Source organism: Streptomyces sp. NPDC006430, from assembly GCF_040612395.1.
In the GTDB taxonomy this organism is placed as follows: Bacteria; Actinomycetota; Actinomycetes; order Streptomycetales; family Streptomycetaceae; genus Streptomyces.
The window spans coordinates 1-115,343 of record NZ_JBEXQA010000018.1; the positions used below are offsets into that span (position 1 = coordinate 1).

Genomic DNA, 115,343 nt, shown 5'->3' on the forward strand with positions numbered 1-115,343 from the left:
GGTTTATGACTCCCACGAGCCAGATCCTCATTAGCCTGAATCAGCTTCTCGCCGATCAAAACGAACAGCATGTCATTCACGGGCTTAGAGGCCTGAATCGCCATGTCGGATCAGTACTTCCTCCTCGTACCGCCACTGCCGGTGCCGCCATGGACCGCCCTGCGGGAAAGGTTGGCACGAGCTTATGGCTCAAATTCCTCGGTAGCGCTCAGTCGAGGAACATCTGAGCAAAAGGTCCCTGGAAATGTGCCCGTTCGTACATCACCCCGCGCCGAACCCCCCGCTCCTCACCCGGCCGCGGGAGACGGGGACTTGCTTCCTTCCACCGGAGCCTTCCCGGTGGGCGACGAAGGGCCGTTCGCCCCTCCTGAGGTCTTCCCGCAGGCTGGGGGCGCGATCGTCGGGGTACCGCCGCCCGCGGCTGCGCCCAGGTCCAGGTCCGGTCCCGACCGCAGCATGGACAGCAGCGGCGAGGGCAGCCTCACCGCGTCCGAGTCCGCGTACCCCAGTGCCTTCAGCGCGCCGCCGGAGGGCACCCGGTACTTCACGCCGTCCTCGGCCACGAAGTACGTCGTGTCACCCACGGCCGTGCCGCCCGCGCCCAGCGCCCGCACCAGGGCGCCGCGGCCCGGCCGGACCACGACGGCGTCCACCGGCAGGCACGCCTCCGCCGAGTCCCCCGGCGTCGCCTGGGTCACCGGGGTCAGCGAACCGCCGGGCACCAGCACGGTGCTGATGCGGACCACTGCGTCCACGGAGCGCACGTGGGCGCAGAGCGCCATGCCCTCCGGCACGCCGACCGCCCGGGGCGGGGACTCCGGGAGAGCCTCGGGGGCTGCGGACTTGGCCCGATCCCCGGGTGCCAGATGTTTTCCGAGGACGTCGGCGCCCAGCGGCTCGGCCTCGGGCGAGTGGCCGGCGTAGGCGCTCTCGCGGGTGACCGGGTCGCCGAGGACGAGGGCCGCACCGGTGGCCGTGAGGGGCTCCAGTCCCTCCTTCTGGAGCAGGTAGTACTTCGGGGCGACCCCGGGCACCCGCACCACGTACACCCGGCCCACCGTGCTCTGCGCGCCGCCCAGCGACGGCCCGACAGTGCCCCGGCCCGCCACGGCGGGCGGTGCGAGGTCCGTACCGGGGGCCAGGGCGTCCAGGAACGCGGCGGACACCGGGCGCGGGGTCACGGAGCCGTAGCCGAGGGAGACGGCCGCGCCGGAGGCCGTGTCGAGCCGGAGCCGGCTGCCCTGCCAGACCAGGTACGTGGTCTTGTCCGGGCCGATCACGAGGATCGCCTGGTCGGCGGCCATCGCCCGACCCTCCCCGGGGGCTCCGGCGACGAGAGTGGTGGCAGCGGTCCCCGCTGAGCCGAGGGCGGAGCAGACCTGCCAGGCGCCGCCGTCGAGGTCCTTCGCCGCCGGTACGGAGTCCGGGGCGCCGGGTATGCCGACCGGGGTCCCGACGGGCGTGCCGCGCAGTGAGGCGGCGCGCACATCGGTGGTCTTCAGCTTCCGCCCCCCGATCAGCAGGGCGGAAGCGTAGTTGCGTACCGGCCTGAGGCGACCGTCGAGGTACAGGTACCGGCCGCCGGTGTCCCTGTTGACGATCAGGGTGTCCGAGGTCCGCCACGAGGTGTTGCCGCCGGGCGATACCAGCCCGTACACCGCCGCGCCCGCAGCGATGATCACGGCGACGACGACGCCGATGACCGTACCCCGGGTGGTGCGGGCCAGCGGGCTCTCCGGGGCGTCGGGGTCGGCGAGCAGCATGCCGGAGGTGAGCCTGCCCATGGCGAAGGTATGGGCCTGGACCTGGTCGCGTTTGGACTGCATGGGATCGTGTTTCCTTCCGGTTCTCTGGGCCGGTCAGCCGTTGATCGCCCGCAGGGCACCGAAGACGCCGAGCACCCACAGCGTCAGCGACAGCAGGCCGATCGCCAGCAGTGAGTGCAGTAGTTCGGCCGCGCGGCCCCAGTACGGCACCATTCGCCGGCCGGGCACCGTCCAGGAGGCGACGGCCAGCGCAGCGGCGAGCGCCAGCAGCGTCATGGCGAGCGCCGGACGGTCGGCGGGGGACAGCCGGGCCGCGGTAGCGACAGCCAGCAGCACCGCCCCCCACAGGCCCGGAAGCACCAGGGCCAGACGCTGCCACACGTTGACCATGCCGCGCCCGTGCAGCAACAACAGCAGCGACAGCGTGCCCGCGGTCAGCACCTGGGGAAGACCGGGCGCTTGGACGAGGGCAGCCAGGCAGCCGGCGCAGACGGCGCCGGTCGCCCCGTACAGGGCCGTCATCCAGTTGCTGGCGAGTTCGGTCCGGGTGGCGACGTCGCTGCCGCTGTAGGGGTCGATGCCCTCCTGCAGCTGCTGGGGGCTCGTGGGCAAGGGGGGCATCCGCATTCCGGCGAGCTTGAAGGACAGGGCCGGTACGAAGCCGCCGAGGGCGACGGCTGCCGCGGCCGCCGCGGCGCCTGCGCCGTCCTCCCGCACATCGAAGACACTCATCAGGGCCCCGGCGGCGGCCGAGGCGATAGCGACCGTCGCGGTGGCGACGAAGAGCGGGGTGTACACAGCCGCCGCGGCCACCGCCAGCGCGGCCCCTCCGGCGGCTGCCGCCGCCGCGGCCAGCAGCCGGGCGCCGAGCACATGGTGGGCGTCGGGGCCGGAGATCGCGCCGCCGGGCAGCAGCCAGCCGGCCAGCGCCAGGCAGGGCACCGCCAGGAAGCCGAGCGTCGCGCCGGCTGCCGCGTCCCCCACCGCCCGGCTGGCCGTGGCCGCCCCGGCCAGCAGCAGCAGTCCGGCCACGGCCGCCATCACGGCGCGGGGAAGAACGGGGCCTTCCGGCCAGGCCAGAACCACCAGGGAGGTCAGCACGCAGACCGCCACGGCGCCCCGGAGCAGGCGGCGGCCGGCCTGCGGACTCCAGCCGTGCAGCCGCTCGCGCGTGACCTCGGCGATCCCGTCTACCAGGTCGTCGAGCCGCACCTCGGGCATCGCATCGGCGGGAGCACGCAGGTAGAGGACCTCGCCGTCCTTGAGGTCGAGGGACTCCAGGGTGCCTTCGTCGTCCAGCGGGCCCTCGCCCAGTCGTTGCAGCACCCATCCGCCGTGGTCCAGGCCGTTCTCCTCCAGATCGTCGCCGGAATAGCGCAACAGGGTCGGCAGGAGGTCGGCCACGGGCACGTCGGCGGGAACCGCCAGATCCACGGTCTTGGCGGGGGTACGGACGGTGAGATTGCACAGGGCCGCCCCCGAGCTGTCAGTCATTGCAGAGACCACGCCTTCCCGGGAATTTCATCCGCGAGCTTGGTATTGGGAGTTGAACGCATGCAGACTACTGACACCCCGAAGTATTCGTGAACGCCGGGGGATTATTGCTCTTGGCCCGACTCATGGTCGCGTGCCACGGTTAGGGAGCCCAATTCTTGAGTGCCATCCTCTTCCGCCGCCCTGCCCGCAGGCGCGGGCCAGAAATGCCCGAGGGCGAATTGGCCCTCCAAGAGCCACCGACCCTGCCGGAAGCAGTTCCGGACAGTTCGGCGGTATGGACCTATCTGCCGATGGGGATGATGTCCGGCTCCATGATGCTGGCGTACCTCCGGCCCGGAGGGGGCGGAGGGGCACTGACCTACGTGGCGACGGGCGTGATGGTCCTGGGGTCGGCGGTCATGATGGTCGGCCAGGTGATACGCAAGAGCGGCGAGCGAAAACAGCGCTTGCGCGGCGAGCGTCGGGACTATCTACGCTACCTGTCACAGACCCGGCGCAAGGTCCACCGGGCGGTCATCGAGCAGCAGTTGGCGCTAGCATGGCGCCATCCCGCGCCTCGCACGCTGCGTTCGATGGTGCGGACGACACGGCTGTGGGAGCGGCGCACCAGGGACGACGACTTCGCCGAGGTGCGGGTGGCCGTCGGGGATCAGCAACTGGCGATGCAGCTGTCCCCGGTGTCGGCCAAGCCCGTGGAGGACCTCGACCCCATGTGCGCACACGCGCTGCGCCGGTTCATGCGGGCCTACAGCACGGTGCCTGATCAGCCGATCGCGCTGTACCTGCGGTCCTGGGCCCGGGTGCTGCTGCGCGGCGACGAGGCGGCGGTCCGCGCCCTGGTGCGGGCGGCGCTGTGCCAACTGGCCGTGTTCCACGCCCCGGAGGACCTGTGGATCGCGCTGTGCGTGAGCGACGAGCGCCGGGCGGAGTGGGACTGGGTCAAGTGGCTGCCGCACAACCTGCACCCGCACGAGCAGGACGGCGCGGGACCGGTCCGTAGGGTGTCGTCGGAGCTCAACGGTCTGCAGGGCCTGCTCGGCGCGGAGTTCACCGAGCGGCCGGGGTTCGACCCCGAGGCCGTGCCCGGCCGGGACGAGCCGTTCACCGTGATCGTGGTGGACGGAGGCCAGGTGCCCGTCGGCCACCGGATCGACGGCGCGGGCTTCCGCAACGTGGTCGTACTCGACCTGTCGGAGGCCCTGCGCTGGCGTCCGGGGCGTACCACGCTGCGGCTGGACGTGCGGCCGGACGGGGTCCGGCTGGTGCGCACCGACCGCAGCCGCAAGGAACAGTCGACCCTGCTGGGCCGCCCCGACTCGGTCGGCCTGGCCGGAGCCGGGGCGCTGGCCAGGATGCTCGCGCCGTACCGGATGAGTCTGACCGCCGACGCCGTCGAGCCGCTTAGCACGGACATGGAGCTGACGACCCTGCTGGGGATCTCCGACCTGCACCGTCACGAACCGGGCGCGTTGTGGCGGCGCAACACGGGCGCGGCCCGGCTGCGGGTTCCGGTCGCGGTGGGCGCCGACGGAGCCCCGGTCGAGGTGGACATCAAGGAGGCGGCGCAGGGCGGCATGGGCCCGCACGGCATGCTGATCGGCGCGACCGGCTCGGGCAAGAGCGAGTTCCTGCGCACCCTCGTGGTGGCTCTGGCGCTGACCAACTCCTCGGAGACACTGAACTTCGTCCTGGTGGACTTCAAGGGCGGCGCCACCTTCCTGGGCCTGGACGGCCTGCCGCACACCTCGGCGGTGATCACCAACCTGGCGGACGAGGCAGCCCTGGTGGAGCGCATGCGGGACGCCCTCCACGGCGAGCTGATGCGCCGCCAGGAGTTGCTGCGAGCGGCCGGCAACTACTCCTCCACCCTCGAGTACGAGAAGGCGCGTGCCGCGGGAACGCCGCTGGCGCCGCTGCCGAGCCTGTTCGTCGTGGTCGACGAGTTCAGCGAACTGCTCGCCGCGCACCGGGACTTCATGGAACTCTTCGTGATGATCGGGCGGCTGGGACGGTCCCTCGGTGTGCATCTGCTGCTCGCCTCGCAGCGCCTGGACGAGGGGCGCATGCACCAGCTGGAGAGCCACCTGTCGTACCGCATCGGTCTGCGCACCTTCTCGGCCATGGAGAGCCGCGGGGTGCTGGGGGTCCCGGACGCCTACCATCTGCCGTCGCAGCCGGGCGCCGGTTTCCTGAAGAGCGGCGTGGAGGAACTCACCCGGTTCCGGGCGGCGTACGTGTCGGGCGTGTACCGGTCGCGCCGGGGCGCGGTGGTCCAGGCGCGGGTCGCCAGCCAGGTGGTGCCGTGGACGGCGGACTTCGTGGTGCCCCGGGCACCGGCCCCGCAGCCCGACCCGGAGACGGAGACGGAGATGGAAGCGGAGGAGGAGAACGCGGCCACCCTGCTGTCGCTGGCCGTGGAGCGCCTGCTCGGCGCCGGACCGCCGGCCCTCCAGGTGTGGCTGCCGCCGCTCGACCTGCCGTCCAGCCTCGACGGGTTGCTGCCCGGCCTGTCCGAGGACCCGCAGCGCGGACTCGTCTGCGCCGGCTGGCCAGGGACCGGCCGGCTGAAGGTGCCGGTCGGTGTGGTGGACAAGCCGTTCGAACAGCGCCGCGAGCCGCTCGTCGTGGACCTCGCGGGCAGCGGTGGGCACGTCGCGGTCGCGGGTGGCTCGCAGAGCGGGAAGTCGACGGTGCTGCGCACCCTGATCACCGCCCTCGCACTCACCCATACCCCTCGCGAGGTGCAGTTCTACTGCCTGGACCTGGGAGGCGGAACGCTGGCCTCGCTGGCTGGGCTGCCTCACGTCGGTGGCGTGGCGAACCGGCTCGACGCCGAGCGGATCAACCGTACGGTGACCGAGGTGAACACCCTCCTCAACCAGCGTGAGCAGTTCTTCCTGAGCCACAACATCGACTCGATGGCGACCTACCGCAGGCGTCGCGCGGCCGGCGAGTTCCAGGACGAGCCCCACGGTGACATCTTCCTGGTCGTGGACGGGTGGGCCACCCTGCGCCAGGACTTCGACACGCTGGTCCCCACCGTCAACCAGCTCGCCGCCCGGGGTCTGAACTTCGGCATCCACCTGGTGGTCGCCACGGCACGCTGGATGGAGCTGTCCAGCCAGGTGCGTGACCAGGTGGCCACCCGGCTGGAGTTGCGGCTGGGCGACGCCATGGACTCGGTGGTCGACATTCGCAAGGCGAAGACGGTGCCGCACAGTCCGGGCCGTGGCCTGACGGTGGACGGAAAACTGCACTTCCTGGCGGCGCTGCCCCGCATTGACGGCCGGGAGAGCGCCGACGACCTCACCGAGGGCGTGGCCGCTCTGGTGGAAAGGGTCGCCGGGTGCTGGCCCGGCCCCTCCGCGCCGCCCGTACGGACGCTGCCGCACCGGCTGCCCGTCTCGGAGCTGCCGGAACCGGAACTGACGGACGGGCTGCGGGTTCCGCTGGGTCTCGACGAGGACACCCTCTCGCCGGTGTGGCACGACTTCGGCCGTACGCCTCACCTGATCGGCGTCGGCGACACGGAGAGCGGCAAGACCAACCTGCTTCGGCTGGTCGCCTCGGCGATCACCGCCCGTTACAGCCCCAGCGAGGCCCGCATCCTGGTGGTGGACTACCGTCGCACGCTGGTCGAGGCGATACCGGAGGCGTACCGGATCGGGCACGCGGTGTCGCTCGACGCCCTGCGGAACTTGGTGAGCGGTTCCGCCCGGGCCATCAGTACCCGGGTACCGGGGCCGGACATCACTCCGTCCCGGATGCGCCTCGCGGACTGGTGGGAGGGACCGAGGCTGTTCGTCCTCGTCGACGACTACGACATGGTCGGCGGCGGCCTCGCCGCATCCCACCCCTTCGACGCGTTCTTCGAGCATCTCACCCTGGGGCACGAGGTGGGGCTGCACATGGTGGTCATGCGGTCCGCGACCGGTGCCGCCCGGGGCATGAACGACCAGCTGCTCAGGCGCCTCGACGAGGTCAACACCCCAGGCGTGCTGATGTCCTGCCCGTCCTCGGAGGGCTACGTCTTCGGCAACGTCAAGCCGCGCAACCTGCCGCCCGGCCGGGCGCAGTACATTGCCCGACGCAAGGCCGTTCTCATGCAGACTGCCCTGCTGGACGAGCCGGACGAGGACGAGCCGAGCGTGGTGGAAGCGGGCGGGGAGGAACCGGGCGGGGAATGACCTCCGGCCCGGCGGGGAACGGCCGGGCCGTGGGGATGCCCTCTGGTCCGGCCGCGGTGGGGCCGCGGCGTCCTCGTCCGTCCCGGACGGGTGGCGCCTCGGCCCCACCGGCGCGTCCCTCGCCGTACAGCCACCGTCGTCCGGCACAGACCCTACGGACGGGGGTCGAGCGGGCGCCGTGCGGGCGCCGTGCGTGAAGGGGGCGGCCCGTCCGGCGGCGGTCGCATGTGCCCTCAGTCGGGCGGCGACGCCTCGTTCCCGGCCGGACGCCACCTGCGGGCGCGGCCCTTCGGGACGGCCACGGCGGCCCAGGTGACCACCAGGAGCAGTCCGGCGCCCGCACCCGCCGACAGCAGGGCGCGTCGCGTCGCGCGGGCGCCCGCCTCGTCCGTTTCTAGGCGCACCGGCCGGGAACCGCCGGCCTGCGCCGCGGGTTCGGGGGACGCGCCCGGCACCGTGGTCAGCGCACCGTACGGGTCGAGGCGGGGCACGCCCGCCGGGTACGCAGTGGTGATCAGTCTGCGTGCCGTCTCAGCGGCTGACAGGCCGGGGTGGGCGGACCGTACCATGGCGGCTGCCGCAGCGGCGTAACCCGCAGCCAGAGACGCTCCGGAGCCGATGAAGTGGCCCTGGCCACTGGGACCGACACTCATCACGCCGTCGCCCGGCGCCGCAAGGTCGGCGTGCCGGGGCGTGTACGCGCCCTGCGGGCGCTGCCCCCGCACGTCGACGTCGACGACGGACAGGACGCCGGATTCGGCCGCCGGCCAGTAGTCCCCCGGCGGCGGGGCGGAGGGCGTACCGTCCCTGGCGGCGTCGGGTACCGCGGCGGCCACGATCAGCGCGTCTAGGCGGGCCGCGTAGGAGACGGCGTCGTGAAGGCGGGAGGAAGTCTGCGTCAGGGCCGGGGAGACCGCGATGACCTTGGCCCCTGCGTCCACCGCCGCGCTGATGCCGGCCGCGACCGTGGCGTCGGTCGCTGCACCCCGTTCGTCCGTGCCCCGCACGGCCACGACGTGTGCCTGCCTGGCCGCTCCGGAGAAGCCGACGCCGTCCACGGGGGCGGCGGCGATCAGCCCTGCCACGAAAGTGCCGTGGCCCACGCAGTCGTCGCCCGCGCCGCCCAGGGCGGTGACCCGGCCCGCCAGAGCGGGTGCCTTGAGCGACACCCCGGTGTCCACGACGGCCACGGTCACCCCGGCACCGGTACCGAACCGCCGGCTCCGGGCCAGCTGCAGGTTCTGCTGCTCCCAGGGCACGGCCTCGGCCACCGTGTCGGAGCCACCGGTGCAGGAGGCGCCGGACGCCAGCCGGGACGGAATCACGGGCAGTTGCACGGAGTCCCCTGACGCGGCGCCGGCCTGGGATGCCGCCCCGAGCACCACCATGGGCGCGCAGAGCACGGTGACAAGGGCCGGCAACGCGTGGTGGAGCCTGGGGCGGCGCATGGTGTTCATCCTCGGAACGGAACGGGCGCGGAACGGCCCCTACGGGCCCCGCTCCGGGGCCGGGGTGGGAACGGAGGCCGTTGTGGGACTCGGGTCACCGGAACATCGCCTTCCCGGGCAGCGCGTCCTGGGGAAGCAGCAGACGCAGGTCCTCCAGTCCGGGGGCGGCCATCGCGCTGAGCCGGCCCGCCTGACGCGTCATCATGCCTTCCAGCACCTGGCGGGCGAGTCGCGCGTTGCCGAAGGCCCGGTCACGCGGAATCGACTCGAAGTACGTGCGCAGCACCTGTCCGGTGCCCGGCACGCACTCGTATCCGGCGGTGACCGCGTGCTGGCGCACGATGGTGACCAGTTCGTCCGAGGAGTAGTCGGCGAACTCCACCCGCCGGGAGAAGCGGGAGGAAAGACCCGGGTTGGAGGTCAGGAAGCGCTCCATCTCCTCCGTGTAGCCCGCGACGATGACCACCACCTCGTCGCGGTGGTCCTCCATGAGCTTCAGCAGTGTGTCCACCGCCTCCTGCCCGAAGTCCGATCCGGAACCCGGACCGGTGGGAGTGAGTGTGTATGCCTCGTCGATGAACAGCACTCCGCCCAAAGCCCGTTCGAAGACCTCCTGGGTGAGCTGCGCCGTGTGACCGACGTACCGCCCGACGAGGTCGGCACGGGCCACCTCCACGAGCTGGCCCCGTGGCAACACGCCCAGTGAGACCAGCAGCTCGCCGTAGAGCCGCGCGACCGTGGTCTTTCCGGTGCCCGGCGGACCGGTGAAGACCAGGTGGTTGCTGATGCGCGGTGCGGGCAGCCCGGCGGCCTCCCGGTGGCGGGTGACGGACAACAGGTTGACGAGGTCCGTGACGTCGCGCTTGACGGCCGCGAGGCCCACCAGGTCGCCCAGCCGCGCCAGCGGATCACCGTCCGGGCTGCCGACGGCCTCACCGGTGGCCTCACGAGCGGCTTCCTCCCCGATGTCCTCGGGAAGCAGCAGCTGGAGGTCCTGGTCGGTCATGTCCGTGAGCGTGGCCAGCCGGGACGCCTGGCGGTCGACCATCTGCTCGAACACCTGGCGGGCTGCGCGGCCGTTGCCGAAGGTCGCGTCCTTGGGTATCCGCTCGAAGTGCGCGGCGAGGGCCTTACGGGCGGTGTCGCCGAGTTCGTACTGGTGACCGGCGCACATGCTCTCGACGATCGCCACCAGTTCGGGCACCGCGTAGTTCTCGAACTCCACGGTCCGGGAGAACCGCGATGCCAGACCGGGGTTGGACGCCAGGAACGCCTCCATTTCGGCGGAGTAGCCCGCCGCGACGACAACCACGTCGTCGCGGTGGTCCTCCATGAGCTTGAGGAGGGTGTCGACGGCTTCCCTGCCGAAGTCGGCGCCGGAGCCACGTCCGTCGGAAAGCAGCGTGTACGCCTCGTCGATGAACAGCACGCCCCCGAGGGCCCGGTTGAATGCCTCCGTGGCCTTGATGGCCGTACCACCGATGACCTGCGCCACCAGATCGGCCCGCGAGACCTCGACGAGGTGTCCCGAACGGAGGGCACCGAGTTCGGCCAGGATCGCCCCGTACAGCCGGGACACGGTGGTCTTACCGGTGCCGGGTGGGCCCGCGAACACCAGGTGCCGGCCCATCGGCGGGGCGGGCATGCCGAGTTTGGCGCGGCGCTGGGCCATACGGGTGAGGTTGACCAGCGTACGCACTTGCTGCTTGACGTTGTCCAGGCCGATGAGTGCGTCGAGGGCGGCGAGGGGTCCGTCCGCTCTGACGAGCCGGGCATCCTCGCCCTCGGCGCCACCCTGCCCGGCCGCGCCCGCGCCGTCGGGCCCGGCGGAGCCCCAGGCGTCCCGCTTGCCGTTGCCGGTACTGGTCAGTCCGTCGACGGCCAGCCGCTCACCGGGCTGGGACTGAACGAGGCCGCCGCCGCCGTTGTCCCGGACGGTGCAGTTGACCACGGAGACCGGGTCGGTGGAGTCGACGCGCAGGCCATCGTCCGCGCTGCCGCCGATCTCGCAGGAGTTGAACGAGCCGCGTCCGCCGTCCGAGACCAGGATGCCGTGGCGCCCGCTGCGGGCCACCCGGAGCCGGGTGGCGGTCATCTCCCCGCCTCCCTCGACGATCACGCCCGACTCCTCGGCCTCGGCGATCTCCAGGTCCCGCACCGTCATGATGCCGTCGCCGCCGATCGACAGGCCGCTCGCGCGGGGCGCGAGGACGGCTCCGCCCCCGACGTACACGTTGCCGTCGTCCTCTGCCCTGATGCCGCAACCGCCGGGCCGCTCTATGGTGCAGTCCTCCAGCCGGCCCCGGCCGTCCTTCAGCACCTCCACGCCGTGGCCGCGCGGCGCGTTGATGCGGGCGCGTCTGACGAGCGGGTTGGCTCCGGTGCGGATGGAGACGCCGGTTCCCAGGGCGTCGGTGACATCGAGCCGGTCCAGTTCGGCGGCCGACTCCTCCTCCAGCAGTACCGCGGTCGTCGCGCAGTCGCGGACGGTCAGGCCGACCAGGACGGGAGAGGCGTGTCCGTTCACCCGGAGGGCGGGGGCCTCAGCCGCGTCCAGCCAGCAGTCCTCGTAGGTCCCCCGGGAGCGGTCGGTGACCAGGAGGCCATGGCTCTTGGTACGTGCCGTACGGCAACGCAGGACCACCGGGTCACTGCCGCCGCTGACCACGATGCCGACGCCGGTAGTGCCGGTGACACGCACATCCTCCAGTTCCGTAGCGGCCTGGCTCGCGAGCTGGACTCCCGTGCTGGTGTCGTGCACCACGGTGCGCAGCACCCGGATTGAACTGTTGTCCTCCAGAGCTACGGCGGGCTTGTCGGTCGAGGAGATGTCACACTCCTCGACCGACCCCCGGGCCTCTCCGTTGGCAAGTACACCGTTGCCACGGGCGTCGCGGACGACGCAGCCGCGCAGGGTGATCCGGCCTCGTTCGCCGATGACCACGCCGGAGGTGCCGAGGTGTTCGATGGTGCAGGACTCCAGGGAACTCTCCACCGTGGACGTCACCACCACTCCGGCGCCACCCGGATTACTGACCCGGCAGTCCCGCAGGGCCAGCGAGCCGCCGGCCCGGGCGAGCAAAGCCGTCCAGGCGGAGCCGGTGATCTCGCAGCCCTGCATGGCCACCTGTCCGCGCGGCGCGTCGATGACCGGCAGTTCCTCGTCGCGTCCGCGCAACACCAGATCGGTGAGCATGGCCGCTTCGGCCTTGAGTACCAGCGCACTTCCACGGCGCGGGGCTATCTGCACGCTGCCGCGGGCCTGTTCCGCCACGATGGTGACCGGGGTGGTGATGGTCAGGCTCTCCGCGTACGTCCCCGGAGCCACACTGACCACCGCGCCACTGCGCGCATTGGCCAACGCCTCACCGATCGTCCGAAAGCCGTCGGGCCCCTCCGGGCTGACCGTAAGTATCTGGCGTGACAAGCGCGTTCCTCCTTCGTGTGGCCCTGCAGGGCCACGAGCCCCCGAATGCCTGGCGGCGCCGTCACGCAACGCTCAGCCCGTCGCATGGGACCGGGGCGCCACCGTCCACCAGCACCGCACGGCCCTCGGCGTCCAGGTCTGACACCGTGGCACCGAGGCTCGTTTCGACACCGAGTTCACACAACCGCGCCCCACAGTTCTGGAAGCCGCTGACATTGGAGGACGGCCGGTGAGACGGCCGATGCACCACGGCGGTACGCAGGACTGCCTGCTGGCCACGCGGCACGAGTTGGCATGCGGCGCGCGCTCCGAGGGTTCGAGGGTGGGACCCGGGGATGCCGGCCGACAACGGCCGCCCTGAGACCGGGGGACTAGCCTGGGGCGGCCGAACGAACAACACCGTACGGCGCCCACCAGCGCCTCGTGAGCAGTCGGCCGCGAAAGGGGTCAGAGGGGCAGACTGATCGTCCCTTCCGGACATGAGCGCACCGGAAGGGGACGGTCGCGTTCGTCACGGCCGATGTAACGCGTGACACCGGAGCGGCTGGGGCTCACGAGGGCCACAAAGTCAGTGTCGGCGCCAGCGGGCGAAGAACCGCTTCCGCGTACGAAGCGGATTCCGGGGGCTCGGCGGGCGGGAGCACGGTCACGTGATCGGGCGGCCCCGGACTCGGTCGTGGCGGCGGCATCGTCGGCGCGGGCAGCACGGCGGGCTCTGTCGCGCGTCGGTGAACCTTTCCGGCCACAACACTGGCTGCGCAAGCGCAACATCAAGGCGGTCATTCCTGAGAAGAAGGACCAGGCTGCCAACCGGAAGAAGAAGGGGTCCAGAGGCGGCCCGGTCCGTCAGTTCACGACGCCGGTCTCTCCAAGGAACGGAACACCGTCGAACGCCTGATCGACAGACTGGAAGGCCTGGCGAGGGATCGTCACCCGCTATGGCAAGTCGCCCGAAAGCTACCTCGCCGGCCTCCACCTCCGCGCCGCAACAGTCTGGATCGACGACCTCGTGAAGGACGACCGACCACAACCTCACACGGGCCTAGAAGGGGCCCGTCCTCCCGACAACATGCGGATCCACACGGGCGAATGGGCCAGAGAGTCCGCCCTGTTATGGTGCACCGATGTCATCGATCAAGCAGTTTCAAGTCACCTTTGACTGTGCAGGACCTGAGCGCCTCGCTCGTTTCTGGTGCGAGGTGTTGGGGTACGTCGTATCGCCGGTGCCGAAGGGGTTTGACACGTGGGACGACTACCATCGCTCGCTGCCGCCTGAGCATCAGGTGCAATGGTTCTCCTGCATTGACCCCTCAGGTGCGGGCCCGCGGCTACTCTTCCAGCGCGTTCCCGAAGGCAAGGTCGTCAAGAATCGGGTGCATCTCTGCGTGCGGGCCGGCACCGGGCTCGTGGGTGAGGAACGCCTCGCCACACTCCAGGCCGAGTGCGCACGACTGGTCGCGCTCGGCGCGGTACACGTGCGGACGCTGCTTGCCGATGACACCAACGAGTCGTGCATCGTGATGCAGGACATCGAGGGCAACGAGTTCTGTCTCGACTGAGCATCCTCCGAGCCGGCGAGGTGGGGAACCGTTTCCCCTGGGCCTCTCTTGAAGGGGCGGGAGCCGTCCCGTGAGGGCGAGGTTGTGCAGTCGGGCGATGCCGAGCATCGCGGTGTGAATGCCGTCGCCCTTCAGACGGCATTCGCTAAGGATCTTCCAGGTCATTCATCCGCGCGAAGACGTGCTCGACGCGGGCGCGGTCCATGCAGGCAGTTCGGTCTGGCCGCGTTCGCGGCGGCCCGGTGACCGGTTACTGAGATCCGTCGATCGGGGGCGTCCGCACGGATGCGGGGGCGAGGCCGGCCCGGCGCTGTTGCGTCGCCCCGAAGGCCATCCGCCGCGTTCTCGACGCCGCTGGCGCCCGCCGATCCGCGACGACCCCGAAGCCCCCTTCCCGGCGACGCCCCGGAAGGGGGCTTCGGCCGTGACGGATATCCGCGCGCCCCATGACGGGCCTGCCGATAGGGGCGCTGTCATGCCCATTCCCGCCCGCGCCGACGGCGCCGTCGCACTCCGGGAAGCCGACCTGCTGACCGGCGGGTTCGCGCTGTTCGGACACGGTACGGGCCGCCGGGCGGTGCGCGGTGCGCCGCGGAGGGGCGCCCCTGACCGACCTCCGGTCGGCGTGTGCGTCGACGTGGCACGGCAAGTGTGGGACGTGAGCCCACCTCGTGGACGGCCCGACGGGCCGCCGAGTCGGCATCGTGGTGGGCAGCCCGGTGGACGCCTTCGGACGGGGCTGCCCGGACGTACTCCTGCACGTCACCGCCCGCCCAGCTCGTCCGGGTTTTCTCGCCGGTGCGCTGGACCGTTCCCGTGCTGTAGGCGGTACCCCGCGGAGCGCTCGTACGGCTCCTCGCCGCCTGCCCAACCGTGACGGGACCCTGGACGATGGACTCGGCCACGCAGGTATCGCCGAGGACTGAGGCACCCGCGGGGAGGTCCGCGCCGTGCGGGCCTTCCACGTTCACGCCGGGTGCGCTTCCGCACCTCCGCCGGGCCATGCGGCTCGCTCGGGCCCGACGCAGGGTCTTCGGCCAACCCTCAGCACGACTCGGGCAGTTCCTTCGTGGCGTCGCGGAGCTGCTGCTGCGTACGCGGACCCCACCCAGGAGACTTCTGAAGATGCCGCAGGTCAGTCCTGCTCCGCGCTGGACAGAGCGTTGGTGATCAGGCGGGTGGCGTAGTCGCGGTCGCCCGTGAGCCGATTGATGTGCTCCGCGAGCAGGAAGGCCGTGGCTTCCAGGGGGTTCATCTCTTCCTTGGTCCAGTCCCCGTACTGCTTGCGCCACAGGTTGGGGCTCAGGCCAGTGCCTGCCGCGATGACCATCCCGGCCATGGTGGGGATGGTCTCGGGACGGATGCTCCGGGGCATCGTGCGCATCGTGGCCACGAGGTTGGGCACCACGTACTCGATGACGTCTTTGTCGTGGTCCTCGTACGCCTTCCGCAGCCACGTCATGAACATGTAGATGAGTGTGCACGCGCCGTCGAGCAGGTCACGGGCTCCCCCGGGTCCCGAGGACGCGATGAACTGGTCCATCAGCAGCCGCTGCTCCGGACCGGTCTCGGTCGTGCCGTCGTAGATCGCTTTGAGTCGGGAGTCAATGACCATGAGCGCTGCACCCACATCTCCGGCGGGAGCGTACCGAGGGTCGTACGACGATGACACTGGATCCTCCTTGGCGACTGCGCATGCAGCGCCGAGACAGCGGTCGGCATGAAACGAACTTCTAGCGGGATCCTGGTTGCCGATCCGACCGCCACCATTACCACTTCTCGGCGAGTTCATCGAGGGGGTCCTCGACGTGGCTCCGGTTGACGCGGTCCGCGGCCGCGATGGCGTCGGCGATCCAGGCGCGAGCACGCAGGGTGCTTCCGAGATGGGTGGCGAGGGCGGCGGTGATGTCCTTGAGCCGGGTGTCGCGGTTGAAGACGTCGAGGACGAACTCTGCGAGCGCCTCAAAGTCCCCGTCCTGGGCACTTTCGACGGCGGAGGACATGGTAGAGCGTATCCGGTGGATGCCCGCGGCTTCCTTGAGTCCGCGCCAGAACGGGGCGTCGTCGTGGCCGGGGAGGTCATTGAGGAGGGCGGCGAGCTGTTGCTCGTCGTCGGTCACGGTCGACTCCTTCGCATGGACGTCCCGCCAGTATCGGAGCTGGTGATCACGGAGTGGGGCCGTTTCCGAGAGTTGGCACTGCCGCCCTCCCTCTTGCCCTAGGGTCTGTCGTCAAAGTGATCTTGGGTTGTGGATCGGCGGACAAGACCTACGAGCGGATGCTCCGGGCCGCGCAGACAAACGCCGGTGCGGCGGGCGAAATCGAGCGGCTGGTATCCGTCGACTCCCCAACCGTCGATGCTCACCAGCACGTGGCAGGAGCCTGGAAAAGGGACTCCGAAGCCAGACCCTCGGACGGCCCCGAGGCGGGCTGACCAGCTCTATCAGCGGCTGCTTGAGGTGGGCTGCCGCGGCGCCCACGCCGACTGCCTCCGCCTCGGCCTCGGGATGGACGCTGCCTACAACTACGGCGAGTACCGCCAAAGCTGGGCGCTGCACGGGCAAGCCCCCGCCCGATCCTTGGAAGACAGCTTTCACCGGGCATCCGACGCCTTCGGCCCGGCACACGCATGCCCCATCAGGTTCATCGACAACCACGTCGCCTACCGGTTCCTCCGGTACGGGGAACCGTCCGGCCCGCTCCACGCAGCCATGGGATTCCTGCTGTTCTCGCTCGGCATGCTGCTCCTCTCTACTACGGCACCGAGCAGGGATTTCGCCAATCGACACGTTGCCTGGAACCCGAGGGGGCGGCCGACCCGGCCTCACCCCGCAATCGCGAGGACATGGTCCCCGAAGGGCTCTTCACGTCCCCGAGCTCAGCGGGCGGCGGATTCAAGACGACCTCCGCCGGGTTCCGGTGGACGCGCAGGCTGATCGAAGTCCGGCGCCGGCTCGCCTCGTTGCACAGAAGTAGCCAGCACGTGCGATGGTCCGACGCCACGGGGCCGGGGCTATACGCATTCAGCCGGGTGTACGGCGGACAGGAAGTCCTCGTCGTGCTGAACACCGGCGTCCGGGCCCGTTGCGCCCAGATCCCATCGGCGCGGTCCTGGCGGATCGGAAGACCCAGCTCCGCGATGTCGTCCAGCCCGGATACGCGACGCTCGCGCCACAACCTGCCGGCGAGGGCCGGACCGTACCGGTCTGTGTGCCTCCGCACGGCGTAAGGGCGCTGGTGGGGTGATCGGCCGCTGCCGGACAGGAAGTGGTTCCGGCGCTCACCGCGCAGGTACTGCCACCGCCAGGCATTGCCCTTCGCGCAGGCCGACGGCAGCAGCCCCGGCCGGGCGTGTTGACGATGCCCCGAGTTGGCGGTGCGGTCTCCTCCGCCGAGGCTGGTTATCTCGTTCCGATCTTGCTGCTGGTCCCGAAGCCGGATGAGAATCCAGGCCCAAAACCGCTGACGAGAGGGAGAAGGCAGTGAGGCATGCCCTGAACCTCGCGTGTGAAGAGCTCGGAGAGGTGCCCGAGTGCCCAGAGTCAGTCTGGCAGCGGACCGAGCTCCGCGTACTGATCCTCGCGGACAACGGAGACTCACGACTCTCCTGCCAGGGATCGAACGGCTGTACCTGCTGAACACCTTGGGCCTTGGACACAACGCGCTCACGTCGGTGCCCGACGAGCCGGGCAAGCTGGCTGAGCAGAACTCCGTGGCCGATCCGCCGGAGCCGCTGGCCTGCCTCCCGCGGCTCCCGCAGATCGGCCTGCGGAGCAACGCCTCAGCCAGTTGCCGTACCGGCTCGCCGTGAATGCCACCGCTGGAAAAGCTGGACCTGCGGTGGAACGAGATCGATCCTTCCCTGCCGCTACTGACCGAACTGGAGCGACAGGGGGTGCTTCGTCTTGACGTGAACGACACGCCACACGGCCTCTCACACCGCAGGGCCGTCGCCTCTCGTCAACACCCACGAGCGAGTTGATCACTGAACGCTGTTGAACTCGTCAACGAACGCTGATGCAGGAGATGAGGTGCTGTCAGTCCTCTACTCCTGAGCGCCCCGGCCGGCGGGACGGAGGTCGAGGACCACGGCGCCGGTGCTGAAGGTGGTGGTGCTGGCAAGGGTCCACGAGGTGGAAGGGATGCCCTCGGGGAACAGCCGCTTGCCCTTTCCGACGACGACGGGGTGGATCCAGAGCTTGAGTTCGTCGACCAGCCCGAGTTCGATCAGCGAGTTCTGCAGGTCGCCGCTGGCGTAGATCAGAACGTCGCCCGTGTACTGGTCCTTGATCTTGGGGATCTCGGTGGCCAGGTCGCCGCGGACCACGGTGGCGTTCCACTCGGCTTCCCGCAGGGTCGTGGAGACCACGTGCTTGGGGAGCGTGTTCATACGGACGGCGCCCTCGCCCTCCGATTCCTCCATGTGCGGCCAGGCAGCGGCCATCCCCTCGTAGGTGACGCGTCCCAGCAGCAAGGCATCGGCGGAGAACATGCGGTCATGGGCGTACGCGGCGTGTTCGGCGTTGAAGTACGGGCCGGTCCAGGCCGGGTTCTCCATGACGCCGTCGAGCGACAGATAGGTAAGGGCGACGATCTTGCCCACAGGAGTTCTCCTAAGGTCGACTTGCGAAACAGGGTGATGAGGCGTCTCGGCTGAGCGGTCAACACTGCCGCGCCTTATGGACCAGGTTCTCCCTTGAAGATCAGCCAAACAACGTCTGATACTGGAACCCACGTTTAACCAGATTCAACACTCGGATCCACGACCAGGAGGCCCGGTGCTCGAACGCCTGGAACTCGAAGCGTTCCTCACCCTGGCCGAGGAACTACACTTCGGGCGCACCGCCCAACGCCTGAACGTCACCACGGGCCGGATCAGCCAGACCATCAGGAAGTTGGAACGGCACATCGGGGCGCCGCTGTTCGAACGCACCAACCGCAGTGTCCGCCTGACCCCACTCGGCCACCGGCTGCACGACGACCTGAGGCCGGGCTACGAACAGATCCAGGCCGGCCTCGATCGCGCGATCGCCAGCGTCCGCCACACGCTCACCACGCTGCGAGTCGGCTTCGTCGGCGCCGCTGCAGGACAGGTCGTCCACCAAACGCGAGACCTCTTTCCGGAGCGCGTCCCGGACTGCCGCGTCCACGCCCGGGAAGCGCAGGTCATCGACGCCGTCGCGCGACTGCGCGCGGGCGACGTGGACGTCCTCGTCCTGAGCCTGCCGATCTCCGAGCCCGACATGGTCGTCGGCCCCGTACTGATCTCCGAACCCCGCATGCTGGCCGTCCCTGTCGGACACCCCTTCGCTCACCGCAAGAACCTGACCATGGAAGATCTGGCGACCATCCCGCTCCTGCGACTGGCCGGCGCTCTGCCCGGCGACTGGCCCGCCGACCGCTGGCCGGAGCGCACCCCGCAAGGCAGGGCCGTTCCCCCCGGCCCCCACTTCGAGACCTTCCAGGAAGCCCTGCAACTCATCGCAGCGGGCTGCGGAGGTTACATCGTCGGAGCCCAGGCAACCCGCTTTTACGCCCGCCCCGATGTCGCTTACGTCCCGTTCTCCGACGCTCCGCCCATCGACTGGGCCCCCGTCTGGCTGAAAGCAAACAACACCCCACGCATCCGAGCCTTCGCCCACACCGCCCAGGAAGTCGCCAACCGCGTCTACCTGGATGCATCCCACTGACCCCACTGAGGTGCTTGGAGGCCGGACACCAAACTGGGTGCACCGGGCGGCTGCGGGTCCGACGGTTCGCGCCCCCGTGCTCCGCCCGCGTACGGCATGGCTGGAATGACGCTCCCCGCCGGCTTGGTGACGGCCTGCTGCATGAGCTGGAAGAGGCGGGTGACTGACACACGGTCTTCGTCTTGGGCGAGGTCTTCCAGCCGCCCTCGCGCTTGGGCGGCACCTTGCAGAACAGCCGGCGCCGGTTCACCAACACCGCCCGCCAGTCCCCGAGGGCCGTACGACCGGGAGCAGCGCGACGCCCTCTGTCGAGAACACGGGAGCCGGGCAGCCGCCTTGGCGCTTGCCTCGCGTCCCGAGAAACGGACGGGGCCGCGCCCGGCTACCGTCGACGGCGGCTGGGTGGCTCCGGCCTCCTCAGTGGCCGAATGCGCGCACCCGTCCACGTGCACTCACCCCAGGGCGAAGAGGAAATTGACGGAGTTGTAGTAGTTGGGAAGGTGCACCATGGTCGAGCCCGGATGTGGAGGGTTGGCCTTCGGCCAGTCCCGCGGGCCCAGCAGATGGTCGGAGTAGTCACTCCCCCTGACCGGTGGTACGAACCAGATCCGGAACGCGCCCGGTCGTGCATCCGGTTCGAACCTCCACAGCTGCGTCGTGAGTTCCGTGCCGGACCGGCAGGTGCGGAGGGAGACCGCAACGACATTCCCACCAGCGGTGGTTCCGTCGAGGCAGGTCCCGGTACCCGTGTTGCGGAGTTGATAGGTGCCCTGACGGGCCGGCAGGCGCTGCCATCCCTGGGAAGGCTTTCCGGTGCACTGCTCAAGCTCCAACGGCCCGTCAGAACCACCGTCGGCCAGGCCGACGCACAGACCCGAGCCGACGTTGACCAGGGGTATGCCTGCGGAACCGTTCGAGGGCGACGGCGAGGCGGGCGTGGCGACGGCTGACGTTGCGGTGGCAAGAGTCGGTGTGGCTGTGGCCGACGCCGAGGTGGCAACAGCCACGAGCGGGGTCACCGACGGTATCGGGGCCGCACTTGCGGTTGGTCTCGTGGGTGCGGCCGGGTCGGGCCGGTTCGGAGCGTCGGTCGGCAGCAGGAAGACCGCGGTCGCCGTCGTTCCCGCGACGGCCGCCGTAGCAGCCCATTTCGCGGCGCCGATCCGCGCGCCCGCAAGCTTGACCCCGCCCAGCGCGCCTACTGAGAGGTGGGCACCGTGTCCGCCTATGGACGCCAGGAACGAGCTGGGGACCCACAGCAGGATTCCACCCGCCAGGAGCGCGCCCAGACGGCCGTTGGCGTCTCGCAGGTCGCGTTCGGCCCGGGTGCAGTCGTCGCAACTCTGAAGGTGGCGGCGAAGATCCTGGGTGACGCGCTTGCCCGGCCTGCGAAGCGAGGCGGCGATCTGCGCTCCGTAGTGGCGGCACTCCTCGCTCGCGGTCTGGTCCAAGTGGGCGCGCAGGTACGCCTCCCGCAGGCCTTCCCGTGCACGCGCGACGAGCGAGCCGACGCCTCCTGCCGATATTCCGAGGCGGGCGGCGGTCGCGGCGGCAGGCTCGTCCTCGACGACCGCGTGCCACAGCACGGCCTGCCAGCGCTCCGGCAGCGACTGGTAGGCCCGCAAGACCAGCGATCCCTCTTCCGCCGAAAGGACGGCCCCCTCGATGTCCTGCCCGTCGGAGAGGTCCTCAGCCCACTTCTCGAAGTCGTCGGACAGCTGGGTCCGGGCACCGTCACGTGCCCACGTGCTGGCCAACCGGCGCACGCAGGTGAGCAGGTACGGGCGCCAGGCGTGCTCGGGTCCGGCACCCCAGGCGACTGCCCGGTAGGTTCGGGTGAAGGCCTCGGCCGCAAGGTCCTGGGCGGTGGACAGGTCTCGGCAACACGTGCGGGCGTAGGCGAGTACGGCGGAATGGTGACGGGCGAACACCTCGCCCATCACGTCGCTGATCTCGGGATCGGACGTCGAGGTGTGCGCGCGCAGCAGTGCGCACAGCTGCGCGTCGCTGACGCTTTGGAGGTCCTGCTGACGGCCTGTGCCCGATGTACTCAACACCTGCTCCTGCTGGCTTGCCGATGGCCGGCACGGTCGGTACCGGGCCGGTCTGTTTGAGGGGTGCGACGCTGCGCCCGGCCGGAATTCGCGCAAGTGTGCACGCTCCCAGGACGTTCAGGCAAACGGACGCTCGTCGCCAGTCCGGGCGCACGGTGCAGTTCAGCATGGGCGGACGGTCAGAACGAACCGCGGGTGAGCCCGGTTTCAGGGGCGGCGGAGTACGTCGTCGGAAGGCACACAGCGGGGCGAGGTCCATCGCGGCGACCTGTGGACGCGCGACGTGGGTCACGCCACCACGCCACGACGCCGCCACTGGTGTCACGGGGACCGGCTTGTACTTAGGGCGTCCGGGTCAGTGCCGCTGGCCACCGGTGTGCCCACCTCACCCGGCGTGCTGCCGGGAGACGGCAGCCCTGCGCTCACCCTGATTGCCTTCGACATGAACGGAGTTGTACGGTCCGGACGTGGGCCGGTGGCGGGTCGCCCTGGGCGAGGTCGGCGCCGTCGTGCCGGAGGTCGTACGGGCGACGGTCGTTCATGTGCGGGGGCTGCCCACGGCCGCTGCGGCTGCCCGGCCTTGCCTCCACTGCCCGCCCGGCGGCGGGGGTGCTCTGACCAGGGCTGCGGCCGGGGTGGCCCACCGAGTACGGCTGGGGCATTGCCGAGGATGCGCGATGAGATCAGCGGGTTCGGCGGGAACGGGAGCGGGCCAGCCAGCCGAGGGTGACGGCGATCAGGCCCAGGAGCATGGCGAAGTAGGCGCCGCCGAGCCCGTTGCCGGTGCTGAGACCGCCGTCGGCGGTGGCCGCGACCGTCCCGCCGACGGCCACGGCGACCACACCCGCCGCGAGAGCCGTGACAGCTCCGCTCCGCCGGGCCCAGGTGGCGATGTGTCCCTGCCTGGTGGGGCGGGCCAGGGCCAGACCGCCGCCCACCGCGCCGAGGAGGCCGACCAGCGCCGACAGGGAGGCCCCGATTGGCCGATGCTCACGGTGTAGATGCTTGCGGCGACCGGTTGGACCGAGGGGTCCGCCGCGGCCGGTCCGGCGAACGCGAATCCGCCGATCAGGACGGCAGCGGTCACGGCAAGCACGGATCGAAGGGGCCGCAGGGATCGAAGGGGCATGAGGTGCCCTGCCTTTCTGATATGGGCCTGAACTGGTCATTCATGAGATCGCGGGTCCCAGGGGCCCGGGCATGGCTGTGAATTGCGACTCGATCGCTGTTGAACGGCGACGCCGGCGATGACCGTCCGGAGTCGCACCAGGCATCTGGGACCGGCCGGCCGTTGCCGCCCACGGCCCTCGTGACCGTTGGGTTCACCGTCGAGGTCGCCCCGGCCGATCCACAGCGGTTGCGCTCGGCGGCTACGACCTGGCAGCGGGGCGCAGCAGCCAGTGCGGGGACAGTGTCTGGACCAGGGCCAGGGTGCTGAGGGCGAACATCACCACGCCCAGGGGGACATGGAACGAGGGCGCGTGGGCGATGCCCAGCACGACCTGCGCCGAGGCGAGGACGAGGAAGCCGGTGGCGTACAAGACAGGGCGGGGGGATCCGCCGCCCGGGCGCCAGGCCAGGATCGCGGCGAGCAGGTACAGCATGGCGGCCGCGTACATCACCTTCGATCCGACGTCGTGCATCAGATAGCCGTGGGACGAGGTCAGCAGCATGCCCGCGGTGACCGCCTGGAAGAAAAGGGTCAGGGTCTGCAGGGCTGTCGCGGTTTTGAGAAAGGTGAGGCCGTCCTGTGCAGCCGCCGTTCGTCTGGTCATGGTGTGGTCTCCCTTGTGGTGTGCGGCAACAGACGCTGCTGTCCGAGCCGTTGGCGTCAGCGCAGGGTGAGCGGGGTCTCGGAGGTGACGTGGGTCAGCTTCTCGGGGTTGCGGACGAAGTAGAGGCCGGCGATGCGGGCGTCCTCAACACGGACGGCCATGACGCCGTCGAGCTCGCCGCCCACGTGTACGGCGAGTGCGGGGCTGCCGTTGACCACGGTGGGCTCCCGGGTGATGGTGGCTTCGGCCTTGGCGGAGCCGCCGAGGTAGAAGCCGACGATCTTCTCGGCGCCGATGACCGGATGCAGTGCGGCCCTCTTGACGCCGCCGCCGTCGCTGAGCAGAACGACGTCGGGGGCGAGTACGTCGAGGAGGTCCTGCGGGTTCCCGGTCTCAAGGGCGCGCCGTCCCACGTCGACCCTGACCCATCACAGCCAGGTCTCCTGGAGGACGTCCTCGGCGTCAACCGCCGATCCGAGCATCTCGTAGGCGACGGTGAACAGCAGGTTGCGGTGGGCGACGAACGCTTCGGTCGCCAGGTCGGTGGTGTGGTCGGTCATCTCTCGGTCTCTCCGCATCGAATGCGAGGTCAGGCTGCCCGCACCACGCTGGCCGACGCCTCGCCGGGGCTTGGACTGCAACAGTTGCCGGCGGTGGTCGCCCCGGGGCCCGCTTTGCACGACGAGACAGGTGTTCTCAGCCATGGGTGACCCCTTCGCTTTCCAGGGGTCGGACCGTCTTCTCGACGGACAGACCCGGCGCGGCGGCCAAGTGGCGCTTGCGCTTGGGCAGACCGAAGGTCGGGTGCGAGGTGGCCCACAACGACATCTTGAGGATGCCCGCCTTGATCCGCGCAGCCTTCCGGCCGCCCACGTACTTGGGCTTCGCCTGCGCTTCGTCGTCGACCAACTGCAGGATCCCGTCCCGCCGCCCGAGGCTGATGTGGTTGCCCAGGTACTCCAGCCTGGTGTTCGCGATCTTGCGGCCGGTCAAGCGTCCCACGATCGCGGCCGCGGCCTGCATGCCGGTGTAACCGGCCGAAGCGCAGGACATCGGCAGCGGCCGGCCGTTGTCACCGATGGCGTAGACGCTGTCACCGGCGGCGTAGACGTTCGGGTGCGAGAGAGAGCGCATGGTGCGATCGACGACGATCCGACCGTTCTCGGTGACCTCCAGCCCGCCTGCGGCGGCGATGGGGCTGACCGCGAACCCGGCCGTCCACACGGTCGCGTCGGACGCCAGGGCAGTGCCGTCGGCGCACAGCACCCGCGCCGCTTCGACGGCTTCGACCTCGGTGTGCTCCAGGACGGTGATGCCCAGCCGGTCGCAGGCCTGGCGCAGGTGGCTGCGGGCTCCGGCGGAGAGCGGGGCGCCCAGCTCCCCTCGGGCGAGCAGCGTCACCGACAGGCCGGGCCGGGATTCGGCGATCTCGGTGGCGGTCTCGATGCCGGTCAACCCGTCGCCGACGACCAGCACCCGCCGGCCTCCGTCCCGCCTGCCCAGGCTGTCCAGGCGCTCGCGCAGACGCAGCGCGGAGGGCCGGCCGGTGACGTCGAAGGCGTGCTCGGCCACGCCGGGGACGCCGTGGTCGGCGCCGTGGCTGCCGAGCGCGTAGAGAAGCGTGTCGTAGCCGAGCTCGCCGCTTCCGCCGTCGGCGTCGGCCACGGCGACGACCTGGCGTTCGGGGTCGACGGCGGTGACACGGGCCAGGCGCAGCCGTATCCCCGTGCCCACGAAGACGTCGGCGAGCTGCGGAGCCTCGATCTCCTGGCCGGCCGCGAGCTGGTGCAGCCACAGCCGCTGGACGAAGGCCGGCTCGGCGTTGACCACGGTGATCTCGGTGTCCGCCGGGGACAGCCGGCGGGCCAGGGTCCCGGCCACGTAGGCCCCGGCATAGCCGGCGCCGAGGACGATGATGCGGTGCTTCATGAGTTGCCCCTGTCGGCTCGCTTGCTCCTGGTGAATTGGGCGGAACAGCGCCCTGATTGCTGACGGGAACTGACGCCTGTGTATCCGCTGCCGATCACGACCGCCTCGATCTTCTCGGTCATGCTGTCTCCTCTGTCTCAAGGGGTCAGCCTCAAGACACCGTGCGGCTGACCGCTGTGACAGCCTGTGATGCAGATCACTCCGCAGGTGTGGGCTCGGCACGCGAAGTCCCCGCTCACCCCACCGCCTCCAGCGCCGAGGCGGGGACTGGAGCGTGGACCGAAGCCGCACCGGCAGCAGGGGCGGGGGCTGGCTGCGGCCCGGCAGCCGGGACCGGACAGGTCCGGTGCGGGTGCCCGTTCTGCAGCGGGCGGCGGCGTCCACGGGTGCGCCTCATTGTTGGTGCGCGCGGCGGAGCGAAGGGATCTGGCCAGGCCGTGCCCCGTAGGACCGGCTGTGGCCGCAGGCCGGTCGGAGGGGTGTCCCCGCAGCCATGACGGCCGGTCATCATCACCCTTCTGCAGCGGCGTTGTCAGTGGTGGCGGTTACGTTCGGGGGGTGTTGCAGGGGCCGTTTCCCGACAGGAGTGGACGATGACCGAGAGCAGTGTTCAGCCCGCGCTGAGGGTGGTGCTGACAGACGTGAACGAGCGCGTGGTGGAGGCGTGGCGGGCGGCGTTCGCGGACACCCCCGGCATCGAGATCCGCAGGGGTTCGATCCTCGACGAGGACGTCGACGCCTGGGTCACCCCGACGAACTCCCGGGGTCGGATGGACGGCGGGGTCGATGCCGTCATCAAGCGGCACCTCGGATCCGGCATCCAGCTACGCGTACAGCGGGCGATCCGCGATCGGTTCGCCGGAGCCCTCCCGGTGGGCAGTGCGGTCTGCGTCCCGTCGGGGGCGACCGTCCCCCGGTACCTGATATCGACGCCGACCATGGTGCAGTTCTCGCAGAACGTGAGTGCCACACTGAACGTGGCCATGGCATGCGCTGCCGCGTTCCAGGCCGTCCACCGGCAGAACCGGCAGACGCCGGGCAGTATCCGCTCCGTGGCGCTGGTCGGGATGGGCGCGCAAACCGGTCGGGTCCCGGCCAGGCTGTGCGCCAACCTGATGTGGACCGGGTACACGCTCTTCCACGACCACTGGTTCGAGGATGACGACGAGCTGCGCGCCACGATCATCACGCAGCTGAGCGGCATCGAGAGCGCCCCCGTCGACCAGCGGGTGCGCATCGTGCCGCCGAAGACCGCTGAGTCCGTCCCTGCCGACCACCCTGCCGGCCACGTCCATCCCTCGAACACGACGATCGAAGGCCCATCCCCCATGACTGACGCGATCAACGGCCCGGCGCCGACCCAGCCCGACGCGGACGACCCCCTGGCGCTCACCGAACTCTTCAACGGCGGCGGTGAGCCCTGGCTTCCGCTCCTGAAGCCCGTGATCGAGGCGCTGCCGGACGCCCCCCGGTTCATCGGGAAGGGCCGAAGCCCCGAGGTCGTCCCGGTCCGTGAGCTGACCTTCCAGGCTCTCAAGCCCAACCCGCCACACAAGTGGAAGGTCGTCGCCTTCGGCCAGAATCCGTACCCGCGGCCGGAGAGCGCGACCGGCATAGCCATGTTCGACAACGCCTTCAACGACTGGAAGGACAGCCAGTTCGGCAGGGTCGTCAGCATCCGCTGCATCATCAAGGCGGCGGCGATGTGGAAGTACGGCATCGCCAAGAAGACGCCCATCGCCGATGTTCGCGCGCTGTTGAAGGAGCGGGACACGGTCCAGCCGCCGGAGTGGTTCCAGGCGATGCTCACGCAGGGCGTGCTGTTGTTGAACGCATCGCTCACCGCCAGCGGCGACGGATCGATGGGTGCCGACCAGCACACGGCGTTTTGGCGGCCCGTCGCCGAACGGATCGTCGAGGAGATCCTCAAGGCCAAGCAGGACGCCGACGAGGAGGACCGCGGGATCGTGTTCGCCTGGTGGGGGGCGCACGCCCGCAACCTGAAGAGGGTCGTCCTACGGCTCCAGGAGAAGTACCCGGACGTCGAGGTCCGGCACATCGACCACGCGAACCCGGCGGCGCAGGGTGACGTCTTCTGCGAGGGCGACCACTTCGCCATGGTGAACGAGGCCCTCGCGTCGCTGGGTGCCGACGCGATCGACTGGCTGCCGAGCAAGGGGTGGAACGAGGGGGCGGCCGGTACGGACGGGGATGTCGCGGCACGCATGGGCGCTTTCATCGAGTCGACCATGAACCTGCACCAGCTGTACCTGGAGCGGCTCACCAGCGTCAAGGACGAGGGCCTGGTCCTCCCCGCGATCACCGGCGTGTTCGATACCCCGCTGATGGACTTCCAGGACGCCGTCGCATCGGTCGCCGAAACGCTGTCCGGGCTCGCCGGACACATCGACCGGTCACACGACTTCGGCAAACGGCGGGCGGACGAGACGTCCGGCAGCCTGTCCGCCGACGCGATCGCCGCGCTGCACCTCTACACCTGCGAGTCCGCCTTCTACCGCGAGATCAACGCCGTCCTCCGCTCCCCGGACCGCACCAGGGTCTTGCCCTATCTGCCCTACCTGCGGCTGCTGTTCTCGGCGCTCTCGGGCCTGCCCGCCCACACGCAACCGCTGTGGCGCGGTGTGTCGCTGGACCTGCGGGCGCAGTACCCGGTAGGTCGGACGGTGACCTGGTGGGGCGTCTCCTCGTGCACCTCCGAGCTGAACGTGGCACGGTCTTTCCTGGGCAGCCGCGGCAAGCGGACGCTGTTCGAGGTGACACCCGCCCAGGCGGTCGGGATCAGGAGCTTCTCCGCCTTCACCGGGGAGGAGGAGTACATCCTCGCGCCGGGCACTCAGCTCAAAGTGACGGACGTGAAGAGCGAGCGCGGCGGACTCTGCACGGTCAAGTTGACCGAAGTGGACGCCGCTCCCCTGGTGTCCTGACCCACCGTCTCGTCATCCCCTCACCCAGCGGATGACACGGGCCAGTTCGTGACCACCGTCGCCACACCTCCACCCGAGCAGGCGTCCGCCTCGTCGTGATCGACGAGATCCTGGTCTCCCTGGCACTTGCCCCTACACCCCTCGGGGGCATCCCAGGACCATGCGTCCGGCGAGTGTCCCATCCCATCCATCCGGCCGGCACCACCCGCGACCCCGGACCCGAGCCGGCCGCCGGTCCCCGCACCGAGATGCGGTGCGGCCGTGGGCAGCGCACGATGAGCAAGGACGTCTGAACACGAGCGCGGAACGACGTCGGCAGCGGCGACGGGCCGGAGCCGCGCGGGGTGGGTCGGCCGCGCATCAGTACGTCCTCCTTCAGATCCTGCACGGCTGCGGCTCCTGCACGGCTGCGGCGCGGGGAATCCCGGCGCGCCCTGATAGCCGGTCTCACGCGCCTTGGTGTCGCATGCGCCCAAGCGAGAGGAAATGGGGAGAGACATGAGGAAATCCCTGGTGGCCGCGCTTGCCACTGCCACTTCCGCGACGGCCGTCCTGCTGACAGGTCCGGTGACGCCCGCGACCGCCGCTTCGTCGTACTGCAACCAGACGACGCCGAGCACATCGATCCTGTTCTACAAGTCCGGCAGCGGCGAAGCGGGCGCCGGCACCCTGTCCAATGGCCGCTGACATTACAAGTCGGCGTTCGACCTCCCCGCCGGGTACATGCACGCAGCAGCGAGCCGCGACTCGCTGCTGCTGTACAACAAGAACACGGGGGACGGGGAGGTCGGCACGTTCAGGGGCGGGCAGTACACCCGCACCCGGACCTTCGACGACTTCTCCACAGGCTGGACCTTCGTCGAGGCGTCCGGCGACTCCGTGATCTTCTACAACGGCAGCACCGGCTACGGCGTCACGGGTACCCTCAAGAACGGCGTGTACCGACAGGTGCGCACGTACGCCGACTTCAGCACGGGCTGGGGGACCATGGCCGCCTCGTGCGACACGTTGGTCTCCGCCGCCAGGCACGGTTCGACCGAATTCCCCTGGAGCAACGTGGGGTACGGGACCCTCGAGGGCGGCGTGTACACGGACACGGGCAGCATTCCGAGGGACGATTTCCTGGGGCAGCTGACCGCGACCGAGGATTCCGTGCTGTCCTGGGCGAGGGTCGGTGGGGGACTCGAATTCCGGGTGTCCGAGGCGACCGACGGCTCGGGCATCGACTTCCGCAAGATAGGTGCCTCCGGTCTCTGGGACAAAGTGGGCCGGACCTCGGACAGCCTGTTCTTCTACAAGAACGACGGGACCGCCTGGACGTCGACGCTCGTCAACGGCGACTACACCAACGTCGGTCCGCTCGCCCAGGTCTCCTCGGGCTGGTCACTGATCGAGGGCGGCGTCTGAGCTGAGTAGGCACCCGTGGGGTCCAACTCGGTGACCCGGTCATGTGTTCGTCTCGCGCATCAGTATGGGAACGCGGCCCCGTGCCCGCGTGGATGAACGGGAAGGGCGGCTGCTCCGGACGGCCGCCCCCTCCCCGGTGTCCGTGTGTTCCCACCGCCAGCCATGCGGACGTGCGTCCTGTGCGGCGCCGGTCGATGATGTTTTTGAGGCCCCGTATCCCACCCCATCAGAGAAAGGGCGGTGGCAGATCGTGGACCCAGACACCGGGTTCCTCGACCCGGCGGACGAGAACGCCGCCGCTGCCGAGGAGGCGGCCCGCGCCGCATTGGTCGGCACCGGCGCGTACCTCCTGCCTCCAGCCGACGTGCTGGCGTGCCTGAGTGCGGATGCATCCTCCTGGGCACATTTCGCGGCCCACTGGGAGGATCTGACGGAGGACGAGTACGCGGCCCGGCGCGGAGCCCGCAGACTCCGGCGCTACGGGCACTTCTCGCTCTCGCCCGGGACCGGGGAACTGCGGCTCCTGCCCCACACCGGGTTCGTCCAGCCCGGCAGCACCAATCCGCTCTACGAGTCGGTGGACCGCCACTTCGATCCGCTCACCGGCAACTTCGTGTCCGATCCGACGCTGCGCCAAATCATCGGCCTGTTGGCCCGGGTGGCGGCGGTGCTGGACGTCCCCGAGTGGTGGAGCGTCAAGGTTCATCCCTTCCGGGTCGTTGCCACGGCGGAGGGGGGAGGGGAACCGACACCGGAGGGCAGGCACCAGGACGGCGTCACCCTGGTGTCCTCGCTCTTCATCGGCCGCGACAACGCCACCGGGGGCGAAAGCACCGTCTACACCCCCGAGGGCGACGAGATCCTGTCGGTCACGCTCTGCGAGCCGGCGAGCCTGCTCGTCTCCGACGACCGTGGCCTCCTGCACGGTGTGTCGCCCGTCCGGCCGGTCGACGCCACGCGCACGGCCCACCGCGACGTCCTGGTGACGACCCTCACACCGGCCGACCGCGCAGACCTGTCCTGATCACGGGTTTGATGCCCTGCTTCCATCGCCGGCAGCGGTACGTGCGCCCCGTCCTCGGCGCAGTCGTCCAGGCCCACGTCCCGGAAGGTGCCTGGAGGTGAGGAGGCGGGGCGGGACGCGGATCAGTTCAACTGTGGTGGGACCCAGGTGTGGTGCCGAAGGATCATACGCGTTGCGGCCCGGGAGGGTGTCAGTCGCATCGCTGTGTTCCGCAGGGCGACGGCCAGTGGGTGGGAGAGCTGCTGGCCCATCCTCCCGGCCTGCCGGGCGGCCCGCGCGACGGCCTGGCTGCGCGGACGGCGCTCGGCGTCGTAGCGGGCGAGCGCGGCCTCAACGGTGGGCTCGGTGGCGAGCGCGGCGGCCAGGGTGACCGCGTCCTCCAGCGCCTGGCAAGCGCCCTGTCCGAGATTGGGGGTCATCGCGTGTGCCGCATCACCGAGCAGCGCGGTCCGGCCGACCGTGTACGAGGGGAGTGGTGCGCGGAGTTCGTTGACGTCGTGGTGCAGCACGGCGGCAGGCCGGGTCGCATCGAGCAGGGCAGGGATCGGGCTGTGCCAGGTGTGGAATCGTTTGCGCAGTTCGGCCAGTGGGTCGACGAACCGCGTTCCGGCGGGGAGGTTGAGGACGGCATGCCACTCGGCACGTCCGTCCGGGAAGGCGATGTGCCCGAACTCGGCCCCGCACCCCCAGGTCAGCTCGAAGTCGGTGCGGAGGTCGACCGCCTTCTCGGTGATGGCGCGCAGCACGGTCGAGCCGCTGTAGACCGGGCCGGGGTGGGCTGGGTAGAGATGGCTGCGCACTTTGCTGCCGATGCCGTCCGCCGCCACCGCGAGATCGGCGTCCAGGACCGTATCGCCGCAGCTGACTCGAACCGTCCCGGGGCCGGTCTGCTCGACCGAGCCCACCTCGGAACCGATCAGCAGTGCCTCGGCGGGCAGGGAGTTGCGAAGCAGTCGGTGCAAGGTGGAGCGGGGGATGCCCATGATCGGCGTGCCCACTGCCTTCTCCAGCGCCAAGCCGTCCATGCGGGCCAGCCAACCGCCTTGTGGCGTGCGAGTGCCGCCGCTGTACTGGCCTCGCGAGGCGTCCCGCACCGCCTCGCCGACGCCGAGTTCGTCCAGTGCCCGTAGGCCGTTGGCGGCCAGTGAGATACCGGCCCCCGCGTCCTCAAGCATGGGCGCGCGCTCGACGACCGTTACTTGCCATCCGATGCGGCGCAGGCCGATCGCGGCGGCCAGTCCGCCGATACCCCCTCCGACCACCACTGCCGTATTGCCCATGTCGAAGCCCCCCTCTTTCTACATCCGTAGAAGGTGATCCTATTCGAGTCTCTACAGGTGTAGAAAGGAGCCATGACTTCGGATCGACGCACCCTCCTCGCGGACGCGGCTCTCGATGTACTCGCCGACGAAGGGATCCGCGGTCTGACCCACCGCGCAGTCGATCGCAAAGCGGTCATGCCGCCCGGCACCACGTCGGCCTACTTCCGCACCCGAGCCGCGCTGCTCACCGGACTCGTCACACGCCTGGTCCAACTCGACCAGGCGGAACTGCAAACGACGGCCGAAGAGCTTCCACCCCTGCGCACGGTCGAGGAACTGGTGGACGGCATGGCGCTACTCACCCGACAGCGACTCACCGGCGAGGGCCGCCGCCGCTCGCTAGCCCGCTACGCCTGCGCCGTTGAGAGCGTGCGTAACCCCGAGCTGCGCGAGATCCTCGTACCCCGCGAGAACGCCGGACGCGAGGCCGTCCGACTGTTCCTCACCTCGCACGGCGTGACGGACGTCGAGAATCGCACTCACATCCTGCTGACCTGTATCGACGGACTAATCTTCGACCGGCTGGTGAGCGGCGGCGAAGTACCGCGCGAGGCCCTCGAAGGCCTGGTCGCCTCTGCCCTACGTTAGGCCCGGCGCCCCCACACCTTCCTGCTCGAACTGGCCCGCAGCCTCACCTGCCTCCGCCGTCTCGTGAGAGAAGCGGACGGACGGGATGCCGAGCCGACGGCTTGGGTTCTCGACGCGCAGAGCATCAAAACTTCCGCCAATGTTCCGGCGGCCGGCCCGGGCATCGACGCGGGCAAGAAATGCGGTGCCGGTCCGCCGGTTTCGCGACGTCAGGGCCGAGACGTCATAGGGCGATACAGCTAGGCTCTCGAGCTGCCGCACGACCCGATTGCCAACCGGCAGGTTGGTTGCTTCGTATGCTGGGCGCATGGCATGGGACACAGCGAAGACCAAGAGGCTGCTGCTCGACGCGGCCACGGACGAGTTCGCCGCGTACGGGCCCGAGGGCGCGAGGATCGACCGCATCGCGGCCTCGGCCGGGGTCAACAAAGAGCGGATCTACCCCTACTTCGGCGGCAAGCAGCAGCTGTTCACCGCGGTGGTCCAGCGCGAGCTGGAACAGCTTGCCGCCGCTGTGCCGCTGGAGGAGGCGGACGGGCAGACGGTGGACGTTCCCGAGTACGCGGGTCGGGTGTTCGACTACCACCTCACCCATCCGCACTTGCTGCGCCTGCTGCAGTGGGAGGCGCTGCACGGAGACGCCGCCGCCCCGGTCGCGGGCGAGCAGCGCCGGGCCGCCTACTACACCGAGAAGGTCGCCGCGGTCTCCCGCGCCCACCGGGAGGCTGGGGGCTCCGCGCAGGCCGAGGCGCAGCTCCCGCCCAGGGAGCTGCTGTATGCCATCGTCGCGCTCGCCGGCTGGCAGTTCGTCGCACCGCAGCTCGCCCGGATGATCCTCGGCGCGACGGGCGATGAGGATCCGGCCGCCCGGCGCGCCGTCATCGTGGACATGGTGCGCAGGCTCACGCTCTGACCGACCCTCCAGCCATGTTTCCAACTGGCGAGTTGGAAACATGGCCCGCTCGCGCTAGTGTCCAACTCGTCAGTTGGAAATGCCTGGCCAAGGAGCCCGACCATGACGGTCATATCCGCACACCCGAACGCTGCCCTCGTCCTGATCGAGTTCCAGCGCGAGTGGCTCGACCCCCGGCACGGCCGCCTCAACCACCTCGTCGAGGACCGCGGCCTGCTCGACACTGCCGTGAGCGGCGCAGCTGCCGCACTGGCCGCCGCCCGCGCGCACCGCGTTCCCGTCGTGCACGTGCCGCTCGTCCTCACCCCTGGAGCGCCGGAGCTTGAGGGCTGGACGCCGGCGCGGCTCGGCCTGCGCGCGGCGATCCCCAAGGCCGGCACCTGGATCCAGGGCAGTGCCGGGGTCGAGTTCGCCGATGCCTTCCGGCCCGCGCTCGGGGAACCGGTCGTACGCGGCCGCGCCGGCGCCAGCGCCTTCGCCGGGTCATCCGACTTCGACCTGATCCTGCGTCGACTCGGCGTCACCGACCTGTACCTGGCGGGCTTCGCCACCCACGTCTGTGTCGAATCCACCCTGCGCGAGGCCCACGACCGCGGCTACACCACCCACGTCATCCACGACGCCTGCGCGGCATTCAGCCGTGCCCAGCAGGAACACGTCCGCGAGCACGTGATCCACCACTTCGGCGAGGAGACCGACGCTGCCGCCTTCGCTGCCGCACTCGACCACGCCGCCTCGGTCGGGTCCGTGAGTCATTCCAGTTGAGGCGTCGTACCGTCGAGTGCGGCGGCGACGCGTCAGGTCCGTGAGACGCCGAAGCGGTAGCCGGTGGCCGGTGACCACTAGCCCCCGGGCTCCAACAACCCCTTAGTCCTATGGCGTCGACAGCGTTCGGCACACTGCCGGGCGATCAAGCGGGTGTGCCCATCAGCGGCGGCGGGACTCCTTCACCGCACATCCCGACCACACCCCTGCCGCCCGGCGGCAGGGGGTTCGCCGTGCCCGTGCCCCGGCCTGCGACGATGGGCTGTCGGCACATCGAAGAGGGGGACCGCGTGGAGCTACGGCAGCTGCGTTGCTTCGTCACTGTCGCCGAGGAGCTGCACTTCGGCCGGGCCGCCGAGAAGTTGCTGCTCGGCCAGCCCGCCGTAAGTCAACAGGTCAAGCACCTGGAAAGGGAGTTGAAGGTCGAGCTGTTCGACCGCTCACCCCGGTACGTCCGGCTGACCCCGGCCGGCGAACGCTTCCTGCCCGCCGCCAGGGACGTCCTGGCGGCCGAGGACGCCGCCCGCGCCCTCGCTGCCGATCTGGCCGCACCCGCCGTGCTCCGACTCGGCACCATCACCGGGCTCGGCGAGCGGCTCGACCTGATTCTGGACACCTATCAGCGACGGGCCCCCGGGGTGCGCGTCGAACTCCATGCCGCTCCGGTGCGGGACCGGCTCGCCCGGCTCGCGGACGGCCGCCTCGACGCCGCCTTCGTGCGCGGTGCCATCGCCGGGAGCAGTCCGGATGTCCGCTTCCTGCCGGTCTGGCAGGACGAGTTGGTGCTCGCGCTACCGGCCCGGCACGCCCTCGCCGACCAGCCGGAGGTCGATCTCGCGGAACTCGCCGCCCTTCCGCTCCGGCTGACCGACCGCCGCAACCATCCGGCTCTGGTGGACCTGGTGATGGACGCCTGCCAGCAAGCCGGCTTCCAGCCGCTCCTCGGCCCGGCTCACAGCACGATGCAGGACACCCTGGCCTCGATCGGCACCGGAACCCCGATGTGGACGGTGGTGTACGCCGCCAACGCCCGGATGATCAACGCCCGCCGGATCGCCTTCCGCTCCTGCCGGTCCCCGCTGGCCCTACCGACCTCGCTCGCCGTACGACGCTCCGCCCCGCTCCCCCGACTGCTCCTCGAAGCCTGCCGCCAGACGCCCTCGACCTGGGACGATCAGGATTCGTGATCGCTGCCAGAGCAATTCGGGTCTGGGTCCGGGCAGCCTGATCGGGTGGACTGTTCCCAGCCGGAAAACCGGCACAGGAACCCAGTTGAGGAGCCTCAGATGCCCATCGTCACCATCCAGCAGGGCCCGCGCGAGGTCGAACAGAAGCGTGAGCTGGTCAAGAAGATCACCGAGGCCTTCGTGGAGGCATTGGAGGTCCCCGCCGAGAGCGTATACGTGTGGATCCAGGAGTACCCGGCGGAGAGTTGGGGCGCGGCCGGCAAGCTCACCGCTGACCGCTGACCGCCAGCGGCTCATCTCGGTTGGTGGGCCAGGTGAATCATCCTGCGTCCGTTGCACGGCAGGCTGCCTCCAGGTCGTGATCGTGGCTCAGCTGGACGGCGAAGGATCCGGTGAGGCTGCGGCGGGCGATCGCGGTCTGCGCCGGCTGCGTGCAGAGCCAAACGGAGCGGGGGACGCCCCAGAGCGATCAGTAGCGAGGTGCGCGAGCACGTCTGTCTGATCGCTCGGACGTCCCCCGCCGACTGGAATATCGCGTGATTCTCGACCTGGCCGATTAACCGGCGCCTCGCACGAGCCGGAGCGGGTGGATTTCCACCTCTCGCTTCGGCAGCCAGTCCGTCGCGATCTCACCGTCAGAGCCTGACGGAACCACTCGCGGAACCCGAGGGAGGTGCCGTGCCAGTCGACCCACGCGCGACGGCAGGCAGCCATCCCGACGGGCGTACTCCTTCAGACTGCGAGCACCGCAGAAGAAGATGTACTTCGAGATCGACGGGGGCGCCGTATGCGCCGGCTATTTCGACGGAGTCCAAGGGAACTCGACCACCGAGCGGCCAACGGGCAGCGGCCCCGCAGGCCGCGCTCGCTCCCCTCCGTTTCTCGTTCTGCGCCTCTCGTGAAAAAACCGGACGCATCCGAACGCAGCCCCAGGAGCGAAGAGGTTAGTGCATTACATCCCTATATGCGGCTTCTGTAACCGCAGGGGGATGCAGTTCTCCCACCGTCAGAGGAGTACTCATGATCGTCAAGAAGCTGCACGAGGCCGGCGTGAAGAGCGAGCACGCCTACCTGGCCGCCACTGCATCGATCGGTCTGTCCCTCGCGTCCTGGCTCACCTCCAGCAGGAACGAGAGTCTGGAGCGCGCCGACCGCTGGGGCATCTTCGTCGGCGAGTGGGCTCCCACGTTCTTCGGCCTGGGTCTCGCCCTGGCGAACTATGAGGAACAGGAGCGGGCTCTCGGCGACGGGTCCGCCACCGGCGCGGGCCGCGAGGTGTGACCATGAACGAGCCGCTGCCTCCACCCGGTGAGACCCCCGCCGTCGAGGGGTCGACAGCCGAGGCGCACCGCGAACGACCGGACGGCGGAATCTGGGAGCACCCCCGCGTCTGGCTGCTCCTGATCGCGATCGGCTCTGTGCTCGTGGCCGCCTTCTTCCTGGCGCGCGTGTTCACCTTGTGAGCCGGCCACGTCACCCGCGACGGCCTGTCCGAACCACCGGGCGGGCCGTCGGCATCGTCGGGCGCCGCACGTCATAGGCCACGGCGGGACCCTGCCGGACGCCGCCGTCACGCGCCGTCGGAGTTCCTCGCCCCGAAGGTCGCCTGATACCCCGCGGCCAGAGCTTCGGCCATGTCCGCCACCGCGTAGCGGGTCGCACCGTGTCCCCGCGGCGTGTGCGAGGCGGAGGCGCCGGTCCTCCGGCAGGGACGCCAGCCTGCGTCCAGCAGGATGTCGTTGACACCGTCGCGCAGACAGCGGGGCACTCCCCATGGCGCGGCCTCGCGGCCGGCAACCCCGCCTCCCTCTCCTGCGTACAGTCGTGTCCGGAGTATGGGGGCACCGACGGCACCGACGGCACGGGCGGACTGCCGCCCGGGGCCCTCGCCGATCTGACCGGTGACCGCGTCTTCGTCGCGCCGTCCGCAACGCTGCAGGCTTTGCCCTCCCACCTGGACGCCATCGTCCTCACGGGGGCAACGACTTGCGCTGATCCGACTCCTCGGCACGACGGGCCGAGGAGCCCTGGCGCCCTGAGCGCCCCACGGCCGGTCAGCGCGTGCGGCTCGGCGGCAGGCGCGCGGGCGTGCCGAACCGGACCGGGACACCGGGCGCGTACAGGACGCTGTCCGGTTCCGCGCGCAGCGGAGTGACACCTGCCGCAGCCAACGGGGAGGCGTCCCAGCCGAGCAGATCGCAGCGCTGGAACGTCCACATCGGGTGGGCGTTGGGCATGTAGTACGAGCGTGCAGGCCCGCGTCCGTGCAGCCCCCAGCGGTACGTCAGGAACTCGTCCAGCGGCCGGGGCTTCACGACGCCGTCCGACACCTGGACCCAGACCCGGCCGCTCGGGCGCTCGTGCACGCGTCCCCTCGTCCGGTACAGCAGACGCCGCCCGTACCACTGCCGCGACACGCGTGCCCAGCGGTAGGGCAGTCCGAAGCCCGCACGCGCGGCGAGGACCGGCAGCAGCCGGTCGCAGTCGAGCGACCGGAAGACGACACCGCGCCGGCCGAGCGCGTCACGGCTGTACAGGCGCACGTTGACCTCGTTGAACGAGCTCAGGTACGGCAGCGGTGTGGTGTGCCCGAAAGCGAAGTCCTCCATGCGGAAGAAGACCAGGCCCGCGTAGGCATGGCCGCGGTACAGGTCCGGGACCGTTCCCTGCGGCATGAGGCGGGCTACGTCGCAGGAGTCGACCTCCCAGTGCAGGAACACCAGGTCGCGCCAGATCTGGCGGAACAGCACACGGCGCAAGTAGCGAGGGGCCAGTGGCGTGAGCGACTCGACGCCACCGATGTGCCGTTCGCTGCGACTGTTCATCACGCATACCTCCCGACAGGCGACGGGCGCCTCGGCTGCGGGGACGCCACGCGGCGTGCTGCCCGTCCTGTAGGTGATTCGGCCGGAGGCCGCGGAACGGTTGCACCGTGGCAGCCGCCGACTGTCCGAATCAGCAGAACCGCCTGCGCGACGCCGTGCTCGCCGCACGGTGCCCCACCACCGCCCCGGCCGAGCAAGCCGTCCGCACCGGCGCCGGAATCAGCGGCCGGCCCCGGCCCCCCGCCGGGGCCGATCGTCCGGGTCTGGTCACGCCGACCGGCTACCGTTCCCCACGAGACACGCGTGCGGGCCGGTACGTCCGGTACGGGACCCGAACGTCACCGACCGGGGCCCGCCCCCGCAACGGCGGACGGGGCGCCACCCGCGGTCAGGGCCTCCAGGATCAGGTCCACGGCCTGGTCGGCCCCCGAGTCCGTGCAGCCGCTCGGCCAGGGCGGCGCCGATGGCGCCGGTGGCGCCGGGCACGAGGACACGTGCACCGTTCACCTCCACGACGCACCTCCTGTTCCGTTACGCGGGTTCGGCACAGTGCACCGAGCCGGGCGTGGCCTCAGTCCTGGGCGGGCATGATCGCGGGCGCGGACGCTGAGCCCTGTGCGGGGGCGAGCACCGCCTGGCGGTCCCGGCGTCGCGTGACCAGGGACTCGTGGGCGGCCTCGCGGGGGTGGCGGCGCCGCCAGTACGGGTTGTCGTGCGGCAGTTTGCTCGACACCCGGCCGTACATGCCGAAGCAGGCGATGAGCAGCCCCATGAGGAAGCTGAACATGACATTGGTCATGCCGAAGTCCAAGACGTTGGCGGAGCGCCCCAGGACGAAGACGTGGAAGAAGCCGCTGAGCAGGAACAGAGCGCCGACGGTCATGTTGAGCGTTGACGCGAAGTTGCCGCCGACCACGGCACCGCAGATCAGGACGAGGCCCACGACGACCGAGATCAGGCTGAGCACGCCGTTGGTCGACATCCCGGCGATCCGGGTTCCGTCCGTGTCGAAGGGACTGAGCTGGTCCGCGAAGCCCAGACAGCCGAAGACCAGCAGGATGACACCACACAGGCCGGCCCCGTACCGGTACACCTGGGCCAGCCGGTGATCGACGGGAAGTTCCTCGCGAAGCCTCATGACGTGTCCTCTCTCCCGTGCCCGTAAGCGCCCCGCCCGTGACAGGCCGATACCCCGTCCGCTTTCGTCACTTATTCTCCGAAAAGGGGGCAAACGGTTGCAGGGCCTTCACGGACGCATCCGGGGCGCTCCCCGAGCACGAAACGCGTGCGGCTTCCCGGGCAGGCCGTACCCCGGACCGCGGTAGCGAGGAGGCACTGTCATGACGATCACTCACTGGCTGTTCGGTGACCAGCTCGGGCCACATTTCCTGACCGCCGGAGCCGACACGCCCGTGGTGATGATCGAGGCCCGCTCGGTCTTCCGACGCCGCCGCTTCCACCGGGCCAAGGCACATCTGGTGCTGTCCGCGATGCGCCACCGAGCCGCCGAGCTCGGTGACCGGGTCCGGTACGTACACGCCGAGACCTATCGGGAGGGCCTGCGCGAGGCGGTCGGGGACGGCCCTGTGACGGTGCACCACCCAACGTCGTACGCGGCACTGCGACTGGTGAGGTCACTCGACTCCGTGACCATGCTGCCCGCGCGCGGTTTCCTCGTCGCGCACGACGACTTCCGCGCCTGGGCCGACGGGGCCGACGGGCACGGCGGGCAGCGGCTGCGGCAGGAGGACTTCTACCGGTGGGTGCGGCGCTCGCACGACCTGCTGATGGACGGTGACGGTCCGGCGGGCGACCGGTGGAACCACGACCACGACAACCGCGAGCCCCCGCCGAAGGGGGCGCGCACCCTGGGCGCCCCGCCGCCCTATCGGCCGCGGGAGGACGAGATCGACGAGGAGGTGCGCCACGATCTCGACCGCTGGGAGCGCGAGGGCTCCGTCGCCTTCGTCGGCCGGGACGGCCCCCGCCGGTTCCCGGCCTCTCGGCGTGAGGCACTGGCCGCGCTGCGCCGCTTCGTCGAGCACCGGCTCGCCGGGTTCGGGCCGTACGAGGACGCGATGCTGGCGCAGGACCCGGTGATGAGCCACAGCCTGCTGTCGTCCTCGCTCAACCTCGGCCTGCTGGACCCGGCGGAGTGTGTGGAGCGCGCCGAGGACTCTTGGCGGGCGGGGCGGGCTCCGGTCAACAGTGTGGAGGGGTTCGTCCGTCAGGTCGCCGGCTGGCGCGAGTACGTCTGGCAGCTGTACTGGTACTTCGGCGAGGACTACCGCCACCACAACACCCTGCGGCACCACGAGCCGCTCCCGCACTGGTTCCTTGAGCTGGACGCGGACGCGGTGCGGGCGCGGTGCCTGGCCTCGGCGCTGGCCCAAGTGCGGGACACAGGATGGACGCACCACACTCCCCGGCTGATGTTGTTGGGCAGTCACGCGTTGCAACGGGGCTGGGACCCCGGGGCGGTGACGGACTGGTTCCACCGCTGCTTCGTCGACGGCTACGACTGGGTGATGGTCCCCAATGTCGTCGGCATGTCGCAGTACGCCGACGGCGGGCGCATGACGACCAAGCCGTACACGTCCGGCGGCTCCTACGTGAACCGGATGAGCGATCTGTGCGGCGGGTGCGCCTACCGGCCCGGTGAGCGGGTCGGCGAACGAGCCTGTCCGTACACCGTCGGGTACTGGGCTTTCCTGCACCGGCACCGGGCCCGCCTGGAGCGCAATCCACGGATGGTGCAGCCGGTCCGCGGCCTGGACCGCCTGGCGGACCTGGAGGAGGTGCTGCAACAGGAACGGCAGCGCGGCGACGGCCCGCCCTGACCGGCGGCCGGCTGGCGCCGCAGATCGTGCAGCACCTCGCGGGCGGGCAGCGCACCGGAGGCCAGCGCGCCGGAGGCCAGCCCACCGGTGGCCGGCCCGCCCGAGGACGGCGCGCGCCCTGGACGGAGCCGGTGGCGCGGTGGTCGCCGCACGCGTACCGGCCCGGCGCCACCCGCGTGGTGCGGGTCAGCGGCTGGGCGCCAGCGGCGGTTTCGCCAGCACCCCGGGGCCTCCGTCGGTGACCGCCCCTCTTCCGGGGTCAGCCGGCCGTGTGGACGCGGCCCGGGGCAGCTCGGCCGCTCGTCCGTCCGAGGGACGTGGCGGGGCTGTCCACGGCGTTCTCGGAGCCTGGTGCGGCACGGTGGCGGCATGCGCCGCTGGTCCCTGCCCCTGCTCCTCGCCGCCCTGCTCGCGGCCTCCGGATGCGTCACCGTCCGCCCCGCCCCCACCCGGCCCGCCGGAGTCCCTACCGCCCCGGCACCGGCGGACCACAGGCACCCCGCCGTACCCCTGCCCGCGCGGCTCGACCCCGGGCCCGCACTGCCCCTCTCCCGCTTGCCTGAGCCCCCATCCGCAGCCCCGACCACCAGCGCTCCGGAGGCGGACCTCGCACGCCACTCTGATCGCCCCGCGCCCACGCCCCATCGGACGGGTGGGCCAGGCCCGTCCCGGGCGCGCAGGGCCACCCCGCCGCTACCAGACACGCGCCCCGAGGTGAAACCCAAGGCGAAGGTGAACGCGCGGCTGAGTACCCGCGCGTCCGCATCGCACCGCCCGGTCCGGGCTGCGCCCGGGGTGGAAACCGCAGGGATGGCGGAGCTGTGCCGCGCCGCGCACGGCATCACCAGCCCCGCCGTAGTCGTCCTGTGCCACCAGGCCTACGGCTGGTGACCCGTGAGCTGGCGGCGTTGATTCATTGCTCTGCTGGCCCCGCGAGGAGCATCATCACCATTGCGGCGAAACCGAGCGTCGACTGAGAGCAGCAGGCCATGGCGAACGCGCATCCGGTAGACCGGCAGGCTGTCTACGACGACTACGAACGTGTACGGCAGACCTTCCACCGTCTGCTCGACACCGCCTCCGAGGCCGACTTGGCCCGGCGCACCAGCGGCACGCGGTGGAACAACGAGCAGCTGCTGTGGCACATGCTCTTCGGCTACATGGTCACGTGGCGGCTGCTGTTCCTGGTACGCGCGTTCGGGCGGCTCCCCTCCGGTTTCGGGAAGGCGTTCGCCCGGCTGCTGGACGCGGCAACGGGGCCGTTCAACCTGATCAACTACCTCGGGCCGTGCGGGGCCGTGAAGGTCTACGGGCCGCGCCGGACGAGTGCCGCCTTCGACCGCCTCATCGACTCACTGCGGGGCAGGCTCGCGGCGGAGCCCGAGGCCGCCCTGTCTCGCGGGATGCACTACCCCGTGCGCTGGGATCCCTTCTTCAAGGACTTCATGACGCTCGCGGACATCTACCGCTTCCCGACCCAACACTTCGACTTCCACCACGCCCAACTCACCCTGGACCCCCACCACTGACGGCAGGGCGATCGGCGCAGGCCGACGCTCCGCGGCCCGTCCTACCTGGTGTCGCACGAGTCCCCTGAGCAGCAGCCCGTGGAGCTGAGCGAAGACCCTAGCGCCAGTGAACCCCGGTGCGGTGCACGTACGAGAAGACCCGTAAGACGGTGTGCCATGACCGAATAGGACACCGACAAGGATCTGCGGCCACTTCTAGTGAAGATCACCATCTTCGGTCGGACCACGCTCATCGAGGATGGGAGCAGGGCCCATCCGGAGCGAGACCTGCGGGCATGTACAGCCTCGCCTGGTCACCGCTCTGGAGGGCACGTTCGGCATCGTCGTCCCCGGCGGGGCCACCGGCCAGCTGGAAACCGTCGACGACGCCCGCCGCTGCATGGAACCACTACTGCCGCGGCGACTACGATCCCCGCATCCGAAGGACCCCACGAGTGAGCCTCCGCGAGATCAAGCCCGGCAACCGCGGCTACCTCTACGTCAACAGCCATCCGACCGGCTGCAAAGCGGTGGTCGACCTCATGTGGCAGCGGACACCAGACCCTGCCGATGACGAGGGCGACCGGCCCGGCCCGGTCGCCCTCGTCATCGGCTCCAGCGCCGGCTACGGACTGGCTGCGACCCTGGTCGGCCTACGCGCCCGCCGGATGCGCGGACTCGGCATCGCCTTCGAGTCCACCGCGACCGAGCGCCGCACCGCCAGCGCGGGCTGGTACCGCACTGCGCGGACCGCCGAACTCGCCGCTGAGGCCGGCGCTGACTTCACCTTCCTCAACGGCGACGCCTTCTCCGACGGCGTCAAGGACGAGGCCGCCGACCAGCTCGCCTCCCGCTTCGGCAAGATCGACCTGCTCATCTACAGCATCGCGGCCCCGCGTCGCACGGACCCGCTGACCGGCGAGGTCCACCACTCCGTCATCAAGCCGCTCGGCACCGACTACCGGGCCAAGACCCTCGTGTTCGAGGACGGCGTCCCCCAGCTCGGCGAGATGCACCTGCAGGCCGCGGACGAGGCCGAGCGCGACGCGACCGTGCAGGTCATGGGCGGCGCCGACTGGCAGCTGTGGATCGACGCCCTGCAGTCCAAAGGCCTGCTCGCCGACGGCTTCCAGACCGTCGCCCTCTCGTACGTCGGTTCCGACATCACCGCCCCCGTCTACCGGGCCGGAACCATCGGCGCCGCCAAGCAGCACCTGGAGGACACCGCCCGCGCCATCAACACCCAGCTCAAGGGCGCAGGCCACGCGTACACCGTCGTCGCGGGCGCGGCCGTCACCCAAGCCTCCACCGCCATCCCGAGCATCGCGCTCTACACCAGCATCCTTCACCGCGTTACCGGTGACGGCTGGCAGGCCACCGTCGACCAGGCAGCGGCCCTGTGGAACCAGCTCGCCGGTGACGCCGCACTCGACCTGGACGGCCAAGGCCGCATCCGGTTGGACGACTGGGAGATGAATCCCGCGGTTCAGGCTGCCGTCCACGCCACGTGGGACCAGGTCGACGCCGACACCGTTGCCACCAGCGCGGATACTGATTGGTTCCGCAACCAGGTCGGCCAGCTCTACGGCTGGGACGTGCCCGGTGTCGACTACGAGGTCGCAGCCGAGACCACCGTCCCGTGGCCCGCTTCCCCGTCATCTGACGTCTGACGTCTGACGTCTGACGTCTGACGTCTGACGTCTGACGTCTGACGTGTGACGTGTGCCTCGCCGTACGGCCCTCCGCATCGTCGTCCAGCTTGTGCAACATGATCCCGCCGAACCTGGTCGGCTTGCCGAGCTGGTCGGCGATCGCGGTTCCGCTGTTGTCGAGCTTGCGGTGGACGACGTCGACGTAGCAGCCCGCGTCGTCGAGCTCCCACAGCTTCTTCGCGACGATCTCGGCGTTCTCGCCAGGTGAAGACGTGAGCGGGGAGAGCATCAGCGCGGACACGGTGTGCGGGGCCTTCGGCGGCAGGAGATATCCAAGATCAGGCTTCGGGAGGCACTTCCGCCTGGGTGCGTCGGGCGTAGGCGCGAGCGGCTCGGGCGCGGTCGCCGCACCGGATCGAACACCAGTGGCGGCGGCCGTGGCGCAGGAGGTAGCGGTTGCACGGGGTGGAGCCGCAAGCGGTGAGGCGTTCGGCGTCAGGGCCGGTGAGCAGGTCGGCGGCGTCGTCGGCGAGGACCGCGAGGGCGTGTTCGACGATCTGGGCGGTGGGATGGGAGGCGGCTCGGTACGGGCCGCGAGTGAGGTCCCAGTGCAGCATGGAGGCTGCGGGAGCACGGGTGAGCGCGTCATTGACGGCGGCGACGGCCCCGGGGAGGGCGGGGTGGCCCCCGATCCTGGCGGCGAGCAGTGCTCTGACCTGTTCGCGCAGCGACCGCAGCTGTGCGGCGCACGTCTCCTGCAATTCCACATCGTCCGGGGCGAGGTCGTGTTCGATCAGCCACTGGTTGGCGGTGGCGGGGGCGCCGAGGAGGTCGACGAACTGACCGCCGGGCAAGGCTACGGCACTGTTCGCGAAGTCGAGTGCTGGATGCTGCTCCGCACCCGGTGCGGGTGGCAGGACAGGTTCGACGGGCACGATCTCCTTCATGACTCTCATGTTACGGGTTGCATCCATCCATGAGAAGCGGCTAGCGTATTTCACGGATAGACCGCTCCCCATCCGTGAGGTGTTTCTCGTGGCTAACTCCAGCCTGTCCAGTGAGCAGATCCCCGTCCGCGTCTTCGGTGGTCCTACCGCCCTCTTCGAATACGGTGGCCTGCGATTCCTGACCGACCCTACCTTCGACGCTCCCGGCAACTACCAGGCAGCGGGCCGCCCGCTCCTGGCCAAGACCGCGCCATCCTCCGGCCGCCCCGCCGACCTCGGCCCCATCGACGTGGTCCTGCTCTCGCATGACGAGCACGCCGACAACCTCGACACCTCCGGCCGGGCACTCCTCGCCGACGTGCCCCTCACCCTCACCACCCCCGGCGGCGGGCAGCGCCTGGGCGGCAAGGCCAAGGGACTGGCCGACTGGGAGGCGATCGAGCTCGACCGTCCCGGCGGCGGCACGATCACCGTGACGGCCGTGCCCGCCATACACGGACCCGGCAAGCGCGAGGAGGTCGAACCGGTCACCGGCCAAGTCGTCGGCTTCGTCCTGACCGGGGACGGCCTGCCCACGGTCTACGTCAGCGGCGACAACGCCTCGCTCGACGTGGTCGAGCAGGTCGCCGGGCGGTTCGGCCCGGTGGACACCGCCGTCCTCTTCGCCGGAGCCCCTCGCTTCCCCGTCGTCTTCGACGGCGCGCTCCTCGTCCTCGACAGCGCCCAGGCCGCCGAAGCCGCCAAGGTCCTCGGCGCCCGCCGGGTGGTTCCCGTCCACTACGACAGCTGGGCCCACTTCACCGAAGGCCGTGACGACCTGGTGGCCGCCTTCACCGATGCCGGACTGGCCGACCGCCTGGACCTGGGCGACCAGTACTGACCGGTCTGGCCCGGGCGCCGGTCGGCGCCCGGGTCGGGCCGAACCCGTCGGCCACCACTCGATGAGCCCGGAGCGCAGGTTGGTCGAGCGCGGCCGGGCCGTGCCGTAAGGTGGGGTTCACCGACGCGGGGTGGAGCAGCTCGGTAGCTCGCTGGGCTCATAACCCAGAGGTCGCAGGTTCAAATCCTGTCCCCGCTACTGCCCAGAAGGGCCCGGATCCTCCGTGGATCCGGGCCCTTCTGACGTATGTGGATCGGGCTCAGGCGAAGCGCGCGCTGCGCACGGGACCCGAGGAACGGACCCGGTCACGTGGGCCGCTCGCCCACAGCACGGCCGCGCGGGCGACGAAGGCCGCCAGTGCCTCGTCCGGGTCGGTTGGGGTCTGCCCGTCACCCTCCTGCGGGGCCGGATCGGCAGCCAGGATCGCCTCGGCCAGTTCCTCGGCCGAGCGCCCGTCGGGCTCTGACTGCTCCACCTCGCCGTCCTCGGAGAACCGTAGGCCCGACTCCCAGGGAGCGCTCACGCTCTGCGCCAGCAGGGTGGAGACGTCGGCCGTCGCGGCGGGCGTCTCGGTCCAGCAGGTGGCGTGCTCGAAGAGCAGTTCGCCGACCGCCCGCTCCCTCAGCGCAGCCACCAGGGCGGGATCGCACTCGTTCAGGTCGTACGCGACCACCAGTGCGTTCGGAGTGCCCGGCTGGTAGGGGGAAGCCGGGACGTCGAGTAGGTGTGCCGCCGCCAGGCCGAGCGCCCGGCTGCCCCGGTCCGGCAGCAGGCCGATGGACGCGGGCTTGCGGCCGCTCGCCTGCAAGACCGTCCGCAGCCGCTCCAGGCCGTGTCGGCAGGAGTCGAAGTCGTCCTGTACATAGGCCCAGCGGCCGGTCATGCCCTGTTCGAATCCGTGCGGTGAGAGGGTGCTGAGCAGTCCACCGGTCAGCACATGGTGCCAGCCGCGCAGGTCCTGGATGCCCGTCGGCGGCAGGGCCGCGGCACGTTCGAGCATCCGCGCGACCCGTTGGCCGGGCTCGATCCAGAGTCCCTCGGGCGTCGAGAGGGCGTCGAACACCTGCTGGGCCATGTGGATCTGACCAGACATCAGGGCGTTGTAGACCGTTAGGTAGCGGTCCGGCCAGTCGCTCAGCAGGGCATCGTGTTCGCGGAGCAGGGCCAACGCCTCGACATGCCGCTCATCGCGCTCCAAGGACGTCACCAGCTCCAGCAGGACCCGGCGGGTGGTGAGCTTCGGATCGGACTGCTGCTTGGGCTTGCGACGGAACAGACCGGTGCGCTCCGGTGCCGGCGGCGCCAGAGTCAGCCGCAGCGCCTCCTTCAGGGCGGGGACGGCCAGCGCAGGGATGCCGCGCTCGACGCACGCATAGCCGAACTGGTAGAGCTGGTCGGCCTTCCCGGGCCGGGCCACTAGCGCTGTCGAGGCCTCGGAGAGATCCGTGAAACCGGCGCCTTCGGCCAACCTGGCCACCAGCGGCGCGATCTCGACGGACACGAGCTCGTCGGCGGCGAGCCGCAGGGTCCGCATCGATCCTTGCGGGTCGCCGGACTCGAAGAGCTCCCAGGCCTTGGACAGTTCGGTGGTCATGTGGCTCCGGTGATCGGGGGACGTTGAGTCCTCAGGATGATCTCTGGCGGCCAGGCGTTCGGGCAAACCATTTCACTTGGTCGCCCGGAAAGGTCATCAAGGAGGGTGCGATGGATGGGAGGGAGCGGCACCGCGCCGTGCCGCCCGCTGCCATCAGGCCGAGCGGCCCCTCCCACAGCGCTCGGGGCCACCGCGGGCAGCCCACGAACCACATTCGTTCATTTGTTCGACATCTGGCAGGATGCAGGAATGACGATGGATCGTGACGTCCCTCCGGAAATCGGCGCCCGTGACCCGGGGACCTGGTCACCCGAGCCGGGGATCCCTGGTGATCTACTGACGGCGAAAGCGCTGGCCTATGACCCAAGTGGGTTCACGTGCTCACAACCGGTGCCCGAAGCGGAGAGCGCGGAGTACGGAGCCTGCGAGTTCACGCTGGACGGCCTCTCGGTCAGGTTCCGCGTGGCTAAAACGACCCCAACGAAGGTCGGCCAGTTCGTCACGGTCTGGAAGAGGTCCGCGAGCGGGCCAATCCGGCCCTTCGACGCTCACGACCCCGTTGATCTTTTCGTCATCAGCACCCGCGAGGGCGAGCGGTTCGGGCAGTTCGTGTTCCCGCGGGACGTGCTCCGTGCGCGGGACATCGTGTCAACGGACGGTTCCGGCGGGAAACGGGCATTCCGCGTCTATCCGCCGTGGGTGACGACCACCAACCGCCAGGCCCGCAGCACACAGACCTGGCAGGTGGAACACTTCCTCCGGCTGCCCGAAGACGAGCCCATCGACCTTCCCCGCGCCCACGCGCTCTATCACCCCGCTGGGCACGGGCAACAGTGCCTGACCGGCGGAACCGCGCGCTTCTAGACCGTGCCTGTGAGCACACGAGCGACACCCTCCAAGCCGTCACCAGCCGTCTATCCCACCCACCAGCAGGCCACCGACCTGACCTCGGCTCAGCAGTATGAACGGCGAGCCACGCCGAAGCCTTCGCCGCCTCACCGCCGACCGTGCACGAACTCCTCCGGACACGACACGAGCACACTGCCCGCCCAACCGACGGGAACGACCAGCCGACCCGAACACGCCCAGGGACATAGCCCGGTACGGGCACGCAGGAGAAACGGAAACCGGCCGGGGTGCCGCAGGACCGGCGCGCACGCAGCTACTCACTGCCCATCCGTCGCGCGGTGCGGGTTCTCGGTGTACGCCTCCGTCGCGGAGCTGGGGCGTAGCGCCGGCCGCCGCGCGGACGGGATCGCACCCTGTCATCCTGGGGCTGGGTGCATTGTTGATCGGCGTGCCCGTGTGAGCCAGCGCTGGGGGATTTTGAGCGGACCGGACGGTGGCCATGACGACTCCAGACGACATCCGTCGACGCCGCGGAGAAGCGTCACGAAGGCCGCAGGCCAGGGTCGTGCTGGACGCCCATGGTCTGATCGCGGAGTGGAGCCAGGAGGCGGAGGCACTGCTGGGCTACCCGGCCCATGAGGTCGTGGGCCGTCCGGCGGCCGGATTGCTGACCGGGACCAGCGGGACGACGACAACCGGTGGTGCCGCTCCCGAAGCGGTGCCGGTGACCGGTGGCTGCCGGGTCACTCTTCGCGACCGAGCGGGTCTGCCGCTGGAGGCCGAGCTGTGGGTGTGCCCGCGGGTGACCGAGGATGCCGCGCTCACCTGGACGGTTTCCCTCGCCGAGGCACGCGGGGTGGACCCGCGCGAGTATGACCGGGCGGTGCTGGGCGCGCTGCTGTCCCAGTCACCCGTCGGGCTGCACATCGTCGACACCGACCTGCGCCTGGTCCGGTTCAATTCCGCCTCGCAGGGAATGCGCGGCGTACGGGCCGAGGACGTCATCGGGCAGCGTGCGCGCGACGTCGCTCCGGGCCTGGTGACCGACGTGATCGAGCAGATCCTCCAGCACGTGCTGGAGACCGGCGAGCCGGTGATCGACTTCATCCAGCCCGGTTATCCGCCCGCCGACCCCCTGCACGAACGGGTTTTCTCCATGTCGGCCTTCCGGCTACAGAACCCGGCCGGCGATGTTCTGGGCGTGGCTACCGTGGTCGTCGACGTCACCGACCGGTTCCGGGCCCGGGCGCGCCTGGACCTGCTCGACGACGCGAGCACGCAGATCGGCACCACCCTGGATGTCGCCCGCACCGCCGAGGAGCTGGCGCAGGTCGCGGTGCCGCGGGTGGCCGACGCAGTGGCGGTGGACGTGCTCGATTCGGTGTTCTTCGGGCAGGCACCCGAGCCCGGGCCGGTCACGGACGACGTCACCTTGAGGCGCACTGCCTTCCGCACGGCCGACGGCTACGGCGACGGCGACGGCGCGCAGTCCGCATACGCCATCGGTGAGAAGATTTCGTTCGACTCCCCCACCCCGTTCACCCAGGTCCTGGCCGATCTGCGGCCCCGCCTGATACGGCACGTCGACGGTGACAGCGAGTGGCTCGCCCGCGACCCCACCAGGGCGGTTCGCATTCGCGAGGGCCGCGTTCACTCGCTGATGGTGGTGCCCCTCACGGCGCGCGGGGTCGTGCTCGGCCTGGCCGGCTTCTACCGGGCCAAAGGGCCCGATCCGTTCGACGAAGACGACCTGACCGTCGCCACCGAACTCGCCGCGCGGGCCGCCGTCTGTGTGGACAACGCCCGCCGCTACACCCGCGAACACACCGCAGCGCTGGTTCTGCAGAACAGCCTCCTCCCCCAGCGGCTACCCGCCCAGAACGCGGTCGACGCAGCGTTCAGCTACCTGCCCGCCGGTGCGGGAGGCAGGCCTTGGTACGACGTCGTCCCGCTGTCCGGGGCGCGGGCGGCGATCGTCGTCGGAAGCATCGCCGGGCACGGCATGCACGCCGTAGCCACCATGGGCCGCCTACGGGCCGCCACCCACAGTCTCGCCGCCTTGGACCTCGCCCCGGACGAGGTACTGGCGCACCTGAACGACCTGATGGTCCACCTGGGCGAGGAAGGCCAGCAGGCTGCCGCAGGCCAACCGCATGACGACCGCCCCACCACCGCCACCTGCGCCTACGCCGTCTACGACCCCATCTCCCGACATCTCGTCCTGGCACGCGCCGGCCATCCGGCGCCGCTCATCGCCTACCCCGACGGCCGAGTGGAGGCCGTCGACGCACCCGAGGGACAGCCCCTGGGCGCAAACGGCATGCCGTTCGAAACCGCCGAACTCCAGCTGCCCGAAGGCAGCCTGATCGCCCTGTTCAACCACGGGCTCGTCCGCGGCGAGCCGGATGAGGGGCTGCCCCGGTTGCAGCGGTTGCTGGCCCACCCCCGCTCCACCGTGCAGGAGACCTGCGACGCCGTCATCTACTCCGAACTGTCCGGTCGCCCTGCCGAAGACGTTGTCCTGCTCGTCGCACGCACCCGCGTACTGGGCGAGGACCAGGTCGCGTCCTGGACCTTCCCCAGCGACCCCGCCATCGTCACCACCGCCCGCACCCTGGCCGACCGGCAACTAGCCAGCTGGAAAATGTCGGACCTCGCCTTCACCACCGAACTGGTGGTCAGTGAACTGGTCACCAACGCTCTCCGCTACGCAGGCGGAACCATCCAACTGCGCCTGATCCGCGACCGCGCCCTGATCTGCGAGGTGACCGACGGTAGTAGCGCCGCACCGCACCTGCGCCACCCGCGCACCACCGACGAAGGCGGCCGCGGGCTGCTGCTCGTGACCCAACTCACCCACCGCTGGGGCACCCGCCACAACCCCCGCGGCAAGACCATCTGGACCGAACAGCCCCTACCCGAACGGCCGACCGCCACCCAGCCGCCCGCCGCGGACACCTGACCCGGGCCCGCCACCCGACGGCGAGTCCTCGTCCGCTGGTGCTACGCAGAGAGCGAGGAACGTGTCGCTGACGTCATCCTGGCTGGGCTCCCCACCGCCGATTGGGAGGTAGGCCCCGAGTCGAACGCCGCTGGCGAACTCGTCATGTTCGACGCCGCCTACTTCGGCACCGAGGTCGGGACTCTGACGGACAGCGCCGTTCTCGAACTCGACGCTGGACACTACCGGGTGGACTCGGCAAGCATCGAACCCGACCACCTGACGTCCTTTCGCGTCCACCGATTTTGCGTGCCACCGGTCTCGGCGCCCTTGCGGATCTCGGCTTCCGCCGCCGGCGACGACGTACGCGACCCGTGCGTCATTGGCTGCACGGCCACCCGCACCCGCACCCGCACCCGCAAGCTCACACCTGGACAGACGAAGACCGGGATGTGGGAGAGGCGACCGCCATGCCGTCATTGTTGCCGGGTTCCGAGGGGAAGTCGGAGCCGCCGCCTACGGGCTTGCGGGGCCGGCGTTCCCGGCTCGTGCGGCGGCCGCCGCCTCCAGCAGGAGCCAGCCGTCGACCTCCACCGCCCGCCGCTCCCCCGGCTGCCACCCGCGGGCCAGCGCCACGTCGAGCAGGGCCCGGACAGCGCCCGGCTCGTGCAGGTTCAGGTCCGCGCCCCGGGTGAATCCCACGTCCCCGGAGCCGAAGGGGGCTCCGCCCGGGACGTACCGGCCCGGGCCCTCGGCGAAGACGATGCGCAGCGGGCCGCCGGTGCCGGGCGGCTGCGGGTACAGCGTGAGCGTCTCGCGGCAGTCCGCGGACCGGCCGCTGTCCAGCACGTGGTGGCTGTGGCGGAGCGTCCACAGGTACGCTCGCCCGTCGGCGACCAGCCGGCGGGGCTTCTTCGGGTGGCGGGGCACGGAGCCGAGAGTACGCGGCCTGATCCACAAGGGCACCTGTGCCGTGTCCATGGAGCCGGCGGGCGCCGGGCCCTTGACCTGTGGAGTGACGGTTGTGCTGCTCCTTGCGACAGGCGCGGCAATGCGTCCGGTACGGGGTGCGGCCACGATCCGCTGATGTTGGCGGGCCGGCCCCTCACCCAGTCCCGCTGTGTGCATACGGCTGCCGCAGATACGCCCCCGGAACGACCAGGGCCGACCGAGCCCGGTCTTACCGACGCGGTCCGGTTGCTGCGCAGCACGTTCCACGGATTCGTCGCCCTGGAGACTTCGGGCGGGTTCGCACACGAGCGTTCACCGCAGCAGTCCTGGGTTCGCGCCCTCGACGCCCTGCACACGCTCATGGAGCACTGGCCCCCGTCCCGAGAAGGAGACTCCGCATGACCTACCCGACCATCGGCAGCCTGCGCGTGAACGGCGCGACCCTGTACTACGAAGTACGCGGCCAGGGCCCGCTCCTGCTGCTGATCCCCGGAGGAACGGGCGGCGCGTCCTCCTTCGACGGCATCGCCGACGACCTGGCCGTTGAATACACCGTCGCGACCTACGATCCCCGCGGCATGTCCCGGAGCACGCTGGACGACCCCGAGGCCGAGCAGCGAGTGGCCTCGTGGCGCACGAACCGCCGCTCGTGGAGGTCCTGCCGGACGCCTCCGAACATCGCGCGCTCATCGCGCGCGTGCAGGAAACCTTGCGTGCACGGGGGCTCATGCCGGCGATGGCCGTGTTCGCCGCGGCCTGAAGAAGGACGGCGACACCACCGAACCCTGTGCTCACGGCGTCGGCACCCCCGACCCTCCACCGGCCATCGAGCAGGCCCCCGAATATTCCGTGCCGGGCCGCTCGGTGGAAGTGCAGACTCGTTCCATGGCGAACATGCGCGCATTCCGGGATGCGGTCAGCCGCTGGGCGGCCGGCGGTCCCGGCGAACCGGCACGTGCTCTGGCCGTGCAACTGGGCCTGCGGACGGCGGTGTTACTGGAAGGACCGAGTGACCTGGCGGCCGTCGAGGCACTGGCCGCACGGCGTGGCCGGGACCTGGCCGCCGAAGCGGTGTGCGTCGTCCCGATGGGCGGGGCTATGAGCGTCGGCCGCTATTCCGGGCTCCTCGGGCCGGCCGGTCTCGGCCTGCGCCTGACGGGACTGTGCGACGAGCGCGAGCAGCGCTTCTACGACCGCAGCCTGAAACGGGCCCGGGCGCCACACTCGGGTTTCTTCGTGTGCGTGGCAGACCTGGAGGACGAGCTCATCCGCGCGCTGGGCACCGACCGGGTCGAGGAGATCATCCGGACCGGGGGCGACCTGCGGGCCTGGCAGACCTTCCTACGCCAGCCCGCACACCACGACAGGCCCCGACAGCAGCAGTTGCGGCGCTTCCTCGGCACGAAGAAGGGCCGCAAGATCCGCTACGGCCGTCTCCTGGTGGAGGCCCTCGACCCCGGACAAGTACCGGCCCCGCTCGACGACCTCCTCGCGAGCCTGTGACCGACGTACGAACGCACGGCCACAGGCGCTGCGTTCGCTCTGTTTCGCCGTTCGTCCGGTTGCCAACTGTCGCTGGCGACGGACATTTGCCCTGTTCGAGCGAATTTCTGCACTGCCGCCCCGGACCCGCCGAGGCCACCGGCGCGATCCTGAACATACGTTCCCCCACTGCCCCCGAAACGGCCGTGACGGCCTCGTTCCAACGCCGTTCTTAGAGCATCAGTACCAATCCTGCGCCCATCCGGAGGACGCCGTGAAGCCAGCCCCCGCCCGCCGCGCAACCCCTTCCCCATTCGAACGCCACGCCGGCACGACCGCCGCCCACAGCGAGCCCGGCCGCCGCCCCGGGACCGCGCGGTGAGCGGCGGCGCCCGGCACACGGTGCCGGTCGACGTCCATCTCGTCCTGCGCCGCGACGGCGAGCCCGGACCGGAAGTGCTGCTGTCGCGGCGGGCCGGGCCGGTGTACGCGTCCGGGCTGTGGCACTTGCCCTCCGGGCACCTCGATCCGGGCGAGGACATGGTCGAGGCGGTGATCCGGGAGGCCCGCGAGGAAACCGGCGTCCTCATCGGGGCCGAGGACGTGACCGCGGCCGTCACCGTCCACCACCGCCCGCCCCGGGGCACCGGTTCTCGGATCGGCGTCTTCTTCGAGGTGCGGCGGTGGTCGGGCCGGCCCGGGGTGATGGAGCCGGACCGGTGCGACGGGATGGGCTGGTACGCGTTGGACGGGCTGCCGGAGCCGATGGTGGCGTACTGCCGGGCGGGATTGGACGCCTACCGCGCCGGGCTGCCCGCCGCCGTGCACTTCCAGCAGCCGGACGACCTCGTCCAGTACACCGCGGGCGGCCCCGCCCGCACGCGGCTCCTGCCCGGTCCGCCCACGGGTGGGGTCGATCTGCCCTACCGGCTGCGGGTGTTCGCTGAACAGGCCGTCGGACGGGTCACGCAGGCGGTCGACGTCTCCTGGGCGCGCACCGGCAGCCGGGTCTGGCGGCTCACCGGATCCGGTGGCGGCACCTGGTACCTGAAGCGGCACCGCGGGCGGCGGTTCCACGACCGGGAAGTGGCCGCCTACCGGTCGTGGGTGCCGGTGCTCGGTCCGCGCGTTCCCCGCCTCGTGGCGGCCGACGCGGAGGAGCAGGCCGTCGTCATCACCGCACTGGCGGGGCGGTCACTGCACGGCCTGGTCCTGGATGCGGCAGCCGAGGTACGTGTGCAGCACAAGCTGGGCCGCCTCGCCTCGGCCCTGCACCGCAGCGCGCCGGAGCAACCCGCCGGGCCTTCGGCCGCCTTGGGCACGGTGAAACGTCAGTTGGAGGAGGCCCGGCCGTATCTGGCTGACGGGGACGAAGACCTGATCCTTGCCCTGACCCGCGCGTACGAGGGCCTCCCGCAGCCCGTACTGGTGCCCACGCACGGGGACCTGCAGTACCACAACGCGCTCCTCACCGGCGACGGCGAGCTGCGGCTGTTCGACTTCGAGCGGTCGCAGTACGCCACCGCCACCCGGGACATGGTGCGCCTGAGCGACACCTGGACCGGGCGGCCCGATCTGCGCGACGCCTTCCTCGACGGGTACGGCAGACCGCTCACCACCGCCGAGGAACTCGGCCTGGACTGCGAAACCGCCTTCGACGCCGTGTCCGGCATCGCCTACGGCACCACCCACCACGACCCCGAGGTCGCCGAACGCGGCCGGCGCGCCCTGCTCCACCTGCACGCCGCCCGACACACGTAGGCCCCGCAACCGGGGACCTCCACGTCCCTCCGCAGCTAGGCCCGAACTGGCCGTGACGGTGCCCTACGCCAGCAGTCGCTAAGCGGTCTCAGGGAAGTGGGGTGCGTTTCCGCGTCGTTCGGTGCGTGCTCTCGGCGTGCCGGCTGAAGGCCCTTGTACTGGACGTACTCGGGTCTTCGGCCGGTGCGGCGAGAGTGCGTGCCGGGCGGCGTGGGGGCGTGCCTCACTTCCCCGAGCCCGCTTAGAGCAGGAGAGCCCCGCCGAACGGGTGTCCGGCGGGGCTCTCCCACGAGGTTCAGACCGTACGGGCTACCAGGGCGGCAGCGGCAGGCCCGCGGCCCGCCTCGGCTCCAGGAAGTCCTCCCGGAAGATCTCCAGGCAGGCCCTGAGCAGCGGGATGTCCACCTCCGCACCGAGGTGGGTCAGCTTGGCCGACTCCTCGTCCATGCGGAACTCCAGCAGGAGCCCACCGCGTCCGGCGTCGGTCATCTCCACCACTTCCATGGCGTCGAAGTCGTCGCTGCCGAGCACGGTGAGGGCGGCGTACTCCCGTCCCTGCACGGTGAAAACCCTCATAGCCATCCCTCGAATTGCAGGCCGCCGCCGCGTAGGCTCCATCGCGCGCCGCGGCCGGTGGATTTCTCGATTATGTCGAGGACGTGCCCACCGTAGAAAGCGGAGGACTTCTCGATGGTCCGGGTTGTCGTGGAGCTCCCCAGGATCTCGTCCAGTAGTACCTCGGCCCCGTCGTTGAGTGCCCGCTTGTCCGTGAGGCGGTTGGCCCCGTTGAGGAACGGCAGGTACTTCTTGACGTGGTCGGCGGTGCGCTTCACCGGGTCGGTGTGCTTCTGCAGCGCCCGGCCGGCCTCGGTCATGTGGAAGTCGCGCTGGAACGGCTTGCCGTTCTTCGGCGGGATCTCCTTCAGCGCCGCCGCCCGCAGGTCGTCGTCCGTGGCGTTCTTGAGGGCGCCGCAGTTGTGGACCAGGACGGAGGCCGCGCCCGCACGCACGTAGTAGGTGTGCGTGTCGGTGACCGTCAGGTTGTGGACGCGCTGTGCCTGCGTCCACGCCGTCACGGAGGTGACCTGTACCCACGTTCCCGAGGACGTCTGGAGCCACTGGCCGGCCGACAGGTCGCCGGCGTCGACCCAGCGGCGCTGCTCCGGCACCCAGAAGGGGTGCCCGTCAGTGGCGGTGATGACCTCGGAGGCCGTTCCCTCGTCGCCGTCGGTGTCGACGGTGATGCGGACGAGGTGCTTCTCGCCCTCACCGACGATCCGCGCGGAGACGGGTTCGGCGGTGGTGGCCCCGGTCCCGGGGTCGGTGGTGAGGACCTCCTCGCCGATCTCCACGTCCTCGATGGGCTTGGCGGAGCCGTCGGCCATCACGACCTCGGTGCCGGGCGTGAAGCTGTTGCGGACCTTGCAGCCGCCTCCGCCCCCGTCGCCGCCGTCGTTCTTCGCGGCCTTCTTCGGCTCGGCCGACTTGGAGGACTTGCCGTGCCGGTCGGCCTTCTTCGCGCGGGCCGCCGCCTCCCTGGCCTGCCGGGCCGCGGTGGCCTTGGCCTCCTCGGCCTTGCGGGCCGCCGCCGCTGCGCGTTCCTGTGCGGCTCTCCGGGCCGCCGCCGCTTCCTCCTCCAGCTTTCTGGCCCGTTCGGCCGCTTCCTCGATCTGGCGTTTCCATTCGGCCAGGTCCTCGGCGTACTTGGCCATGGCCTGCTGGTAGCGCTCGACGCGCGCGAGGATGTCCCGCGCAAGCTTCAGCTTGCCCATCCAGCTGTTGAACGCGTCCCAGGCCCGGTCCAGGGCCTTCAGGATGCGCTTGGCCTTGCCCGCGAAGGGCAGGGCCGCCTCGAAGGCCAGGCCGGCGCAGGCACCCCAGTCACCGCCGAGGCAGGCCTTGATGTCGTTGTAGCCGGAGGCGTCCTTGAGGATGCCGATGGCCACGTCCAGCGCCACGTCGAGGGCGCTTCGGCCGTTCGCCCAGTTCGCCCAGGCCACTTCGGCGTCGGTGAAGTCCTTGATCGGCATCACCGGCGGCGCGATGGCCTGGCCGGAGGGGTCCGAGAACGTCACGGGCGAGTTGTTGGCGTAGGCGTACGGGTTCTGCTGATTGGCCTCGTTGTAGTCGACGATCGGGTCGACGGACAGGAACCGCCCGGTGGCCGGGTCGTACTCCCGTGCTCCCAGGTGGACCAGGCCGGTGGACTCGTCCGTCTCACCGCCGACGAAGGCCTTCTTGCCGGGCCACACGGCCGGGGCGGTGCCCCGCGCGTCACCGAAGGGGGTGAACTTGCGGCGCGTGACGGCCTGGGTGGCCGCGTCCACCGCCGTGGTGGCCGTGCCGTTGTTGTCGGCGAGCAGGAAGGAGGTGGTGACCGTGCCGTCCTTGGCGGTCCTCACCATCGTCGGACCGGCCGTGTGCGCGTAGTAGCGCGTGGCCTCGACCGCGCCGTTCGGCTTCAGCCTGACCTCGGTGCCGGGCAGGTACAGGGTCGTACCGGCCGTGTCGCGCTTGATCAGGCGGTTGCCGTTGGCGTCGTAGAGGAACTCGGTCGTCTTCGCGCCCTCGGTCACCTTGGCGAGGTGGCCTTCGACGTCCCACTCCATCTGCTGGCTGTTGCCCTGGACGGTGCGGGTCTTGGTGTTGCCTACCTCGTCGTAGGCGAACGTGTCGCTGCGGGTGCCGCCGGGGCCGGTGGTGTCGACCCGCTGGAGGCGGTTGGCGCCGGGCTTGCCCGGGGTGCCGTAGCCGTAGGAGCGGACGACGTCCTTGGTGAGGTCGCCGGTGGTGGAGTGCTGGACCTCCTTGGTGCGGTTGCCGGCCGTGTCGAAGGAGTACGAGGTCCAGTACGGGGCCGGTCCGCCGACCTTCGGCGCGGAGCCGGGGCCGGTGGCGTTCGGCTTGGCCGCGCAGTCGTCGCTCGCCGTCCACGCCTCGCTCATGCGGCGCATGTAGTCGTAGGCGAAGCACTGCGTGTCCGTCGCACCGGTGGCGGCCGCGCCCTCCTGGTCCTTGACCTTGAGGATGTTGCCGACGGCGTCGTACTCGTACGAGGTGTCGTTGATCCGGCCGGGGGCCTTCTCCCGGTCGTTGACGGTGCGGGTCAGGCGCCGGGTCTGCTCGTCGTAGAAATTGGTGGTGAACAGCTGGGAGCCGGCGGCGCCGGTCTCCGTGCGCAGCACGTCACCCATCGGCGAGTAGTCGACCTTGCCCACGAACGTCTTGCCCGCCACACCCATGACGGTGGGCAGTTCGAAGTGGTTGTAGGCCATGGTCACGCGCTCGGCGGGCAGGCCGCCGACCGCGGGCTGCTGCGTCCACGCGGTCAGGCCCGTGTTGGGCCGGTAGCCGGTGGAGAAGGCGTACGTGCCGGCGAGCGCACCCTCCGACTTCGGGATGGTCACCGTGGATCCGGTGGGCCGGTAGCCCTGGTCGTAGCCGGTGATCGCGTGGGTGTACGCGTTCCCGCCCACGTAGCGGGTCGAGGAGACCGGGAGGCCGACGGCGCCCGGCAGGGTGTCGTAGGCGATCTCGCTGAGCTTGGCACCGGACAGCGAGCCCTCGTGGGTCCCGGTGACACGGCCGAGGGCGTCGTAGGCGAACGCCACGGTCTTGCCCCGCTGGTCGGTCACCGACTCCAGGCGGTCGCCCTTGCCGAAGACCTTGGAGGTGGTTCCCTTCTCCGGGTCGGAGACCTTCGTCTGGCGGCCGCGGATGTCGTACTCGAAGGACCAGGTGTCCCCGGCGGCGTTGACCACGGTTTCGAGCTGGCCGCGCCGGTCGTAGCCGTAGCGGGTCGCGTCGTACGCGCCGGTCGGCGAGTCCGAGCGGAAGTAGCGCAGCTCGGTCTTGCGGCCCTGGCCGTCGAGGAACGCCTGGGTCGGCGTCTCACCGGTCGGCGGATCGACGGTGATGCTGTCGCCGCCGTAGGTGGTGGTCGTCCGTGAGGTCTCCTCGCCGAACTTGCGGGAGACCTGCGCGGTGGGCCGGCCGCTGCCGTCGTACTCGGTGACGGTGGAGGACGGCACCTCGTTGTCCTTGGGGGCCCACTGCGCGCCGGAGGCGGTGCCGCCGGTGTAGTAGGCGCCGTTGGACTTCCACACCTGGCCGAGGCTGTTGTAGAAGGTGTCGGCGATCAGCCGGCCGCCGCCGAGGGCTTCCAGCTGGGTCTGGCGGATGCGCAGGCTGCTGTCGAAGATCTCGTAGCTGCTGCGGTAGCTGCCGTCGTCGACGAGCGACTTGGTCGTGATGACGACGGGCGCGTCCGGGCGGACATCGTAGGTGAACTCGGCGTCCGGAGACTTGGTGTCGGGATCGCGGTCCGGGGACCAGGCCTTGGCGAGGCGGCCGAGGGCGTCGTACCGCATGACGCTGCGGCGGCCGTTGGCGTCCTGCTTGGCCAGGATCGACCCGCGGCCGAGGTCGGTCTCGGTGGTGTCGGTGTGGCCGAGGGGGTTGGTGGTGACGACCTTGGTGACGATCTGCCCCGAGGCCGGGGTGTAGTCGATCTTGGTGACCTTGCCGAACACGTCGGTCGTGGTCTTGGGACGTCCGTAGGAGTCGAAGGTGAGCGAGCCGTCCGTGGTGTACTGCGGCTGGCCGTTCGCATAGCCGGACAGCGACTCGGAGCGGACCACGTTGCCGACGGCGTCGTAGGAGAGGCGGGCGTCGGAGATGACGTCGTCGGGACGCTTCACGTCCTTGGCGTCACAGGCCTTGCCGACCGTCTCGATCCGCTTCTCCCGGCCGATGATCCACCGGGATTCGTCGGACTCGTACTCGTAGCGGGTGCAGCTGTCGTCCTTCGGGTCGGCGACGTCGCCGAGGTCGGAGACGGTCTGCGGTATGCCCCGCTCGTCGAGGGTGGTCTCCTGCGCGGTGCGCCGCCAGCCCCGGCCCTCGGAGAGCAGTGTGCGGGAGGCGACGTGGGTGGTGCCCCGGACGAAGGACTGCAGCGGCTCGATGCCCTCACGCAGGCGGGTGGCCGTCGGGCCGTGCAGCCACGGGGTGTAGGTGGTCGCCGCCTCCAGGGCGCCGCCCTCGCCGTTGAAGGCCAGGACCTCACGGGTCTGGCCGGCGAAGAGGCGGTGGTCCGCCATCTCGACGCCCTCGGAGTCCTTGACCTTCACCGAGCGCTTGCCGCCCGAGGGGGCGGCCCGGTCGCCGTCGAGACCGCGGAAGAACAGGGTCTCGGTCAGGGACCGCTTGTCCGGCGCCGCGCCGATCAGCGTCCGCACGCGTTCGTAGCCGCGCCACTGCGACCACGTGCGCGTGTGGGGGCGCATCGTCTCGGTCTCGTCGTCGTACGCCCACGCCGGCGTGCCCAGGTACTGGTACTCGGTGACCCGCGTCGGGGAGTTGCCGTTGCGGTCCTCCTCCTGCACCTGGTCGACGACGTGTTTGTGGAACCAGTCCGTGACGTAGAGCTTCTTCTCGCGCTTGGGGTCGTTCGGGTCCGGTATCTCGCTGATGACCGGGTAGCAGCGCAGGGTGTTCGACTCGTGGGAGGCGGGGATCACCCTCGGGTTGGCGGCCCGGCACTCCGGGGCGCGGTAGTGCACGTTGACCGTGGAGCCGGTCTCGGTGTCGATGGCTTCGATGCGGTAGCGCAGGTACGGCGGCTTGCCGTCGTCCATGCCGTCGACGCGGTTGGGCAGTTGCTTGCCCCGGAAGGCCACCGGCGGGAGGCTGATCTCCTTGCCGTTCTTGCCGGTGTGCTGGACGGCGGCCAGCCACAGCGGGTAGTCGGTGCCGTCACCGGTCTGCGGGAAGTCCTGCGTGAGCTTCCAGGTGTCGACGGGCTGGTGCGCGGTGCCGTTCCAGACCTCGGTGGTGATCTCGGTCAGCCGCTTGCGGGTGAAGAACGTCGGCGTGAAGCGGGCCTTGCACTCCTCCTTGGCCGCGCACAGCTGGTCGCCGGGGGTGTCGGGCCACATCTTGGCGATGTTCCAGTCCACCTCGGGCTTGAGCTTGTCCTCCGCGCAGTCGAAGTCCTTCGACTTCAGGCAGCGCTCGGCGACGGTGAACTGCACCTGGGCCGGGGCGTTGGCGAAGAGGTTGTCCTTGCGCAGGCCGTAGGAGATGTGGTCGAGCCAGCCCCCGCGGTCGTAGGCGCGGTTGGTGGAACCGCCGGCGATCTTGTAGTTCGACCCGTAGTGGTTGACCTCCTTCTGGTACCAGTAGGTCATGGCGTTGCCACGCGGGTCCACCACGTAGTCCAGGTTCCAGCGGTAGGCCTGGTCGCAGACCGAGTTCGCGAAGTCGCCGGCCTTGAAGCAGTCCTCGCCCGGGTGGTTGCCGTAGACCGGTACGAGGAGGGCGGAGTTGGTGACGGGCTTGCCCGTGCTCCAGCCCGGTACCTTGTTCAGGCCGAAGTGGAACTGGACGCCCTGCGGGGTCGTGACCCGCCAGTGCTCGCCCTTCTTGTCGCCGTTGTCGGCGCCGGTGAGCAGCTCCACGCGGGAGCTGTCGTCGTCTGAGGGGCGCCAGACGCCGGACTTGTCGTCCCGGACGAGCTGCGTGGAGCCGCCGTTGAGGGACATGGTGACGGTGGAGACGGCGTGGCAGAGGTCGCCCGTGTCGTCCTTGGGGTTGTTGAACCCGGAGCCCTCCTTCTTGTCCTGGCTGCAGGGGATGAAGGAGCGCTCGATGAAGTTGGACCCGAGGTCCCAGCCGTCGCCGACCCAGGAGGTCTGCTGCGAGGACGCCGAGGTGCGGCCGTCGATCTGCGCACTGGAGTACCCGAGGGCCAGGGACGGGCTCGGGCCGCCGAGCGAGGCCGGCACTTCGAGCGGGTAGGACCAGGAGAAGTCACCGGCCGAGCCGCCCGCCTGCCAGGAGCCGGAGGGGTTCAACGAGGTGGCTTTGAAGGTGCCGTTGGCGCCGTCGGCGCTGGGTGCGGCCGCCAGCACCATCGGGGCGGCCGCGGCGGCCGCGGCCAGCATCATGGGCGTGGAGGAGCGGGCACCCTTGGTGGCGAACGAGCCGGTCGCGGGGGCGGAGCCGGGCTGTGCGGCGGTGTCGACGGTGGCCGTGAGCGTGCCCGTACTCGGGTCGTTCCTCGTGCTGACGGGGGTGGCCGTGCGGCACTCGGGCCGCTCGGGCGTCGTCAGCGCGCAGGCCGGCAGTGCGGTGAAGCGGAGCCGGGAACCCCAGCTGCCGCCATACGCGTTCTTGAAGGCGTTGTAGTCGAGCTCGACCGAGACGGGTGCGTCACCGGCGCGGGTGTCCGTCCGCGTGACGGCCATCAGGAGCCCGCCCGGGACACCCACCTTCTTGGCCTGGGCCTGGTCGAGCAGGTCGACCTTGACCTTGACCGGGGTGTCGACGGCCGGGGCGGCCCGCTCCGAGGAGGCAGCGGTGAGCGCTTGGGGGGCGCTGTGGGTCTGCGCGGCGTCACGGTTCTGCGGCGCTGCGGCGGCGATCCGCACCGGCAGCTTCCCGGCCTTGGCCGAGCCGGTCTGCGGGGCGGCAGGGCCACCCGCAGCGGGGGCCGAGAGTATCCGGGAGCGGCCGTCGGCGGGTGCGGAGCCCGGGTCGGGAAGCTGGACCTCGGCCGAACCTGCGGCGGGCCAGGCCACCTTGGGCGGGGCGGTCCACTTGTTGCGCTGGGACTCGCCGGGTGTGGGGGCGGGCTTGCCGGTGACCGGCTTGCCGCCGACCTTGGTCAGCTTCTGCAGTGCGGGCGGAGTGGTCTTGGAGGCCGCGGACGCCGGCGGCGAGGCGAGCCCGGTAACACACAGGGCGACGGCCAGGGCTGGTACCGACCAGCCCAGCGCGCGTCTGCGCTTTCCGCCCCTAGCGTACCAATTTCGATTTCGCAAATTGGGTTCCGTCATAGGTCACGCATGCACAAAAGTACACACTATTCGAAGGTTTATCCAAGACCGTAACAGTGAGGGCTGCGCCACATTTCCGGACACCGCCCGGTCGGAAATTCGACACCGCAAAGCACATGCCAAGTCGAGGCAAAGTCGGACAGAAAGTGGCCGGAATGGGAATTTCCTATTCCGTTTATTCCGGTGGGGCCACAGGTCATGAGAAGCTCGCCCGGACTGATCAAGCCATCCGTGCCCAGGAAGGCCTCCTGAGCGCCCGGATCGACTACGAGGAACCTCCGTGAGACCACCCCTGGCGCGGCTCCGCGCCACCGGCCAGCCCCGCTTGCGGGCGTCGGCGCTGGTCACGACCCTGGCCCTGACCGCAGGCCTGATAGGGACCGCGCCCCTCGCCGCCGCGGCGACCGGCGCCGGCCCTGCCGCCGGGCGGTCGGCGCCCGCCGCCGAAGCCGAGAAGGCAGCCGCCGAGGCGAAGCGGACCGGAAAGCCGGTCGAAATCGTCGGCCAGCGCACTGAGACCGACGAGGTGTGGGCCAATCCGAACGGCACGAGAACAGCAGAGCGTTCGCTGGTGCCGGTGCGGGTCCGCCAGGGCGGAAGGCTCATTCCCGTCGACACGACCCTGCACAAAGGCGCCGACGGCCGCCTCGCACCGAAGGCGACCGCGATCGGGCTGACGTTCTCGGGGGGCGGCGACTCCCCCCTCGCGGTGATGTCGGAGAACGGCCGTGACGTCGCCCTGAGCTGGCCCGCGCCGCTTCCCGAGCCCCGTCTCGACGGCAGCAGCGCGGTCTACCCGGAGGTGCTGCCCGGCGTGGACCTGCGGGTGAGCGCGACCGTGGACAGCTTCTCGCACGCGCTCGTCGTCAAGACCCGCGAGGCCGCCGGCAATCCGGCCCTGGCCTCGCTCTCGTTCGGCCTGAAGACCAAGGGGCTGACCGTACGTGCCGAGGCCGACGGGCAGCTGCGGGCCGTGGACCCGGCCGGGCAGACTGTCTTCGGCTCGGCGAAACCGCAGATGTGGGACGCGGGCGGGCAGAAGGCCGAGGCCGCGGTCACCGCACCGGCTTCCCCGGTGCCCGCCGCCAAGTCCCTGCGCTCGGCCGGGGCTGCCGCGGCCCCCGCGGTCGCCACCGAGCCCGCCGCCGGGTCCGCCCCGGCCGACGCGCTCCCGGCGCCGGTCGAGGGCGTCACCACCGGTGCGAAGCAGGCCGACCTAGGGGTCCGGCTCAGCGGCACCACGCTCACCCTGACGCCGGACCAGAACCTGCTCAAGGCGCCCGGGACCACGTACCCGGTCGTGATCGACCCGACCTGGGACGCCTGGAAGCAGGCGTGGACGATCGCGTACAAGCACAACGCGTTCCCGTCCTCGCCGAACACGAACTACTGGAACGGCGGCACGCTCAGCAAGGACGCCCGCGTCGGCTGCGCCAAGGACGCCGCCAACGGCAACGCCGTGATCTGCGCCAAGACCTTCTTCCAGGTCGGCATGAAGGACTACTGGGACAAGCAGATCATCGAGTCCACCCTGCGCATCAAGCAGAAGTCGGCGGGCTCCTGGAGCTGCAAGTCCGGTGACATCCAGGTCTGGGAAACCGGCACCATCTCCAAGTCCACCACCTGGAACAACCAGCCGGACTGGAAGCGGCTCGTCGACTCCAGCGGCCAGTCCTACGGTGGGCGCAACTGTCCCGGCGACGGCGACGTGATCGAGCTCAACGTGAAGTCGGCGGTCGCGACGGCCGCGCAGAAGCACTGGGGCACCTGGACGTTCGGCCTGAAGGCCGCGAAGGACACCGTCGACGTCTCCTGGCGGAAGTTCGACCCGAACAGCGCCCGTGTCTCGACCACGTTCAACACCACTCCGGACAAGATCACGGAGCGTTCCACCGACCCGTCGGTGCCCTGCGCGGGCGGGGTCATCGGGACCACCGACCAGATCGTCCTGCGCGCCCGGGTGAAGGACAAGGACAAGCAGGACGTCTCCCTCGCCGCCGAGTTCCACTACTGGAAGAACGGCGCCTCCACCCCGACCAAAGCCACGATCAAAGCCAGCAACGGCAACGTCGCGCAGCTGCGCATCCCGGCCAAGGACCTGAACGGCACCTATCGGTGGGACGTGCGCACCCTCGACCACGTCGGCCCGGCCGGCCCCTGGGCCGGCCAGTGCGTCTTCACCATCGACCGGACCCGCCCGGACCGTACACCGCTGGTGACCTCGAAGCAGTTCCCGGAGGGTGAGGACGACCCGGAGAAGACCGGCTTCGCCCGCTCCGAGGGAACCTTCACCCTGAGCGCCAACGGGGTCAAGGACGTCACCGCCTTCGAGTGGTGGACCGACTCCAGCCCGAAGGTGAACAAGATCCCCCCGACCACGGTCGGCGGCTCGGTGGACATCAAGTACACACCGACGACGGCCGGTCCGCAGCGACTGTTCGTGCACAGCCTCGACGCGTCCGGCAACCGTTCGAACCTCAAGGAATACCTGTTCTACGCCAAGCGCCTGGCCACCCGTGACAAGCACGGCGACCTCAACGGCGACGGCACCGTGGACATCTGGAGCGTCGACCCGGGCTCCGGCCTGCTGTGGATGCACCCCGGCAAGGGCGACGGCACCTTCGACCTGTCCCGCCAGCTCGACCAGGGCTCCTTCGCGGACGCCGCCTCGCTGACGCACCGCGGCAGCTGGAACGAGGACTACTACGAGGACCTCGTCGCCCTGCGGCCCAGCCCCGACAACTCCCGCAAGAACCTCTACGTCTACCCGGGCAAGGGCGACGGCGACCTGGAGAGCGCGGACGCCAACCGCATCGAGCTCCAGGTGGGCAACCCCGACCTGGACGACCACTGGGCCGACGCGGACCAGGCCGTCGCGATCGGCAGCATCGACGACGACAACGGCGACGGCAAGGTCGACGACGCCGACCAGCCGGACCTGCTGGTGAAGACCGGTGACCAGCTGTGGCTGTACCGCGGCTCCGCCGTCGGCTTCCTCGACGCCTTCGGCGAGCCCATCCTGCTCGGCAACGCCGACTGGAAGAACATGACCGTCATGGCGCCGGGCGACCTCAACGGCGACCGGCTGCCCGAGATCTGGGCCCGCGACACGGTCACCGGCAAGATCCACCAGTACACCAGCCGCGTCACCACCGAGCCGGGCGCGGCCACCGCGGCCGACCTGTCGGTCTTCGCCGACCCGGCGGTCCGTACGACCTCCATCGGCAGCGGCTTCACCGAAGCCGCCTACGCGCACCTGTCCAGCAACGGCGACTTCGAGGCCAACGGCTTCGCCGACCTGTGGTCGCGTGACGGCAACGGCCGTATCACCGAGTTCCCCGGGCAGACCCCGGCGGGCGGTTCGGCCTTCGGCGCCGGCCGGCAGCTCGTACTCGGCGGCACCTCGTGGTCGGAGTGCCAGACCTTCACCTCCTCCGCGACCGGCACGCACACCCTGTGCGGTCCGATCCTGGCCAAGTACCTGGCCAAGGGCGGCACCTCGGTCGGCTACCCGAGCACCGACGTGCTCGTCCCGGCCGACGGCGTAGGCCGCTACGTCAACCTCCGCGGCCCGGGCCAGACCAGCGACAACGGCTCCATCTACTGGCACCCGAGCAGCGGCGCCTGGATGGTGTGGGGCGGCATCCGGGCCAAGTGGCTCGCGATGGGCGGCGAGAAGGGCGTTCTGGGCTACCCGACCTCAGACGAAGCCCCGACCTTCGACGGCTCCGGCCGGTTCTCCACCTTCTACTCCGCCTCGGGCGGCAAGGGCGGTATCTACTGGTCGTCCGACACCGGCGCCTGGTCCGTCCACGGCTCGGTCTACAACAAGTACGTCTCCCTCGGTGGCCCGGCGAGCCCCCTGGGCTATCCGATCACCGACGAGACCAACGTCGGCGACGGATCCGTCGCTCGCTTCAACCACTTCCGCAAGCGCTCCGACCCCGAGGCCACCGCCTCCATCTACTGGACCAAGGGCAACGGCTCCTGGTCGGTCTTCGGCTCCGTCCGCAAGCGGTGGATCGCCATGGGCGCGGAGAAGAGCACCCTGGGCTACCCGACCTCCGACGAGTACGAGGTCGCGGGCGGTGTGCGCGAGGACTTCGAGAAGGGCTACATCCGGGCCAACAGCACCACCGGGGCGACGGTGGAGCACCAGCCGAACGACCGCACCGCGCACCTGCGCACGGACCTGTCCGGCGACTTCAACGGCGACGGCCGCAGCGATATCGCCACCGTCTACGACTACGGCGACAACACCACCGCCCTATGGGTGTTCAACGCGCTGCCCGGCGGCGGCTACGAGGCGCCCACCGTGCGCTGGACCAGCACCAAGGGCGGCTTCTCCTACCAGCGCGCCAAGTGGGTGGCCGGGGACGTCAACGGGGACGGCCGCGCGGACATCGTCGCGATGTACGGCTACGCCGACGGCTCCAACGCCCTGTGGAGCTTCCTTTCCAACACCACGGGCACCTTCACCCCGGTCAAGGGGCTGACGGCCGCCGCGGGCACCTTCGAGTGGGCCAGGGCCAAGCCGCTCGCCGGCGACTTCAACGGCGACGGCAAGGCCGACGTCGCCATGGTCTACGACTACGGCAACGGCGAAGCGGGGGCCCACACCTGGACCTCGAAGGGCGACGGCTCCTTCAACTCCGCCCTCGCCAGCTGGCGGACGCCGGCGGGCAACTGGTGGATCGACCACGCCACGTGGCGGGTCGGCGACATGAACGGCGACAAGCGCGACGACTTCGTCGCCCTGTACGGCTACACGGCCGGCGGGGTCGCGGTCTTCACCTTCCTCGCCCAGCCGAACGGCGGTGTCGGCGCCCCGGTGAAGTCGTGGTCCCAGCCCGCGGGCGGCGCGTGGGAGTACGCGAAGATCAAGTTCACGGCCGGCGACTACAACGGCGACGGCCGCGCCGACGCCGCCCTGATGTACGACCACGGGGACGGCCACGCTTCGCTGTCGACGCTGCTCGCCAAGTCGGACGGCACCGTCGCGGACCCGGTCCGCAGCTGGGACACCCCGGAGGGGAGCTGGTACGGCACGAGCGCCAGCACCCCGCTCTCGGGCGACTCCGACGGGGACGGCCGGGACGACATCTCCTCGCTGTACAACTACGCGAGCGGCGCGTCGGGCACGTTCACCTTCAAGAGCCGCCCCGACGGCGGCTTCGAGAACGGCTTCCTGAGCTGGCAGACCCTACCCGGCACCTGGTGACGAGGACCGCACCACTCTCGTAACTCTTCGCCGGCCCTTGGGCACCGGCCGCAACGGGCCCCGTACCGCTACCTGGTGGCGGTACGGGGCCCTCGGCGTATGCCCTTCCTCCGTGAGGGGAAATCGGTCCTGGCGCACCGAGGCGCGCCGGGGCCGGGGACGGACTCGGCGGCCCGAGGGCGGACTCGGCGGCCCGGCAACCGCCGTTACGGGCGCCCGAGGAGCTGGCTGCCGGCCGTGTTGTCGGTGCGGGCGGTGAAGTACTCGGTGAAGGCCCGGACGAATTCGTCTTCGGTGATGCGGCCGTCCCCGTCGTGGTCGAGCTGGCGGAAGCCGTGGTTGAGTTCGGCGGGGTGGACCCGGGAGCCACCGAAGATCGTTCGGTACTCATCGGCGCACAGGTGTCCGCTGCCGTCAGTGTCCGCGGCGTGGAAGATCGCCCGTACCGCGACGTGCAGGCCCTGCTCGAGATAGGCCGACCCGGCGTCGATCCCGGTGAGCATGGCGGTCACGAACTCCTCGCAGGTCACCTGTCCGTCGCCGTCGGCATCCATGCTGGTCCGCAGGTGCTGCCACCAGGTCTCGAAGGCGGCATAGACGCTGGCTTCGCGCTCAGGGGGGAGTTCGAGCGGCCAGCACACGTTGTGTGCCATGGCTTGCAGGTCGGCCGAGCCGATGCGGCCGTCGCCGGTCTGGTCCAGGACCTGCTGGAAGAAGGTCTGCAGGCGCGCCGGACGGGCATCAGCACTCTTGCGGCGGCGCGGTGCGGGAAGCCGGACGACGCTTGGCTCCGGCGGGGAAGGACGGTCGCTGGGGGGCTGCGGGGTCGAGGGGATACCGGCCAGTGGGGTGCGGTAGCGGCGGTGCTCGGGCAGCGCGTTCATCAGCACGCGCATACCGCGGTGCAGGCTGAAGGACAGCAGGGCCGCGCGGCGGGTGCGGGGCAAGCCGAAGCGCTCGCGGAAGGCTTCCGGCAGGTCCGCGATGGTCAGCGCACCGATCACGTGGGCGGCCACCGTGCGCAGGAGCGGCCAGGCGGGCGTCAGGTGACCGAGGCGGCGCGGTGCGGGGGCTTCACGGAGCATGTCGAAGAGGAGGTAGCGCACGGGTTCGCCGTACTCGAGGCGCGAGCGGATCGTGCGGTCCATGTACGCGGGCACGTCCGCGGCCGTGGCGGGGAACAGGTCGTCGGGCAAGCCGAACTCGGCACACACCGTGCGGAACTCCGCGTACATCTGGTCCAGTTCATGCGGCGCCAGCGGGCGTCCGGACAGTTCCCGCATCGCCGTCATGCACTCGTACAAGGTGACCAGCACCCACACCCGCACCGCCGGGTCCAACGCTGTGTACGGCCTGCCCTGCTCGTCGGTGCCGGCCAGACGGCGGTGCGTGCGCTCCAGCCGGGCGACCTCACGGCGCAGCCCTTCACGGTCGGAGAAGAACAGCCGCTTCCCGCTGTCCATGGTGTGCTCGATGCGCCGCCACGGGTGCGCGCGGTAGGTGGAGAAGTTGGCCATTCCGGCTGCGACCGCCGGATCCGCGGTCTGCAGAACCAGTAGCCGCCACGCCACCAACCCGATCCGCCACTCCCCCAACGTGCGGCGCAGCAGTGAATCAGGGCCAGGAAGGTCAGCGGTAACCAAGGGGACGTCTCCTCAAGCGCGTGCACAGGAATGGCAGGGGACGGCCGAAAGGCGATCATCCGGCTATCCGCCCAGCCCAACGGTCCTCCCGGCATCCGGGAGCGGTCGGCTACCCGAATTCACCCGTCCGGGAAGGCGTGGGTCGACTACCGGGCCGCCTCTGCCCGTCCGGCATCCCGAGCAGGGCGGACTGCCCCCGGCTGACTATGGGCCGCGCCCGCGTGTTGCGTGGCCGGGGCTCCGGGCCGCCGGAGATTGACCGGTTCGCCATGCCCGTGAAGGACCGCCGGGGCTGCCTGCCAACGGTGCGAAGTGGCCGCGGCCAGGTTCGGTCGTCCGGTGGAACCTCCTGTTCCCGCACTCCCCTTCCCGGGGCCACCTGCAGCGATTGCCATCGCGGCGTGGAGCGTGCACCGCCGTAACGGACGCGGGAACAGGCCACTCGGGTACCGCCGGGAGGCCGGTGGCCTGCCCGCAAGGTGACGTATCAGGACGGGACAACAGGCCAACGTGCCATGGGGAGTTGCCGTTGGTCCGTGCCGACGCAGAGACTCGGTGCTGCACCAGGACGCTCATCCGGATGCCCCCGACCACGCACCATCTTTTCCCGGGTGGCACTCCGGCCGTCGGCCGCGGGCGCCGGCCAGCCGACGCCGTCTTCGCGGTTCCGCATCCCCTCAGAAGTCCCACAGAAACGAGAGGAAATTCGCCATGTCCGAAACATCTTCCACTACCGGTTCAAACCACCTCGATCTGGACCTCGACCTCGACCTCAGCGAGCTGACCGTCACCGCGCTGAGCGACACCGCCGCACTGCCCGAGAACGGCGCTTCCTGGGGCTCCTGCTCCTGCCAGGGCTCGTCCTCCTGCGCCCAGCCGCAGGTGGAGACGCCCGTCGTCTGACGGCGGTGACGCGACCGCTCCCGTGCGGCCGGCCCACCAGGTCGGCCGCACGGGCTGCGGCCCGAGCCGGAAGACAGCTCACAGGACCAGACCGCACCACGGGAGCCCGCCATGCCGCACCCCGCCCAGCCGGCCGCACCGCCACACGTCGCGCCCGTGTCGGGGACCGCCCGCCCGTCGGCGGGGCCGCCTGTCCGGACCGCCCCGTACGCACTGGTCCGCACCACGGTGACGGCCCACCCCGCACAGCCGGAGGAGGCCGCGCGCGTACGGAGCCTGCTCGGCCGGCTCACCGCCCTCGCGGCGCAGGAGGACGCGCTGCGTCCGGCCCTGTGCGACGACCTCTTCGCCTCCCGGCCGGGCCATCACGAGGAGTTCCACCGCCAGGTGGTGCTCCCGCTGCGCCGTGCGCTGCACAACGGCCGTACCCCCCGCCCGGCTCTACTGTCCCGGCTCGGCGATCTACCCGCGCGGGTACCCCGGCTCGGCACCTGGCTCGCCCTGCGCGAGCGGCGCGCCGCACTCCTCGCGGACCTGGCCGTGGCCGCCCCGGACGCCCTGACCGCCGAGCGCTCCGCCCTCGCGGAACTGTGCCGCTCCCCCGGCTTCGCCCGGGCCGTAGCTCTCACCAGCGCCGACCTGCTGCGCGCGGTGTCCCGGGCCGCCAGGGACGAGGGCGGGCGCAGGGCCCGCAAGGAGGAGCCCTCGGTACTGCGGCATGCCCTGCGGGCCAGTACGAAAACCAGCCCGCTGTCGTGGTTCACCGCCGTGGGGTGGGCCGGCGGTGCGGGCGCCGGTGGCGCAGCCGCCGCAGCGGACGGTCCGGCCCTGCCGCCGGAGCCGGTGCCGGCGCTACGGTCCGTGGTGCGGGAGAACCGGACCCTCGTCACGGCGCTGGTCACCGCGCTGCTGGACGAACCGCGCCGCCGGCGCACGCTCCCCCACCGCATGACCAGCAGTGCGCGGCCCACCGCCGACGGCCGGGCCCGCTACACCCGGGACCGCACGATCTTCGCGGGCGGCCGGTACCTCGTCACCCACGAGGAGACGATCGAGCTCGCAGCCCGCCCCGCCCTGACCGCGATCGACGCGCTCGCGGCCACGCCCGCGACCCTCGACGGGCTGGCAGCCCGACTCGGCCCGGCCCTCGACCGTTCCTGCGCGGACCCCGCCGTCGGCCGGTTCCTCGGCCAACTCGCCGACAGCGGACTGCTGGTGCCCGTGGAACCCGTCGACCCGCAGCACCCGGCCCCGTTGCGGGCGCTGGCCGACTGGTTGCGCCAGTGGCCCGAGGACGCAGCCCTGACCGACCGTATCGACCGGCTCGCTGCCGATACCGCCCGGTTCGCGCACGCCCGGGCCGAGGATCGGCCCGCCCTGCTCGCCGATCTCGCCGACTGTTGGCGCAGCCTTCTGGCCGACGCCGGCCGGCCCGTCCCGGCCGATGCCGCCCCGCTGAACGTGCTCTCCGAGGACGTGCACTGCAAGGACGTGTTCGCCGCCGGACACCCGACGGCGGAACCCGCGTCCGGCCGGCTCGGCATGCGTACCGCCGACCTGTTCCCCACCGGCCGGCTGACCGACGCGGACCGGGTCGCGCTCGGTGAACTGACCTCCCTGGCCGAGCTGTTCGACCTCGGACATGTGATGCGGCGGGCCGCGCTGGAGCGCTTCGTCGCCCGCTACGGACATGGTGGGACCTGCCCGGCCCCGTGGGAGTTCGGCGCCGACACCGCCGCCGCGTGGGAGGAGGCCGTACGCCTCGCCGGCCGACCGGCCGACGATCCGGGGCTCTCCGGCGAGCTGGCCGAACTGGCCCGGCTGCGGGCGGAGTTCGTACAGCGGGTACGGACCGCCGCCGCGGCCGAACCGGGCAGCTGGGCAGAGGAGGTCGTGCTGCCCGCCGAAGCAGTGCGCGGGCTCGCCGCCCGGCTGCCGGGCTGGAGCGCCGCCCGCCCGCTCAGCTACTCGTGGTTCCTCCAGCGCGCGGTACCGTCCGGCCATCCGCACCCGGAGCCGGCTCCGGCAACGGCAACGGCAACGGCAACGGTCGATCGCCCGGAGGGCACCGTCCCCGGCGGCGTGCTGTGCGTCAACCACGTCTACGGCGGCTGGGGCCGCTTCAGCAGCCGCTTCCTGGACGGCCTGCCCCACGGTGCCACTGCGGAGGTGGCCCGCGAGATCCGCCACGGTCTGGGCGACGGCGCCCGGGCAGCCCAGATCCGACCAGTGGGCGGTTTCAACGCCAACCTGCACCCGCTGCTCGTCGGCGCGGAGATCGGCCCCGACCGGCAGCGGAGCGCGTTCGCCGAGGCCGATGTGGAGTTGGTCCACGACCCGGCCTCCGACCAGCTCCGGCTCCGCCTCCGGGACACCGGCGAACCCCTCGACGTCCTCTACCTCGGCTTCCTCGCCCCGGTCATGCTCCCGCAGCGCCTCGCGCCGTTCCTCTGCGACCACCCGGGCGGCGTCGTGGACTTCCGGCAGCTGCTGCCCCGCCGCACCCTGGCCGTCGCCGGCGGCGAAGTGCTGCACACCCCCCGGCTTCGGCACGGCCATGTGGTGCTCGCCCGACGGCGCTGGCACCTGCCCGAAGGGGTACTGGCCGTGCTCCGAGCCGACCTCATGGCCGACCCCGGCGAGATCCCGGCCGCCGCGACGGCCCACTGGCGGGCCCTCCTGGGGTTGCCCGAGCAGTTGTTCCTGCACCCGGTACCGGAGCCACCCGCCGGGCGGGCCGTCGAGGACTTCGTACGGAGTCTGCGCGCGCCGAAGCCCCAGGCCCTCGACCTGGGCAGCGCCCTGCACCTGCGCTGCCTCTCCGGCTGGCTGGCCCGTCACCCGCGCGGCGTGGTGCTGGAGGAGTCCCTGCCCGTCTTCGGGGGCCGGAGCCACCCCGCCCGTGCCGTGGAGCTGATCGCCGAGACCTACCGGCCCGCACGCACACCCCGGTCCGGCTGAGCCACCCGCGCCATCCGAGCCGTCCCGTCCACCTGCCCCGGCGGGCCCCACCGCCGCCTCGCCCGCCACCCGCCCGTCATCCGCCGAGGAGGCACCCGATGAACGCCCCGGCCACCGGCCCGGACCCCGCCCAGCCCGCCTCGACCACAGCCACAGCCACAGCCACAGCCACCGACACCACCGGCACCGGCACAGCCCTTGACGTGGTCGTCTACCACTACGAGCCGGTCAAGGCGCCCCTGCTGCGCGAAGCCGTGCTGCCCCTCGCCCGGCGGGCCGGCACGGACGGGCTGACCGTTCACGTCGAACGCCACTGGCTGCACGGCCCCCACCTGCGGTTGCGGCTGCGCGGCCACGCCGGCGCGGTGGCAGCCGCGGCCGAGCGCACCGCCGCCGAGCTGCGCGCCCGCGCGGCCTCCCACCCGTCGCGGGCCGCCGTCGACGGACGTGAGCTGCTGGCGCAGGCCGCAGTGGCGGGGCGGGCGGAGCTGATCCCGCCCCCGTACGGGCCGCTCGTAGCTGACAACACCGTACGGGTGGAGCCGGTGGACCTGTCCTCCCTGGTGGCACTGCTCGGCCCGGACGGGGTGCGGCTGCGCGAGGACCTGTTGGCCCTGGGCCTGCCCGCCCTCCACGCGGGTACCGCCTTCCTCGGCGAGCGCGCGGACGCGTCCGCCGCCCGGGTCGAGCTCGCGGTGGTGGCTCTGGCGGCCCACGGGGCCGCGCACCCCGAGGGACTCGTCGGCGGCCACTACTCGTACGTCTCCCACCTGGAGGACTTCTTCGTCCACGAGGACCCCGACGGGCACCTGCGGGCGGCCTTCGATCGGCGGTGGGAGGCCGCGGGCGGGCGGATCTCCGCACTGGTGGGTCGGATAGCGGACGGCGGTGCGGCCGGCTGGGAGCGGGCCTGGGCCGACTGGTCGGCCCAGGCCTGGCGGATCGCGGAGGAACGGTTCACGGCGGGCGCGGACTTCACCGGCGTGCCCACCGAGTACCGGGACCGGGCCGCGGCCCTGGGCGACCGGGCCACCGCCGAGCGCTGGGACGGGGAAGTACGCACCCGGTACAGCGACTTCCACCGGCGGCTGCACCGCTCGGACCCGCAGGGCACGATGTGGAGCCGCCCCGACTACCTGGTCTACCGGGCCTGTACGAACGGGCTGTACCGGCTCCTCACCGTCTGCGACGTCCGGCCCGTGGAGCGCTACCTCGCCGCCCACCTCGTGGTACGGAGCGTGCCGGGGCTCACCGGGCACCGGTGGCAGACGCGCATCGACGAGGTCATCGCCGCCGTGGAGGGAACGCGGTGACCGCCGCCGAGCCACCGCGCACGCGACTGCGACCCGGAGTGGCGGTCACCCCCCTGCGGGCCGGCCTTCACCTGCGCGGCCGGGACGGGAGCGTGACGCTCGAAGGCAGCCGGGCCCTACCCGCCCTGTGGGAGCTGCTGTGGGAGCGGCTCGGCCACGGGCCCGAGGACCGCAGGGGCGTGGAGGAGGGGGACCGGTCCCGGCCCCGCCCCGGGCCCCGTCTCGATCCGACCGATCCCCGGGTCGAGGCCGCACTCGCCGCACTGACCGCACAACTGCACGCGCACGGCCTGCTCGCCGAGTATCCCGCGGGAGCGGCCGAACCGGCCGCCTGGCTGGGAGCGTCCACGCACCGACCGGGAGCGGCGGGCGCGGCCCTGGCCGCCGCACGGCCCGTCGTCGCAGCAGCCGATCCCGAGGGCCCGCTCGCGACGGCGCTGATCAGCGCCCTGGACCGCGCGGGGACCCGCCCGGAGGTGCACCGCGACACGAGCCTGCCGGCCGACCGGGTGGTGGCGTTCGCGGGCACTGCGCCGGTGGCCGTGGCCGTGGCCCGTACCGCCGACGGCGGCTTCGTCACGGCCCCGGCCGAGCCGGAACGGGTGCGTTCGGACGCAGATTCGATCGCCGCCCGTCTGTGCGCCGACACCGGTTCCGCGCCCGCCGGGACGGCAACGCAGGCACCGGCGGCGCTGACGGCCCTGCTGGCCGGTGCCGCCGCGCAGCGGCTGCTGTGCGCCACGGCCGGTCTGCCCGACCCGGCCGGGCGGGAGGAGGACCCGCGGCTGTTCCCGGACGTTCCCGCCGTACTGGTCGCCGAGGCCCGGCCGCCGCACGCGTCCTACCACCCTTGGGTCGCCGGGCCGGCCGGTCCCGCGGCCCCCTCACCCGCTCCTGCCGGCAACCTGGCCGAGGCCCTGCGCCGTATCGAGGCGCTGGGCGACCCGTACCTGGGAGTGCTCGACGCACCGCAGGCGGGCGAGCTGCCCCAACTGCCCGCCGCGCTCGCGGCCTGCGGGACGTCGGCGGGGCCACTGGTGGCCGGGGCGCCCCGGGCGGATCTGGCCCGTCTTACCGCAGCGTGCCGTGCGGCCGAACTACACCTGGACGACGGGCCGTCGGGCCCGGTGGCGGTCGGCGCCGGACCCGAGCACGCCCTGGGGCGGGGGCTGCGCCGCCTCGCCCTCGCCGCCGCAGATCGCTGCGGCCCCGGCCGCGCCCTGCGCGAGGAGGAATGGCGCGATCATCCGCAGGCCCGCCACTGGTGGACCGTGCTGACCCGGCATCTGGAGCTTCCGATGGAGATCACGGTTCATCGGTTCCGTGCGGAGCGGGCCTACCTGGCCGTGGTGCGGGACTCCGCTGCGGGGCCCGGGAACACGAAAGTGGCCGCCCGTGCGGTGGAGGCAACACCCGCCGATGCCGCGGCCCTAGCCGCGCTCGGCGCGGTGACCCGGGCCATGGCCGCCGAGTACGGTCCGGCCGGAGCCGTGCACACCGCGTTCAGCGGGGCCGAGGCCCCGCTCGCGGCTGCCGGAGTCGAGCCGGCGGGCTGGGCGGACGAGGGATGGACCGACCGCTGGTTGGCAGGGGTGGCACGGCGGGAGCCGGAGCTGTGCGCGGCGCTGGCCCGGCTGACCGGGCTGCGTCCCGAGTCCCAGCAGCCGGGTGGGGCGGACCTCACGGGCAGCGGAGCAGCCGGACCCACCGGGCCGGTCGGAGCTGCCCTGCACGCCTGCGGGTTCACCGTCCTGGCCGGGTGGGGAGGAGCGCGATGAGCGGGGCGACGAGGAACAGGACGGCTACCGACGGGACGGCTGCCGACGCAGCGGTCGGGGACGAGACGGCCGTGGAGGAGACGGCCGTGGCCACCGTCGCCGGCGCCGTTCCCGTCCTGGATCCGGCCGCGGCACTGGACACCACCGGTGGCGCCGCCATCGTCCACCTCACCTCCTGGACGCTGGCGTTGGCGGAGCTGCTCAGTCGCCACGCGCTGGCCCATCCCGTACGCCTGGTGCCGGTGCGCGAGGACGGTGCGCTGACCGTGATCGGCCCCGTGTTGGAGCCCGCGGCGCAGGCGTGCCTGTCGTGCACCGAGTACCAGCGACTGGCCACAGCGGGCGGCAGGGTGCCCTGGCAGAGCCCGCGGCTGGCGCTCGGCGGTACCGGCACACCACCCCTGGCGGAGGCGGCCCTGCTACTCGCGGCCGACCTCTTGGAGGCCGGGCCCGCCGCGGAGGCCGGGACTCCGCCGCCCTCCACCGTCCACGTCATCCAGGGGCACCGGGCCACCTGGTCCACCCATCGCGTCCGCCCGGTCGGCGGCTGCCCGGTGTGCCGCCCGCTGCCGGCCGACTCCCCCACCGCGGCGGAGCTCCCGGCCACGCCGCAGCCGCTGCCCGACCCCGCCGTACTGCGCGGCCCCAACGACCGTACGGGCGCGGACCAATTGCGGGCCGAACTGCACGACGAGCGGTTCGGCCCGGTGCGCCGACTGTTCCGCACCGAGGACTCCGCTTTCGCCCTCACCACCGCCTGGGTGACGGACGGCCGTCTGCTCGACGACGGCGGCTACGGGCGCTCCGCCGACTTCCGCTCCAGCGAGCGGGTGGCACTGTTCGAGGGCGTGGAGCGACTGGCCGGCATGCGCCCGCTGGGCCGCCGTACCGTCCTGCGCGCGTCCTTCGCAGAACTGGGCCCGGAGGCCGCCGTGGACCCCGCCCGGCTCGGTCTGCCCGACCCGGCCCACCAGGGACACCCCGCTGCCCGGACCGTCCCTTACCACGCGGACCTGGAGCTGGACTGGGTGTACGGCTGGTCGCTCACCGAGGGCCGCGCCCGGGCGGTGCCCGAGCACGTGGCGTACTGGGACCTGCCGCAGGGCCCGGGTCGGACACGGGTGGTCTACGAGTCCTCGAACGGCTGCGGACTCGGGAACAGCCCCCAGGAAGCGGCCCTGTACGGACTGTTCGAGGTAGCCGAACGGGACGCCTTCCTGATGGCGTGGTACGCGCGCACGCCGCTGCCCGCCGTTGCGTTGCCCTCCGACGACCCACTGGTGACCGCCCTGGCCGCGCGCGCCGCGCTGCTGGGTTACCGGCTGGGCCTGCTGGACGCCACCAACGACCTCGGCATCCCGGCGGTGGTTGCGTTCTGCCGCTACGAGGGCAACCACCCCGACGCTCCCCGCGCCTTCCTGGCCGCCGGGGCACACCACGATCCGCGTACCGCGATCCGCGCGGCGGTGGCGGAGGTCGTCACCAACGTCCAGGACGCCGCGCACCGGGCGGCCGGCCCGGGCGGGCCGCGCGACCCGGAGCGGCTGCGCCCCATGCTCCACCGGCCCGAGCTGGTGGTCGACCTCGACGACCACGTGGGCCTGAACACCCTGCCGGAGGCACAGCCCCGGCTGGATTTCCTGTTTGTCGACACCCCTGAGGTCCCCTGGCAGGAACGGTGGCCGGGCGCGCCCGCCCCCGTGGCCGACCTCACCCGGTTGCTGACGGACACGGTTGCGCGACTGGCCGCCGAGGAGCTGGAGGTGGTCGCGGTGACGCAGGACGAGCCCGGGATCCGGGACCGGCTGGGGCTGCACTGCGCCAAGGTGATCGTGCCCGGCACCCTCCCGATGACCTTCGGCCACGTCAACCGCCGCACGCTCGGCCTCTCCCGGCTGCTGGAGGTGCCCCACCAGCTGGGGCGCACCGCCGGCCCACTGCGCCACGACGAACTCCCCCTGTACCCGCACCCGTTCCCGTGAGGACGATCCGATGACCGAAGCCCCGTACGCGTCCGCGTCCCCCGCCACGGCGGGACCGGCCGCCGCCACGACAGCCACCCTCGCTCCGGCTCCGGCAGCAGGCTGGCAGAGCCTGCATCTGACCCTGCACACCGACGGGGCGGACACCGACGCCTTCATCACCGGGGCGCTCGCCCCGCTGATGGACGGCCGGTACGGGCCGAACGGCGGCGCCTGGTTCTTCATCCGCTACCACGAGGGCGGGCCGCACCTGCGGATCAGGTTCCGCCGGGCCGTATCCGCCGGCGGGCCGATGGATGCCGGCCCCGCCGAAGACGCGGCCGAACTCGCCGCGGAACTGGCCCTGCTGGCCGGCGGCACCACCCCGGTCACCGGCCCCTGGACCGGCCGGCACGGGGAGGTGCGCGCGGCCCCGTACGAGCCGGAGACCGAGCGCTACGGGGGGCAGGCCGCGCTCCCGGTGGCCGAGGAGGTGTTCGTGCACTCGACGCGTGCGGCCGTCGCCGCCCTGCGCGCCGTGCCCGGGCGGGCCGACCGGCTGCGGCTCGCCCTGGACCTCGCCCACGCCACGGCGTACGCCCTGGGCCTGGACGAACTGGCCGCGGCCGGCTGGCTGCGCCGGCACGCCGCCTCCTGGCGCTGGGCCGCCGAAGTGCGTCCGCTGCCCGGGGCCGCCGTCCACACCCGCGTCAACACGGTCTTCGCGGCCCAACGAACGAACCTGGGGCGGCGTGCGCAGGCGGTCCGCGCCGGGCTCGACGACGGCTCCGCCGCGCCCTGGCTCCTGGCATGGACCCGGCAGGTGCGGGCGGCTGACGCCCACTTGCGTACCGCCGTACCCCCCGCGGACCGACCGGACGCGCCGGTACGGGCGGACCGCCGGCTGTGGGTGTGGGCCTCACAACTCCACATGTTGTTGAACCGGTTGGGGGTCACCCCCGACGAGGAGCGGGCGGTGTGCCGGCTCGCGGGTCGCGCCCTGCTGGAGATCGGGGACGCGGACGGCTTCTTCGGCGCCGGCCCGCGCGCGGCCGACTACCAGTACCTGGAGCAGAGCAAGTTCCAGATCGGCCGTGCGCAGGACACCGCCGTGCGGAGCATCGCCCGGCCCGGCCTCCCGCCCGAGTACCGCCCCGAGGGCGAACGCGCGCTCCCCGCAGCCCCGTTGCCGGAGCTGTCCCTCGCCGAGGCGCTGCACCGGCGCAGTTCGGCGCGCGGGGCGCTGCGGGGACCGCTCGCTGCGGACGTCCTGGGCGGGGTGCTGTGGCACGCCCACGCCCCGAGCCATGTGTCCCGGCAGCCCCTGGCCGACGGTACGGAGCGCACCGTGCGCCACCGCCCGTACCCGAGCGCGGGCGCCCTCTACAGCGTGCGGGTACGGCTACTGGCGCTCGCCGTGGCGGGGCTGCCCCCCGGCACCTACCACTGCGTGCCGGAGCGGCGGTCGCTGGTTCCCCTCGGACCCGCGCCAGACCTCGTTGGGCTCAAGGCGCTGTCCTCGTACTTCTCGCGCCCGGCCGACGACCCGGACTCCGTCGGGATCGACGAGGCCCCGGCCGTCCTGGCCGTCCACCTGGACCTCGGGCTGCTCCGCCGCCGCTACGGGCTACGGGCGCTGCGGCTGGGCCTGCTGGAGGCCGGACACCTGGCCCAGACCCTCCAGCTCACGGCCGGCGCGTACGGGTTGGCCACGATTCCGCTCGGCGGCCTGCACGACGACCTGGCGCACGAGCTGCTGGGGCTGGACGACCTCGACGAGCCGATCCAGTACCTGCTGCCGCTCGGTCGCCCGGGCTCCCGTACGAGTGGTTCCGATGTCGGTCAGCGGTCGTAGGCGGGGTCGGCGCCGGCGGACGGGCCCCGACGCCGACTCCGCCCCGGGCCGGCCGTGGCTCCGGGCGTTCGCGCCGGCGTCCGGGCAGTCCTCGGCCGAAAGCCACTGCCCGGGGCCGGTGCCGATGCCGATCACGCGCATGCCGGCTGCCCGGCCCGTTGCGCTGCGCCCCTCCTGATGCGCGATCAGGCGCTCGCTGCGGTCCGTGCCTCGGCGATGACCACGTCGAGCAGGGCCAGCAGGGCGTCGCGGACGGCCGTACGGGAGCGGGCGTCGAGCAGGAGGACCGGCGTGGCGGGGTTGCGCAGGTGCAGCGCGGCGGCGATCTCCTCGGCGGTGTACGGCTGCTCCCCGTGGAAACAGTTCGCGCCGACCACGAACGGCAGTCCCCGGCTCTCGAAGAAGTCGATGGCCGGGAAGCCGCGGTCCAGCCGCCGTGTGTCGACGAGCACGAGTGCCCCCAGGGCCCCGTTGAGCAGGTCGTCCCACATGAACCAGAACCGCTCCTGGCCGGGTGTGCCGAACAGGTAGAGGACGACTCCGGCGTCGGTGAGGGTGATCCGGCCGAAGTCCATCGCGACGGTGGTCAGTGTCTTGGACTCTATGCCGTCGAGGTCGTCGACACCCACTCCCGCGCTCGTGAGGCGCTCCTCCGTGCGCAGCGGCTCGATCTCGGAGACCGCCTCGACCAGAGTCGTCTTGCCGACTCCGAATCCACCGGCGATGAGGATCTTGACAGGGGACGCTGCAAGGGCAGGAGCGTCGGCGGTGTCATATCCGGGCAAGGTTGTCCCTGATTTTCATGAGCAGGTGGACGTTCGTGGTCTCGGCCCCCTCCAGAGGCGGCCGGTGGTGAATCAGCCCGCGGTCCGCGAGTTCGCCGAGGAGGAGCGTCATCGGAGTGAGGCGCATGTGCATCCGTGCGGCGATCTCGGCGACCGCCAGTCCGCCCGGCGGCGCGCACATGGCAAGGATGACCTGCCACTCGGTGGGCAGGCCGCTGAGGACATCAGCCTCGGCGACCGCCGCCACGATCGTGGTGTCCATCGTGAGGACGGTCGCCGGAGCGGCGGCCGTACGGCCGTCGGTCAATGCGTACAGCCGTGTCCGGCGGAGACTTCTGCGTGGCGGCTCGTCCGGCATTACGACGTCGACGCCGGCGTCGACGCCAGCGCCTGGGTGCGCTCGGGGGTGCCCAGCCACTCGCCGAGCGCCTGGGCGGTCCGTACGGCCTCGCCTCCCAGCTCCCCGAGCCGCGCCTTGCGGGACGTCACCACGATGAGGGTGCTGCCTTCCCCGCACCCGACGACGCAGAGGTACCGGTCGTCCATCTCCACCAGCTGGCGGATGACCCGGCCGCCGTCGATATCCCTGGATATCGCCTTCATCGTGGCGGCTATACCGGAGGACGCGGCCGCGATGCGCTCCGCCTGGTCACGCTCCAGCAGGTAGGCGCTGAGCTTGATCCCGTCGTTGGACAGGAGCACGGCTCCCTGGATGCCGGCGATCCTGCTCAGGTTGTTGTCCAGGACGCTGTAGATCATGTCGTTGGTTGTCGTCGTCATGGCTGATCCTGTCTGAGCTCTGCTTCCACTTTCTGGGTCCCCTCTTCGTAGTCCGCCCAGGCGTCGGCCACCTCTTCGGGTGTCGCCGCGTCCCGGCCGGCGTCCGGCTCCGGGGCGCGGGGCCCGCGGAGTTGCCGGGTGAGGTGGGTCTGCGGGACGCGCTCGGGCAGCGCCGGCCGCGCGTCGTCGCCGGGTCCGGAGCGGGCGGGCAGCGCCCGCTCGGTGCGCAGCCGTACGGGCATGGGGGCGGGGGCCGGCGGGACCTCCGGTCCGGGCACGCGTACGGGGGTGAGGACGGCGGCCGGCTCCGGATCCCGCTCGGACCCCGGCCCGGGCTCCGTCGGTGCCGGTGCTGGTGCCGGTGCTGGTGCTGGTGCTGGTGCCGGGGCTGGTGCCGGGGCTGGTGCCGGTGTCCGCGATGCCTTCCGTTCGGTCCCCACCAGCAGCTCGCTCGGCAGGATCACCACGGCCGCGGTCCCCCCGTACACCGAGCGCCGCAGCGTGACCCGGGCCTGGAGCTGCGCCGCCAGGTGGCCCACCACGAAGAGGCCCAGGCGGTGCGCGTTCTCGGCGAGGACGGAGTACGGCGGCGCCGTGTGCAGTCGCCGGTTCATCTCCTCGTACCCGGCGGACGCCATGCGCGGTCCGCGGTCCTCGATCTCGACCGACAGCCCGTCCGCCACCAGTTCGGCGCGCACCACCACCTTCGACCGCGGGGGCGAGAAACGGGTCGCGTTGTCCAGCAGCTCTGCCAGCAGGTGGCTGATCTGGCTGATCACGTGGGGCTGCACGCTCGTCTCGTCCAGCGCCTGGCGTTCGATCCGCCGGAAGTCCTCGACCTCCGCGGCGGCTTCGCGCAGCAGGTCGGCGACGCGCATGGGCTCGGTGTGCGGGTCCGGGATCTCGCCACCGGCGAGGATGAGCAGGTTCTCGATCTGGCGCCGCATTCCCACCGTCAATTGGTCGGACCGCATCAACTGGGCCAGGAGCGCCTCGTCGTGGCCGAAGGAGTCCTGGAGGTCCTCGGTCAGGCTCAGCTGGCGGCTGACGAGGTTTCCGGTGCGCGAGGCGATGCCCGAGGCGAACAGGCCGAAGCCGTGGCGCTCGGCCGCGAGCTGTCGGTGCCCTTCGACGGACACGGCGACGACCCGGGCGAACGCGTCGCTGATCCGCCCGACCTCGTCCTCGTGCCCGCGCACGGCCGGCAACGCCTCGGCGTCGACGGTCTGGCCGCGCTGGAGTCGGGCCACCACCTCGGGCAGTGTCTCCTCGGCGACGGCGACCGTACGGGTGTGCAGGCGACTCAGCCGGCGCAGCACCGACCGCGTGGTGAGGACGACGACCGCGGCGACCACCAGCAGGGCGCCGCTGCTGGCCCCGATCAGCCAGTAGACCTCGGCCTCCAGCTCGGAGGCCTTCGCTTCGGCGCGCGTGAGCACGCTCTGCGACCGCTCCGCGCTGAGTGCGGCCAACTGCGGCGCAAACGTGTCGTGCGCGGCACGCCAGCCTGCGACATCAGCCGGCAGCTTCACTCCGGACGCGGTGTCCTGGTGGTTGGTGACGACCGCGTTCTCGATGCGGAGCTTGGTCTGCCAGGCGTCCGAACTGGTGAGCTTCTCGTACGAAGCCTGTTCTGCGGGCGGCAGGTACGGCACGATCCAGGTGTCGTACAGGTACCGGTGGGTGCCGACTGCGTCGAAGAATTCCGAGAACCCAGTGGCCGCCAGCTCCCTGGACGGCCCGGCCAGTGCGAGCGCCGTATCCTCACGCGCCACCATCTCGGCCGCGGAGAACAGGGCGATGGCGGGCCTGCTCTCCTGGGCGATTTCAGTGTCGTCCGCGTGGCTGAACTCATCTTGATACGCGCGGATGATGTCGTCGATCACGCCGGTGTAGTAGCCGACCGCCTGTTCGGCGCTGCCGTTGTGGGCATCCGCGCGCTTCCGGTACGCAACCAGCTGGTCGAGCCTGCCGCTCAGCTCGCCGAGGTGCCCGTCGACGTGCCCGGAATGCTGGGATCCGCCGCCGCTGCTCGTACTGGTGCTGCCTGAGAGCCGTCGGAACTCCGCCACCGCGCGGTCCGTTGCTGCCCGCTTCTCGCGCAGGTCGTCGTCGGCAACGGGGGTACCCGCCCACCGCGCCGCCGTCATCGCCCGCTCGGCCTGCAACTCGTTCATGAGCCCGACCAGCGGTACGCCGATCCGCTCGCCGGCCTCCACGTCGGCGCGCAGGTGCTCCGACTGGCTCAGCAACCGCTGGGCGGTCACGGCCACCTGGGCACCCATCGCCACGGTCGGGACGACGGCCAGCCAGACCAGCATCGTACGCAGGCGCACGGTGCGGCGGCGCCGTACAGGCGGCGGGCTCGGTGGACCTTCGGGTTCCATCGGAGACATCTGTCCTCGGGTGCGGCGGGACGGGGACGGACCCACGGGCGGCCGGACACGGCCCTCTGGGGGAGGACATGGGGGAAATACCGACGCGGCCCTGTTGGGTGAGGGTATCGATCATATCCAGCCAATCCGAATAAACGGAGAGCTTACTTACCTATCAATACGTGGTAAGGGGGTCGCGATGTCACCGGGCGTGCCCCTGAAGTCTGGAGTGCTGGGCGTGCCGGCACGCTTGCGTGCGGCCGAGCGGGGCTTGGCCCGCGCCGCCGGGATGGACACCCAGGAGCTGGTGCGCCTGGCGCGCGGGCACGAGGCGGAGCACCCGCCGCTCGCCGAGGGCAACTGGAACACGGTAGGCGTCACCGCCCGTGGGAGGGTGCCCGGCCCGCAGGCGGCGTTGCTGCGCACGGCGTTCCTGACCCAACCGCCCGCCCTCTACGCGTTCCACGACCACTTCCGCCGCTTCCGCGGAATGTGCGCCGCTCTACCGGGTCGTGCTACCGCCCGTCGGAGAAGTTGTGCACGCCCCACCAGCCCGTCTCGTCGTGGTAGAGACCGACTCCGACCTCGGTGAACTGGGGATCGGTCTGGCTCTTGTAATGGCCAGGGCTGTGCCTCCACATGGACTGGAACTTCTCGGCAGCCTGCTGAGCGGTCATCGTCTTGTCGCTCCACCAGACGATGTTCTCGCCCACCCAGGTCCGTGAGCCAGTGGCGAGCGCATCGCGTTGTTCATTGCTGGAGTGCGCGAACCCCTTGTTGCGCATGTGCAGCGCCCAGCTGCGGGCGAACCCGCTCAAGTCGGTCTTGAGGGCGAGAGGAGGCAGCCCCACCCGGGCCCGCTCGATGTTGAGCAGTTCCAACGACATGGCCTCCGCCTCGCTGACGGACTGGGACGGCGCACGGGCCGGCAGCCTCGGATCGGCACCGACCGGGCCGACGCCGGGAGCCGTGCCGGTCGTCCGGGACGGCGCCTTGGACACGGAGTCGGGCTTCGAAGTGGGGCGCGGGGTCGCGGAATCCGTTGCCGGACTGCGGGTGGATGTCACGGTTCCCGCAGGTGAGGCGGTCGGAGAGACCGACGTTGAAGCCGAAACGGACGGGGAGGCTGAGGGTGTCGCGGTCGCCGCATCCGGCCCGGGGTCGGCCGGTGCGCGGGTTGCGCTCTCGTCCAGCCCCATGGCGCCGGCCGGGGCGCGGCCCGGCCCTTCCGCGGAGGACGCACCGCACCCCGTGGCCGCGGCCACGGTGGCGAGGGACACAAGGGCTATCGACAGGGCTCGACGGTGGCGCAGTTTCACAGTGCTCATCTCCTCAGTGCGAACAGCACCCGACCCGCACCTTCTGTGCGGAGCCGGTGCAAGCCCTGCACGGTTCGGGCCTACACACAGGAGACGCACTGCTCGTTCGGCCATAACGCTTTTGCGCGCAGGGATTCCCGAAACCGGTCCGCTGCGCCGGCCGACCGCGGAGCAAGCACGCGGAACCGAGCAGCCGTTCGGCCGGACGTTCGCCGCCCGGTCCGGTCATCTGTCGTCCTGTGCGTCCGGGCGGCATGCAGGTGCCGCGGGCTGAGATTTCTGTTATTCGGGCCGACCAGCGAGGTCTCCACAGTGAGCCGGCGGATACGCGGCCGACAGGCGACGGGAAGGGAAGGAGGCACGGATACGGACCGTCCCGAAAGGCCACCTCACGTCACTGCTGCCCGTGCGGAAGCCCTGCCCGACCGCCCGCTCCGCCGCCCGTCACCAGTGCCCGGCATGCGTGCTGCCCGTACGCGGCCGACTGCGCTGGAACCACGACCTCAAGACAACCGCCCGACAGCACACACGCAGGAGGAAGCACATGTCTGAGCCCATGGCCGCCGAGAGTTCGGAGCCCGAACTCGCACGCCTCATTCGGCAGGGGAACGCAGCAGCAGCATCCGAGAGCCGCCTGCGTCACGAGGATGCGGTCTTCGCGTACGCCCGCCTGTACTGTCCCGACGAACGGGACGCACGCCAACTCTCGAACGAGGCGTTCGCCCGGACGCTGCGGGCGGTCCGCGACGGTAGCGGCCCGACTGCGGCATGGCGCCCGTACCTGATGACCGCGGTGCGGCGCACCGCCGCCCAATGGGCCGACGGAGAGCGCGGTCCACGGCTTTCGGACGGCTTCATCCAGTGGATCGCGTCGCTGCCCGGTGACGAGGAGCGTGCGTCCGCGGCGGTCACGGCCGAAGAGAACTCGATCATCCTGCGTTCCTTTCGGGCGCTGCCCGAATCCTGGCAGGTGATGCTGTGGGACAGCCTCACCTCCGAGGAGACGGACGGATCAGAGGCCGAGGCTGCCCGCAGGGGATGGTGGGAGACGTACCTTCAGACATACGCCCACACCTCCGTCCGGTCCTGCCGCCATCTCACCGCCGTCCTGGGTGACACCGTCCAATTCCACGCTTCGCACCCCGAACTCGACGCGCACACAACCTGGTGCGAGAGGTGCCGTACCGCCCGGACCGAACTCACGGCCGTCCACACCTGGAACCGGGACGTGCTGTACCGCGCGCTGATGCTGTGGCCTGCAGGCCTGCCGGCGCGCCCAGCCCCTGCAACGGTCCGGGGCGGCGTGCTGGCGCTGCGCCCTGGGGCCGCCTTCGTGTCCCGGCGCGGTCCTCGATGGCCCACTGCATTCGGTTCGGCCCACCGCAGCCGTTCACTGGCGCTGGGCATCGGCCTGGTAGCGGCGACGGCCACCGTCATCACCACGGCGATCTCCTCCTCCGCCGAGAACGAGGCGCGCCCGTCCGCGCCCGGACCCGTGCCCGTGCCCGTGGCCGTGCCCGTGACAACACCACCCGCCATACCGGCCGATGCAGGGGCCGCAGCCAGCCCGGACGCCTCGCCGGCGGCCGTGAGCCCCACCCCCACGGAGATCAGTTCCTCCACGGCACCTCCCGACACCAGCAGCCCCTCCCCCAGCAACAGACCCGCCGGCTTCCGACTCCTGAACACGAGAACGGGCCTCTGCGTGGGACCCGACACTCCTGACGCGACCTACATCCAGCTCCAGGTCTGCACCGAGGACGCCTCCCAGCGCTGGGAACGCATCGCGGCCGGCAACGCCACGTACCAGCTGCGCAACACCGGTACCGGCAAGTGCCTCGACGGCACCTCCAGAGGGGGCAACACCGTCAGCGTGGTCCAGGCGGAGTGCCTTCCCATCGCGAACCGCACGGAACAACTGTGGAAGTTCGCCACCGAGCCGGACCGTAAGTCGTTCCGCCTGCTCTTCGTTCCCCCGGTCCCCGCCAGCGACTATCCGGCACACCTCCTCGGCCCACAGAACTGGACCGACGCCCAACCCCCACGCCAGGGAACCCACCTCGTGCAGCTCCCCGACTACTACCACTCGGCCAGCTTCACCTTCGTCGCCGACTGCGACGACAGCACCACCTGACACCCGCAGCACCGGGGCCGACGCCGAACCGGTGCCGGTTCGGCGTACCCGGGCGCAGACGGCACGCCGCCCGGGCTGACACGGGACGGGAAGTTGACATCCTCACCATTACTTAAGAACATAAACCATCTATCTCATTAAGCATCCTCGCCACCCGGGGTAGCACCACCAGAGGAAGGCACGCACATGAACCCCGCCCAGCACGGAGCGGCCGTCGCAGCCGAGACCGCCGGATTCGTCGCCACGGTCAGGGCAGCCGACCTCTCCGCCCCCGTACCGACCTGCCCCGGCTGGACTCTCGCCGACCTCACGCAGCACGTCGGCAGCGTGCACCGCTGGTTCACCGAGCTGCTCCGCCGACGCATACAGCAGCCGCCGACCAGCCGCGAGGTGGACCTGCGCCTGCCGGAACACCCCGACGGCTTCCCGGACTGGCTGGCCGCGAGCGCGAGCGAGGCCGCCGAGGTGTTCGCCGCCACCGACCCGGACGCACCGATGTGGGCCTGGGGGGGCGACCAGCACGCCCGGTTCTGGGTCCGGCGCATGCTCTTCGAGACCCTCGTCCACCGGGTCGATGCCCAACTCGCACTCGGACTCTCCCCGCACATCGACCGCGTACTGGCGGTCGACGGCATAGACGAGTTCCTCACCAACCTTCCGTTCGCATCGCCCTTCGCACCGCTGACCGCCCAACTGCGCGCCCCCGACCGGTCCATCCGCTTCAGCTGCACCGATGGCGACGGCGACTGGCTGGTCGGCTTGCGCCCCGACGGCTTCGCCCTGGTGACCGACCGCGCCGAGCTCCGCGCGGCGGACGCCACGGTCCAGGGGACGGCTGCCGACCTCCTGCTGCTCCTCTACGGCCGCCTGGACCACCGGAGCGACGCCTTCCAGCTGCTCGGCGATCCCGACCTGCTCGCCCACTGGTTCACCCACTCGACCTTCTAAGCCGGCAGCTGCAGCCCGGTCACGCGGGCCCGGTCTACCAGCTGCGCCTCCAGCAGGTCCGCCGACGGCTCGACCAGCCGAATGTGCAGTGGGGGGCTCACCCCGCCCATCACGAAGCTGCTCCTTCCAGGTGAGGTCGCTCTACTTGTGACCTCGCCGTCCGACCTCTCGCCAGAGGTCTTCAGGGCCGCATGCATTCCCACCCGAGGAAGAGGGGCAGGGCTTTGCCCACCCAGGGCGGCGACGACAGCATGCACGCGCTCCCCGGTCGGGATCCGGCGCGGGTGGTGGAACTTCGCCGAGGTACCCCTGCCAGCCGGCGGGGGCACCTCGGCCGGTCAGGTGATGTCCAGAGCGCCTGGGGCACCTGCCCTCGTCCGCACACTCCTGTCGGCGCGGCGTGATCTTGAGCGTAGCGGGCAGGCCGCCCGCCAACAGGGTCAATACGGGAATCGTCCCGACTGCTCTCGGGCTCGGGTCACCCCAGCCTCGGCGCCCCGCGGTCGAGCTCCATATAGCCGAGCTCGTTTCTCGAAGCCGCGCGTGAGGCATCCGGGACCAGTATCGAGGTCGTCAACTACAGGCGAAGGCTCAACAGGATCGTGACCGTCGGCGGGAGCGGCGCGACCCACCCCGCCCATCGGCGTGCCATGGCCAGGGTGGGGTGTCGCAGGGGCAGCCGCGATGCCACCACGAGCAAAGGGGTAACCGTCCAGGACGCCCACCAGCAGGTTATGAGGACGGCCACGGTCTGAGGGTGAACCTCCCTGGCCATCCCGGCCAGACACCCGAAGATGAAGGCGACCGGGATCAAGGTCACCGTTGCAGCCGTGAGCCATATCGATACCGTGGCGATGGCACGGGTCCCGGCGGAGCGGTCGGCAGGCAGAACGGAAGGTGTCTCGTGCATGAGTACAGCCAAGCGGCTGCGGCACGGGTTCGCCTGGGCGTACGTACTCAGCTCCTCGTCGGCCCCGTACTGCTCGGCCACTCACCAGCTGGGACTTCAACACCGTCGCGCGGTGGCGTGGAGAGTGCCGAGGAGGGTGAGGGCCTGGGCGCTGGGGGTGGCGGGTTCGGCCTGGTAGACGACCAGTTGCTGGCCCGGTGCCTCGCGTACGTCGAAGGCCTGGTAGGTGAGGGTGAGGGAGCCGACGTCGGGGTGGAGGAAGTGCTTGACGTCCAAGGTCTTGCCCCGCACGGCGTGGGCGTTTGGTGGACCGAGGGCGAGGACCCTGTGGGATCCGTCCTCGCGGACCATACGGATGGTGGATCCGGGTGGGGTCACACACAGTCATGAACCGGACCACAGGGGCGTGCAGCGCCGCGGACCAGCCGGTTTCGGCGCCCCAGTCCGGGCACCCCGCCTCATCAGGACCGTCCGCAGCATGTGCCGAGCCGGGGCCGGGCCTGGGTCCGGGTCCGGCGGTGAGCCCTGCTTGGGTCGCGGCGCCCGGATGAGGTGCGAACAGGACGAGGTCAGGCTCCTGGGCAGCGCTGCCAGGGCTCGTCTGCCGGACCGAGGGTCAGCGGGGAGGTTCGTAAGGGGGCCGGCGGACCCTCGCCGTTCACGGCGACGGCCTTCTAAGCCCCGGCTGCCGGCCGCGGCCCAGGGGCGGGACCATCTTCCGTACGCGGACCACGGCCATCAGCCGGCGGCCGTCCACCAGCACGTCCGTCACCGACCCGCCGCGGAAACCGTGCACCGCTCCGTCGGCATGCCGCCTGCGGGGCGTGCGGCGGCCGGGCCACCGCTTCGCCTAAGGTGCGGGATCTGCCCCGACGGCCCGCCGGTACGCCACGTGTCCGCCCAGCGCGCCGCTCACGGCGACGGCCGTCATCCCGGCCCACGACCACAGCCGGCCCTTCGCCGGGCGACCCCGCAGCCGTGCCGTCAGGGAGGCCGCGTACGAGGCGACGGCGGCCACGTTGGAGACCGCGTGGACCAGCCCGACCCGGGCCTGCTGGGGCGGCAAGTCCGCCCAGTCGACCCAGCCGGCGACCGCCGCCGGGCCCACCCCGGCCAATCCGACGGCCGTGAGGGTCGTGGCCGCCCGCTGCGCTCCCGGTACGCCGTCCAGCACGGCGGCCGACAGCCAGCAGCCGATCGGTACCTGCACCAGAACGGGATGCACGGGATGGCCCAGCTGTCTGCCGCGCAGCACATCGCGAACCTCACCCAACGGGATCGAGCGGATTGCCCGCTGGAGGATCCGGATGGCCGGGTCCGCCACCGTCGCACGCTCGATACGGTCCAGGGTCGTCAGCCACCAGACCGACGCGGTGTCCAGTGCCGAGCTCTGCCCGGCCTTCGTGAAGGTGCTCAGGGTGTGTGTGTTCACGAGGGGCGCCTACCCGGACGACACGCAGCAATCCCACAATGGCGGCGTTTCGCCCCCTGTCGGCCACGCGCGTCAGTCTCCGGGCCCATCCCGGCCGGCCCCCTCTCCCCGCAGCGGCTGCCCGTGCGGAGCGCCGGGCCCGCAGTCACGCAGCCCGACGGGGAATACGCGTTCGACATGACCCCTGTGACTGCTGAAGGGGGGCACCCGCTCGCCCCTGACGGCGTTGGCGGCACGTCGAGGCGAACGAGCAGTTCAGCCCGGCAGCGGGCATCACGACGAGGAAGTGGGCCACCTTCGCGTGGCCGCGGACCTCGCCGACCGCGTCAGGCAGTACGACGCTGCACGAGCCTCCGCGCGGTGTTCGGCTACACCGCCTTCAAGGCGGGCATCGTGGTCGCCGCCCTCTTCCCCGCGCTGAGCATCGACGACCGGGCGTTCGAGCGCGCCCGTTCCCCACGGGCGGGAGCGGGACCCTGCCCCGTCTCACGACCCGTAGCGCGCGAATCCGGACGTCTGCCACCTCCGGCCGTCGGGCAGCACGGCGAGCGCCTCATAGCCGTCCAGCCCCTCCAACCAGTCCCGTGCGCCGGAGCCCCGGGCGAACGCTGCGGTGGCGTAGGCGTCGGTCATGGTCAACCGGGGACCGATGACGGTGAGGGAGGCGAACGCGGTGGCGGGCGTACCGCTGTGCGGGTCGAATATGTGGGCGCCGCGTTCGGCGGTGCCCGAGGTGGCGACGGCCATGTCGTGGTCGGCGGTGATGACAGTGGCTAGTTCCCCGGGGCGCAGCGGGTGTGCGATGCCGATGCGCCAGGGGGTGTCCGGCGCCGCCCGGCCGCGGATCTGGAGGTCGCCGCCCCCGTTGACGCAGGTGTGGTGCGCGCCTGCTTCGTGGAGGAGTCGGGAGGCGGCTTCGGTGGCCCAGCCCTTGACGAGGCCCGAAGGGTCGAGGGTGTCGCTGGGGAGGATGCTGAACCAGCCGTCGGTGACGTGGCTGGCCCGTGCGCAGAGGGACAACACTTCGTGCACCTCGGGCGGGCAGTCGGCGAGGCGGATCTCGCCGCGGTCGAGCCGGCTGATGTGACTGCCGGGCCGGTAGGTGGAGAACACCTCGTCGACCTGGTGGAGTTGCCGCACAGCCGCGGCGAGAGCCTGCTGGATGGCGGTGGTGGGCTCGTCGCGGATGTCGAAGGAGAAGACGGTGCCCATGACGTGCTCGACGTGGCGCAGTGCGCGTGCGGTGTCAGCCACGGGCTTGGTCCAGGGCGCTCTGTAGGGACTGGGCGTACCCCTGGCTGGTGTAGGTGGCGCCGGAGACGGCGTCGATGTGCGCGCTCTGGGCGCCGAGTGCTTCCTCGGTGAGGCGGGGCAGCGCGTAGGAGGCGATCTGCCGGTCGCGTCTGTTCTCGTCGGGGGCCCGGAGCACGGTGACGGAGGTGATCCTTCCCTTGGTGAGGGTGGCCGCTACCTGCACGGTCCCGTACTGGGTGTCGATGGGGTCCCCCGTGAACGTGCCGGTGCCGGCGGACGCGCCCGGTGTGGGGTCCGCCGGAGTGCGCAGGGATGACGAGGCCGAGGGCGTACGCGGCGTGCCGCCGGCCAGGGCGGGAAGCTGGTGGGGTTTGAGGGCGAGCAGCGCCACAGTGATGGTGCTGATTCCGGTGGTGGCGAGGACGGCTCGGCGCATGCGGTTCTCCTCAGAACGCGAACGACTCGTGGTGGATACGGCGTACCGGCACGCCGGCTTCGCGCAGTGCTCGGATCGCGGCCTGGGTCATGCCGGGCGGGCCGCAGAGGTAGACGTCGTGCGCCGCCAGATCCGGCACCAGTGCGCTCAGGGCCCGGGCGGTGAGGGGCGAGGAGTATCCGGCCGGTTCGTCGACGACGTAGTGCACGGCGGCCCGTCGGTGGGCGGCGATCGCGTCGAGTTCATCGCGCAGGACGAGGTCGCCGGCGCGGCGGGCCCGGTAGACGAGGGTGACTTGTCCCGGAAGCGTCTCGAAGAGGGTGCGCAGTGGGGTGATGCCGACGCCGCCGGCCAGCAGGAGGACCTTGGGGGCGGTGCGACGGTGCGCGGTGAAGGCGCCGTAGGGTCCCTCGACCCATACCCGGGTGCCGGGCGCCAGGTGGGCGAGAGCGGCGCTGTGGCCGCCTGCGGCCTTCACCGTGATGCGCAGGTGCCGTGGGTGGGCGGGGGCGGAGAGGGAGTAGGGATTGGCGGTCCACCACAGGCCTCGGGCCAGGAACCGCCAGCGTAGGAACTGCCCCGGCTCGCATCCCAGCTCGTCCAGGTGCTCACCGGTGAGGTGGACGGAGACCACGCCCGGTGCCTCCGGGTGGACGGCGGTGACCCGCAGGCGGTGGCGCAGTCCGCGACGGAGCGGCACCGCGAACCGGAACCAGGCGACCAGCACGGCGACGCCGAGGAAGAGCGTGTACCAGGCTGCCTGGGCGGCGCGGTCGCCGACGAAGTCGGCTCCGTTGGAGAGTTGGTGTCCGAAGGCGAGGAAGACGGCCAGGTACGTGGCGAAGTGCAGGTAGTGCCAGGTCTCGTAGCTCATCCTGCGGCGGGCCGCGCGGGCCGAGAGCACCCCGGTGGCGAGGAACAGCAAGAAACCGGCCGTGCCCTTGAGGAGGTCCGGGTAGCGCAGGACGAGCGCGGATGTCTGGCTGACCACACTCCTGTGCGAGGTCAGTGAGTAGCCCCAGATGATCAGCAGGGTGTGGGCGAGGGCCAGGGACACGGTGCAGCGACCGCCCAGCGCGTGCCAGCGGGCGAGCCTGTCCGTACCGATCGCATGGTCCAGCAGCGGAACGCGGGCCATCAGGGCCAGGAGCACCGCGCAGGCGTAGCCGGCCAGCAGCCCCGTGATGCGTCCCGCGCCGGTGAGCCACCCAGCCGGACCGACGACCGCGGTCGTGTTGCTCCACCACAGGGCCAGCACTCCCGCGGCTCCGGCCCCGATCGCCAGCGGGGCCAGGAGGGGCAGGGCGCTGCGGCGCAGACGCCGGTGGCTTCGCATCCCACGGCTCCTTTCCGGGGTACTGGGGGTTTCCGGGGTGGGGGTGGACGTCGTGGTCAAGGGGCTCCTCCGAAGGGGACTCGCGAGGATTCGCTCCGGCGATGGGCGGCCAGCCTCACAGCCCAACCTCTGCGTACCTTCTGAAACCGCCCGGTCGGCCGCCTTCAGCGCCGATTCAGAGGAAACTCAGAGAAACGGCTCGCCCTGTGCCGGACCGCGCTGGGGGATGCTGGAGGAACCATGGAAGAACCGCGTACGACCTTGCTCCTGCACCGCCCCGACGGCGAACCCGTACGGATCCTCGTCGTCGACGACGAACCCGACGTCACCGATGTCCTGGCCGGTGTCATGACCGGCGAGGGCTGGCAGGTCCGCACTGCCGCCGACGGCGCGAGCGCACTGGCGACGGCCCGTGACTTCCGCCCCGACGCGGTGGTCCTGGACTGGATGCTGCCCGACCTCGACGGCCTCCAGATCCTGCGCGCCCTGCGCCACGAGGCGCCCCGGGTGTGCGTGCTGTTCCTGACCGCCCGCGACGCGGTCGAGGACCGCATCGCCGGCATCACGGCGGGCGGCGACGACTACGTCACCAAGCCGTACAGCCTGGAAGAGGTCCTGGCGCGGCTGCGGGGGCTGCTCCGGCGGGCCGGGATGACCGCGGAGCCGGGCGCACACCGGCTGACGGTGGGGGACCTGACCATGGACGAGGAGGCCAGGGAAGTCAGGCGCGGCGGGGCCACGGTGGAACTGTCCCGGACTGAGTTCGAGCTCCTGCGGTTCCTCATGCGCAATCCGCGCCGGGTGCTGTCCAAGGACCAGATCCTCGACCGGGTCTGGGCCTACGATTTCGGCGGCCGGGCCCACGTCGTCGAGCTCTACATCAGCTACCTGCGCAAGAAGGTCGACGCCGGACGCACCCCGATGATCCACACGGTGCGCGGGGTCGGCTACGTCCTGAAGCCGGATTCCCCGTGAGGCGCCTGCCGCCCCGCACCCTGCGCGGCCAGCTCACCGCAGGACTCGTCGCCCTGCTCGCCCTCGCCTGTCTCGCCGTCGGGATCACCACCGCCCTCGCTCTGCGCGGCTTCCTGCTGGGGCGCCTCGACGAACAGTTGTCCGCGTCCGGCGGCCGGTTCGCCGCCAGCCTGGAACACGAGGCCAAACCCGACGCCGACAACCGCCCCGACACCCGGGGTCAGGCCGAATCGACCTTCGGCGCCCGCCTCCTGAACGGCAGCGTCACCCAGGCCGCCGTCGTCGACGACGCCACCGACCGCCCCCTCGTACTCACGCCCGCGGATCGACGCGCCCTGGCGGGGATCCCCGTAGACGGAGACGGACACAGTGTCCGCCTCTCCGCTCTGGGGGCCTACCGCGTGACGGCCGTCGAGGGCGACGACCAGGACACCCTGATCACCGGCCTGCCCCTGCACCCGGTGGAAGAGACGGTTCACCGCCTCGAAGCGGTCGAATCCGTGCTGTTCGGCGTCGCTCTCGTCGTCACCGGTACGGCCGGGGCCCTATGGGTACGGTTCTCGCTGCGGCCCCTCCAGCGGGTGACCGCCCGGGCGGCTGAGGTAGCCGGGTTGCCGCTCGCCAGCGGCGAGGTCGCCATGCCGGGGCCGCTTCCCGACACCGACCCCCGTACCGAGGTCGGGCAGGTGGGCTCCGCCCTCAACCACATGCTCGGCCACGTCGAGGACGCCCTCACCCGCCGCCAGGCCAGCGAGGAGAGGCTCCGGCACTTCGCCGCCGACGCCAGCCACGAACTGCGCACCCCCGTGGCCAACATCCGGGGCCACGCCGAACTCGCGCTGCGCCACCACGGCCCCGTCCCCGTCCCCGGCGAGGTACGACACGCGCTGGAACGCATCGGCAGCGAATCACAGCGCATGACCCGCCTCGTCGACGACCTGCTCCTCCTCGCCCGCCTGGACGCGGGACGCCCGCTGGAACACGAGCCGGTCGATCTGACCCTGCTGATCCTGAACGCGACGGACGACGCACGCGCCGCAGGCCCCGACCACCGCTGGCTCCTCGAACTCCCAGAAGAGCCCGTCACCGTCACCGGAGACGCACACCGGCTCCAGCAGGCCATCGGCAACATCCTCGCCAACGCCCGTACCCACACCCCACCCGGCACCGAAGTGACCATCAGTCTCACGACCGAACCGACCGGTGCCTGGGTGAGCGTGAGCGACAACGGTCCGGGCATCCCCGAGGAGCTCCAGCCCGAGGTCTTCGGCCGCTTCGTCCGCGCCGACCACGCCCGCTCCCGCAGTACGGGGAACACCGGTCTGGGCCTCGCCATCGTCCACGCCGTCATCACCGCCCACGGTGGAACCGTCACCGTCACCAGCAGCCCCGGGCACACCACCTTCCGCTTCGTACTCCCCCACTGACACGGATCGGACCGGCGCGGCCAGTGCGCAGCCGGCTTCGGGCCGGCGAACGCTTCCGGTCACGGCGCTAGGTCGCAGAAGTCCTGTGGGCGGTCACACCGCGTTCGCTGCGTCCCAGCGCCGGCGGGACGCCGCGATGGCTTCGCGGTGATCGGCCGACCAGTCAGCGAGGGACTTGACCAGGAAGGTGAGGCTGGTGACCTCGTGGTCGGCACGCGCAGTCCGGAAGGGGTTCCCGCAGGGCTGGCGACCCGGCGCATCGACTTCGACGATCCGGAGTCCCTGGCGGACGGCTTCGCCGATGTCGACACGCTCCTGCTCATATCGGCCGGGTACGGCGAGGACGACACGGTCATCGCCCGGCACGGCGCGGCGATCGAGGCCGTGGAGAAGGCCGGGGTCCGGCACGTCGTCTACACCAGTCTGACCGCTGCGGGCGATCATCTGCCGTATGCCCTGCCCCACCGCTGGACCGAGCGCCGTCTGATGGGGGGCACGACGTGCTGGACGATCCTGCGCAACGGCCTCTACGCGGAACTGCTCGCCGGATTCGCCGTCACGGACCCCGACGGCAAGCTCACCGTCCCGCTGGCGGGCGGGCGGCTGGCCGCCGTGGCTCGGGAAGACCTGGCCGACGTCGCCGCCCGGGTCGTCACCGAAGCGTCCTCGCACGTGGGACGGATCTACGAGTTGGTCGGGGAGCAGGCGATCGGCGGCTGCGACCTCGCAGAGGTCCTCACCGATGCCACGGGAACCACCGTGTCCTACGAGCCGGTCACCCTGGCCCGGACCCGCGAGACACTCAGTGTTTCCGGTGCGGCGGCCTTCCAGGTCCCCATGATGGTGGGCACACTCTCCGCCATCGCGAGCGGGGTCATGGACGCTACCGAAGGCGATCTCGCAAGCCTCCTGGGCAAGGCTCCCCGCTCCGCCCTGACCGTCATCGCCGCCGCGGTCAACTCGCGGACACCGGCGGGCGACAAACGGGCACAGGGGCTCGGTCACTGATCGTTGCGGAGCTGCGGCCTCGACCTGGCAGCTGATTGACTGTGCCACATGGACCTCACGCGAGCGTTCCCCGCATGCACCGACGTGCTGACGAGCCGATGCCGTCGGGCTGGCGGCCCGCATCTCCTCGTCCGATGGCTGGTCGGCCCGTCATGAGGGTCGGTGGCGGCATACCGTCGGAGTCCGGGCCCGTCTCCACGGCCCGGAACGCGCCCCCTTTCGACCCTGAACTGAAGGCGGCACTGGCGGCTTTGGGGGACGGGGCGAGGGAGCCGTTCCTGCTGGACAACCTTGCGGCCCGGCAGGAGCGGGATGCTGCGGCCCGGCCCAGGCCGACGGTCCGGGACCTGCGCGCCGACGGCCGCTTCGATGTGGATGAGCTGCGTGTGCCGGGCGCACCGGGCAGTCCGGACGTCACGCTCGTGAACGCACGGCCCGCCGGCATCACCGGGCCGCTGCCGCTGCTGTACTACATGCACGGCGGTGGAATGATCACCGGCAACGCGTGGTCCGTACTACCGCGACTGCTTCGCGAATACGCTCTCACATTGGAGTTGGCCGTCATCTCCGTCGAGTACCGGCTGGCGCCGCAGGCGCGGTACCCCGGGCCGCTGGAGGACTGTTACGCCGGATTCGCCTGGGTGGCCGCACACGCGGCCGGACTGGACATCGACGCGGACCGCATCGTCATCGGAGGAAAGAGTGCCGGCGGTGGACTCGCCGCGGCACTCGCCCTGCTCACCCGCGACCGGGGCGGACCCGTCCCGGTCGGGCAACTGCTCCTGTGCCCGATGCTCGACGACCGCAGCGACACCTTCTCCAGCCACCAAATGGCCGACGTCGACACCTGGGACCGTACCTCCAACGCAACCGCTTGGCAGGCGCTGCTCGGCCACCGGTACCGTGCCGTCGATCTACCACCCTACGCGGCTCCCGCCCGCTCCACCGACCTGTCCGAACTACCCCCGGCCTACATCGAGGTCGGGTCGGCGGAGACCTTGAGGGACGAGGACGTGGCCTACGCCAATGCGATCTGGCAGGCCGGCGGCCAGGCCGAACTGCACGTATGGCCCGGAGCCTGCCACGGCTTCGACACACTCGCACCACGGGCAGCTCTCAGCGAGGACGCCCGCAACGCACGCACCCGCTGGCTTCGGCGCATCCTCACACCGCCCAGGGACTGCCTGACGGGGCTCGACGGCAAGCGGCCTCCTGATCTGTAGATTGTCCTGCAATCGAACAACAGGGGTGGGGATCATGAAGACAGGCAAGGCTGTGCGCAGCGCCGTGGCGCTGGCGTTCGTGGGGGCGGGAATGACGGGCTGCTCGCTGGCGGCGCAGAACGCCACGGAGACCGCGAAGACGGTCACCAAGGCCGCGGACTCCGTGGAGACGATGGTGGCGGCACTCAGCAGCGCATCGGACTCCGCGACGAAGGCCGGGTCGGCCGAGATCAAGATGGTGATGACGACACCCGATACGGGCGGCCGGCCGGTGGACTTGACGGGCACCTACTCGTGGGGCAACGGGTACGCCATGCAGGCCGAGATGCCGGCGAAGCAGGTGCAGATGGAGGACCTCGTCAAGGACGGCACCATCACCATGCGCTTGGTGCAGGGGGCGTACTACTACGAGGTCGACCCGCTCCCGTCCGGGGAGTACGAGGGGAAGCGCTGGCTGAAGATCGAGGCCTCGGCCCTGATCGGGGAGGCCGGCGCGGCGCAGCTCAGCGGCCCGGCCACCAACCCGACCTCCGGCCTGAAGATGCTCAAGTGGGCGAAGGGCGTAGACAAGATCGGCAAGGAGGACGTCAACGGGAAGTCGACCGTGCACTACAAGGCGACCGTCCCGATGGACAAGCTGGACAAGGGCGTCGAGGAGACCTGGAAGGCCATGGGTTCCACGGGCGGCGAAGTCGTGGTGGACGTGTGGGTGGACGACAAGGGCATGCCTGCCCGGCTGACGCAGGTCACCGGCAGCACCAACATGAGCATGGACTTCCTGTCCTTCGGCGCCACCAAGGAGGTCTCGGCTCCGCCGGCCGACGAGACTGCGGACCTGACCGAGGCGGTCAAGAAGGACAGCACAAAGCAGGGCTGAAGACGCCCGGGTGCCGCAGACCCGGTGACGGGTGGGGTCGGCGCGGCGGCTACCTACCGCCGTGACGACCCGTCAGCCAGTCGTTCCGGGAAGGGACGTCCGGCGATGCCCGCAGCCTCGGCCGCGGGCGTCTTCGGGCGTCTGGACCCGACGCGCGGGCAGGCCGCAGCTGGTCGGGCGATCCTTCGAGCATCGACCTGGTCCAACTGCGGCACAGCTGAGGCACAACCGATGTGACCGCGCACTTCCCCGATTCGGGGGTCAGGGCCCTGCTCCGCACACGCCTTTGGTCGTTTCACGCACGGGTGAACCGACGGCCGGCGCGAGCTTCGCTCTGACCTGCTCGGCCTGGGGGTGCCTGAGGCCCTCCAGGACGGACAGTTGCTGCTCCCACGCCCGCCGTGCGGCGTCCGTTTCACCCAGTGCGTCGAGGGTCCTCCCCAGGCTCGCCAGGGTTTGTGCCTCCGTCCAGGAGAAGCCGTCCGCCCGGCAGATGGTCAGGGCCTGGCGCAGACAAAGGAGTGCCTGGTCGAAGTGCCCCAGCACGCGGTGGCTCTCGCCCAGGCACTCCAGAGTGATCGCCTCGCCGTAGTGGTCCTGGACTTCCCGCAGGATGGTCAGTGAACGGTCCAAACAGCCGAGTGACTGGTCCGCCTGCCCCAGTTCCCGGAGCGTGTGGCCGAGTTCCTTGAGCGCCCATGCCTCAAGTCGGCGGAAGCCGAACCGGCGGCACAGGTCCAAGGACTCTTCCAGGGCGATGCGTGCCCGGTCGAGGTGGTTCAGATGACGACGGGCTTCGGCCAGTGCGATGAGGGCCGTGCTCTGTTCCCACGGAGCCTCAATGGTTCCGCTGATGTCCAGGGCACGCTGGAAGAGGGACGCGGCGTGGTCGAAGCGCTGCTGAGACTGGTTCTCGACGAAGCCGAGGCTCAGGAGGGCCCAGACCTGGGCCGGCTGGTGGTCGAGGTGGCATGCGGAAGCAAGGGCCGTTTCGTTGGCGGTGACAGCGTCGTCCCACGCCTTTCGCATGGTGAAGTACGGGACGAGCACGGTGGGCAACTGCCAGGCGGTGACGTGGTCTCCGGCTACTGCCGCCGACTGGACGGCAGCGGTCAGGTTGCTGTGCTCCGCCTCGCACCACGCCATGGCTCGGCCGCGTTCGGAGAAGGTCAGCGGCAGACAGCCGGCCGGCGGCGGTGCGAGGGGGAACTGGGGGCATTCCAGGTTGAGGGCCTGATTGGCCGCATGTGCGGTGTGGAGGTAGAAGGCGGTCAACCGGCCCAGTGCCGCGCCCCGTGTGTCGGCGGGCAGGTGATCGCCTTGCTCGGCGGCGTACAGACGGACGAGGTCGTGCATGCGGTAGCGGCCGAAGTGGGGCTGATGGATCAGGTGTGCCCGCTCCAGGCTCCGCACGAGTGTCCGGGCATGCGGGAGGGGCGCACCGATGAGACTGGCGACTGCCGGCAGGCTGACGTCCGGTCCCGGCGCGAGTCCGAGAAGTCCGAACAGACGAGCGGTCGCGTCGTCCAGCGTGCGGTACGAGGCTTCGAAGACCGCCCGTACGTCGGTGGTGGGGTCCCCGCTGCTCAGCGCGTCGAGCCGGGCGCTGGCATCGTCGAGTTCTTCGGCCAGTTCAGTGAGCCGGAAGTCGGGCCGTGCGGCGGCGCGAGCCGTGACGAGACTCAGGGCCAGGGGCAGCCCCGCACACTGCCGCAGCAGAGAGGTCACGGCCTCGGGTTCGGCCGTCACCCGGTCGCGGCCGAGGGCCCGGCTGAACATCTGGCGGGCTTCCTCGTCGGGGAGGGGTGCGAGGTCCAGGCTCCGCGCTCCGTGGGTGGCGGTGAGGCCGTTCAGCTGGTTCCGGCTGGTCACCACTACCGCGCAGGTGACGCTGCCCGGCAATAGTGGACGCACGTGGTCGGCATCGCGAGCATTGTCCAGGACGATCAACATGCGGCGTCCTGCGATCAGGGATCGGTACATCGCGGATTGGGCGGTCGGCTCGGCGGGGGTCGCCTCGGGCGCACTGCCGAGCGCGCCGAGAAAGCCTCGCACGACCGCCGCGGCGGACGTCGGCTCGGCGGAGGGATCGAACCCGCGCAGGTCTGCGTACAGCTGGCCGTCCGGAAACAGGTCGAGGTGATCGTGTGCCCACCTGAGCGCGAGCCACGTCTTGCCGACGCCGCCGGCACCGCAGACGGCCGTGACCGCCAGCACCGGTTCCTCCAGGGACGTTGCTTTCAGCAGGTCGTCGAGGGCGGCCAGCTCACGGCTGCGGCCGGAGAAGGCCGCTGGTGGCGCCGGCAGCTGACGCGGCACCGGTAGGGGTGGGACGGCGGGCGCCGGGTCGGGATTCGTGTGCGTGGTCAAGGCAGTCGGGGCGTTGAGCGCCGGATCCGCCCTGAGGATCCTGTGGTGCACGTCCCTCAGGGCGGGCCCCGGATCGATGCCGAGTTCTTCCGCGAGAGTCGCTCGCGTGGCCTTGTACTGCGCGAGTGCGTCGACCGACCGGTCGCAGCGGTGGAGCGCCAGCATGAGCTGTGCGATCAACCCTTCCTCGAACGGGTGCCGTGCGGCTTGGGCCTGCAGCTCGGGGAGCAGCTCCGCGTGCCGGCCGAGAGCGAGCAGGGCGCCGTTGAGGTCCAGTCGGGCTGCGTGGCCCTCTGCCAGCACCCGTGCGCGCAGATCCCGGAACCAGGGCGAGTCGATCCCCGCGAACGGCTCGCCCCGCCACAGTCCGAGTGCCTCCGCCAGGCACTCCGCCGAGCGGGTGACCGGGCCCTCGCGGGCTTCGGCCACGGTGGCACGGAAGCGCAGCAGGTCGATGGCCGACTCCTCCGCCGCCAAGACGTATCCCGTGCTCCGGCGCAAGATCCGGGTGTGGCCGTCCTCGATCCGCTGCCGAAGCCGGGACAAGTAGCTGTGGAGCGTGGCACGCGCTCGCTGTGGTGCCTCCTCTCCCCAGACCCTCGCGATCAGTTCGGTGAACGGCACCGTGCGGTTGACCTCCGCCGCCAGTGCTGCCAGCACGCTTCGCTGCCGCGCAGGGCCGAGGTCGACCTCTCGGCCGTCCACATGTGCTTCCACGGGACCGAGGAGGCTGAAGGACATGGGCATGTCCGCATTCATAGCCCCTGCCGTGCAGGGCTATTCACGCGACGACCAGGCCTTTCAAGAATCGTTCACACATTGGCCAATTCTCCGCGTGGACTGTGGTTCACGGCGCCGCAACACGGTCTCGCCAAAGGTTCCGAAGGGCTCGGAACCGAGTTCGACTGAGAGGAAGCACATGCGCACGAACCGATGGAAGACCCTCGCCAAAGCCGCCGGAGCGGCGGCCGTGCTGACTGCCCTGATGGGCAGTGCACCTGCCCTTGCCGGCGACTACCGCTCCTACGTGTCCGGCGCGGCCTACGCCTACAGCTACGGCACGAACACCAAGGTCGCGGTGAAGAACACGGGGACGAGCGACCAGGTCTACGCCAACTACTACCGCGGAAGCAGCAATGAGCTGACCCTGTGGGGTTCGGACCAGGTGGGTGCGACGACGTACAGCACGGCTGGCAGCGTGAAGGTCACGAGCGTCCAGGCGTGCGTGGACGACGCCTTCTGGGACACCTGCGGCTCCTGGGACGGCATAGCCTGACGAGGAGAAGGACCCGAGGACGAACGACACGAGCTCGACCGATCCACGCGGGGTCGCGGCAAGCAACCGTGGCCCCGCTCTCGTGCCCCCGAGGCCTCCGTTCAGGGCTACAGCCGCTCTCAGTCGGTCCGCTTGGGCACCGTGCGCCACTACCGGATCATCACGGGGAGGGAACCCGATGACCAGCCACCTGCACGACGGCGCCCGGCGCCGGACGGAGTGCTCAGGCACCGCCGGCCCCTCCGCCGCCGGACGGGTCCACTTCGTCGCTCTGCTCCTCGCCACCGTGTCCTTGGTCCTCGGGACGATCGGCCTGGTCGCAGCCGCGGCCACTTACGACGGCCGGGAACAGCGCGCCGCGGCACGCGCCCCCCTGTCCGTCACGGCCGGCTCTCCCGGTGCTGGCGCGCTCTGGTACCACACGTTCGACACCGTCGGCGGCCGCCAACACTCCGTCGTGTTCATCGAACCGCTCTCGCCCGGCTCCCCGCTGCCCCCCGGTCTCTCCCGATGGCCGGAGCCCGGTGAAGCCGTGCTGTCGCCGGCACTGGCTTCGGCAGATCCCACCGCCGTCACCAGGTACGGCAGGACGATCGGTTCCATCCAGGAGGACGGACTCATGTCACCCGACGAGCGCCTCGCGTACGTGCGGCCGGTTCGGGACGTGCTGGATCCCTCACGTATGGAACGGATCTCCGGCTACGGAGCGAAACACCCGTACCCGCTGGGGGACGTCCTGTCGGACCAACCGCTGCGGTCCTTCATCCGACTGACAGCGGCGACCGTTCTCCTACCGGCTGGCGTGCTGCTGCTGGTGGCCCGCCGCATGCGCCCTCGGTCGCACGGCCCCGATGCCGGTTCCACCATGCTCGCCGGCCTCCGTCGTGCTGCAACTCCGGTGACTGTGGGGGTAGCTGCCGGCATCGGTGCGGGGGGACTTCTCATGATCCGTGATCTGCGCCTGCCGATCACCCATTACACACTCCTCGCCTCCGATCTGCGGTCGTGGTGGCCTTGTCTGCTCTCCGTACCGCTCATCGGTGGGCTGCTCGCGCTGGCAGCGAGCGCGTTCCCTTCTCCGCGCGGTACGAAATCCCTTCGATGCCGTTCTGCCGGACCGGCCAGGTGGTGCTCCGGTCTGTGCCTCGCCTTCCTGCTCTTCGCCTCGTACGGACCCACGTTCGCTCCGGATCCCGACACCCGCGTCCTGATCAACGTCATCGGCGCGGTCGGAACCCTGGCCGCCCTTCCGCTCGCGCTGACCCGAGCGGTAGGCGCGGCGGGCAGGAGTCTCAGCTCGCTCGGGCATCGCATCGGATCCTCCCGCATCACCACGGCCGGACGGAGGGCCGCTGCTCACCCCCTGCCCATTGCGCTACCGACTGCTGGCATCGCCATCGCCATCGTGCTGCTCAGCCACGTGCAGTTCCTCGCGTCCACGAGTGCCCTGGTGACGGAGGCCCGGCAGACCCAGGCAGAGGTGGGCAACTCGATCCTCGTGGCCGAATACCGCAACGGGGACCCCCGCACCCGGGCGTTCGTGGGGGCGCTCCCGACCAGTACGCACGTCCTCGTGCTCGAGCCCACCCCGCAGATGAACGGGGGACTTCTGCGTGGCCCGTGCGAAGCCCTCACGGAGCTGGGCCTGCCGTGCAGCCCGGAGGCGCTTCCCGTCCCGACCGGCCCCGTCGACAGGCGCGTCGAAGCTCTGGGCAACTGGTACACCGCGGGCGTACAGAATCTCACCTTCACGTCAGCGCAAGCACTCGATTCGCCCGAGCCGGGGAAGTTGGTGCTGGTCGCTGACGGGAGGTCCGAGCTCGACGTGCCGGCCGTGAAGCATGTCGCGAACCGCTCTTTGGGCATGGCCCCGTCCATCAGCGCGGTAGGCGACTCCTGGCTGAGCGGCGCGTCCGTAGCCGGCGAGCGAAGTCGATGGCTGACGCTGTTCGGCTGGACGGGCATCGCCGTGTGGGCGACGGCGATGACGCTCACGGCCGTGGCGGGACTCCAGAAGACGGAACACCTACCCAGGAGTGCGGCCACACCACATCGGCAGCGGCTCCTCTCACGCCGCGTGTCGGCAGCAGCCTTGATCCCCGCTACCGCAGGATCACTTCTCGGCCCGACCCTCCAACTCTGGCTGGCCACACCGCTGCTTCCGCTGGCCGATCACGTGAGCCTCGGACGCTCCTCACCCTGGCAGTACGGAATTGCCGCCACCGGCACCTCGCTGGTGATCGTCCTCTTCATGTGGGCAGCGCGTGCGGGCGGACATCCGGAAGGCCCGTGAACGTGCGCCGCCGTGAAGCCGTTGAGAAGTCCAGCTGACCGCACATCCCCCGAGGCTGGAAGACGGGCGGGCGCCGCGCTCCTCAGCGCGCGAGGTCGCGGATGACCCGTCGGGCCAGTTCGGCGCGGGCCGGGGCGAGTTCGCCCGCCAGAGCCACCGCGCGCGGGGGGTCGTACGCGACCTGGGGCGCGAAGGGGCCGAACGTCGCGGCGCACCGGCGGCGCAGATGGGTCGGCGGGTGCGTGCTGTCGACGCTGTGCCCGCGCCGCGCCGCGACCCGCCGCAACCGCTCGTACTCACGCTCCGGCACTGCACCGAAGCGCCCGGCCAGGCGCTCCCACAACCCGTCCTCCGCCTGGTCGCGGGCGGCGCGCCCGCCCGGCCCACCCTTCATCTGGGCCGCCACCGACTCCCGCCGCAGGTGGTCTTCGACGGGCACGCAGACCAGGAGCCGGTCCATCAGTGCCACGGCGGCCTCCGTGGACCCGGCACGGGCCGCACTCATGTCGGCCAGGTACTCCGCGCGCTGCGAGGCGCGCAGCGTCAGGTGGTCCAGGAGCAGGAGCAGCCCGTAGACGGCCCACCGGGGCAGGAACACCACCGCGTTCACGAACCGATCCATCAGCCCGATGGGCGAGGTGGGTGCCAGCATGGAGAACCACGTGACCAGGGCGCGCATCGCATCGGCCATCACGGCGCCGCGCCGGGTGTCCCCGTTGGCGAAGTGCCCCAGCTCGTGCCCCAGCAGGGCCACCCGTTCCTGGGGCGAGAGGATCTCCCACAGCCCGAGGCCCAGGAAGAGCACCCGCCTCCCCCGCAGACCGTAGGTCGTCACCGCCGCGTTGGCCTCGGTGGTCACCACCACGGCGTGCACCCCGGACGTCCCGACGACGCCCGCGACCTCGTCGACCAGCTCGAAGAGCGCCGGCGCGTCGGCCCGGTGCAGCACGGGCGTGTACGTGGTCAGCCGCATCCGCCGCGGCCGCATCAACCAGGCCAGGCCCAGCATCAGCACCCCGACCGCCGGCAGGACCCCGGTGCTCCGGCCCAGCAGGATCAGCAGGACCCCCGCGGCCACGAGCAGCACGGTGCCACCGTGCACCAGCAGGGAGATCCCGTACGCCAACAGCGTCGCCGCGTCGCGCCCGACGGGCCCGGCCGTGACGCCGGAGCGCTCCATCTCGGCGGCGAGCCGGTCCCCGTACGTCCGGGCGATCCGCCGCCTCGCGGCGGCGATCCGGCCGGGTTCGGGATCCGGCGCACCGGGGTCCACGTTCCAGTCGCAGGCCGCGCACCAGTTGACGTACCGCTCGTCGAAGGCCACCTGCGCCCCGCACTCCGGGCACGGTTGAGTGACGGGCTGGGCGACGTCAGCGCTTGTTTCCACGATGTCCCTCCCCGCGCGGATCAACATGATCCACAGCCCGGGCAGGATACTTCGGTCTCCGCGGAATGCTCAGGTCACCCGTGTGCAGCGGGGCCGGAGACCTCGCCGCAGTCTCCGGCCCGGCAGCCCGGCCTTCGGCCGGGTTCCGGCCGCGGGGACGCGGCTGCAGTCAGCGGTCGGCGGATGTCCCGGCCGACCGTCCACCCGCCGGCTCACCCCGGCACCTACCTGGCCTTCCGCGGCCTCGCCTCAGCCATTTGGCCGTGGCCGCCTCGGGGTCATGACTGCTCTTCGCCGCCCTCGCTCTTGGCGCGCTTCACCGGAATGCTGCGCACCGCACCTTCGGCCTCCGGTTGCATCGGCACGCGCACGGTGAGGATGCCGTCGTGGTACTCGGCCTGTACGTCCTCGGGCACAATCCGGGCCGGCAGCCTTACCATGCGCCGGAAGGAACCGTAGCGGAATTCCGAATGGTCCTTCTCCTCCGTGCTCTCCGTGTGCTCGGCGCTGACGGTCAGGGTGTCCCCTTCGACTTCGATCCGGATGTCCTTGTCGGGGTCCATCCCGGGCAGCTCGGCCCGGAGCGTGTACTGACCACCCTCACTGCTGACCTCGATCGCGATGGTGTGGGTGTCCGCGAACGGCCGCCACCCCGGGAACCCGGGAAACTCGGTTCCGAACCAGTCCCTGAAGTCCGGGAAGCGGCTACGCCTCCGCTCCATCTGCGAACCTGACATGACGCCCTCCTTTCCGGCACCGCTACGGCGCCGACAGGTGTCTTCCTTCCATCTCACGCACGGGGTGCGATTTCCGCTTGGGGCGTTCGGGCCCCGGAAGGGGCCGTTCGGCCCTCTTCGTCCTTCTTGTGTTCAGCGGCGGCCACGTGCTGCTTCACGGCGGCGAAACTGTCCGGGGCGACGGAGATCGAGTCGATGCCCGCCTTGACGAGGAATTCGGTGAAGGCGGGGTCGTCACTGGGCCGCTGGCCGCAGAGGCCGACCGTACGGCCGGCGGACTGGGCGCGCGGGACGAGGACCTGGATGCTGCGCGTGACGGCCGGGTTGTTCTCGTCGAAGACGTGGGCGAGCGCTTCGGAGTCGCGGTCGACGCCCAGGGTGAGCTGGGTCAGGTCATTGCTGCCGATGGAGAATCCGTCGAAGCGTTCGGCGAAGTCCTGGGCCAGGATGATGTTGGAGGGGATCTCCGCCATGACGTACACCTTGAGACCGTTCTCGCCGCGCCGCAGACCCTGGCCTGCCATGACCTCCAGGACCCGGTCGGCCTCTTCGAGGGTGCGACAGAAGGGGATCATGACGATGACGTTCGTCAGGCCCATCTCCTCGCGGACCCGGCGCAGCGCCCTGCATTCGAGGGCGAACCCCTCGCGGTAGCCGTCGCTGTAATAGCGGCTCGCACCGCGCCAGCCGATCATCGGGTTGGCCTCGACCGGCTCGAAGGGGCGACCGCCGAGGAGGCGGGCGTACTCGTTGGTCTTGAAGTCGCTGGTCCGCACCACGACCGGGGCGGGCCAGCGGGACGCGGCGATCCGGGCGATTCCGTAGGCGAGGCGCTCGACGAAGTACGCGCCCCGGTCGAGGTAGCCGTGGGTGAGCTGCTCGATCGCACGCCGGTCCGCATGGTCGAGCCGTTCGGGGTGCAGGAGGGCCATGGGGTGGGCCTTGACCTGGTGCGCGACGATGAACTCCAGCCGGGCGAGCCCGACACCGTCAGCGGGCAGACGCCACCAGCCGAAGGCCGCGGACGGGTCCGCGAGGTTCAGCATGACCCGGGTGCGGGTGTCCGGCAGGTCGGTCAGGTCGGTCTCGGTCTCCTCGTAGGCGAGCAGCCCCTCGTACACCTGGCCGTGCCCGCCCTCGGCGCAGGAGACGGTCACGTCCTGGCCGTCGCGCAGTACCCGAGTCGCCCGACCGGTGCCGACCACGGCGGGAACACCGAGTTCGCGGCTGACGATCGCTGCGTGCGAGGTACGGCCGCCGTGGTCGGTGACGATGGCGGACGCCCGCTTCATGATCGGCTCCCAGTCCGGGTCCGTGATACCGGTGACGAGGACCCCGCCCGCCGGGAAGCGGTCGAGGTCGACGGGCGCGTCCAGGGCAACGACCGGGCCTCGGCCGATGGCTTCACCGACCGCGATGCCGCCGACGAGGGCCTCGCCCGGAGTGGCGGTCAGACGGCAGCGACGCAGGGTCGAAGGACGACGCCGGGACTGCACGGTCTCGGGCCTGGCCTGGACGATGGACAGCTCCCCGGTCAGGCCGTCCTTGGCCCATTCCAGGTCCATGGGGCATCCGTAGTGCTCCTCCACCTTCAGGGCCCAGGCCGCCAGGGCGCGGACCTCCGCATCCGTCAGGACGCGCTGGGAACGCTCCTCACGGGCCGTGTCGACCGTCCGGGTCAGGCCGTGCTCCGCGTAGACGGCCTTCCTCTGCTTCGCGCCGGTCCGTACGTCGATGATCGGGTCCAGCGCCGGGTCCTTCATGCTCGGCTTGAACACGGTGTACTCATCGGGATCGACCTGCCCACTGACGACGGTCTCGCCCAGACCCCACGCGGCGCTGACCACGATGACCTCGGGGAATCCGCTCTCGGGGTCGAGGGTGAACATCACGCCCGCACCCGCGAGGTCCGAGCGGACCATGACCTGCACACCGATGGAGAGGGCGACGGAGAGGTGGTCGAAACCCATCCGTTGCCGGTAGTCGATCGCACGGTCGGTGAACAAGGACGCGTAGCAGCGGTGGCAGGCTTCGAGCAGCTGGGCGGCGCCTCGCACGTTCAGGTACGTCTCCTGTTGACCGGCGAAACTGGCCTCCGGCAGGTCCTCGGCGGTGGCGCTGCTGCGCACGGCGACGTCGGGCGCCTCCCGGCCCAGGTCGCGGGCGAGCTCCTCGTACGCGGCGACGATCTCGGTGCGCAGATCGGCCGGCAGCGGTTCGGCGAGGATCATCGCGCGGATGCCCTCCGCCACCTCGTCCAGCGCAGCTCCGTCGGTCAGGCGTCCGAGCTGCTCCTCGATGCGCCCGCGCAGTCCGTGGCCGTCCAGAAGCTCTGCGTACGCGTCCGCCGTCGTGGCGAAGCCGGACGGCACGCGCACCCCTGCGGAGGCCAGGTGGGCGGTCATCTCCCCGAGGGAGGCGTTCTTGCCGCCGACGACGCCGACGTCCTTCCTGCCGAGTTCAGCGAACGGTATGACGCGTCGAGTGGTGGCCATGAGGTCCTCCGTCGTGCCTGGGGTGGTCACGGGGTTCAGTAGGGCAGCGGGCGGCCGGACGGGGTGCGCAGGTCCGGTGGCGCGGGCTCGCGCGGCTGCTTGGGCCGGGCCTGGATCCGACGGTGCTGCATCGTCCTCACCCCTCCTCTTCGGGAAGCGGTCCTGGGTTGCGTCCGGGTTTCCACGGTCACGCCGGGAGGTGCCGCAGCCCCAGTGCCGACGGGGGAAGACACAAGGGGCCGAATGGGTCGAATGAGTCGTAAGGAGGGACCGATCGACCCGGGGGATCAGAACGGCGTGGGGGAAGTACGCACCGTACGCACCCTCGGGGTGCTCGACGGGGAAGTCGGGCGGTGGCTGCGCGAGGCCGCCGATTCGGCCTCGGCGATCCCTTGACCGGGGCGCCGCAGCGTCAGGCCTTGGACCCCGACGTATCGGCGTACCGGCGTACGCAGCCGACCCGGCGCGGCACGCGCTAGGAACCGTGGTACAGGCGTTCGAGATCGACGAGCATGACCTCACCGCGGGCCTGCGCGGCATGCAGTTCCGGGCTGAACCCGGAGGCACCGTAGAGGGCGAGGCGGGCCCGGCTCACGTCTTCTTCTGGTGCGAGCGCGTCGAGGATGCCGCGCAGTCGTTGCAGGTGGTGGATGTCCATGCCGGTGTGCCATCGCGCGAGCCCCACCGACAGGAGCGCGCCGGTTCCGTGACCGTCCTGCTGGCGGACCACGACCTCGGCGTCGAGTCCAGCGGTCGAAGGGGGATCGCCCAGTGAGCCGTACGACGCGGTCACGCGGTCGGCGCCGAAGGAGTCGGGCGAGGCGAAACGGACCACCCAGTCCCGGCACGTCTGCGCGAACTGGGGTCCTGCGACGCGGGAGTTGAAATCGGCGCGCGCCTCCTGCCACACCCTTTCGGCGGAACCCCGCTCCAACACGGTCCGGCGCGGCCGGGCCACCGCGTGCTCGAACGTCAGGAGTTGGTCAGTGGATCGATGACGCGTGACACTCGGCCGCAGCCCGTCCTGCTCCGACCGGATCAACCCGTGCTCACGCAGCACGCCGAGGGCACGAGAGGCATCGGAGAGCTGCTGCCCGAGGAAGACGGCGATTTCCCCCTGCGTGGTGCACCCCGCGCCCAGGGCGGACAGGACGGAGTGACAAGCACCGGGACTCAGGTGTCCGGTCTCCTCGTCCACGAGGTGGCGGGCTTCACGGAACAGTGGCATGCACGGATTCAGCACGGTCCGGCAGACCCAGGCGTCGAAGTCGGCGCGGTCGGCGGGAACGTCGCCGCCCACGTAGTCGTGCCGGTAGGCCGGGGTTCCACCGACGACGGCGTACACGAGGGCGGCGAGCTCGGCGTCGTCGATGCCCCACAGCCGTGCCGCCTTGCGGAAGTCCAGCGGTTGCAGGTCGAGCCTCAGAACGGCCACCGTCGCCAACGGAGAGGAGGGCGCCAACAAACGGTTCATGACCGGTGCCGTATCACCTGCGAGGACCAGGCGCGCACGGTTGTCCTGCGGCGAGCGCGCCAGGCGGCGTACGGCTCCGTGGATGACGGACGTCAGGGCCGGGCTCGCCGCAACGAGATCGGGAAAGGAGTCGATGATGACGGGCAGCGGGCCGGAGTCACCCAGCGCGAGCAGGGCGTCGACGGCTTCCGTCCAGTCGTGCCAGTGGCTGGGCTCCGAGACCTGCCGGTACCGCCCGTACTCCTCACCCAACCTCCGCAGCGTCTCGGCTTCGGTGGCCTCCTGACCGCAGAAGTAGAACCCGCCGGTGGCCCGTGCCACCGATTCCAACAACAAGGTCTTGCCCTGCCGGGGCCGGCCCATGACGGTGCCCAGGCCCGTTCTCGCATGCGGATCGGTGGAGAAGGCGAGCAACGCCGCCCATTCGTCATCCCGGTCGAAGAGCCGGTCGGGCTTGCCAGAGGGGTCGGGGCCCGCGGCCGGGGCGTGCTGTCCGTGTACGGCGTTCACACCATGCACCTCACCTCCGGAGCCACCTGGGGCTCGTTCCATTCTCAGGCCCGTGACCGTCCGGCGCGCGTCGCCCCGCCCAGGCAGACGCGAGCGGCCAGCTCCGTGCCACGCACCCGACCGTTGTCCGAGGCGGCTGCACGCCAGAAGCGACGGCTGCGCCCGGAACGGGGCCTGGCCGTGGTGGCCGTGGCGCTACAGGCCCTGGGCCAGCAGGAGTTCATGGGCGAGTCGTGCGCCGCGCGCCGCATCGGCCTGCGCGTCCGCGTCCTGTGAGGGGTTGCCCTCCAGGCCTTCGGCCAGGGCCCGGACTGCCTGGGCGAGCGTCTGTACCTGGGCTTCGACGAGGGACAGGCGGTCGTCCTCAGAGGGGGTGCTCTGGGCGTGCGTCATGACAAGCCTCCGTGATCAGGACATTGGGTACGGCGCCACGTGCCACTGTGCGTCATGGCAGGGGGCGGGGCCACTTGAGGCATCAGGTCCTTCCTCAGTCCGGCTCCATGTAGGGGCGGCGGAAAACCGGTGCCTTTCCGGTGCCGTACGGGCGTACGGCCGCCATCGCCTGGGCGACCGCGGCCTCCAAGGAGCCGCTGGTATCGACCGCGACGGCCTCGTCCCAGGGCGCTTCAACGGCTGCCATGGCCGTGGCCACGTCGAGGTCGGCGTCGGACGCCCCGGGGCCCCGGGTGCTCAGACGGGCCGCCGACACATCGCCCGGAACCTGGCAGTGCAGCGCCACGACGTCGACGCTAGCGCGTTCGGCCATGCGCAGGGCGGCTTCGCGCTGTGCGGCATCGGACCAGGTGGCGTCCAGGACGACGGATTCGCCGCAGGACAGGAGGGCGGATGCGCGGTCGAGCAGGGCCGCGTAGGTCCTGTTGGTCCACTCGGGCGTGTACAGGCCTTCGCCGTAGCCTGCGGCAGCGGACTGCTCCGCCGGGATGCCCGCCAACTCCTTGCGGAGGTGGTCGCTACTGAGCAGCGTCACGCCCAGGCGATCGGCCAGTGCGCCGGAGAGCGTGGACTTCCCGCTGCCCGGGAGTCCGCCGATGAGGGTCAGGCCGACAGCGGAGTGACGCAGGTGGCGCAGCGTCGTCGTGACCAGTCGCCGTGACGCCACCTGTGCGCCGGACGCGCCCTGGCGTGCCTGGATCAGGGAGACCTTGGCACGGACGAAGGCGCGGTAGGCGACGTAGTGGTGCCACAGGGACGGCGGTGCGGGGTCGCCGGAGTACTCGCTGTACCGGGCGAGGAAGAACGCCGCGGACTCCGGGGCACCCAACTGCTCCAGGTCCATGGCGAGGAAGGCGGCGTCGTCGAGACCGTCGACGTAACGAAGGTGGTCGTCGAACTCCAGACAGTCCAGGACGCGGGGGCCGTCGTCGAGGCAGAAGATGTCCTGGGCGAGCAGGTCACCGTGGCCGTCGACCACCCGCCCCTGCTCGATGCGCGTGTCGAACAGTTGCCTGCGGCCGGCGAGGTAGCGGCGCACCAACCGCTTGGCCTCCTCCACTTCGTCGAGCAGGCGGTCGTCGTCAACCATGTCCGTGACCTGCGCGAAGCTCGCTTCCCAGCGCGAAGACAACGCGTCCCGCGTGCCCTGCTCGTCGATGTCCGGGCTACGGACGGCGTCCGCGTGACGGGCGGCGAGCAGGCGGGCGACGGACCGCAGGGCGTCGTCGACGTCGGCGCCCTCACCCACGAGGCGGGCCAGGCGGCGTTCCGCCGGCATGCGGCGCATCACCACGACGGGTTCGGCCCCGTCCGCGCCCGCCTCCGGGCTGTGGAATTCCCCCAGGCCCAGGTAGACGTCGCGGGCGAAGCGACGGTTGAGAGTGACTTCGCGTTCGCACGCGGCGCGCCGCGCCGCGAGGGTGGTGAAGTCCAGGAACTCCAGGTCGACGGGCTTCTTGAGCTTGTAGGCGCGGTCACCGACGAAGAACAGGACCGCGGTGTGCGTCTCGCAGACCTCTGCGCGCGGGAGCGGCGAAGCACCGCTAGCGGTACCGGTACCCGTCCGGAGCGCGGACGCGCCGGTCCGGTGTGCCGACGCCATCGGCTCCCCGAGGCGGCTCGGCTCAGTCATGGGGGACGACGGCGACGGGGCAACGCGCGTGATGGACGGCGGCGGTGGCCACGGAACCCAGACGCGGTGCCAGGGCGGGACGGTGCTTGCGCCGACCGACGATGAGCAGTCCGGCGCCCTCGGCGGCCCGTATCACCGCCTTGGCGGGGCTTTCGAGACCGATGCTGTCGCTCACCTCCACGCGCGGATACTTCTCGCGCCACGGGCGGAGCGTCTGGCTCAGGCTCTTCTGAGCGTCCTGCGTGATCTCGGCGCCCACTTCGTGGTCCGTCCCCCAGGGAACGTGTGCATGAAGCGGCACGCTGTG

The 115,343-nt window shown here is 70.9% G+C and carries 77 protein-coding genes, 1 tRNA gene and 8 pseudogenes (1 of these 86 running past the window's edge); 45 read left to right on the forward strand and 41 right to left on the reverse strand.

All coding sequences use genetic code 11. The annotated features are described in order from the left end of the window. Positions 1 to 287: 287 nt before the first annotated feature. Together eccB and eccD are read right to left on the reverse strand one after the other, a co-directional pair. On the reverse strand, positions 288 to 1,826 hold the full coding sequence (gene eccB / locus ABZZ20_RS23670; RefSeq protein ID WP_356872637.1) for a type VII secretion protein EccB: 1,539 nt from the start codon (positions 1,824 to 1,826) through the stop codon (positions 288 to 290). A 33-nt stretch (positions 1,827 to 1,859) separates the two neighbouring features. Further along, a complete protein-coding gene (eccD, locus tag ABZZ20_RS23675) occupies positions 1,860 to 3,260 on the reverse strand; it encodes a type VII secretion integral membrane protein EccD (protein ID WP_356872639.1) in 1,401 nt (466 codons plus the stop codon). Positions 3,261 to 3,466: 206 nt separating this feature from the next. Between eccD and eccCa the strand changes: the two genes are divergently transcribed. Then, positions 3,467 to 7,450: a type VII secretion protein EccCa gene (eccCa, locus tag ABZZ20_RS23680; protein ID WP_356872837.1), complete on the forward strand. Its 3,984-nt coding sequence runs from the start codon at positions 3,467 to 3,469 to the stop codon at positions 7,448 to 7,450. A 233-nt stretch (positions 7,451 to 7,683) separates the two neighbouring features. Here eccCa and ABZZ20_RS23685 read toward each other — a convergent pair whose 3' ends face one another. Together ABZZ20_RS23685 and ABZZ20_RS23690 are read right to left on the reverse strand one after the other, a co-directional pair. After that, complete coding sequence (locus tag ABZZ20_RS23685) at positions 7,684 to 8,898, reverse strand: S8 family serine peptidase (protein WP_356872641.1); 1,215 nt, start codon at positions 8,896 to 8,898, stop codon at positions 7,684 to 7,686. Positions 8,899 to 8,992: 94 nt separating this feature from the next. Beyond that, positions 8,993 to 12,325, reverse strand: a complete 3,333-nt coding sequence (locus ABZZ20_RS23690; RefSeq protein ID WP_356872642.1) for a right-handed parallel beta-helix repeat-containing protein — start codon at positions 12,323 to 12,325, stop codon at positions 8,993 to 8,995. Between the two features lie 745 nt (positions 12,326 to 13,070). Between ABZZ20_RS23690 and ABZZ20_RS23695 the strand changes: the two are divergent. Both ABZZ20_RS23695 and ABZZ20_RS23700 read left to right on the forward strand, forming a co-directional pair. Beyond that, positions 13,071 to 13,340, forward strand: a pseudogene (locus ABZZ20_RS23695) (transposase); the annotation flags it as partial. Between the two features lie 109 nt (positions 13,341 to 13,449). Further along, positions 13,450 to 13,884 carry a VOC family protein gene (locus ABZZ20_RS23700; protein WP_356872644.1) on the forward strand — a complete coding sequence of 145 codons (435 nt, stop codon included), beginning with the start codon at positions 13,450 to 13,452 and terminating at the stop codon, positions 13,882 to 13,884. Between the two features lie 66 nt (positions 13,885 to 13,950). Here ABZZ20_RS23700 and ABZZ20_RS23705 read toward each other — a convergent pair. From ABZZ20_RS23705 to ABZZ20_RS23720, 4 genes and pseudogenes are all read right to left on the reverse strand, one after another. Beyond that, positions 13,951 to 14,127 (reverse strand): annotated as a pseudogene (locus ABZZ20_RS23705) (IS5/IS1182 family transposase); the annotation flags it as partial. 892 nt (positions 14,128 to 15,019) lie between these two features. After that, positions 15,020 to 15,556 carry a hypothetical protein gene (locus ABZZ20_RS23710; protein WP_356872646.1) on the reverse strand — a complete coding sequence of 179 codons (537 nt, stop codon included), beginning with the start codon at positions 15,554 to 15,556 and terminating at the stop codon, positions 15,020 to 15,022. A 97-nt stretch (positions 15,557 to 15,653) separates the two neighbouring features. After that, positions 15,654 to 16,004, reverse strand: a complete 351-nt coding sequence (locus ABZZ20_RS23715) for a hypothetical protein (RefSeq protein ID WP_356872648.1) — start codon at positions 16,002 to 16,004, stop codon at positions 15,654 to 15,656. Between the two features lie 1,925 nt (positions 16,005 to 17,929). Next, positions 17,930 to 18,487 (reverse strand): dihydrofolate reductase family protein, encoded by a 558-nt coding sequence (locus tag ABZZ20_RS23720; protein WP_356872650.1) that lies wholly within the window; start codon positions 18,485 to 18,487, stop codon positions 17,930 to 17,932. Positions 18,488 to 18,662: 175 nt separating this feature from the next. Here ABZZ20_RS23720 and ABZZ20_RS23725 point away from each other — a divergent pair, with 175 nt between their 5' ends. After that, complete coding sequence (locus ABZZ20_RS23725; protein WP_356872652.1) at positions 18,663 to 19,574, forward strand: LysR family transcriptional regulator; 912 nt, start codon at positions 18,663 to 18,665, stop codon at positions 19,572 to 19,574. Positions 19,575 to 20,026: 452 nt separating this feature from the next. Here the strand turns inward: ABZZ20_RS23725 and ABZZ20_RS23730 are convergent, their stop codons facing one another. The 6 genes and pseudogenes from ABZZ20_RS23730 to ABZZ20_RS23755 form a co-directional block, all read right to left on the reverse strand. Continuing rightward, positions 20,027 to 21,628 carry a sigma-70 family RNA polymerase sigma factor gene (locus ABZZ20_RS23730; protein WP_356872654.1) on the reverse strand — a complete coding sequence of 534 codons (1,602 nt, stop codon included), beginning with the start codon at positions 21,626 to 21,628 and terminating at the stop codon, positions 20,027 to 20,029. A 683-nt stretch (positions 21,629 to 22,311) separates the two neighbouring features. After that, a complete protein-coding gene (locus ABZZ20_RS23735) occupies positions 22,312 to 22,566 on the reverse strand; it encodes a DUF6223 family protein (protein WP_356872656.1) in 255 nt (84 codons plus the stop codon). A 432-nt stretch (positions 22,567 to 22,998) separates the two neighbouring features. Then, complete coding sequence (locus ABZZ20_RS23740; RefSeq protein ID WP_356872658.1) at positions 22,999 to 23,403, reverse strand: hypothetical protein; 405 nt, start codon at positions 23,401 to 23,403, stop codon at positions 22,999 to 23,001. Positions 23,404 to 23,459: 56 nt separating this feature from the next. Then, positions 23,460 to 23,963: pseudogene (locus tag ABZZ20_RS23745) on the reverse strand (sigma factor). A 136-nt stretch (positions 23,964 to 24,099) separates the two neighbouring features. Continuing rightward, positions 24,100 to 25,332: an FAD-dependent oxidoreductase gene (locus ABZZ20_RS23750; protein ID WP_356872660.1), complete on the reverse strand. Its 1,233-nt coding sequence runs from the start codon at positions 25,330 to 25,332 to the stop codon at positions 24,100 to 24,102. Next, positions 25,329 to 25,454, reverse strand: coding sequence for a hypothetical protein (locus ABZZ20_RS23755; RefSeq protein WP_356872662.1), 126 nt, complete (start codon positions 25,452 to 25,454; stop codon positions 25,329 to 25,331). The genes ABZZ20_RS23750 and ABZZ20_RS23755 overlap by 4 nt, the downstream gene beginning before the upstream one ends. A gap of 471 nt (positions 25,455 to 25,925) precedes the next feature. On the opposite strand from ABZZ20_RS23755, the gene ABZZ20_RS23760 reads away from it, so the two are divergent. The 4 genes from ABZZ20_RS23760 (at position 25,926) to ABZZ20_RS23775 (ending at position 30,708) form a co-directional block, all read left to right on the forward strand. Next, entirely contained in the window at positions 25,926 to 28,277 is a 2,352-nt protein-coding gene (locus ABZZ20_RS23760) for an ADP-ribosyltransferase domain-containing protein (protein ID WP_356872664.1), read from the forward strand. Positions 28,278 to 28,790: 513 nt separating this feature from the next. Beyond that, the gene (locus ABZZ20_RS23765; protein WP_356872666.1) at positions 28,791 to 28,964 is read left to right on the forward strand and encodes a hypothetical protein; all 174 of its coding nucleotides are present in this window, start codon (positions 28,791 to 28,793) and stop codon (positions 28,962 to 28,964) included. A gap of 36 nt (positions 28,965 to 29,000) precedes the next feature. Further along, on the forward strand, positions 29,001 to 29,684 hold the full coding sequence (locus tag ABZZ20_RS23770; RefSeq protein ID WP_356872668.1) for a hypothetical protein: 684 nt from the start codon (positions 29,001 to 29,003) through the stop codon (positions 29,682 to 29,684). Between the two features lie 250 nt (positions 29,685 to 29,934). After that, complete coding sequence (locus tag ABZZ20_RS23775) at positions 29,935 to 30,708, forward strand: 2OG-Fe dioxygenase family protein (protein WP_356872670.1); 774 nt, start codon at positions 29,935 to 29,937, stop codon at positions 30,706 to 30,708. Positions 30,709 to 30,830: 122 nt separating this feature from the next. Here the strand turns inward: ABZZ20_RS23775 and ABZZ20_RS23780 are convergent, their stop codons facing one another. Beyond that, on the reverse strand, positions 30,831 to 31,988 hold the full coding sequence (locus ABZZ20_RS23780) for an FAD-dependent monooxygenase (protein ID WP_356872672.1): 1,158 nt from the start codon (positions 31,986 to 31,988) through the stop codon (positions 30,831 to 30,833). A 72-nt stretch (positions 31,989 to 32,060) separates the two neighbouring features. Between ABZZ20_RS23780 and ABZZ20_RS23785 the strand changes: the two genes are divergently transcribed. The 8 genes and pseudogenes from ABZZ20_RS23785 to ABZZ20_RS23820 all read left to right on the forward strand — a co-directional run bounded on the left by ABZZ20_RS23785 (position 32,061) and on the right by ABZZ20_RS23820 (position 36,946). Further along, positions 32,061 to 32,618, forward strand: coding sequence for a TetR family transcriptional regulator C-terminal domain-containing protein (locus tag ABZZ20_RS23785; RefSeq protein WP_356872674.1), 558 nt, complete (start codon positions 32,061 to 32,063; stop codon positions 32,616 to 32,618). Between the two features lie 60 nt (positions 32,619 to 32,678). Then, positions 32,679 to 32,798, forward strand: a pseudogene (locus tag ABZZ20_RS23790) (IS5/IS1182 family transposase); the annotation flags it as partial. Positions 32,799 to 32,925: 127 nt separating this feature from the next. Then, positions 32,926 to 33,531, forward strand: a complete 606-nt coding sequence (locus ABZZ20_RS23795) for a TetR family transcriptional regulator (protein WP_356872676.1) — start codon at positions 32,926 to 32,928, stop codon at positions 33,529 to 33,531. Positions 33,532 to 33,633: 102 nt separating this feature from the next. Beyond that, on the forward strand, positions 33,634 to 34,296 hold the full coding sequence (locus tag ABZZ20_RS23800; protein ID WP_356872678.1) for a cysteine hydrolase: 663 nt from the start codon (positions 33,634 to 33,636) through the stop codon (positions 34,294 to 34,296). 290 nt (positions 34,297 to 34,586) lie between these two features. Further along, a complete protein-coding gene (locus ABZZ20_RS23805) occupies positions 34,587 to 35,483 on the forward strand; it encodes a LysR family transcriptional regulator (protein ID WP_356872680.1) in 897 nt (298 codons plus the stop codon). 99 nt (positions 35,484 to 35,582) lie between these two features. Continuing rightward, positions 35,583 to 35,765: a 4-oxalocrotonate tautomerase DmpI gene (gene dmpI, locus ABZZ20_RS23810; protein WP_356872682.1), complete on the forward strand. Its 183-nt coding sequence runs from the start codon at positions 35,583 to 35,585 to the stop codon at positions 35,763 to 35,765. Between the two features lie 738 nt (positions 35,766 to 36,503). Then, the gene (locus tag ABZZ20_RS23815; protein WP_356872684.1) at positions 36,504 to 36,764 is read left to right on the forward strand and encodes a hypothetical protein; all 261 of its coding nucleotides are present in this window, start codon (positions 36,504 to 36,506) and stop codon (positions 36,762 to 36,764) included. Between the two features lie 2 nt (positions 36,765 to 36,766). After that, positions 36,767 to 36,946 (forward strand): DUF6480 family protein, encoded by a 180-nt coding sequence (locus ABZZ20_RS23820; RefSeq protein ID WP_356872686.1) that lies wholly within the window; start codon positions 36,767 to 36,769, stop codon positions 36,944 to 36,946. Positions 36,947 to 37,537: 591 nt separating this feature from the next. Here the strand turns inward: ABZZ20_RS23820 and ABZZ20_RS23825 are convergent. Then, entirely contained in the window at positions 37,538 to 38,308 is a 771-nt protein-coding gene (locus tag ABZZ20_RS23825; RefSeq protein WP_356872688.1) for a DUF2071 domain-containing protein, read from the reverse strand. 571 nt (positions 38,309 to 38,879) lie between these two features. Further along, positions 38,880 to 39,446: a DUF4383 domain-containing protein gene (locus ABZZ20_RS23830; RefSeq protein ID WP_356872689.1), complete on the reverse strand. Its 567-nt coding sequence runs from the start codon at positions 39,444 to 39,446 to the stop codon at positions 38,880 to 38,882. A gap of 202 nt (positions 39,447 to 39,648) precedes the next feature. On the opposite strand from ABZZ20_RS23830, the gene ABZZ20_RS23835 reads away from it, so the two are divergent. From ABZZ20_RS23835 to fabV, 3 genes are all read left to right on the forward strand, one after another. Then, complete coding sequence (locus tag ABZZ20_RS23835) at positions 39,649 to 41,148, forward strand: cryptochrome/photolyase family protein (RefSeq protein WP_356872691.1); 1,500 nt, start codon at positions 39,649 to 39,651, stop codon at positions 41,146 to 41,148. Between the two features lie 989 nt (positions 41,149 to 42,137). Continuing rightward, complete coding sequence (locus tag ABZZ20_RS23840; protein ID WP_356872693.1) at positions 42,138 to 42,677, forward strand: DinB family protein; 540 nt, start codon at positions 42,138 to 42,140, stop codon at positions 42,675 to 42,677. Between the two features lie 434 nt (positions 42,678 to 43,111). After that, the gene (gene fabV, locus ABZZ20_RS23845) at positions 43,112 to 44,326 is read left to right on the forward strand and encodes an enoyl-[acyl-carrier-protein] reductase FabV (protein WP_356872695.1); all 1,215 of its coding nucleotides are present in this window, start codon (positions 43,112 to 43,114) and stop codon (positions 44,324 to 44,326) included. Positions 44,327 to 44,646: 320 nt separating this feature from the next. On the opposite strand, the gene ABZZ20_RS23850 is transcribed toward fabV, so the two are convergent. Next, on the reverse strand, positions 44,647 to 45,264 hold the full coding sequence (locus tag ABZZ20_RS23850) for an ABATE domain-containing protein (protein WP_356872697.1): 618 nt from the start codon (positions 45,262 to 45,264) through the stop codon (positions 44,647 to 44,649). 79 nt (positions 45,265 to 45,343) lie between these two features. Here ABZZ20_RS23850 and ABZZ20_RS23855 point away from each other — a divergent pair, with 79 nt between their 5' ends. Both ABZZ20_RS23855 and ABZZ20_RS23860 read left to right on the forward strand, forming a co-directional pair. Continuing rightward, positions 45,344 to 46,135 (forward strand): MBL fold metallo-hydrolase, encoded by a 792-nt coding sequence (locus tag ABZZ20_RS23855; protein WP_356872698.1) that lies wholly within the window; start codon positions 45,344 to 45,346, stop codon positions 46,133 to 46,135. 124 nt (positions 46,136 to 46,259) lie between these two features. Next, a tRNA-Met gene (locus ABZZ20_RS23860) sits at positions 46,260 to 46,333 on the forward strand. Between the two features lie 61 nt (positions 46,334 to 46,394). On the opposite strand, the gene ABZZ20_RS23865 is transcribed toward ABZZ20_RS23860, so the two are convergent. Then, positions 46,395 to 47,729, reverse strand: a complete 1,335-nt coding sequence (locus tag ABZZ20_RS23865) for a hypothetical protein (protein WP_356872699.1) — start codon at positions 47,727 to 47,729, stop codon at positions 46,395 to 46,397. A 222-nt stretch (positions 47,730 to 47,951) separates the two neighbouring features. Between ABZZ20_RS23865 and ABZZ20_RS23870 the strand changes: the two genes are divergently transcribed. From ABZZ20_RS23870 to ABZZ20_RS23880, 3 genes and pseudogenes are all read left to right on the forward strand, one after another. After that, the gene (locus ABZZ20_RS23870) at positions 47,952 to 48,593 is read left to right on the forward strand and encodes a MepB family protein (RefSeq protein WP_356872701.1); all 642 of its coding nucleotides are present in this window, start codon (positions 47,952 to 47,954) and stop codon (positions 48,591 to 48,593) included. 550 nt (positions 48,594 to 49,143) lie between these two features. Further along, positions 49,144 to 51,540: a SpoIIE family protein phosphatase gene (locus tag ABZZ20_RS23875; RefSeq protein ID WP_356872703.1), complete on the forward strand. Its 2,397-nt coding sequence runs from the start codon at positions 49,144 to 49,146 to the stop codon at positions 51,538 to 51,540. Between the two features lie 30 nt (positions 51,541 to 51,570). Continuing rightward, positions 51,571 to 51,786 (forward strand): annotated as a pseudogene (locus tag ABZZ20_RS23880) (Imm21 family immunity protein); the annotation flags it as partial. Between the two features lie 249 nt (positions 51,787 to 52,035). Here ABZZ20_RS23880 and ABZZ20_RS23885 read toward each other — a convergent pair. Beyond that, on the reverse strand, positions 52,036 to 52,449 hold the full coding sequence (locus tag ABZZ20_RS23885; RefSeq protein WP_356872705.1) for a hypothetical protein: 414 nt from the start codon (positions 52,447 to 52,449) through the stop codon (positions 52,036 to 52,038). Between the two features lie 240 nt (positions 52,450 to 52,689). On the opposite strand from ABZZ20_RS23885, the pseudogene ABZZ20_RS23890 reads away from it, so the two are divergent. From ABZZ20_RS23890 to ABZZ20_RS23905, 4 genes and pseudogenes are all read left to right on the forward strand, one after another. Next, positions 52,690 to 52,872, forward strand: a pseudogene (locus ABZZ20_RS23890) (TetR-like C-terminal domain-containing protein); the annotation flags it as partial. Continuing rightward, a pseudogene (locus ABZZ20_RS23895) lies at positions 52,869 to 53,256 on the forward strand (alpha/beta hydrolase); the annotation flags it as partial. The pseudogenes ABZZ20_RS23890 and ABZZ20_RS23895, both read left to right, overlap by 4 nt. A 99-nt stretch (positions 53,257 to 53,355) precedes the next feature. After that, on the forward strand, positions 53,356 to 53,973 hold the full coding sequence (locus tag ABZZ20_RS23900; protein WP_356872839.1) for a TOPRIM nucleotidyl transferase/hydrolase domain-containing protein: 618 nt from the start codon (positions 53,356 to 53,358) through the stop codon (positions 53,971 to 53,973). Positions 53,974 to 54,330: 357 nt separating this feature from the next. Continuing rightward, a complete protein-coding gene (locus ABZZ20_RS23905) occupies positions 54,331 to 55,713 on the forward strand; it encodes a phosphotransferase (RefSeq protein WP_356872707.1) in 1,383 nt (460 codons plus the stop codon). Positions 55,714 to 56,022: 309 nt separating this feature from the next. On the opposite strand, the gene ABZZ20_RS23910 is transcribed toward ABZZ20_RS23905, so the two are convergent. Together ABZZ20_RS23910 and ABZZ20_RS23915 are read right to left on the reverse strand one after the other, a co-directional pair. Further along, complete coding sequence (locus tag ABZZ20_RS23910; protein WP_356872708.1) at positions 56,023 to 56,295, reverse strand: hypothetical protein; 273 nt, start codon at positions 56,293 to 56,295, stop codon at positions 56,023 to 56,025. Continuing rightward, the gene (locus ABZZ20_RS23915; RefSeq protein WP_356872710.1) at positions 56,286 to 63,539 is read right to left on the reverse strand and encodes an RHS repeat-associated core domain-containing protein; all 7,254 of its coding nucleotides are present in this window, start codon (positions 63,537 to 63,539) and stop codon (positions 56,286 to 56,288) included. The genes ABZZ20_RS23910 and ABZZ20_RS23915 overlap by 10 nt, the downstream gene beginning before the upstream one ends. Before the next feature lie 295 nt (positions 63,540 to 63,834). Here ABZZ20_RS23915 and ABZZ20_RS23920 point away from each other — a divergent pair, with 295 nt between their 5' ends. Beyond that, on the forward strand, positions 63,835 to 68,775 hold the full coding sequence (locus ABZZ20_RS23920; RefSeq protein ID WP_356872712.1) for an FG-GAP-like repeat-containing protein: 4,941 nt from the start codon (positions 63,835 to 63,837) through the stop codon (positions 68,773 to 68,775). Positions 68,776 to 68,981: 206 nt separating this feature from the next. Here ABZZ20_RS23920 and ABZZ20_RS23925 read toward each other — a convergent pair whose 3' ends face one another. Next, entirely contained in the window at positions 68,982 to 70,418 is a 1,437-nt protein-coding gene (locus tag ABZZ20_RS23925) for an oxygenase MpaB family protein (RefSeq protein WP_356872714.1), read from the reverse strand. 711 nt (positions 70,419 to 71,129) lie between these two features. Between ABZZ20_RS23925 and ABZZ20_RS23930 the strand changes: the two genes are divergently transcribed. The 6 genes from ABZZ20_RS23930 to ABZZ20_RS23955 all read left to right on the forward strand — a co-directional run bounded on the left by ABZZ20_RS23930 (position 71,130) and on the right by ABZZ20_RS23955 (position 81,189). Continuing rightward, positions 71,130 to 71,321: a thiazolylpeptide-type bacteriocin gene (locus ABZZ20_RS23930; protein ID WP_356872716.1), complete on the forward strand. Its 192-nt coding sequence runs from the start codon at positions 71,130 to 71,132 to the stop codon at positions 71,319 to 71,321. A 111-nt stretch (positions 71,322 to 71,432) separates the two neighbouring features. Continuing rightward, a complete protein-coding gene (locus ABZZ20_RS23935; RefSeq protein WP_356872718.1) occupies positions 71,433 to 74,282 on the forward strand; it encodes a lantibiotic dehydratase in 2,850 nt (949 codons plus the stop codon). Between the two features lie 98 nt (positions 74,283 to 74,380). Beyond that, positions 74,381 to 75,595 (forward strand): lantibiotic dehydratase C-terminal domain-containing protein, encoded by a 1,215-nt coding sequence (locus ABZZ20_RS23940; protein WP_356872720.1) that lies wholly within the window; start codon positions 74,381 to 74,383, stop codon positions 75,593 to 75,595. Next, a complete protein-coding gene (locus tag ABZZ20_RS23945) occupies positions 75,592 to 77,373 on the forward strand; it encodes a hypothetical protein (protein WP_356872722.1) in 1,782 nt (593 codons plus the stop codon). The genes ABZZ20_RS23940 and ABZZ20_RS23945 overlap by 4 nt, the downstream gene beginning before the upstream one ends. Beyond that, positions 77,370 to 79,355 carry a TOMM precursor leader peptide-binding protein gene (locus ABZZ20_RS23950; RefSeq protein ID WP_356872724.1) on the forward strand — a complete coding sequence of 662 codons (1,986 nt, stop codon included), beginning with the start codon at positions 77,370 to 77,372 and terminating at the stop codon, positions 79,353 to 79,355. The genes ABZZ20_RS23945 and ABZZ20_RS23950 overlap by 4 nt, the downstream gene beginning before the upstream one ends. A gap of 10 nt (positions 79,356 to 79,365) precedes the next feature. Further along, positions 79,366 to 81,189, forward strand: coding sequence for a thiopeptide-type bacteriocin biosynthesis protein (locus ABZZ20_RS23955; protein WP_356872726.1), 1,824 nt, complete (start codon positions 79,366 to 79,368; stop codon positions 81,187 to 81,189). A gap of 185 nt (positions 81,190 to 81,374) precedes the next feature. On the opposite strand, the gene ABZZ20_RS23960 is transcribed toward ABZZ20_RS23955, so the two are convergent. The 5 genes from ABZZ20_RS23960 to ABZZ20_RS23980 all read right to left on the reverse strand — a co-directional run bounded on the left by ABZZ20_RS23960 (position 81,375) and on the right by ABZZ20_RS23980 (position 86,130). Further along, entirely contained in the window at positions 81,375 to 81,974 is a 600-nt protein-coding gene (locus ABZZ20_RS23960; RefSeq protein WP_356872728.1) for an ATP/GTP-binding protein, read from the reverse strand. Continuing rightward, positions 81,961 to 82,332, reverse strand: a complete 372-nt coding sequence (locus tag ABZZ20_RS23965; RefSeq protein WP_356872730.1) for a DUF742 domain-containing protein — start codon at positions 82,330 to 82,332, stop codon at positions 81,961 to 81,963. The genes ABZZ20_RS23960 and ABZZ20_RS23965 overlap by 14 nt, the downstream gene beginning before the upstream one ends. After that, complete coding sequence (locus ABZZ20_RS23970) at positions 82,332 to 82,754, reverse strand: roadblock/LC7 domain-containing protein (RefSeq protein ID WP_356872732.1); 423 nt, start codon at positions 82,752 to 82,754, stop codon at positions 82,332 to 82,334. The genes ABZZ20_RS23965 and ABZZ20_RS23970 overlap by 1 nt, the downstream gene beginning before the upstream one ends. Beyond that, the gene (locus ABZZ20_RS23975) at positions 82,751 to 85,090 is read right to left on the reverse strand and encodes a nitrate- and nitrite sensing domain-containing protein (protein ID WP_356872734.1); all 2,340 of its coding nucleotides are present in this window, start codon (positions 85,088 to 85,090) and stop codon (positions 82,751 to 82,753) included. Before ABZZ20_RS23975 ends, ABZZ20_RS23970 begins: the two co-directional genes overlap by 4 nt. A 554-nt stretch (positions 85,091 to 85,644) precedes the next feature. After that, on the reverse strand, positions 85,645 to 86,130 hold the full coding sequence (locus ABZZ20_RS23980; protein WP_356872736.1) for a CAP domain-containing protein: 486 nt from the start codon (positions 86,128 to 86,130) through the stop codon (positions 85,645 to 85,647). A gap of 862 nt (positions 86,131 to 86,992) precedes the next feature. Here ABZZ20_RS23980 and ABZZ20_RS23985 point away from each other — a divergent pair. Then, positions 86,993 to 88,582 carry an RICIN domain-containing protein gene (locus ABZZ20_RS23985; protein WP_356872738.1) on the forward strand — a complete coding sequence of 530 codons (1,590 nt, stop codon included), beginning with the start codon at positions 86,993 to 86,995 and terminating at the stop codon, positions 88,580 to 88,582. A gap of 186 nt (positions 88,583 to 88,768) precedes the next feature. After that, positions 88,769 to 89,530, forward strand: coding sequence for a maleylpyruvate isomerase family mycothiol-dependent enzyme (locus ABZZ20_RS23990; RefSeq protein ID WP_356872740.1), 762 nt, complete (start codon positions 88,769 to 88,771; stop codon positions 89,528 to 89,530). Between the two features lie 1,006 nt (positions 89,531 to 90,536). On the opposite strand, the pseudogene ABZZ20_RS23995 reads toward ABZZ20_RS23990, so the two are convergent. From ABZZ20_RS23995 to ABZZ20_RS24015, 5 genes and pseudogenes are all read right to left on the reverse strand, one after another. Then, positions 90,537 to 90,743, reverse strand: a pseudogene (locus ABZZ20_RS23995) (transcriptional regulator); the annotation flags it as partial. 547 nt (positions 90,744 to 91,290) lie between these two features. Beyond that, positions 91,291 to 91,872, reverse strand: a complete 582-nt coding sequence (locus tag ABZZ20_RS24000) for a DUF2231 domain-containing protein (protein WP_356872742.1) — start codon at positions 91,870 to 91,872, stop codon at positions 91,291 to 91,293. A gap of 486 nt (positions 91,873 to 92,358) precedes the next feature. Beyond that, positions 92,359 to 93,126 (reverse strand): FAD:protein FMN transferase, encoded by a 768-nt coding sequence (locus ABZZ20_RS24005; protein ID WP_356872743.1) that lies wholly within the window; start codon positions 93,124 to 93,126, stop codon positions 92,359 to 92,361. Beyond that, positions 93,119 to 93,562, reverse strand: coding sequence for an FMN-binding protein (locus tag ABZZ20_RS24010; protein ID WP_356872745.1), 444 nt, complete (start codon positions 93,560 to 93,562; stop codon positions 93,119 to 93,121). Before ABZZ20_RS24010 ends, ABZZ20_RS24005 begins: the two co-directional genes overlap by 8 nt. A 10-nt stretch (positions 93,563 to 93,572) precedes the next feature. After that, on the reverse strand, positions 93,573 to 94,898 hold the full coding sequence (locus ABZZ20_RS24015; RefSeq protein ID WP_356872747.1) for a ferredoxin reductase family protein: 1,326 nt from the start codon (positions 94,896 to 94,898) through the stop codon (positions 93,573 to 93,575). 240 nt (positions 94,899 to 95,138) lie between these two features. Here ABZZ20_RS24015 and ABZZ20_RS24020 point away from each other — a divergent pair, with 240 nt between their 5' ends. From ABZZ20_RS24020 to ABZZ20_RS24040, 5 genes are all read left to right on the forward strand, one after another. Further along, a complete protein-coding gene (locus ABZZ20_RS24020; RefSeq protein ID WP_356872749.1) occupies positions 95,139 to 95,873 on the forward strand; it encodes a response regulator transcription factor in 735 nt (244 codons plus the stop codon). Continuing rightward, positions 95,870 to 97,300: a HAMP domain-containing sensor histidine kinase gene (locus tag ABZZ20_RS24025; protein ID WP_356872751.1), complete on the forward strand. Its 1,431-nt coding sequence runs from the start codon at positions 95,870 to 95,872 to the stop codon at positions 97,298 to 97,300. Before ABZZ20_RS24020 ends, ABZZ20_RS24025 begins: the two co-directional genes overlap by 4 nt. A 204-nt stretch (positions 97,301 to 97,504) precedes the next feature. After that, positions 97,505 to 98,308: an NAD(P)H-binding protein gene (locus ABZZ20_RS24030; RefSeq protein ID WP_356872753.1), complete on the forward strand. Its 804-nt coding sequence runs from the start codon at positions 97,505 to 97,507 to the stop codon at positions 98,306 to 98,308. 134 nt (positions 98,309 to 98,442) lie between these two features. Continuing rightward, a complete protein-coding gene (locus tag ABZZ20_RS24035; protein WP_356872755.1) occupies positions 98,443 to 99,531 on the forward strand; it encodes an alpha/beta hydrolase in 1,089 nt (362 codons plus the stop codon). A gap of 34 nt (positions 99,532 to 99,565) precedes the next feature. Next, a complete protein-coding gene (locus ABZZ20_RS24040) occupies positions 99,566 to 100,408 on the forward strand; it encodes a hypothetical protein (protein WP_356872757.1) in 843 nt (280 codons plus the stop codon). Between the two features lie 261 nt (positions 100,409 to 100,669). Here the strand turns inward: ABZZ20_RS24040 and ABZZ20_RS24045 are convergent, their stop codons facing one another. Next, a complete protein-coding gene (locus ABZZ20_RS24045; protein WP_356872759.1) occupies positions 100,670 to 103,525 on the reverse strand; it encodes a BTAD domain-containing putative transcriptional regulator in 2,856 nt (951 codons plus the stop codon). 172 nt (positions 103,526 to 103,697) lie between these two features. Between ABZZ20_RS24045 and ABZZ20_RS24050 the strand changes: the two genes are divergently transcribed. Both ABZZ20_RS24050 and ABZZ20_RS24055 read left to right on the forward strand, forming a co-directional pair. After that, positions 103,698 to 104,054 carry a hypothetical protein gene (locus ABZZ20_RS24050; RefSeq protein WP_356872761.1) on the forward strand — a complete coding sequence of 119 codons (357 nt, stop codon included), beginning with the start codon at positions 103,698 to 103,700 and terminating at the stop codon, positions 104,052 to 104,054. A 178-nt stretch (positions 104,055 to 104,232) separates the two neighbouring features. Beyond that, positions 104,233 to 106,347, forward strand: a complete 2,115-nt coding sequence (locus ABZZ20_RS24055; RefSeq protein WP_356872763.1) for a hypothetical protein — start codon at positions 104,233 to 104,235, stop codon at positions 106,345 to 106,347. 82 nt (positions 106,348 to 106,429) lie between these two features. On the opposite strand, the gene ABZZ20_RS24060 is transcribed toward ABZZ20_RS24055, so the two are convergent. The 3 genes from ABZZ20_RS24060 to ppsA all read right to left on the reverse strand — a co-directional run bounded on the left by ABZZ20_RS24060 (position 106,430) and on the right by ppsA (position 110,966). Further along, positions 106,430 to 107,734: a M48 family metallopeptidase gene (locus ABZZ20_RS24060; protein WP_356872765.1), complete on the reverse strand. Its 1,305-nt coding sequence runs from the start codon at positions 107,732 to 107,734 to the stop codon at positions 106,430 to 106,432. 278 nt (positions 107,735 to 108,012) lie between these two features. Then, complete coding sequence (locus ABZZ20_RS24065) at positions 108,013 to 108,471, reverse strand: Hsp20/alpha crystallin family protein (RefSeq protein ID WP_356872766.1); 459 nt, start codon at positions 108,469 to 108,471, stop codon at positions 108,013 to 108,015. Between the two features lie 53 nt (positions 108,472 to 108,524). Continuing rightward, on the reverse strand, positions 108,525 to 110,966 hold the full coding sequence (gene ppsA / locus ABZZ20_RS24070) for a phosphoenolpyruvate synthase (RefSeq protein ID WP_356872768.1): 2,442 nt from the start codon (positions 110,964 to 110,966) through the stop codon (positions 108,525 to 108,527). 252 nt (positions 110,967 to 111,218) lie between these two features. Between ppsA and ABZZ20_RS24075 the strand changes: the two genes are divergently transcribed. Next, positions 111,219 to 111,362: a hypothetical protein gene (locus ABZZ20_RS24075; RefSeq protein WP_356872770.1), complete on the forward strand. Its 144-nt coding sequence runs from the start codon at positions 111,219 to 111,221 to the stop codon at positions 111,360 to 111,362. 79 nt (positions 111,363 to 111,441) lie between these two features. On the opposite strand, the gene ABZZ20_RS24080 is transcribed toward ABZZ20_RS24075, so the two are convergent. The 4 genes from ABZZ20_RS24080 to ABZZ20_RS24095 all read right to left on the reverse strand — a co-directional run. Further along, positions 111,442 to 112,950: an ArsR family transcriptional regulator gene (locus tag ABZZ20_RS24080; RefSeq protein WP_356872772.1), complete on the reverse strand. Its 1,509-nt coding sequence runs from the start codon at positions 112,948 to 112,950 to the stop codon at positions 111,442 to 111,444. A 195-nt stretch (positions 112,951 to 113,145) separates the two neighbouring features. Then, positions 113,146 to 113,343 (reverse strand): hypothetical protein, encoded by a 198-nt coding sequence (locus tag ABZZ20_RS24085; protein ID WP_356872774.1) that lies wholly within the window; start codon positions 113,341 to 113,343, stop codon positions 113,146 to 113,148. 94 nt (positions 113,344 to 113,437) lie between these two features. Further along, positions 113,438 to 115,036, reverse strand: a complete 1,599-nt coding sequence (locus tag ABZZ20_RS24090) for an AAA family ATPase (protein WP_356872776.1) — start codon at positions 115,034 to 115,036, stop codon at positions 113,438 to 113,440. Further along, positions 115,029 to 115,343 carry the end of a universal stress protein gene (locus tag ABZZ20_RS24095; RefSeq protein ID WP_356872778.1) on the reverse strand. The gene runs 561 nt beyond the window's last position, so 315 of the gene's 876 nt are visible here — the last part of the coding sequence; the start codon falls outside the window, past its right edge; its stop codon occupies positions 115,029 to 115,031. The genes ABZZ20_RS24090 and ABZZ20_RS24095 overlap by 8 nt, the downstream gene beginning before the upstream one ends.

What these genes read in the sequence shown, in the direction of transcription:
- eccB (WP_356872637.1), bottom strand. Translation starts at nt 1,826, where the DNA reads ATGCAGTCCAAACGCGACCAGGTCCAGGCCCATACCTTCGCCATGGGC.
- eccD (WP_356872639.1), bottom strand. Translation starts at nt 3,260, where the DNA reads ATGACTGACAGCTCGGGGGCGGCCCTGTGCAATCTCACCGTCCGTACC.
- eccCa (WP_356872837.1), top strand. Translation starts at nt 3,467, where the DNA reads ATGCCCGAGGGCGAATTGGCCCTCCAAGAGCCACCGACCCTGCCGGAA.
- ABZZ20_RS23685 (WP_356872641.1), bottom strand. Translation starts at nt 8,898, where the DNA reads ATGCGCCGCCCCAGGCTCCACCACGCGTTGCCGGCCCTTGTCACCGTG.
- ABZZ20_RS23700 (WP_356872644.1), top strand. Translation starts at nt 13,450, where the DNA reads ATGTCATCGATCAAGCAGTTTCAAGTCACCTTTGACTGTGCAGGACCT.
- ABZZ20_RS23740 (WP_356872658.1), bottom strand. Translation starts at nt 23,403, where the DNA reads ATGACCAGACGAACGGCGGCTGCACAGGACGGCCTCACCTTTCTCAAA.
- ABZZ20_RS23750 (WP_356872660.1), bottom strand. Translation starts at nt 25,332, where the DNA reads ATGAAGCACCGCATCATCGTCCTCGGCGCCGGCTATGCCGGGGCCTAC.
- ABZZ20_RS23755 (WP_356872662.1), bottom strand. Translation starts at nt 25,454, where the DNA reads ATGACCGAGAAGATCGAGGCGGTCGTGATCGGCAGCGGATACACAGGC.
- ABZZ20_RS23760 (WP_356872664.1), top strand. Translation starts at nt 25,926, where the DNA reads ATGACCGAGAGCAGTGTTCAGCCCGCGCTGAGGGTGGTGCTGACAGAC.
- ABZZ20_RS23770 (WP_356872668.1), top strand. Translation starts at nt 29,001, where the DNA reads ATGCACGCAGCAGCGAGCCGCGACTCGCTGCTGCTGTACAACAAGAAC.
- ABZZ20_RS23780 (WP_356872672.1), bottom strand. Translation starts at nt 31,988, where the DNA reads ATGGGCAATACGGCAGTGGTGGTCGGAGGGGGTATCGGCGGACTGGCC.
- ABZZ20_RS23785 (WP_356872674.1), top strand. Translation starts at nt 32,061, where the DNA reads ATGACTTCGGATCGACGCACCCTCCTCGCGGACGCGGCTCTCGATGTA.
- ABZZ20_RS23795 (WP_356872676.1), top strand. Translation starts at nt 32,926, where the DNA reads ATGGCATGGGACACAGCGAAGACCAAGAGGCTGCTGCTCGACGCGGCC.
- ABZZ20_RS23800 (WP_356872678.1), top strand. Translation starts at nt 33,634, where the DNA reads ATGACGGTCATATCCGCACACCCGAACGCTGCCCTCGTCCTGATCGAG.
- dmpI (WP_356872682.1), top strand. Translation starts at nt 35,583, where the DNA reads ATGCCCATCGTCACCATCCAGCAGGGCCCGCGCGAGGTCGAACAGAAG.
- ABZZ20_RS23815 (WP_356872684.1), top strand. Translation starts at nt 36,504, where the DNA reads ATGATCGTCAAGAAGCTGCACGAGGCCGGCGTGAAGAGCGAGCACGCC.
- ABZZ20_RS23820 (WP_356872686.1), top strand. Translation starts at nt 36,767, where the DNA reads ATGAACGAGCCGCTGCCTCCACCCGGTGAGACCCCCGCCGTCGAGGGG.
- ABZZ20_RS23825 (WP_356872688.1), bottom strand. Translation starts at nt 38,308, where the DNA reads ATGAACAGTCGCAGCGAACGGCACATCGGTGGCGTCGAGTCGCTCACG.
- ABZZ20_RS23830 (WP_356872689.1), bottom strand. Translation starts at nt 39,446, where the DNA reads ATGAGGCTTCGCGAGGAACTTCCCGTCGATCACCGGCTGGCCCAGGTG.
- ABZZ20_RS23835 (WP_356872691.1), top strand. Translation starts at nt 39,649, where the DNA reads ATGACGATCACTCACTGGCTGTTCGGTGACCAGCTCGGGCCACATTTC.
- ABZZ20_RS23840 (WP_356872693.1), top strand. Translation starts at nt 42,138, where the DNA reads ATGGCGAACGCGCATCCGGTAGACCGGCAGGCTGTCTACGACGACTAC.
- ABZZ20_RS23850 (WP_356872697.1), bottom strand. Translation starts at nt 45,264, where the DNA reads ATGAGAGTCATGAAGGAGATCGTGCCCGTCGAACCTGTCCTGCCACCC.
- ABZZ20_RS23865 (WP_356872699.1), bottom strand. Translation starts at nt 47,729, where the DNA reads ATGACCACCGAACTGTCCAAGGCCTGGGAGCTCTTCGAGTCCGGCGAC.
- ABZZ20_RS23900 (WP_356872839.1), top strand. Translation starts at nt 53,356, where the DNA reads ATGGCGAACATGCGCGCATTCCGGGATGCGGTCAGCCGCTGGGCGGCC.
- ABZZ20_RS23910 (WP_356872708.1), bottom strand. Translation starts at nt 56,295, where the DNA reads ATGGCTATGAGGGTTTTCACCGTGCAGGGACGGGAGTACGCCGCCCTC.
- ABZZ20_RS23930 (WP_356872716.1), top strand. Translation starts at nt 71,130, where the DNA reads ATGTCCGAAACATCTTCCACTACCGGTTCAAACCACCTCGATCTGGAC.
- ABZZ20_RS23935 (WP_356872718.1), top strand. Translation starts at nt 71,433, where the DNA reads ATGCCGCACCCCGCCCAGCCGGCCGCACCGCCACACGTCGCGCCCGTG.
- ABZZ20_RS23940 (WP_356872720.1), top strand. Translation starts at nt 74,381, where the DNA reads ATGAACGCCCCGGCCACCGGCCCGGACCCCGCCCAGCCCGCCTCGACC.
- ABZZ20_RS23950 (WP_356872724.1), top strand. Translation starts at nt 77,370, where the DNA reads ATGAGCGGGGCGACGAGGAACAGGACGGCTACCGACGGGACGGCTGCC.
- ABZZ20_RS23955 (WP_356872726.1), top strand. Translation starts at nt 79,366, where the DNA reads ATGACCGAAGCCCCGTACGCGTCCGCGTCCCCCGCCACGGCGGGACCG.
- ABZZ20_RS23965 (WP_356872730.1), bottom strand. Translation starts at nt 82,332, where the DNA reads ATGCCGGACGAGCCGCCACGCAGAAGTCTCCGCCGGACACGGCTGTAC.
- ABZZ20_RS23970 (WP_356872732.1), bottom strand. Translation starts at nt 82,754, where the DNA reads ATGACGACGACAACCAACGACATGATCTACAGCGTCCTGGACAACAAC.
- ABZZ20_RS23985 (WP_356872738.1), top strand. Translation starts at nt 86,993, where the DNA reads ATGTCTGAGCCCATGGCCGCCGAGAGTTCGGAGCCCGAACTCGCACGC.
- ABZZ20_RS23990 (WP_356872740.1), top strand. Translation starts at nt 88,769, where the DNA reads ATGAACCCCGCCCAGCACGGAGCGGCCGTCGCAGCCGAGACCGCCGGA.
- ABZZ20_RS24010 (WP_356872745.1), bottom strand. Translation starts at nt 93,562, where the DNA reads ATGCGCCGAGCCGTCCTCGCCACCACCGGAATCAGCACCATCACTGTG.
- ABZZ20_RS24015 (WP_356872747.1), bottom strand. Translation starts at nt 94,898, where the DNA reads ATGCGAAGCCACCGGCGTCTGCGCCGCAGCGCCCTGCCCCTCCTGGCC.
- ABZZ20_RS24020 (WP_356872749.1), top strand. Translation starts at nt 95,139, where the DNA reads ATGGAAGAACCGCGTACGACCTTGCTCCTGCACCGCCCCGACGGCGAA.
- ABZZ20_RS24035 (WP_356872755.1), top strand. Translation starts at nt 98,443, where the DNA reads ATGGCTGGTCGGCCCGTCATGAGGGTCGGTGGCGGCATACCGTCGGAG.
- ABZZ20_RS24040 (WP_356872757.1), top strand. Translation starts at nt 99,566, where the DNA reads ATGAAGACAGGCAAGGCTGTGCGCAGCGCCGTGGCGCTGGCGTTCGTG.
- ABZZ20_RS24045 (WP_356872759.1), bottom strand. Translation starts at nt 103,525, where the DNA reads ATGCCCATGTCCTTCAGCCTCCTCGGTCCCGTGGAAGCACATGTGGAC.
- ABZZ20_RS24050 (WP_356872761.1), top strand. Translation starts at nt 103,698, where the DNA reads ATGCGCACGAACCGATGGAAGACCCTCGCCAAAGCCGCCGGAGCGGCG.
- ABZZ20_RS24055 (WP_356872763.1), top strand. Translation starts at nt 104,233, where the DNA reads ATGACCAGCCACCTGCACGACGGCGCCCGGCGCCGGACGGAGTGCTCA.
- ABZZ20_RS24065 (WP_356872766.1), bottom strand. Translation starts at nt 108,471, where the DNA reads ATGTCAGGTTCGCAGATGGAGCGGAGGCGTAGCCGCTTCCCGGACTTC.
- ppsA (WP_356872768.1), bottom strand. Translation starts at nt 110,966, where the DNA reads ATGGCCACCACTCGACGCGTCATACCGTTCGCTGAACTCGGCAGGAAG.
- ABZZ20_RS24075 (WP_356872770.1), top strand. Translation starts at nt 111,219, where the DNA reads ATGAGTCGTAAGGAGGGACCGATCGACCCGGGGGATCAGAACGGCGTG.
- ABZZ20_RS24085 (WP_356872774.1), bottom strand. Translation starts at nt 113,343, where the DNA reads ATGACGCACGCCCAGAGCACCCCCTCTGAGGACGACCGCCTGTCCCTC.
- ABZZ20_RS24090 (WP_356872776.1), bottom strand. Translation starts at nt 115,036, where the DNA reads ATGACTGAGCCGAGCCGCCTCGGGGAGCCGATGGCGTCGGCACACCGG.